Genomic DNA, 111,470 nt, shown 5'->3' with positions numbered 1-111,470 from the left:
GCCGCGTCGCTGACCCGCGTGGTCCGCACCGCGATGGTCGAGGAGCTCGACCGCGACTACGTGCGCACCGCGATCGGCTCGGGCCTGCCCCGCGGCGTGGTCGTCGGGCGCAACGTCCTGCGCAACGCGCTCATCACGCCCATCACGGTGCTCGGCCTGCGCGTCGGCTACCTCATGGGCGGCGCGGTCATCATCGAGGTCATCTTCGACCTGCCCGGCATGGGCAAGCTCATCCTCAACGGCGTCACCGCGAGCGACACGGCCCTGGTGCAGGGAGTGACGCTGACCGTCGCCCTGACCTTCGTGGTCGTCAACATCCTGGTCGACCTCCTCTACCTCGTCGTCAACCCTCGAATCCGGACGGTGTGACATGCGTCGGAAGCTGACAGAACGACTGTCCCGCCCGGGCTTGCGCCTCGCGGCCCTCCCCCTGGGCTCCAAGATCGCCCTCGGTTTCGTGCTCCTGGTCGCGCTCCTGGCGATCTTCGCCCCGCTCGTCGCGGCCTACGACCCGCTGCAGTCCGGCACGCCGGCGCAGCCGCCCTCGGGCGAGCACTGGTTCGGCACCGACCGCACGGGCCGCGACATCTTCTCGCGCATCGTCTACGGGGCCCGCTACTCGCTCGTGATCGGCATCGGCGCCACGGGCGTCGCCCTGGTCGCGGGCGCGATCCTCGGCTCGATCGCCGCGACGGCCCACAAGGCCGTGAGCGAGACCCTCATGCGGATCCTCGACATCATCATGGCCTTCCCGGGCATCGCCCTGGCCGTGGTCTTCGTGGCCGTGTGGGGCAAGTCCCTGCCCGTCCTGATCTTCACGATCGCGTTCCTCTACACCCCGCAGATCGCCCGCATCGTCCGGGCCAACGTGCTGAGCCAGTTCGGCGAGGACTACGTGTCGGCCGAGAAGGTCATCGGCGCGCGGACGTCGCTCATCCTGATGAAGCACGTGGCGCGCAACTGCCTCGCCCCGATCATGGTCTTCGCGACCGTCCTGGTCGCCGACGCGATCGTGTTCGAGGCGAGCCTGTCGTTCATCGGCGCGGGCGTGCAGGACCCCGAGCCCTCGTGGGGCAACGTCATCGCGTACGGCCGCAACCTGCTGCTCAACGGCGGCTGGTGGGCGACGTTCTTCCCCGGCATGGCGATCCTCCTCACGGTCCTCTCGCTCAACGTGCTGTCCGAGGGCCTCACGGACGCGATGGTCCGCCCCGCGGCCCGCAAGCCGGCCGCGGGACACAGTGCGTCCGCCGCGACCGCTGCTGCCGCCGAGGACGCCGCTCACGCCACGGACCCGCTCACCGAGCCCGACGCCGACGCTCCCCTCGAGTACACGGGCGGCGCCGACCTGCGCGAGCCCCGCGTGCTCGACGAGCTCGTCGCAGACACCTCGGTCGTCCCCGACCCGGAGATCGCGGTCGCCGCGGCCGCCGCGCAGCGCGAGGCCCTCGCGGTCCAGCTCGACCGCCTGCGGGTGGCCGAGCGCCACCGCACCGACCGCCTCGTCTACACGGGCGACGCCGCTCCCCTGCTCGAGGTCAAGAACCTCTCGATCCGCTTCCCCGAGCGGCACGGCGACGTGGCCGTCGTGGACGACATCAGCTTCGCGGTGCGTCCCGGCGAGACCATGGCGCTGGTCGGCGAGTCGGGCTGCGGCAAGTCGCTCACGAGCCTCGCGGTCATGGGTCTGCTGCCCTCGTCCGCGCAGGTCACGGGAGAGATCCTGCTCGACGGCGTCGACCTGCTCACGGCGACCCCGGCCCGCCGCAATGCGCTGCGCGGCCACGAGATGGCCATGGTGTACCAGGACGCGCTGAGCTCGCTCAACCCGTCGATGCTGATCCGCTCGCAGATGGCCCAGCTCGTCAAGAGAGGTGGGACGCGCACCGCGGTCGAGCTCCTCGAGCTCGTGGGCCTCGACGCCCAGCGCACGCTCAAGAGCTACCCGCACGAGCTCTCGGGCGGGCAGCGTCAGCGCGTGCTCATCGCGATGGCGCTCACGCGCGACCCGCGGCTGGTCGTCGCCGACGAGCCGACCACGGCCCTCGACGTCACGGTCCAGAAGCAGGTCGTGGACCTGCTCAACGAGCTCCGCGAGGAGCTCGGGTTCGCGATGGTCTTCGTGAGCCACGACCTGGCGCTGGTCGCGTCGCTCGCGCACCGCGTGACGGTCATGTACGCGGGCCAGGTCGTCGAGTCGGCCCCCGTGCCGAGCCTGCTCATGAACCCGCAGCACGAGTACACGCGCGGTCTGCTCGGGGCGGTCCTGTCGATCGAGTCCGGCGCGGAGCGCCTGCACCAGATCCCCGGCACCGTCCCCTCCCCGCGCGACTTCGCGACGGGCGACCGCTTCGCTCCCCGGTCCTCGCGGCCGCAGGACGCGTTCGTGCCCCGGCCCCCGCTGCGCACGCTGCCGGGGACCGACCACCGCTACGCCAGCCACACGGAGTCGACCGAACACGGGCTCCTGGTCGAGGAAGGTGCCCGATGAGCGACGACGCTCCCGTCCTGGAGCTCAAGGACGTGCACGTGGTGCACAAGGCCCGCACGGGCAAGCTCTTCCGCCCGGACCGCGTCCACGCGGTCGCCGGGGTCGACATGGCCGTGCGGCGCGGCGAGACCATCGGGATCGTCGGTGAGTCGGGCTGCGGCAAGTCGACGCTCGCGAAGGTCATGGTGGGTCTCCAGGCCCCCACGAGCGGCGACGTCGTGTTCGACGGGCGCAGCGTGCTCAAGCGCAACGCCCGGACCCGCAAGGAGTTCGGGCGTGCGATCTCGATCGTCTTCCAGGACCCGTCGACGGCCCTCAACGGCCGCATGCTGGTGCGCGACATCCTGCGCGACCCGCTCGACGTGCACCAGATCGGGTCGCCGCGGGACCGCGAGAGGCGGGTGAGCGAGCTCCTCGACCTCGTGGGCCTGCCCCAGTCCGCGCTCGACGTGCTGCCCAGCCAGGTGTCGGGCGGCCAGCGTCAGCGCGTGGCGATCGCCCGCGCCCTGGCCCTCGACCCCGACGTGATCGTCGCGGACGAGCCCACGTCGGCGCTCGACGTCTCGGTGCGCGCCCAGGTCCTCAACCTCCTGACGGACCTCAAGGCGCGCCTGAACCTCGGGCTCGTGTTCATCTCTCACGACATCCAGACCGTCCGGTACGTCTCGGACCGCATCGCGGTCATGTACTTCGGGAAGGTCGTCGAGGAGGGCACGGCCGAGGAGGTCTTCGACCGCCCGACGAACGACTACACCCGGACCCTGCTCGGCGCCGCGCCGACGCTGCTCTGACGGTCCCCCATCCCCCGGCGCCGGGCGGAACCCTTCCGCCCGGCACCACCGCACCATCCTTGGAGTCCGCTGTGCCCACCACGACCACCTTCTCCGGTGTCATCCCTCCCGTCGTCACCCCGCTCACGGCCGACGGCGAGCTCGACCGCGCGTCCTTCGAGCGCCTCATCACGAGCCAGCTCGACGCCGGCGTGCACGGCCTGTTCGTGCTCGGCTCGTCGGGCGAGGTCGCGTACCTCGACGACGCCCGCCGCTCCCAGGTCATGGAGGCCGCGGTCGAGATCACCGCGGGCCGCGTGCCCGTCATGGCGGGCGTGATCGACCTGACGACGCGCCGCGTCGAGGACCAGGTCCGCCGTGCGGTCGACGCGGGGGTCGACGCGGTCGTCGCGACCGCTCCCCTGTACATCCGCACGAACGACGACGAGATCGAGCGTCACTTCCGCGGCGTGGCCGCGGCGAGCGACCTGCCGCTGTTCGCGTACGACGTGCCCGTGTGCGTGCACTCCAAGCTCGACCTGGGCATGCTGGTCCGCCTCGGCACCGAAGGTGTCATCGCGGGCGTCAAGGACTCGAGCGGCGACGACGTCGGCTTCCGCCGCCTGGTCGCGGCCAACCGTGCCGCGGGCAGCCCGCTGCGCCTGTTCACGGGGCACGAGGTCGTCGTCGACGGCATGCTCCTGCTCGGCGCCGACGGCGTGGTGCCAGGCCTCGGCAACGTCGACCCGGCGGGCTACGTGCGCCTGTGGGACGCGGCGCAGGCCGGTAACTGGGCCGCGGCGCGCGACGAGCAGGACCGCCTCGCGTCCCTGTTCGAGATCGTCTTCCAGCCGCGCGGCTACAGCGGCGGCGCGAGCGGCCTGGGCGCGTTCAAGACGTCGCTGCAGCTCCTCGGCGTGATCGGGTCCAACGTCATGACGACCCCGGCCCCCGCCCTGGAGGGCGAGGTCGTGGACCAGATCAAGGTGATCCTCGCGGAGGCCGGGCTGCTGTGAGCTCCCCGGTCAGCCACCGCACCGCCGTCGGGATCGACCTGGGCGGTACCAAGATCGCCGCAGGTCTCGTCCGCGACGACGGCACGGTCCTCGCCCGGGCCGGGGTCCCCACCCCGGCCCGGGAGGGGGCGGCCGCGATCCTCGACGCGGTCGCGCGCCTGGTCGCGCTCCTCCTGCCCGACGGCGCCGACGCCCCCGGGACCTCCGCCTCGCCAGACCTCCTGGTCGGGGTGGGCATCGGCTCGGCCGGGGTCATCGACTCGGGTCGCGGCCGGGTCGTGGCGGCGACCGACGCCCTCACGGGGTGGGCTGGCGCCGACCTCGCGGGTGGCGTCGCGTCTCGGCTCCTGGCCGCCGGCGGGCCCGCGGCGGGCCTGCCCGTGCACACCGACAACGACGTGCACGCCCACGCGCTCGGCGAGCACTGGCTGGGGGCGTGCGCGGGGACGCGGACCGCTCTCGTCGTCGCGGCCGGCACGGGGGTCGGGGCCACGCTCCTGCTCGACGGCACGCCCCAGCACGGCGCACGCCACGTGGCCGGCCACCTGGGGCACCTGCCCGCGGCAGAGGCGGCGGGCCTGCGGTGCACGTGCTCACGCACGGGACACCTCGAGGCCGTCGCGTCGGGGCCCGCGCTGCACGCCCTGTACCTGCGCCTCGGCGGCGACCCCACGGTCGAGACCGCTCGGGTCGTGTGCCAGATCACCGACGTCGACCCGGTCGCGCACCAGGCGGTGGTCCTCGCGGCCACGGCCCTGGGCCGGACCGTGGGCGGCGTCGCGAACATGCTCGACCCCGAGGTCGTCGTGATCAGCGGCGGGCTCGCAGGAGCCGGGAGCCTGTGGTGGGACGCGTTGTCCGCCGCGGTCGCGTCCGAGCTCATGCCGGCCCTCGACGGCCTGCCCGTCGTGACCGCGACCCTCGGCGGCGACGCGGCCGTCCTGGGGGCGGCCCGGCTCGCGTTCGTCGCGCACGAGACGCGCGAGGCACCCGCCCTGCCGCTCGCCGTCCTCACGACTCCCTGACCACCGTCCCCCTCACCTCCCGGAGGATCCCGTGACCGACCGACCGTCGACCGCTCCCGCGCCCGCCGCGGGCACGGCGACCCCCGACCCGCTCGTCGCGCTGCGCGGCGGCCTCGTCGTCTCGTGCCAGGCCTACCCCGGCGAGGCCATGCGGGACCCTCGCACCATGACCCAGGTCGCGCTCGCCGCGGTCCGCGGCGGTGCGGTGGGTATCCGCGTCCAGGGCGTCGCGGACGTCGAGCACGTCACGCACGCGTTCGCCGAGCTCGGGATCGAGGTGCCGGTCACGGGGCTCTGGAAGGACGGGACCGACGGCGTCCTCATCACCCCGACCCTTCGCCACGCGGTGGCCGTCGCCCGCGCCGGGGCGACGATCGTCGCGATCGACGGGACCCGGCGCCCGCGCCCCGACGGCCTGAGCCTCGCAGAGACCGTCGCGGGCCTGCGCGAGCAGACGTCCGCCCTGGTCATGGCGGACTGCGGGAGCCTCGACGACGCGCTCGCGGCCCGCGACGCCGGGGTCGACGTCGTCGGGACCACGCTGTCCGGGTACACCGGCGAACGACCCCGCACGGACGGACCGGACCTCGAGCTGCTCGCCCAGCTCGTCGACCGCCTCGACGTGCCCGTGATCGCCGAGGGCCGCGTCCACTCCCCCGCCCAGGCTCGCGCCGCGCTCGACGCCGGCGCGTGGGCCGTGGTCGTCGGGACCGCGATCACCCATCCCACGAGCATCACGGGCTGGTTCGTCGACGCGCTCACGGCCTGAGGCCGCCGCCGAACCCCTCGATCCCTGCCCCACCCGCTCGACCCGGGACGCCCGCACCGCCGCGGACGCCCCGGACCCGCGACACCGGACCACGACGGTCCCGGACCCGCCTGCCCGACGCCCGCTCCGCCGTCGGGCACCTCGCACCAGGAGCCCCACAGACCGGACCCCCGCACCCGACTCGGTGCCGGCGCGGAGGTCCGCGCCGTGCCCGTCCCGCGCCCGGGACGGGCACGGCCCCCGCAGGACCGCACCGTGCAGCACGACAGCAAGAGCTCTGACCCGACGATGCCAGGAGTATCTGATGCCACTGCACCCACCCACCCCGTCCACCCCGCCCGGCGCAGCGCCGCCCGTGCCGCCCGCGTGCACGCGCCGCCGGTCGCGCGCGGCGCTCGCCGCCGGGCTGTCCCTGCTCCTCGTGGCCCCGGCCGCGAGCGCCCACGCGTTCGACCCCTTCCCGCCCGCCGCGACCGACGGGCCCGGGACGTTCTCCGAGCAGACCCTCGCGGTCGGCGGCACGGGCGGCTACGCGAACTACCGCATCCCCGCCCTGACCACGACGAACGACGGGACGATCCTCGCGTCGTACGACGGGCGGCCGTTCAACGCCGCGGACGCCCCGCAGCCCAACTCGATCCTGCAGCGCGTGAGCCGTGACGGCGGCGCGACGTGGGAGCCCACGACCGTCGTGGCCGCAGGGCACGGGACGAACGCCTCCCCCGACAAGTACGGGTTCTCCGACCCGTCCTACGTCGTGGACCGCGAGACGGGGACCATCTTCAACTTCCACGTGAAGTCCTTCGACCAGGGCTTCGGCGGGTCGGCCACGGGCATCGACCCGACCGACCGCCAGATCCTGCACGCCGCGGTCAGCGTCTCGCAGGACGGCGGCCGGACGTGGGAGGGCCGCGTCATCACCGACGGCGCCAAGGACCCGTCGTGGGCCGGCATCTTCGCGGCCTCGGGCGAGGGCATCCAGCTGCGCTACGGCGAGCACGCCGGACGCCTGGTCCAGCAGTTCACGGCCCGCACGGGCGGCACGTACAAGGCGTACAGCGTCTACTCCGACGACCACGGCGCCACGTGGCAGCACGGCGAGGCGTTCGGCACGAGCATGGACGAGAACAAGTCGGTCGAGCTCTCCGACGGACGCGTCATGATGAACTCGCGCGACTCCGCCGGCAGCAAGTACCGCAAGGTCGCGTACTCGAGCGACGGCGGGCACACCTACGGCCCCGTCACGCTCGACCGCCAGCTCCCCGACCCGACCAACAACGGCTCGATCTCGCGCCTGCACCCCGACGCCCCCGAGGGCTCGGCCGAGGCGAAGATGCTCCTGTTCAGCAACTCCAACAGCACCACGGGCCGTGAGAACGTCACCGTGCGCCTCTCGTGCGACGACGGTGCGACCTGGCCCGGCTTCCGGGTCGTCAACCCCGGCTCGGGCGCCTACTCGACGCTCTCGCCGATCGGCGACGGGCGCTTCGGGCTCCTGTACGAGACGCAGGGCATGAACGCGATCTCGTTCGCGAGCTTCGACCAGGAGTGGCTCAACGCGACGTGCGCGTCGACCGTCGTGCCCGACACGACCGTCGCGACGGGCGCCACCGTGCAGGTGCCCGTCACGGTCACCAACCAGAACCAGGCGCCGCTCGGCGCCTCGCGCCTGACGATCGACGCCCCCGTGGGCTGGAGCGCGACCACGGTCGACGTCCCGGCGCTCGCGGTCGGCCAGACGGTCACGGTCCCGGTCGCGCTCACCGCGTCGGCGACCGCCGCGGCGACCACCGCCGCCAACCCTGTCCGCGTCCAGAGCGTCCTGACCGCGGCCGACGGCACGCAGGCCCGCGCGTACGGCTACGTGACCGTGACCGGCGGCCCTGCCGGACCCGTGACCTCGCTCGCGGTGTTCGGGAAGTACACGACCGACCGTGACGTCGCGGCCCAGCCGTACGCGGTCGGCGAGCGCGTGCCCTACTCGTTCCGCGTCTACAACACCGGGACCACGGCCTACCGCTCGACCGCGACGGGCAACCTGACGAACCTGTCCCCGGGCTGCAACTGGAGCAGCCTGCCCGCGGGCGGCACCTACCTGTGCGCGCTCGCGTACCGGGTCGTGACGGCCGGTGACCTCGCGGACGGCTTCTTCGTCCCCGAGACCCGCTGGTTCATGAACGCCGACCAGGCCTCCTCGGTCGCTCTCCGGGGCGAGCCCGTCGACCTGGTCGACCGCCGCCCCTCGCTCGCCGTCACGGCCGGCGGAGCGACGGTCGAGGACACCGACGGGAACGGCTCGGTGAACGCGGGCGACGTCGTGGTCGACCAGGTCACGGTGCGCAACACCGGGAACGTGCGTCTGACGGGCGTCGGGGCCGCGGGCCTGTGCACGCTGCCCGAGCTCGCCGCAGGCGCCGAGGCCTCGTGCGGCACCGTGCGCCGCACGCTCACCGCGGCCGACGTCGCGGCGGGCTCGGTCGCGGGGCGGACCGTCACGGTGTCCGCGGCCAACGGCGACCGGCCCGTGACCGGACGGGTCGACGTGGCCCCCTACGAGGTGCCCGCGCAGCCCGTCGCGCCCGTCGAGGTGACCGCGAGCGCGCAGTGCGTCGCGGGCAAGGTCCAGCTGACGGGCCGCGCAGTCAACACGGGCGAGGAGGCCGTGGACGTCACGATCCGCTCGACCGCGGGCACCAAGGCGTTCGCGGGGCTCGCCCCAGGGCGCAGCGCGTCGCAGAGGTTCGCGACGCGCGCCGCGTCGGTGGCGGCCGGTGAGGTGGCGTTCGACGTCACGGCACGGGGCACGACCTCGACCCTCGTCGCCGCCTACGAACCGACGACGTGCTGACGCGCGACTGACCCACCACAGACCTCGGCCCTCGTCCCCGTGCCGGCGGGGACGGGGGCCGAGCCCCTTCGGTGTCAGGCGTCAGCCGGCTGTCTCCCCTCGAAGGCCGCCCGCAGCGCCGGCATCTCGAGCTTGATCATCTGCATCATGGCGCCCATCATCCGCGCCACGGCCTCCTGGTCGTCGGACTGCGCGAGCTCCTCGAACTCGACGGGCACGACCTGCCACGACAGCCCGTACCGGTCCTTGAGCCAGCCGCACTGCGACTCGGTGCCGCCGCCCGAGAGCAGGGCGTCCCAGTAGTGGTCGACCTCCGCCTCGTCCTCGCAGCGCACGATGAACGAGACGGCCTCGCTGAACGGGAACAGGTGGTCGGGGCCGCCGTTGATGAGGTTGAAGGGCTGGCCCTGCAGCGTGAAGTCGATGGTGACGAGGGTGCCGTCGGGCATCTTCAGCGAGTCGCCGACGGTGCTGTCGGGGAACACCGACGTGTAGAACGCCACGGCCTCCTCGAGGCCGCCGTTGAACCACAGGCTCGGGACGATCGGTCGCATCGTTCTCCTCCTCCTGCGCGGCGCGCGGTGCGTCACGCTCTTCTGGTCCGACCGGCCGGGGCGGCCGAACTCATCGGTGAGCGCTCGGCTGGACGCGACACCCGGTCAGGCGACGCACCCCGTCAGGCCGCTGTCCTCAGGAACGTCGTGAGCGCCTCGACGACGAGCAGGTGGTCGTCGCGCTGCGCCAGACCCGACACGGTCACGACGCCGATCACCCCGACCCCTTCGACCCGCAGCGGGAACGCCCCGCCGTGGGCCGCGTACTCCTGGAGCGCGAGCTCGTGCTGCGCCGTGAACGTCGTGCCCTTGGCCTTGGCCCGCAGGCCCATGAGGTACGACGACGCCCCGAACCTCTCGACCACGCGCACCTTGCGCTGGACCCACGTGTCGTTGTCGGGCGTGGTGCCCTCGGTCGCTGCGTGGAAGACCTGCTGGGGTCCGCGGCGCACGTCGATCGTGACGGGCAACGATCGTTCGGCCGCGAGCTCGACGAGCAGGCAGCCGAGCCGCCACGCGTCGTCGTGCGTGAAGCGCGTGAGCACGAGGTCGCGCTCGTGCTGCTCGGCCTCCGCGATCAGGCGGGCAGTGCGGGCCATGTCGGGGTTCTCGGGCTGGTCGTGGGTCATGGCGTCAGCCTGGCACGCCGCGCACGCTCATGCCGAGGCCTTCTTGCGCGTCGTCTTCTTCGCGGGCTCCTTCGTCGAGGCGGCCTTGCCGCCCGAGGCGCGCGACGCCGTCGTGCCCTTGGTCTTCTTCGTGGCTGCGGCGCTCTTCTTGCTGCCCGACGACGCCGCCTCCTTCGCGGGCTTCTCACCCGTCGCGTCGCCCGGCTTCCTGCCGCGCGAGCTCTCGACGCTGCGGCGCAGCGCCTCCATGAGGTCGATGACCTCGGCACCCTCGGCACCGGTCTCCTCCTGCTCGCCGAACGTCGCCTCGGTGCTGAACGTGTCGCCCGCGTCGATCTTGGCCTCGATGAGCTGGCGGAGCTGGGCCTGGTAGTCGTCCTGGTACTCCTCGGGCGTGAAGTCCGCGGCGAACGACTCGACGAGCTGCGACGACATCGCGAGCTCCTTGGTGCTGACCTTCGCGGGCTCGTCGAGCGACGGGAACGCGGCCTCGCGCACCTCGTCGGCCCACAGCAGCGTCTGCAGGACCAGGACGTCGTCGCGCACGCGCAGGGCCGCGAGCCGCGTGCGCTGGCGCAGCGCGAACTTCACGATCGCGGTGCGGTCGGTCTCCTCGAGCGTGCGGCGCAGCAGCACGTACGCCTTGTTCGAGGACGAGTCGGGCTCGAGGTAGTAGCTGCGGTCCAGGAGCATGGGGTCGATCTGGTCGGTGGGCACGAACTCGACGACCTCGACCTCGCGGCTGCGCTCGGCGGGCAACGACCCCAGGTCCTCGGCCGTGAGCACGACCGTGCGCTCGCCGTCGTCGTACGCCTTGTCGATGTGCTCGTAGGCCACGACCTCGCCGCAGACCTCGCACCGTCGCTGGTAGCGGATCCGCCCGCCGTCCTTGTCGTGCACCTGGTGCAGCGGCACGTCGTGGTCCTCGGTCGCCGAGTACACCTTGATCGGCACGTTGACGAGACCGAACGTGATGGCACCCTTCCAGATGGCCCTCATCGTTCCATGGTGCGCCCGGGGGCCGGGGCTGGCGAGTCGTCAGACCGGCTCGAGCCGGTGGTGCGGTCCGTCGGGGAGCACCATGACGCGACGGCCCGGGTCACGGACCGCGCGCTGTGGGTGCCGCCCGGCATCATGGGCGCATGGCGGGCACCAGGTACGAGTTCGAGGCGGAGCTGTGGCGATGGACGGCGCGCAGCGACACATGGGTGTTCGCTGCGCTGCCCACCGACGTGAGCGACGAGATCGCCGACTCCCCCCTCCCCCCGGCCGGCTTCGGGTCGGTCAAGGTCGAGGTCACGATCGGGGGCTCACGCTGGTCCACGTCGGTCTTCCCCGACGCCGAGCGCCGGACGTACGTGGTGCCGGTCAAGGCCGCGGTGCGCCGTCGCGAGGGCGTCGACGTCGGGGACACCGTGCGGATCGCGGTCGAGACGCTGATCTAGCCTGCGGGCTCCGGGTCGTCCGCACCGGGCTTGGCCCGCAGGTACGAGTCGAGCAGCTCCCAGGACGGCGTGAACGGCCCGGCGAGCTTCTCGGTCCCCGGGAGCGCCGGGGTGTCGCGCGAGTGCTGGAGCACCTCGTCGTGCAGCCGCTCCATCTTGGCGTCGAGCTCGGAGGCCGCGAGCGAGGCCTCCTTGAGCTCGTCGAGGAGGCGCTGCGGGACGGCCTTGTCGTACTTGTAGTAGATCTTGTGCTCGAGGCTGGCCCAGAAGTCCATGGCGATGGTCCGGATCTGGATCTCGACGACGACGGGCTGCACCCGGTCGGACAGGAACACGGGAACCTCGACGATGAGGTGCAGGCTCTTGTACCCGTTGCCCTTGGGGTGCGCGATGTAGTCGCGCTCCTCGAGGACGACGACGTCGCGCTGGGCCGCGATCATGTCGCGCACCGTGTAGATGTCGGACACGAAGCTGCACGTGACGCGCACGCCCGCGATGTCGAAGATCTCCGCGCGCAGCGCCTCGATGGTCAGGTCGACGCCCTTGCGGCGGGCCTTGGCTAGCAGGGACTCGGGCGACTTGAGGCGTGAGGACACGTGCTCGATCGGGTTGTACTCGTGGGCGAAGGCGAACTCGTCGCGCAGGATGGTGATCTTCGTCATCACCTCGTCCATGCCGAACCGGTACGTCATCATCAGCCGCGTGAAGTGCTCCCGCAGGGCCCTCAGCTCTGCCCCGACCTGGGGTTCACCGCTCATGGATTCCTCGCTGATCGTGCCGACGTCGATCCTCCACCGTCGCACACCGCGGTCGCCCGGGCCGTGCGCGTCCGCGGCGGGCCACCGCCCGTCTCAGGTCGTGGCCCCGCCTGCGCTGCTCGACGGGCCCTAGGGCCCCGGCTCCCGGGACCTACGTCCTGACCTGGCCGAACACTGTTGACGCTGTGTCAATAGTGGATCTAGCGTCCAGGTATCAGCTCAGGAAGGGGCTCCGATGACCGACGCGACGACGCCGAGGCGGCGACGTTCAGCACCCGAGGTACGTGCCGAGGAGATCGTGCACGCCGCCCGCGAGCTGTTCGCGGAGCAGGGCATCGCCCGCACCTCGACCAAGGAGGTCGCGGAGCGCGCGGGCATCGCCCGGGGCCTCGTCTACTACTACTTCCCCGACAAGGACGCGCTCGTCGACGCGGTGCTCGAGGGCTACGTCGCGGAGTTCGTGGAGGCCGTGCGCGCGTGGGACGCGGCGCGCGAGCCCGGGAACATCGAGAAGGCCCTCGTCGACTGCATCGCCATGTTCCGCACGCACCTGCGGGCGGTCGCCCCGCTACGCGACGACATGCAGCGCACCGAGAGCGCAGGCCTCTACAACCGCTTCCTCGACCAGGCCGTGCGGGCCGTGGTCGAGTGCATCGGCGCCACGACCGTCGAGGCGTACGCGGCCCGGCACCACATCGGCATCGAGCACGTCCCCGAGACGTTCTACGTCCTCGTCTACGGCCTCGTCGGCCTCGCCCGGAACACCCCGGAGGTCGACGACGCCGTGCTCGTGACGATCGTGCGGCAGGTGCTGCACCTGGAGGAGGCGCGTTCCGACACCGAGTGACGCGACGGCTCGGACCCCGACGGTGCGCCGGGACCGGGCTCGCTCACCTGCCGCACCGTCCCCCACCCCGGGCGGCCACCCGCCGTCCCGTCGTCCTGAGAAAGGGAGCGACGTGTTCCTCTTCGATTCCATCCCCTGGCAAGCAGCCGTCATGTGGTTCGTGGTGCTCGCGGCCCTCGTCGGCCTCAACGAGCTCGTCCGCTGGTCGAAGACCGCTGCGATCGGGATCTTCATCGTCCTGCCGATCGTGCTGACGATCTTCGTCTGGCCCTACACCGCGGGCGCCGGTTCCTCGACCGGCACCTGGTTCCACTGGGTCAAGGTGTACTCGGCGCTCGCCGGCTGCATCGGCTTCATGCTCATCCGCTACTTCCCCCGCATCGGGCAGATGAAGTACGCCCTGCTCTTCCCGCCGGCGATCCTGGCGCTCAACATCGCCGAGGCCGTGATCCGTGACTTCCAGGTCTCCGGCATGGACGGCATGGTCGACGGCGTGTTCATGGTCGGCGGTTCGTGGAACGTCATGAACGGCATCGCGGGCATCCTGAACCTGCTGACGATCTGCGGCTGGGCCGGCATCTACATCACGCGCGACCGCTTCAAGGACATGGTCTGGCCCGACATGATGTGGTTCTGGATCATCGCGTACGACCTGTGGAACTTCGCGTACGTCTACAACTGCGTGGGCGACCACGCGTTCTACGCGGGCGCCGCGCTGCTCATCAGCTGCACGATCCCGGCGTTCTTCCTGCGCAAGGGCGCCTGGCTCCAGCACCGTGCCCACACGCTCGCGTTCTGGATGATGTTCACGATGGCCGTGCCGACGTTCGTCTCGGACTCGTCGTTCGCGGTCGACTCCTCGCACGACCCGAAGGCGCTGTTCGTGGTCAGCCTGATCTCGCTGCTCGCCAACGTCGCGGTCGCCGTCTACCAGGTCAAGGTGATCGTGACCAAGCGCCGCAACCCGCTGCGCGACGAGCTCTTCACGGACCACAAGTCCTACCAGGAGCTCGCGAAGGACCGCCCGGGACCGGAGCTCGCCACCGCGGGCGCCACGACCGCCTGACGGACCCACCCACGACGAAGGGTCGCCCGACACGATGTCGGGCGACCCTTCGTCCTGCTCGGCGGGAGACGTCTACCGCTCGGGGCGCGCCCCGGCGCTCACGCTCTCCCCCGGCCCGACGGCGTCGCTCACCTCGTCGCCGTCGGCCTCAGCCTCCGCGTCGGTCACCAGGAGCTGCCCCTCGGCCAGCGACTCCGCGGCGATCTCGTGCTCGACCGAGGTCGCGAGCGGCTTCTCGTGGACGAAGCACAGGGCGATCGCCGCGATGACCGCGAGCGGCACCATGTAGAGGAACAGCGGCACCAGCGCCTCGTTGTAGGACTCGATCACGAGGGCGCGCACGCCGTCGGGCAGGGACTGGACCAGGTCCGGGGTGAGCGAGCCCGTCCCGCCCGCCGACCCCGTGCCCTGCGGGAACTTCTCCGCGATGAGCGAGGTCAGGCGCGAGATGAAGACGCTGCCGACCACGGCCGAGCCCAGCGTGGCACCGACCTGACGGAAGTAGTTGTTGGCCGCGGTCGCGGTCCCGACCTCGCGCAGCGGGAACGAGTTCTGGACGATCAGGGTCAGGATCTGCATGCTGCTGCCCAGCCCGATCCCGATCACCGCGAGAAACACGCAGATCATCGGGGTCGCGGTGTCGGCCTCGACGGTCGAGAGCAGGGCGAGGCCCACGCCCAGGATCAGCGAGCCGACGATCGGGAGGACCTTGTACCTCCCGGTCCGCGAGACCATCTGGCCCGTGACGACCGAGGTGACGAGCAGCGAACCCATCATGGGGATCATGAGCAGGCCCGCGACCGTCGCGCTGGCACCGGTCACCATCTGGAGATAGGTCGGCATGTAGCCGATCGCGCCGAACATCGCGATGCCCGTCGCGAGGGCCGCGATCGTCGTGACCGTGAAGTTGCGGTCGGCGAACAGGTGCAGCGGGATGATCGGCTCGTCGGCCCGCTTCTCGACGAGCACGAACGCGACGGCCGCCACGACGGCGAGGGCGATCAGGCCGAGGATCGTCGCCGAGCCCCACGCGTACTGCGAGCCGCCCCACGTCCCGACCAGGACGAGCGCCGTGGTCGCGACGGCCATGAGGGCCATGCCGAGGTAGTCGTGGCGGACACGCTCGGCACTGCGCGCCTTCTTGGGCAGGTGCAGCAGGAAGACCGTCGCGAGAGCCGCGAGGACACCCAGCGGGATGTTGATCCAGAAGACCCAGCGCCAGCCGGGCCCCTCGGTGAACCAGCCACCGAGCAGCGGGCCCGCGACCGAGGAGACCGCGAAGACGGCACCCATGATGCCCATGTACCTGCCGCGCTCGCGGGCGGGGATGACGTCGGCGATCGCGGCCTGCGACAGGATCATGAGCCCGCCGCCGCCGAGCCCCTGGACCGTGCGACCCACGATGAGCAGGTTCATGTCGCCCGCGACCGCGCCGATGACCGAACCCGCCATGAAGAGCAGGATCGCCGTCAGCAGCAGGGGCTTGCGCCCCAGCACGTCGGAGACCTTGCCGTAGATCGGCATGGTGATGGTCGACGCGAGGATGAAGGCCGTGATGACCCAGCTCATGTGCTCGACGCCGTCGAGCTCGCCCACGATCGTGGGCAGCGCGCTCGACAGCACGGTCTGGTTGAGCGACGCGAGCAGCATCGTGACCATGAGGCCCAGGAAGAGCAGGACGATCCCGCGATCCTTCGGGGACGCCGCCGGGGCGTCAGGGGTCGACGGCTCGGGCGCGACGGTCGTCGCGCCCCGGGTGGGTGCCGGCGTGCTGCCGGCTCGGGGGGTGGTGGTCATAGCGTGGCCTCGAAGACTTCTCGGAAGATGGTGATCGCTTCGCCGATCTCGGCCTCGGCGTCGGCGTCGCTCAGGGCGGTGCCGGGGTCGCGCGAGTACGCGAAGCGCATGATGGTGCCGGCGAGCATGAGGAGTGCGCGCGCGGTGTCGGGGCTGTCGGGCAGGCCCAGCGACGCGAGCTCGCTGAACCCCGTCCCGTCCTCGGCCCGGTCGGACAGCATGTCGTTGACGAGTCCCTCGACCTGGGACAGGTAGCCCATGGCGTGCTTGCGCAGCTCGGGGTGCTCACGCACGAGCGCCTTGCGCTCGGCGAACGGCACGCCCGGGTGCAGCGTGGACCGCAGGATCGAGAGCAGGAACCGCACGACCCGCTCGAACGCGGGCCCCTCGGTCGTGGCACGGAAGGCCGCGAGCGCCTCGTCGGAGACGTGTGGTGGCACGAGCCCCAGGATCGCCTCCTCCTTGGTCGTGAAGTAGTTGAAGAACGTCCGCGGGGACACGCCTGCCGTGGCGGCGATCTCCTCGACGGTCGCGTGCTGGAGTCCCTTCTCGCGAACCAGTGCGGCGGCCGCCTGGTGGATCGCGAGCCAGGTCTCGGCGCGCTTGCGTTCGCGGAGGGACGTCGGGGCGGTCTGCATGACTGCACTATATGCACGACTGCAAATCTTGCACAACTGCACTTTTGAGGTTGGGAGGCTCGGCGCCGCTCCGCGCTGGGCGCGCTTGCCTGCGCGCTGCCCGCGTTTGTCGGACCGCTGCCCGCGTCCGTCGGAGCGCCGCCCGCCGAGTGTGCAGTTCGGGCGGTCCAGCGGGCCGGGAGACAGCCCGAACTGCACACTCGGTGAACGGCGGCCCCGTCCCCGGCATCAGCCCCGGCTCCGGCCCGCCCCGCGCCGCCACCAGCACCAGACCCCGCCCCGCCGAGCGCGCCCGCCCGCCCCGGGCAACCATGGACCCATGGCCACCTCGACGGCGGCGCAGACCGTGAGCGTCGGCGGTCACCGCCTCAAGCTCACCAACCTGGACAAGGTCCTGTACCCGGCGACGGGCACGACCAAGGGCGAGGTCCTGGCCTATCTCGCCGCGGTCGCGGACGTCCTGCTCCCCCACGCCTCGAACCGCCCGGCCACGCGCAAGCGCTGGCCGAGCGGCGTCGACGGGCCCGTGTTCTTCCAGAAGAACCTCGACGCGGGCACGCCCACGTGGGTCCGGCGCCGCACGATCCAGCACAAGGACCACGCGAACGAGTACCCGCTCGTCAACGACCTCGCGACCCTCACGTGGCTCGGGCAGATCGCCGCCCTGGAGATCCACGTGCCGCAGTGGCAGTTCGGGCGGACCGGTGTCCAGAAGAATCCCGACCGCCTGGTCCTCGACCTCGATCCGGGCGAGGGCGCAGGGTTGCCCGAGTGCGCCGAGGTCGCGCGCCTGGCCCGCGACGTGCTGCGCGGCATGGGCCTCGACCCCCTGCCCGTGACGAGCGGGTCCAAGGGCATCCACCTGTATGCCGCGCTCGACGGCCGCCAGACCACCGACGAGGTCAGCGCGGTCGCGCACGAGCTCGCCCGCTACCTCGAGGCCGAGCACCCCGACCTCGTCGTGAGCGACATGAAGAAGGCGCTGCGCGGCGGCAAGGTGCTCGTCGACTGGAGCCAGAACAACGGCAGCAAGACGACCATCGCGCCCTACTCGCTGCGTGGCCGCGCCCACCCCACGGTCGCGGCACCGCGCACGTGGGACGAGCTCGACGACCCTGGTCTCGCGCAGCTCGACAAGGACCAGGTCGTGGAGCGCGTCCAGAGCGTGGGCGACCCGCTCGCTGCTCTCACCGCCGGCCACCTGGCCTCGCTCGAACCCACGCCCGAGCGCATGGCGACGTTCGCGCGCAAGGGTGAGACGCCGTCGGGCAGCGGGCGCCCAGACGACGGCGAGCCACGAGACGCACCGCGGCGCGACCGCCTCGAGACCTACCGCGCCAAGCGCGACGCCTCCCGGACCCCCGAGCCGGTCCCGGCCGCGGCCCCACCGACGAGCGCGGGCAACACCTTCGTCATCCAGGAGCACCACGCGCGCCGCCTGCACTGGGACTTCCGCCTGGAGCACGACGGCGTCCTCGTGAGCTGGGCCCTGCCGCGCGGCGAGCCGACCGACACGAAGCAGAACCACCTCGCGGTGCAGACCGAGGACCACCCGCTCGCGTACGGCTCGTTCGAGGGGTCCATCCCGGCGGGCGAGTACGGCGGCGGCGAGGTGACCATCTGGGACGCGGGCACGTACGAGCTCGAGAAGTGGCGCGACGACGAAGAGGTCATCGTCACGCTGCACGGCGAGCAGCACGGGACGCGGCGGCTCGCGCTCATCCACACGGGGGGCCACGGGTCCTCCGGCACCTCAGGGAGAGCCGAGGAGAACAACTGGCTCATCCACCTCATGGCGCCGCGCGACGAGGGGCGGGCACCACAGCGGGCGCCCCAGAGGGCGCCACGGCGCACGACACCGGACGCGCGACCACGCGGCCAGACGACCGGGCAGCGCCCCACCGAGCCCGACGACGAGCCCGCGGGCACCGCCCTCCCCCGCCCGATGCTCGCGACCGCCGGGACGGTCGAGACGCTCACGGCCGAGGGCGACCCCGACGACTGGGCCTACGAGATGAAGTGGGACGGCTTCCGGGTGGTCGCACAGGTCGCGGCCGCCCCGCGAGGGACGGCGACGGTCCGTCTCGTGAGCCGCAGCGGCAAGGACATGACCGTGACCTACCCCGAGCTCGCGGACCTCGCGGCCCGCGTCCCCGCCGAGGAGCTGCCCGTGGTCGTGGACGGCGAGATCGTGGCGCTCGACGCACGCGGTCGCCCGAGCTTCCGTCGGCTCCAGCACCGCGCGAACCTCACCCGGGCGGGTGACGTCGCGGCGGCGCGCGCCACGGTCGGGGTCGAGCTCATGCTGTTCGACGTCCTGTCCGTCGGCGGTCGCTCGCTCGTCCGGCGTACCTACGACGAGCGCCGAGCGATCCTCGAGGACCTGGTCGACGGGTCGGGGATCGTGCACGTGCCGCCCGCGTTCGACGGTGACCTCGCGGGGGCCGTCGCGACGAGCAGGCAGCTCGGTCTCGAGGGCGTGGTGGCCAAGCGTCGCACGAGCACGTACACGGCCGGGCGGCGTTCGCGGAGCTGGATCAAGGTCAAGCACTCGCACACCCAGGAGGTCGTGGTGGTCGGGTGGCGCCCGGGCCACGGGGACAGGTCGCACCTGGTCGGCTCGTTGCTGCTCGCGGTGCCCGACGACGAGGGGCTGCGCTACGTGGGCCGGGTCGGGTCGGGCTTCACCGAGAAGGACCGGCGCGACCTCGTGACCCGGCTCGGCCGGATCGAGCGGGTCACGAACCCGGCCCTCGACGTCCCGCCGGCGGACGCCTCGGACGCCCGCTGGGTCACGCCGCACCTGGTCGGCGAGGTCGACTACGCGGACTGGACGAGCGCCCCCGACGGCGACGGCAAGCTGCGGCACGCGGTGTGGCGGGGTTGGCGGCCGGACAAGTCGCCCGGGGACGTGCGCCGGGAGGGCTGATCTCTCAGCCTCGCGCGGGGCCCTGGGTACCGCGCCGGGCCTGCGCGGCGTCGCGGCTCGTCCGCAGGTGCCCGACGGCGAGCCGCGCCGCCTCCTGCCCGTCGCCCGCGCGGATCGCGGCCAGGAGCCCCCGGTGCTCGTCGACCATCTCCTGGAGGTCGAGGTGCTGCCCGAGGAGCCAGCGCAGGCGGCTCGCGGTGATCGCGCCGATCTCGTCGAGGAGCGGGCTCGCGGCGGTCGTCGCGACGAGCTCGTGGAAGTCGGCGCCCGCGCGGTGCGCGGCCTTCGCGTCGTGGTCGCGCGCGGCACGGGCCTCGCGGTCGAGGACGGCCTCGAGCGCGGCGAGCGCGTCGGGGGTCCTGCGTTCGGCGGCGAGGCGGAAGGTCAGGGTCTCAAGCGCGGAGCGCACCTCGATGAGGTCCTCGACGTCGGCGTCGGTGAAGGTCCGCACGACGGCCCACGTGCGGGGGCGCGGTGTCACGAGCCCCTCGGCGATGAGCGCCTTGAGGGCGTCGCGGACGGGGACGCGACTCACGCCGAGCTCGGCCGCGAGGTCACGCTCGACGAGCTTGTCCCCGGGGGCGCGGTCGCCGTCGATGATCTGCTCGCGCACGATCCGGGCGACGCGGTCCGCCTCGGGCTCGAACGGCTGGTCTGCGCTCATGCGTCTCATCCTTCCGGAACCCTTCGCGAGAAATGGTATACCATTTGTCGTCGGAGGGCCCCTGGGGGTGGGTCCTGCACCCAGCGAGCCAGCACCACCGGAAGAAGGACCCCCGATGCCCCCGTTCCCCACCTCTCCCCAGGTCACCGTCTCGGTGCTGCGCAACGTCCGGCCGTGGGGCGGCGACCCCGTCGACCTCCACGTCGCGGACGGGCACATCACCCGGGTGACGCCGCACTCCCCCGCGAACGCTGCGTCGTCGGGCAGCACGCCCGCCCCGGGCGAGGTCGACGGGCGCGGCCTGCTCGCCCTGCCCGGGTTCGTCAACGCGCACGCGCACGTCGACAAGAGCTGGTGGGGCAAGCCGTGGGTCAGCTACGGCGGCGAGGCCACCACGCAGGGGCGCATCGCGCACGAGCGCGAGCACCGCGACGAGCTCGGCATCCCCGGGGTCGACGTGACGGTCGCCGTCCTGCGCGAGTTCCTCCGTCATGGCACGACGGCGATCCGCACCCACGTCGACGTCGACCTCGGCCTCGGGCTGCGCGGCATCGACGTGGTCCGCGAGTCCCTGTTCGTCCTGGGCGGCGCGGTCGACGCCGAGATCGTCGCGTTCCCCCAGGACGGCGTCCTGCGCCGGCCCGGCGTGCTCGAGCTGCTCGACGCCGCAGCCGCCGCCGGGGCCGAGCACATCGGCGGGCTCGACCCCGCCTCGATCGACCGCGACCCCGTGACCCAGCTCGACGGGCTGTTCGAGATCGCCGAGCGCCGCGGCGTCGGGGTCGACGTCCACCTCCACGACGGGGGAGAGCTCGGCGCGTTCCAGATCGAGCTCATGATCGAGCGCACGATCCGCGCGGGCCTGCAGGGCAAGGTCAACGTGGCGCATGGCTTCGCGGTCGGACAGCTGCCGCCCACCCGCATGGCCGACCTCGTCGAGGCCATGGGCGACGCGGGCATCAGCATGACGACCGTCGCCCCGATCGGCGCGACCCCGCTCCCGCTCGACCTGCTGCGCGAGCACGGCGTCAAGGTCGGCCTGGGCACCGACGGCATCCGCGACCTGTGGGCGCCGTACGGCACGGGCGACCTGCTCGCGCTCACGACCCGCCTGTCCCAGCTCGCGCGCTTCCGCCACGACGAGGACATCGTCCGTGCGGCCCGGCTCGCGACGAGCGACGCCGCGCACTTCGTGGGTCGGCCCGTGCACGACCTCGTCGAGGGCGCGCGCGCCGACGTCGTGCTGGTCGACGCCGAGAACACCATGGACGCCGTGGTCCGGGCACCGGGCCGCGCGCTCGTGGTCGCGGGCGGCCAGGTCGTGGCCCGCGACGGCGAGGTGCTGGTCTGACCGGCCCGTCCTGACCGGCCCGCCGGGCGCTCGGGCCCGGGCGGGCGGCGCCAGGCGGGCCGCGCCGGGCGGGCGCTCGGGCCCGGGCGGGCCGCGCCGGGCGCGCCGATGAGTTCTCCCGGGAGGGCCGGTCTACACCGACGACACCCCGTCCTCGCCGACCGGAGCAGCATCCGGCGGCTCGCCCGAAGGAGCACGTCATGACCGGAACCCAGATCTTCGTCAACCTGCCCGTGGCCGACCTCGAGAAGTCGAAGGCGTTCTACACGCAGCTCGGGTTCTCGATCAACGCGCAGTTCACCGACGAGAACGCGTCGTGCGTCGTCGTCAGCGACACGATCTACGTCATGCTCCTGACGCACGACTTCTTCCGGCGCTTCACGTCCAAGGACATCGTCGACGCCCAGAGCGCGACCGAGGTCATCAACGCGATCAGCGCCGAGTCGCGCCCCGGCGTCGACGAGCTCGCCGACCGGGCGCTCGCCGCGGGCGGGTCGCAGACCAACCCGCCCCAGGACGAGGGGTTCATGTACTCGCGCAGCTTCTCCGACCTCGACGGTCACCTGTGGGAGGTCATGTACATGGACCCGAGCGCGATCGAGGGCTGACCTGCCAGGACACGACGGGCGGCGGTGCCGGGGAATGCCTCGGCACCACCGCCCGTTGCCACCTGCATGCGAGCCATCACCTACTCCCGCTACGGCGGGGCCGACGTCCTCGAGCTCAGCGAGCTCCCCACGCCCAAGGTCGGGCCGGACACCGTCCTGGTCCGGGTCAGGGCGACGAGCGTCAACCCCGTGGACTGGAAGGTCCGCGAGGGCTACCTCGACGCGATCATGGACGCCACGTTCCCGGTCGTGCCGGGCTGGGACGTCGCGGGCGTCGTCGAGCGGGTCGGCCTGGACACGCCCGAGCTCTCGGTCGGTGACGAGGTCTTCGGGTACGTGCGCAAGGACGTGGTCTCCGGCGGCACGACCGCCGAGCTCGTCGCGGCCCCGGTCCGCACGCTGGCGCGCAAGCCCGCGGCGTGGACGTGGGAGCAGGCCGCGGGCGCACCCCTGGCCGGTCTCACGGCGCTCCAGACGATCGACCGTGCCGGGGTGACGAGCGGTCAGACCGTGCTCGTGCACGCGGCCGCGGGCGGCGTCGGGTCGATGGCCGTGCAGATCGCGGTCGCCCGCGGCGCTCGCGTGATCGGCACCGCGTCCGAGCGCAACCACGAGTACCTGCGCTCGCTGGGAGCCGAGCCCGTGACCTACGGCGAGGGCCTCGCCGAGCGCGTGCGCGCCCTCGCCCCCGACGGCGTCGACGTCGTCCTCGACTACATCGGTGGCGAGGCGCTGGCCACGACGCCCGACGTCCTGCGCGACGGCGGCACGGTCGCCTCGGTCGTCGACGCGGCAGCCCGAGACGAGCTCGGCGGGCACTACGTGTGGGTGCGCCCCGACGTCGAGGGGCTGACCGAGCTGGCGCGTCTCGCCGACGCCGGGCAGCTCACGGTAGACGTCGCCGAGGTCTACGACATCGCCGACACCGCGAAGGCCCACGAGGCGAGCAGGACCGGGCACGTGCGCGGCAAGGTCGTCATCACGGTCTGAACCACGGTCCGAGCCGTCCACGCGACCCACGCGGGACGCGGATCCCCCTGCGACGCGCCGCGCGCCCCGGGAGCTCCGCGCCCCGTGGCTGGTCGGTGACGTACCGTGAAGCCCATGCCCGCCACCGTCCCCGCCCTCGTCGCAGCCGACTCCGCACGCCTGCGGACCCGCGCCGCACGGCACGCCCGCTCCCTCCCCCTGGCTGTCGCGGGGGTCACGACCTGGGTCGTCGCGGGCACGGGGCTGCTCGACGTCAGCTGGCTCTGGCTCGTCATGCTCGTGCCCGCAGCCGGGTTCGTCGCGACGTACGTCGCGGCCTTCGCCCTGCGGCTGCCCACGGGCGTGGGCGTCGGGAGCGACGGGTACGGGATCGCGCTCGTCCTGAGCGCACTGATCGCCTTCCTCCTCCCCTGGATCCTCTGGACGACGGGCGTGCCCTTCGTCGTGGGCCTCGGGCTCGTCGTCCTGGGGCTGCGCGCGTCCGACCGGTTCCTGTGGGTCGCCGGGCTCGTGACGATGGCCGTCTCGTTCGGCCTCGCGACGGTCTCCTCCCCGATGTTCCCGCCGCTGTCCACGCCCGCCCTCGCGGGGACGGTCGCCCTGGGACTCGCCCTGCTGGCCGCGGCCCTGGTCGCCCTGCGCGGCGAGCGGCAGACCCTCGCGGCCGGCGACGACGGCGCCCTGAGCATCGGCGACCCCGCGACCGACAACCTGCGCGTGCTCGCGGTGCTCGGTGACGCCGACGAGGCCGACCAGCCCGCGCTCGGGCGCCTCACCGGCATCGAGGAGCGCAACCTCGCGGCCCGCCTCCACGACCTCACCGAGGCGGGCCTCGTCCACGCGCGCGTCACGAAGAACCGGAGCTGGGCGCAGATCACGCGCGAGGGTCGCGAGGAGCTGCGGACCCGCCGCGAGGCCCTGCGCGGGGTCGCGGAGCACCGCAAGGCCTGACCGCCCGCACCGCCCGAGGGCGGGCCGCCCGCCCGGGACGGGATCCGCCGTCGGGCACCTCGCCCGGCGCACCCGCGAGAGCGGTGGCAGGCTGGCCCCATGAGGGAGTTCACCGCACAGGACTTCGCCGCGCGCATCGACCGCGCGGCCGCCCAGGCCCGCGACGCCGGACTTGCCGGGGTGCTGGTCACCCCCGGCCCGGACATGACGTACTTCACGGGATACACGCCCACGGCCATGACCGAGCGCATCACGCTGCTCGTGGTCCCGGCCGAGGGCGAGGCCTCGATCGTGGTGCCCGTCCTGGAGCGGCCGGACCTCGACCGCGCGGCCGGCGCCGCGGACCTGCACGTCACGGCCTGGACGGACGGCGTCGACGAGTACGCGGTCACGGCCGACCTGCTCGACGCCGCCGGGCACTACGCGATCTCCGACTCGGCGTGGGCCATGCACCTGCTGGGGCTCCAGCGCACGCTGCCGGGCTCGTCGTACTCGGCGATGACACAGGCCCTGCCCATGCTGCGCGCGGTCAAGGGGCCCGACGAGATCGAGCGCCTCGCGGCCGCGGGTGCGGCGAACGACGCGACGTTCGCCGACATCGTCGAGATCCGCTTCAGCGGGCGGCGCGAGCTCGACGTCGCGGCGGACCTCGCGGGCTTCCTGCGCGACCACGGGCACTCGCAGGTCGACTTCACGGTGGTCGGCTCGGGGCCCAACGGCGCCAACCCGCACCACGAGGCGGGCGACCGGGTCATCCAGGAGGGCGACATGGTCGTGCTCGACTTCGGCGGCCTCAAGGACGGCTACGGCTCGGACATGACGCGCATGGTGCACGTCGGCGGCGACGTGACGGAGCAGCAGCGCGAGGTCTTCGAGGTCGTCCGGGCGGCGCAGCAGGCCGGGGTCGACGCGGTCCGGCCCGGCGCGACGTGCCAGGACGTCGACCGCGCAGCGCGCGCCGTCATCACCGACGCCGGGTACGGCGAGCAGTTCATCCACCGCACGGGCCACGGGATCGGGCTCACGACGCACGAGCCGCCGTACATGATCGAGGGCGAGGAGCAGCCGATCGTCTCCGGCATGTGCTTCTCGGTCGAGCCCGGGATCTACCTGTCGGGGAACTTCGGGGTCCGTATCGAGGACATCGTGGTCGCGTTCCCGGACGACGTGCCCGACGGCGCCCGTCGCCTCAACGACGCGCCGCACGACCTGCACGTGGTCGAGTAGGCGGACCGCGCGAGCAGAAGCGCAGGGCTCCGTTCACCGAGTGTGCAGCTCGGGTCGTTCGCGCCCCTGACCCGACCACCCGAACTGCACGCTCGGCGTCCCCCGGGACCACACCGACCGCGTCGACGCGCCCGGTCAGCCCTCGGTCGCGTCCGCGCCCTGTGCCGGTCCGGCGCCCGCGGCCACGACCTGCTCGTTGCGGATGCCCGCCCAGCTCACGAGGCCGCCCGCGACGAGCAGCGCCGCGGTGACGACGAGCGCCCGGTGGAACCCGGCGACGTCGAGCACGGGACCGATGACGATCCCCGCGCACGCGATGACCACGAGCCCCGCGATGCGCGACACCGCGTTGTTCACGGCCGACCCGATGCCCGCGTCCGCGGCCGGGATCGAACCGAGGATCGCCGCGGTCAGCGGCGCCACCGTGACGGCGAGCCCCAGGCCGAACAGCAGGATGCCGGGCAGGAGCTGCGTGAAGTAGCTCGCCTCGGCGGTCGTGGTGAGCATGAGAAGGTACCCGCCGCCCGCGACCAGGGGGCCCACGGTCATGAAGGCGCGTGGCCCGTACCGGCCCGCGAGCGCCCCGAAGCGCGAGGACAGGAACAGCATGAGCAGCGTGACGGGCAGCAGGGCCAGTCCCGCGAGGGTTGCGCTGTACCCGGCGACCTGCTGGACGAACAGGGTCACGGCGAAACCACCGAAGGCGAGCGCGCCGTAGATCGCGGCCGTCGCGACGTTGCCCGCGGCGAAGTTGCGCACCGAGAACAGGGACAACGGCAGCATCGGGTCGGGTGCGCGCCGCTCCCAGCCGAGAAACGCGACGAGTGCCGCGATCCCCACGACGAGCGGGACCCACACGACCGGGCTCGACCATCCGAAGCGCCCGTGCTCAATGAGCGCGAAGACCGGCCCGGCGAGACCGACGGCCGCGAGCACGGCCCCGCGCACGTCGATGCGCCGACCGGTCTCGGTGTCGCCCTCCGCCATGCCGTGCAGGATCCACAGCGTCACGGCCACCGGCAGCAGGTTGATGCCGAACACCCAGCGCCAGGACAGGGTGTCCACGAGGACTCCCCCGAGCAGAGGCCCGGCGATCATCGCGGTGCCTGTCCACGCGGTCCAGGTCCCGATCGCCTTGGCCTGCGCGGCCCCGCTGAACGACGAGATGATCATCGCGAGCGAGCTCGGGACGAGCAGCGCCCCCGCGACGCCCTGGAGACCACGCGCGACCACGAGCACGACGCCGGTCGGGGCCAGCGCGCACAGGACCGACGTGAGCGCGAACCCGACGAGCCCCCACCACATGACGCGCCGTCGACCGTGGACGTCGGACAGCGACCCCGCCACGAGGATGAGCGAACCGAGCGTGATGAGGTAGGCGTCGACGACCCACTGCTGGAGCGCGAGCCCGTCGAGCGCTCCCCCGGCCATGTCCTCCGCGATCGCGGGCAGCGCGACGTTGACCACCGTCCCGTCGAGGAACGACACGAACGAGGCGAGGATCGCGACGAGCAGCACACGGCGCTGGGCGGGTGTCACGCCTCCACGCTAGCCCCGTCCTCGAACCTCCACCGGGTCGCGGTGTAGTCCTCGCCGCGTCCGTAGGCGTAGACCGTCGTGGGCCGCACCCGGAAGACGAACGCCTCCACGGTGGCCTGCTCCCCGGGGTCCGTGCCGTCCGCGGGCGCCTCGCTGTCCCAGAAGGCGCCGTCGCGCACCTCGAAGTGCCAGTCGTACTTGCACGCCCACCGGTCGGCGAGCCGACGCAGCGTGTGGTCCTCGGTGATCCGCTCGGCGGCTCCTTCGAGGACGACGTCGAGCCCCTCGCTCATGCGGTTGGTCCCGGTGGTCAGGACGCACCCGGGGTTCGCCGCGAGGTTGCGGGCCTTGCGCTCGGTGCGGCCGGTACAGAAGTGGAGCGCGCCGTCGGCCCAGACCGTGATCAGCGGCGTGACGTGCGGGCGACCGTCGGGGCGGACCGTGGACAGCCAGAAGATCTCGCCGCCCTGGAGCAGGGCCAGGGTGTCGGCCCACGGGGTGGGCGCTGCGCCAGGGGACGAGAAGTCCGTCATGAGGACTTCGGCTGGCGCACCGCCGGGCTCGGTGGGCTCGGTGGGCTCGGTGGTCCGGGTCGTGGGCTGAGCGGGTTCTGCGGCCATGGGAGGTCCTCCGTCTCTCGGGTGGCTCCGTCGCCACGCGGTCCCTCTCCGACCGGCGCGCGCGTCGAAACTCATCGGCGGCGGTCGCCGCCCCCTCCGAGGCCGCGACACCCGGTCGGGGGGCCGCCCCCGTCCTCACGCGTTGGGGGCGACGGTCGTCCCGGGTCCGCGTCGGCGGGCCGTCACGGCCGGCCCGCCCGTCTCGACCGACGGGGCCCCACCGTCCCGGGCCGCGGCCCCCGCGCCCGGCTCGTCCAGGACGGCGCCTGCACCCCCGGGAGCCCCCTCGATCTCGAACCGTCCGTCCGCGAGGAGCTCGAGGTCCGCGTGCGCGGCCTGCCCCTCGCTCGTGAGGTAGTCGCCCAGGAAGATCGAGCTCACGATCTCGAGCGCGAGCGGCTGGAGCGAGCGCAGGTGCACCTCGCGCCCTGCCGCGAGGCGGAGCTCGGCCGTGGGGCACACGAAGCGCACCATCGCGAGGATCCGCAGGCACCGCTGAGGGGTCAGGTCCCAGGTCCCGGCGAGGGGCGTGCCGTCGAACGGCACGAGGAAGTTGACGGGCACGGAGTCGGCCCCGAGGTCTCGCAGCGCGAACGCCACGTCCACGAGGTCCTCGTCGCTCTCGCCCATGCCCGCGATGAGCCCCGAGCAGGGGGAGAGCCCGGCGCCTCTCGCACGCTCGACCGTCTCGACGCGGTCCGTGTACTCGTGCGTGGTGCAGATGTCGGCGTACGTCGCCTCCGACGTGTTGAGGTTGTGGTTGTAGGCGTCGGCGCCCGCGGCGGCCAGCCGCTCGGCCTGACCGGTGCGCAGCAGGCCGAGGCACGCGCAGACCTCGACGTCGGGGTGCTCGCGCTTGATCCCGTCGACCATCGCGGACACCCGTGCCACGTCGCGGTCGCTCGGTCCGCGTCCGCTCGCGACGAGGCAGACGCGGCGGGCGCCGCCCTCGATCCCGGCCCGGGCGGCGGCGACCGCGTCCTGGGTGCTCAGCCACGAGTACGTCAGGACGGGGGTCGTCGAGCCGAGGCGCTGCGAGCAGTAGGTGCAGTCCTCGGGGCACAGGCCCGACCGCAGGTTGACCAGGTAGTTGAGCCGCACGCGGCGGCCGAACCGGTGGCGACGCACGCGCCCGGCCGCGGCGACGACGTCGAGCAGGTCGTCGTCGCTCGTCCGCAGCACGGCCAGCGCCTGGGCGCGCGTCGGCGCGGCTCCGGCGAGTCCCCGGGCGACGAGGGGGGCCAGGAGGTCGCGGACGGTCTGCGGGGCGACGGGTTCAGGGTCGGGAGCGTGGTTCACGACCTCGATCCTTCTCGCGCGCCCCCTTCCCCTCCTCGGTCGACCGGCACCACACGGGCCGCCTCCCGTTGGGCGGGACCGCAGCCCGTCGTGGGGTTCCTCCAAGTGCCTCGCCTGCGCGTTGGCGACAGCCGAGATCTCGACACCATACCTAGAGGTAGGTATGGTGTCGGCATGAGCGACACCGACCTCCCCAGCCGCGAACGCCTCGTCCGCGCGGCCCGCGACCTGTTCTGGGCCCAGGGGGTCGAGGGCACGAGCCCGCGCCAGGTCCTCGCGGCGAGCGGCGTCGGGCAGGGCAGCCTCTACCACCACTTCCCCACCAAGCACGACCTCTCGCTCGCCGCGATCAGCGCGACCACCCACGAGGCCCTCGCCTCCGTCGCGGCCGACCTCGAGGACGCCGACCGCTCACCCACCGAACGCCTCGTCGCCTACCTCGAACGGCCCCGTCCGGCGCTCGCGGGCTGCAAGGTCGGGCGCCTGACGAGCGACCCATCGGTCATGTCGGATGAGGAGCTGCGAGGCCCCGTCCGCGACTACTTCGCGGGCCTGGTCACGCGGGTCCGGGCGGTCTTCGAGGAGTCCGGCCTGCCCGACGACGCCGCGCACGACCGCGCGTACGCGGCCGTCGCGATCGTCCAGGGCGGGTACGTGCTCGCGCGGGCACTCGACGACCCGGCGGCGATGAGCGCCGCGGTCGAGGGGTTCGTGTCGATGCTCGAACCGGCGCCGGACCCGAGCACGGCGGCACGCCGATGAGCGCCGGGGGCGCCGACCGCGACGCCGACCCCACGGAGACGTCCTCCACCCACGAACCCTCGTCGCTCCGCGAACGGCTCCGCGCCCTGCCGACCTTCGCCCCGGGCCTGCCGACCTTCGATCCTGACGCGACGCCGTCGGATCCCGTGACGCTGTTCCGCGCCTGGATCGAGGAGGCGATCGATGCCGGGGTACCCCTCCCCCACGCCATGACCCTGGCGACCTCCGGGGCCTCCCGCGAGGTGCACGCGCGCACCGTGATCCTCAAGGACGTCGACGCCTCGGGTTGGTGGTTCGCGACCGGCGCGTCGAGCCCCAAGGCACGTGACCTCGCGGAGAACCCGCACGCCGCCCTCACGTTCCTCTGGCCCGTGCTCGGGCGTCAGGTCCGCGTCGCCGGACCTGTGACGCCCGCCGCGCCTGCGACGAGCGCGACCGACTTCCTCGCCCGCCCGGACGGGTCGCGCGCCGCCGCGCTCGTGGGCCACCAGAGCGAGGCGCTGACGTCCCGGCAGGAGTACCGGGACGCCTTCGCGGGCGCGCTCGCCCGCGTGCAGCACGACGCGACGCTGATCGATCCCGCCTGGACCGCGTACGCGCTCGCGCCGACGTCGGTCGAGTTCTGGCAGGCGTCGGACGACCGCGGACAGACCCGGCTGCGCTACCGCGCATCCGGCCACGACTGGGAGAAGGGGCTGCTCTGGCCATGACGAGGACCACGCAGGACACCACCGGTACGCACGCCACCCCCGACGAGACGCGCGCCGCACGGGCCGACGCGGCCGACGCGCTGCACCGGCTCGTCGACGCCGTCCGCACGCTCGACGACGCCGCCCTCCGCTCCCCCAGCGCTCTCGACGGGTGGACGGTCGGGCACGTGCTGTCCCACGTCGCGATGGTCGGCGACGCGCTCGCCCGCCAGGCCGAGCTCGCGTCCCGTGGCGAGACGGCCGAGGTCTACGAGGGTGGGGCCGAGGGGCGCGCCGCCGGGATCGAGGACGGCGCGACCTGCTCCCGCGACGAGCACCTCGCCGCGCTCTCGGCAGCAGGTGCACGGCTCGACGCCGCCTGGGACCTGACCGACCGCACCCGGTGGGACGCCCCGGTGACGTACCGCGACGGGACGGTCGCCGACGTCCTCGACTGCTGGTGGCGAGAGGTCCGCATCCACGCGACCGACCTCGGCGCGGTCAGCACGGCCCAGGGCCTCACGCCGACAGCGACCTGGGGGCTCGCCTTCACCGACCACCTGCTCGACTTCCTGGGCCTGCGCCTGTCCGCGCCCGTGCTCGTGGTGCGGGACGAGGACGGGGCGCGCTCCGTCGTCGGGCCGGACGGCGTGCAGGCCGCGCCCCCCAGAGCCGACGACGCGCTCACGACCGTGACAGGTTCCGCGGCGGAGGTCGCCGCGTGGCTCGCGGGCCGCGAGACCGCCACCACCCCGGCCGCGCACCGGGACAGCAGGACCGTGGAGCTGCCCCCGCTCGCACCGTGGCCCTCGGGCGTCCCCGTGCGCCGCCGTGAGCCGGTCAGGCCCTGACCAGGACCGTCCCGTCCTCGACCGCGACCTCGAAGGTCGCCAGGACCTCGGGCTCCTTGCCGCTCGGGTCGAGGCACTGGCCCGTCGTCAGGTCCCAGACCTGCTTGTACATGGGCGACGTGATGGTCGGGGTCTCGCCCGCCGAGCCGACGATCCCGCGCGAGAGAACGTTGGCCCCCGAGTAGGGGTCGCGCTGCTGGACCGCGAACAGCCGGTCGTCGGCGAGGCGGAACACCGCGACCTGCGTGCCGTCGACCAGTGCGGCGACACCACGTTCGGGCACGAGCCGCTCGAAGGGGCAGACCGTGGTCCATGCCGTCGTGCTCACTTACGGACCTCCACCGTGCGGGCGATCACCGGGTTGTTGTCGGAGGGCTCGCCGGGGCGGGCCGGTCGCACCTGGCCGCGCACGCCCGTGTAGGCGAGGTCGGGGTCGTGCTGGTCGGGCGCGTTGACGAACGACACGAACCGCGACAGGCGGTCCGGGTCGTCGAGGGTCTGCGCCCACTCGTCGACGTACGACTCGACGTGCCGGGCGACCTCGGCCTCGAGGTCGGCCGCGATGCCCAGCGAGTCCTCGACCAGGACCTTGCGCAGCTCGACGATCCCCCCGGGGAAGTCCGCGACCCACGGGGCCGTGCGCTGCAGGCGGTCAGCGGTCCGCACGTAGTACGCGAGGAAACGGTCGACCACCGCGACGAGCGTCTCGTCGTCGAGGTCCTCGGCGAGCAGCTCGGCGTGACGGGGCGAGAAGCCGCCGTTGCCGCCCACGTACACGTTCCAGCCCTTCTCGGTCGCGATCACGCCCACGTCCTTGCCCCGCGCCTCGGCGCACTCTCGCGCACAGCCCGAGACGCCGATCTTGAACTTGTGCGGCGAGCGCAGCCCCCGGTAACGGAGCTCGAGACGAACGGCCATGCCCACCGAGTCCTGCACCCCGAACCGGCACCAGGACGAGCCGACGCACGACTTCACCGCGCGCAGCGACTTGCCGTACGCCTGCCCCGACTCCATGCCCGCGTCGACCAGACGGCGCCAGATCTCCGGGAGCTGGTCGATCCGCGCCCCGAAGAGCCCGATGCGCTGGGCGCCCGTCACGCGCGTGTACAGGCCGAAGTCCTGCGCGACCTGCCCGATCACGATGAGCTTCTCGGGCGTGATCTCTCCCGCCGGGACGCGCGGGACCACCGAGTACGTGCCGTCCTTCTGCAGGTTGGCCAGCGCGCGGTCGTTGGTGTCCTGGAGCGCGGCCTGCTCGCCGTCGAGGATGTACCCGCCCCACAGCGACGCGAGGATCGAGGCGACGACGGGCTTGCAGACCACGCAGCCGCGACCCGTGCCGTGCGCCGCGACGATCTGGGTGAAGGTGCGCAGCCCGTCCTGGCGCACGAGCGCGAAGAGCTCGGCGCGCGACATCGTGAAGTGCTCGCACATCGCGTTCGACACCGTGACGCCGGCGGCCTCGAGCGTCGTGTTGACGATCTTGGTCAGCACAGGCACGCACGACCCGCACACGGTCCCCGCCTTGGTGCAGGCCTTGACCTCGCCCAGGCTCGTGCAGCCGTGCTCGGTCACCGCCCCGCGGACCGTCCCGGCGGTGACGTTCGCGCACGAGCAGACCACGACGTCGTCGGGCAGGTCGCCGCCGAGCACCGGTGCGCCGCCCTCCGGGGCGAGGAACGCCGACGGGTCGGCGCCCAGCGAGCGCCCCAGCAGGGGGCGCAGCGACGAGTAGAGGGCCGCGTCGCCCACGAAGACGCCGCCGAGCAGGGTCCGTGCGTCGTCCGAGACGACGAGCTTGCGGTAGGTCCGCGCGACCGGGTCCGCGAACGTGACCTCGAGCGCGCCCGGCGTCAGCCCGAACACGTCGCCGAAGCTCGCGGCCTCGACGTCCACGCCCTTGAGCTTGGTCCCCTCGGGCGCCGGCGAGTACGTCGAGACACCGCCCAGCAGGCGGTCGACGACGACGTCGGCCATGGCGTTGCCCGGGGCGACCAGACCCACGCACTGGTCCTCGAACGACGCGCACTCGCCGATGGCCCACACGGCCGGGTCCGAGGTGTGGCACGCCGCACCGACGACGACGCCGCCGCGCTCGCCGATCGCGAGGCCCGCCTCGCGCGCGACACGGTCGCGGGGACGGATGCCGGTCGAGAAGATCACGACGTCGGCGGGGACGCGCGACCCATCCGACAGGTCCATGCCGCCCACCGCGCCGTCGCCCGCGGCCGTGAGCCCCGTGGCACCGGTCGACGTGCGGACCTCGATCCCACGGTCGGTCACGAGCACGCGCAGCGCCTCGCCGCCCGCGTCGTCGAGCTGGACGCTCATGAGCCGGTCGGCGAACTCCACGACCGTCGCGGCGGCGCCGAGGGTCTGGAGCGCGGCCGCAGCCTCGAGGCCCAGCACGCCTCCCCCGACGACGACGCCGTGCAGCGGGCGCCCCAGGCGCGCGGTGCGCAGCTCGACGTACTCGCGCAGCCCTTCGAGGTCGGCCAGGGTGCGGTAGCTGAAGACGCCCGGCAGGTCGGTGCCCTCGGTGCGGGGCGTCCAGGCCCAGGAGCCCGTGGCCAGGACCAGGTGGTCGTACGCGAGCACGCGCCCGGACCTGGTCGTGACGGTCCGCGTCTCGCGGTCCACGCTCGCGACCGCGTCGCCCGTGACGAGCTCCGTGCGCGGGTCCGCCCAGACCGAGGGCTCCATCGTCAGGTCGTCCGCCGAGCGTCCCGTGAAGTACTCGGACAGGTGCACGCGGTCGTACGGGGCACGGTCCTCGTCCCCGACGACGGACACGTGCCACGCCCCCTCGGGGGAGCGTGCGATCATCTGGCTCACGAACCGGTGGGCGACCATGCCGGCGCCGACCACCACGACGCGGCCGGGGGTGGGAGTGCTCATGTGGGGGGCCTCACGAGAAGGGTCGGGCGGGTACGGGGCGAGTCGGGTCACGGGGGGCGAGTGCGACCGTCAGGACCATCCTGGCGCATAGATACGAGGTTTCTGGTCAAAACGCCAGATCAGCGCGTCGCGGGGACCTAGGGCGGGACGTCCAGGGACCTTGGTCCCGAAAAAGTGTGACGCACGACCGTGACGGACGGCACAGCATGTGCACTCCTTCACAAGCGTAAAATCGAGCGGTGGCGACTAAGAAGACAACGGGTCAGAACACCATCGACGTAGCCCTCATCGGCGGCGGCATCATGAGTGCGACCCTCGGCGCCCTCCTGAAGCTCCTCGAGCCCACGTGGACCATCAAGGTCTTCGAGCGCCTCGACGCGGTAGCCCAGGAGTCCTCCAACCCGTGGAACAACGCTGGCACCGGCCACGCTGCGCTCTGCGAGCTGAACTACACCCCCGAGAAGGCCGACGGGACCGTCGAGATCTCCAAGGCGGTCGCGATCAACGAGCAGTTCGAGGTGTCGCGCGAGTTCTGGCACCACCTGCTCACCGGGGGCCACCTCCCCGAGCCCGCGAGCTTCATCAGCCACACCCCGCACATGACATTCGTGCGCGGCGCGGCCAACGTGGACTACCTCAAGCGCCGCTTCACCGCGCTGAGCGCCCACCCGCTGTTCAGCGAGCTCGAGTTCACCGACGACCCCGCGGTCATCGCCCAGTGGGCCCCCCTGCTGGTCCTCGACCGGGACGGCGACGAGGCCGTCGCCGCGACCCGCGCGACGAGCGGCACGGACGTCGACTTCGGCGCGCTGACGACGCAGCTCTTCGACTTCCTCACGGCGAACGACGTCGAGCTCAACCTCCAGCACGAGGTCAACCGCCTCACGAAGCGCAAGGACGGCACCTGGGACGTCACCGTCAAGGACGTGTCCTGGAACGCCAAGCAGGGGCCCCGCACGGTCAACGCCCGCTTCGTGTTCGTCGGCGCAGGCGGTGGCGCGCTGCCGCTGCTGCAGAAGGCCGGCATCAAGGAGGCCAAGGGCTACGGCGGCTTCCCCATCAGCGGTGAGTTCCTGCGCACCGACAACCCGGAGATCGTCGCCCAGCACCAGGCCAAGGTCTACGGCAAGGCCGACGTCGGCTCGCCGCCCATGTCCGTCCCGCACCTCGACACGCGCGTGGTCGACGGCAAGACGTACCTGATGTTCGGCCCCTACGCCGGGTTCAGCCCCAAGTACCTCAAGAAGGGCTCGCTGCTCGACCTCTTCACGTCGCTGCGGACCCACAACATCGGGTCCATGCTCGGTGCGGGACTCAAGAACATCGACCTCACGCAGTACCTGATCGGCCAGCTCGTCGCGAGCCCCGAGGCCAAGTTCACGGCCCTCCAGGCCTTCATGCCCACGGCCCACCCCAAGGACTGGGAGAAGATCACCGCGGGCCAGCGTGTCCAGGTCATCAAGAAGGACCCGGCCAAGGGCGGCGTGCTCGAGTTCGGCACCGAGGTCATCGCGGCCGCGGACGGCTCGATCGCCGGCCTGCTCGGCGCCTCGCCGGGCGCCTCGACCGCGGTCCCCGCGATGATCGACGTGCTCGAGCGCTGCTTCCCGCAGCAGTTCGCCACGTGGCGCCCCGCGCTCGGCGCCATGATCCCGAGCCTCGGCCAGGCCACGTGGGAGGCGACCGAGCTCGACTCGCTCTCCGCCTCCGCGGGCCCCTCGGAGGAGGCGGTCGGCGCGCGCTGACCTCACGCCGCGTCGAACGTACCGACGGCCGCCGCTCCACCACGGAACGGCGGCCGTCCCCGTACCCGCGACGGCGCGCCGACCTCCTTCCCGGGGCCGGCGGCCGGCACGTCGCGTCGTCGAGCCTCGCCGCCTCGGAGGGGCGCGTCGGCTGCTGACGGCCGCGCTACCGGCGCGCCTCGGCAAGCACCTCCTCGACCGCGTTCCACAGGTCGACGCGGGCCTGGTGCGTCGCTGCCGGGTCCGCGCCCAGCTCGTCCAGGGCGATGGGCTGGTACGGGGCAGGGACGATGAAGTGTCCCGCATCCTGCTGCACGACAGAACGCACCTGCGTCGGGTCGCTGAACCCCGACGCCGCCTCCGTGAGCAGCGGGCACGCCGCCCACACGGGGTCCGCCGTGCCGCACGCGAGCACCGTGGGGCCGACGATCGCGTCGACGTCGACCAACGCCCCCGGAGACGACGGGACGTTCGCCCGGTACTGGGTGCACGGCGTGCCGACTCCGTCGATCATCCAGGCCGACACCTGCCCGTTCGGGTAGCCGCAGACCAGTGCGGCAGCGCCGGTCGGCGCGAAGGCGCCGTACACCTCGTCAGGGCGGTTCGCGGCAAGCCACAGCGCCATCTCGCCGCCGCGCGACTGCCCGAACGTGAAGACCCGCTCGAGGTCGACGCCCGGCTGCGACCTCAGCCAGGCGAGGCCGGCGAGGAACGTCTCGACGGGCACGTTCTCCAGCCGGGACGACTGGCCCGGGCTCTTGATGTAGCTGATCGCCAGGGCCGGGTAGCCGAGCGCGGCCAACGAGACGGCTGTCGCTCGGGCGTTCCTCAGCCCACCCTCGGACCCGCTGAAGACGAGCACGGCGGGTGTGGGATCGCTGGCAGCGAAGCCCGCGGGCAGCGCGTAGGCGGCGACCATGCCGTCGTCGGTCACGTCCTGGACGTCGACGTCCGCCCCGTAGCCGCGTCTCTCGACGACGGTCTTCGCGAGCATCTCGCCGTCGGCCCTCACCAGGAGCCGGACGTCATGGTCCACCGACAGGGCGGCCGGGCCGAGCCGGAGCGAACCGGTCATCGACCAGAACGGTCCCATCGCGTCGGGCGTCGCCCACGCCCCCTCGGTCGGAGCCGTCGTCGCGAGGTCGACCCGACCGTCCTCGTCGGCCACGAACGTCGCCCTCGACGACATCGCCGTCCCGTCGACGTCCGTCGTGGCGACGAGCTGCACCTCGCGACCTGCTCCGAGGCCCGTCAGCGTGATCGCCACAGGGTCGAAGGCGCCCTCCTGGGCCACGACCTCGATCGCCGGGTCCTGTGCGGGCGGCGCAGAGCACGCCGCGAGGGCCAGCAGCGAAGCCGTCACCAGGGGAGCAACAGCGGGGACATGGTCACGTCGTCGGGAGGCCATGGGCGGATGCTCCCGCACCCGACCAATTCGCCACAACCCGCCGCGCCGGGTGGGCGCCCCCTCGATCCATCCCGGGGGCCTACTGCTGCCGCGCCTCAGCCAGGACCTCCTCGACCGTCCTCCAGAAGTCGACGCGGGCCTGGTGGGTCGCCGTGGGAATGGCGCCGGGCTCGTCCAGGCCAAGGGGAAGATAGGGGGCGTACGTGAGGTAGTGCCCCGCATCCTCCTGGACGATCGCGCGGACCTGCCCCGGATCGCCGAACCGAGGTCTCATCTCTGCGAGCAGCTCGCAGGCCGGCCACTGCGGGTCGGCCGTCCCGCACGCGAGGACGACCGGCGCTGCGATCTCCTCGACGGCGACCTGCTTCTCCGGCGAGACGCCGTACCGCACGTACGGAGCACACGGCAGCCCTTCCCCCTCCACGGTCCAGGCTGGTCGCGTCGCGTCCGGGTAGCCGCAGTACACGGTGCCCGACCCGGTCGGGGCGAACACGCCGTACACCTCGTCGGGGCGGTTGGCCGCAAGCCACAAGGCCATCTCGCCGCCGCGCGAGACCCCGAAGGTGAAGACCCGCTCGGTGTCGACCCCCGCCTGCCCGCGGAGCCACGTGAGTCCCGAGAGGAAGGTCTCGACCGGGATCTCCGCGAGCTCGGTCGGCTGTCCCGGACTCCTGAAGTAGCTGATCGCCAGGGCCGGGTAGCCGAGGTCGGCGAGCCAGACTGCGGTGGCTCGGGCGTTGTCGAGTCCCCCCTCGGAGCCGCTGAACACGAGCACGGCCGGCAACGACACGTCGGCCGAGAGCCCCTCCGGTGTCGCGTACGCGGCGACCATGCCCTCGTCGGACACGTCGCGGACCTCGACGTCCGCCCCGTACCCGGTCCGCTCGACGACCGTCTCGGCCAACGCTTCACCGTCGGCGCTGACCTCGATCCGGACGGCATGGTCGTTCGTGAGGATCCCGGCATCCCCGCTGAGCCGACCTCCGGTCATGGACCAGAAAGGCCCCATCGCGTCGGCGGTCGTCCACGACCCCTCGGTCAGTGCCGTCGTCGCGAGGTCCACCCGTCCGTCCTCGTCCGCCACGAACGTCGCCCGGGACGACATCACGGTCTCACCGAGCTCCGTCGTCGCGAACAGCCGCACCTCGCGCCCCGCACCGAGCCCGGTCAGCGTGATCTCGAGCGGGTCCAACACTCCGTCCTGCGCGACGATCTCGATCGCCGGCTCCTGTTCGGGAGGCGCCGAGCAGGCTGCGAGACCCAGCAGCGACGCGGTCAGCAGCAGGGCAACGGCAGGGACCTGGTCACGTCGTCGGGAGGCCATGGGCAAATGTTCGCGCACCTCACCAATTCCGCACAACGCGCCGCGCCGGGCGGGCGGCAGGGCCTTGGCCTCATCCTCGATGGCCTCGCGCACCGACCAGGTCGACCTGCCGACGCGGGTCCCCCCGCCCGGCCGGCGGCAGGCTCCATCCGTCGTTCGTCCCCGCGGGGAACCGCCCCCCGGCGGGCGGGCGCCGCAGCGCCATCACCACGAGCGGCGCCACGAGCGCCGCGACCACGACCAGCCTCATCACCAGCTCCACGATGTCCATGCGTCCAGCCTGGCGGCCCGCGAGGGCGGGCACGAGTGGCAGGAGAGACAGGTGTCGACAAGATCCTGCCACGGGCGTAGCGTCGAAGGATGTTGCGCACAGTGGCGGCCGTCGTCGCCGACGGACTGGCCCCGTTCGAGTTCGGCGTCGTGTGCGAGGTGTTCGGCCTCGACCGCACGGACGACGGCGTGCCCCTGGTCGACTTCCGCGTGTGCGGCCCGGTCGCGGGTCAGCCGGTGCGCACCAGCATGGGCGCCTCGCTGGTCCCCGACCACGGGCTCGACGCCCTCGAGGACGCCGACCTGGTCGCGATCCCCGCACTCACGATCCGCGACGAGTACCCACCGGAGATCGTCGACGCCCTGCGCGCGGCCCACGCCCGTGGAGCGGTCCTGCTGAGCGTCTGCTCTGGCGCCTTCCTCCTCGCCGCGGCGGGCCTCGTGGACGGGCGCCGCATCACGACGCACTGGCGCCATGCGGAGGACCTCAAGGCACGGTTCCCGCAGGTCGACGTAGACCCCGACGTCCTGTTCGTCGACGACGGCGACATCGTCACGAGCGCAGGGACGGCCGCCGGGATCGACGCGTGCCTGCACATCGTGCGCAAGGAGTTCGGCAGCGCAGCGGCCAACGCGATCGCACGCCGCATGGTCGTCCCGCCCCAGCGCGACGGCGGCCAGCGCCAGTACATCGACCGCCCCGTGCCGGTGTGCGAGGAGCAGAGCATCCGCGACGTGCTCGCCTGGATGAACGAGCACCTCGAGGAGCCGCAGACCGTCGAGGACCTCGCGCGGCGCGCCCACCTGTCGGCACGGACGTTCGCGCGGACGTTCGTCGCCGAGACCGGCACGACGCCCATGCAGTGGCTCGTGACCCAGCGTGTGCACCACGCCCGGACGCTGCTCGAGGAGTCGGGGCTCGACCTCGAGGAGATCGCGCGCCTGAGCGGGTTCGGGTCGGCCGCGCTGCTGCGGCACCACTTCCGCCGCGCGGTCGGCGTCCCGCCGACGGACTACCGCCAGACGTTCCGTCACGCGTCCTGACCACCCGCACCCCGGTGAGGCGTGCGCCGAGCGGGCGCTCCGCCGTCGGGCCGTGTCCCACGTTGCACGACGGCGCCACGCACCTAGGGTCGAGAGGGTCAGGTCCCGTCCGACGTGAGGTGCGCACATGACCATCCCCACCACTCTGCTCTCGTCCGGCCACGAGATGCCGCTCCTCGGCCTCGGGACGTGGCCCCTCGACGACCACGCGTCGGCGAAGGCCGTGGCCGGCGCGATCGGGCTGGGGTACCGGCTGATCGACACGGCGTCGCGCTACGAGAACGAGATCGGCGTCGGGCAGGGCATCGCGGCGTCGGGCGTCGACCGCGCGGAGCTGTTCGTCACGACCAAGCTCCGCGGCGCCGACCAGGGGTACGACGCGACGCGCGACGCCCTGCGCGGGAGCCTCGACCGCCTGGGCCTCGACTACGTGGACCTCTACCTCGTCCACTGGCCGCTGCCCCGCCTCGACCGCTACGTCGAGTCCTACCGGGCGATGATCGACCTCGCCGCCGAGGGCCTGATCCGCAGCATCGGCGTCTCGAACTTCCGTGAGCACCACATCGACCGGCTCGTCGCCGAGACGAGCCACGTCCCCGCCGTGAACCAGATCCAGCTCTCCCCCGCGCTGGCACGCACGGGCCTGCGACGCTTCCTCACCGAGCGCGGGATCACGGTCGAGGGCTGGAGCCCGCTCGGGCAGGAGGAGGGCGTGCTCGACGAGCCGGTGATCCAGGAGATCGCTGCGGTCCACGATCGGACCGTGGGGCAGGTGGTGCTGCGCTGGCACGTGCAGCAGGGGATCGTGACCATCCCGAAGTCGGCGAGCCCCGAGCGGCAGCGGGCGAACGCGGAGATCTTCGACTTCACGCTCACCGAGGACGACATGACCAGGATCGCGGCCCTCGACCGGGGCGAGGACGCGGCACGCGACTCCGACGAGCACGAGGAGCTCTGATGAGCGACCTGCCGACCGTCACCGTCCTCGGCACGGGCACCATGGGGACCGGTGTCGCCCACTCGCTCCTCCGCGAGGGCTTCGAGGTGACGGTGTGGAACCGGACCGCGTCGCGTGCGGCGCCCCTCGCCGACGCCGGGGCCCGCGTCGCCCCGACCGCGGCTCAGGCGGCCCACGGGGCCGACGTCGTCCTGAGCATCCTGTTCGACGCCGAAGCCGTCCTCGAGGTCCTGGACGCGGCGGGGCCCTCGGTGGGCACCGGAGCCGTGTGGGTCCAGGCCTCGACGGTCGGGCGTGAGGGCACCGCCCGGATCGTCGAGCGCGCCCGACAGCTCGGCGTGACCCTCGTCGAGGCCAACCTGCTCGGCACCAGGCAGCCGGCCGAGGACGGTCGGCTCGCGGTGCTCGCCGCCGGGGACCCCGACGTCCTGGCCGGCATCGCCCCCGTGCTCGACGCGATCTCGGCCAAGGTCGTGATCGCCGGGACCGAGGTGGGACAGGGCACGGCCCTCAAGCTCGCGTGCAACGCCTGGCTCGCCACGATCACGGCCGCGACCGCCCAGTCGATCGCGCTCGCCCGTGCCGAGGGCATCGACCCGCACCTGTTCCTCGACGCCATCGCAGGCGGTGCGTCCGACTCCCCCTACGCCCACCTGAAGGGCACCGAGATGATCACGGGCGAGTTCGCACCGCAGTTCGCGCTCGACGGGCTGCGTAAGGACATCGGGCTCATCTCGCAGGCCGCAGAGGGGGCAGGGCTCGACCCGGCGCTCCTCGACGCCCTGTCGAGCCTGTACGCGAGCGCGGCCGCGCGCGGGCACGGGGGCGACGACATCGCCGCGGTCTACACCGCGTTCGGCGCGCCGCACGCGGGAACGTGACGACGGCCGTCCCGGACAGGACGGTGTCGGGCAGGGTGGTCTCGGGCGGAGCGGCGGGGCCGACCTCTGGGAGCGCCGACTCGGGCCGGGCGGCCCCGAGCCGACCTCAGGCCGCCGCGCGCCCGTGCCGCCAGTACCCGATGAAGTCGACGTTGGCCTTGGGGACGCCTCGATCGTTCACGAGGTGCCGTCGCGCCCCGGTGACCAGGCCCGACTCCCCCACGACGTACGCGTAGACCTCGCCGGACGGCAGGTCGGCCGTGGTCAGCGTGCCGAGCGCGAGCCGCCCGGGGATCGCGTGCGGGTCGCCGCCGCGCTCGTCGCGCGCGACCCACCGCAGCTCGACCCCGGCCGGGACCCGGAAGTCCTGGGCGTCGGCCGCGTGCGGGAGCTCGACGATCGCGAGCCCGCGTGCGTCGTCGGGCAGCGAGGCGCAGATGCCCGCGACCGCGGGAAGCCCCGTCTCGTCCGCGACGAGCAGCGTCCAGTCGTGCGGGACACGCGGGTTGTACCCGACCCCCTGGTCGAGGATCCCGACGGGGTGCCCGGTGCGCGCGCCGAGCGCGAACGCCGACGCGGGACCGCCGTCCTCGTGCGCGACGAAGTCGATGTCGAGCTCGCCCGCGGACGGGCGCGCGTCGCGGACCGTGTAGTTGCGCACCCACGGCCGCCGCGCCTTGGGGGTCGCGAGGTACTGCACGTACCAGAGCCCCGACGTCGCTGTCGGCAGCCGCAGCGACTCCTGGTCGTCGCGGGGCAGGAACAGGCGGAACCACTGGTCGAACCCCATCGGAGCGAACCGCTCGAGGCCCTCGCCCCCGATCGTGACCCGCACCATCGACGGGCTCACCCGCCGCGAACCGACCACCTCGGCCGCGACGACCTGCACGACGGACGGCTTGACCATCTGGAACCCGGCCACGACTCTCCTCTGCTCGAAAGAAGGCCAGGCTAACCTAAGTCCCGGGCAACCCGCACCCAACCTCCGTGCTTCCTCCACGCCGATCGGGATGTCACACGTAGACTCTGACCATCTGTACAACGGGCATCTCGCTCACCCCGCGGCTGGGAAGTCGACCCCCAGCCCTGTGAGGGACGTATGACCGACGCAGCAGTCCTCCCCGGATTCCGCCCGACGAAGCCGCGCAACGGCGACGGGACCAGCATCACCAGCACCTATACCGAGCTCTCCAAGCGCATCCGCGAGGCCGGGTTGCTCGAACGGACGCACGGCTACTACGGCTGGGTCGCGGCGATCCTCACGCTCGCTCTCGGCGGCGCCGTCACGGGATTCGTGCTCCTGGGCGACTCGTGGTTCCAGCTCCTCGTCGCGGGCGCACTGGGCCTGATCCTCACGCAGTTCGCGTTCCTCTCGCACGAGGCCGCGCACCGCACGATCCTCACGTCGGGTCCCGCGAACGACCGCGTCGGACGGTTCCTGGCCAACGGCGTCGTCGGCATCAGCTACTCGTGGTGGATGAACAAGCACACCCGCCACCACGCGAACCCGAACCGCGTCGGCAAGGACCCGGACATCGAGACCGACACCATCTCGTTCCTCGAGGAGAGCGCGGCCGAGCAGAAGGGCTTCCTCGCCCTCATCACGCGCCACCAGGGCTGGCTGTTCTTCCCGCTTCTGACGCTCGAGGGCATCAACCTGCACATGATCTCGATCCGCTCGCTGGTCTCGTCGGCGAAGAGCCGGGCACGGACCATGGAGCTCGTGACCATCGCGGTGCGCCTCACGCTCTACGTGGGCGTCGTGTTCTGGTTCCTCCCTCTGGGCATGGCCTTCGCATTCCTCGGTGTACAACTGGCGGTCTTTGGTGTGTACATGGGCGCGTCGTTCGCGCCCAACCACAAGGGCATGGCGATCATCCCCGCGACGAGCAAGCTCGACTTCCTGTCCAAGCAGGTCCTGACCTCGCGCAACATCACGGGCGGGCGCGTCATGAACGTCCTCATGGGCGGCCTCAACTACCAGATCGAGCACCACCTGTTCCCGAGCATGCCCCGCCCCCACCTCGCCAAGGCCCGCCTCATGGTCCGCGAGCACTGCGCACGCCTGGGCATGCCGTACACCGAGACCAACCTGCTCGCGTCGTACGCGATCGTCGTGCGCTACCTCAACCGCGTCGGGCTCGCGGCCCGCGACCCCTTCGACTGCCCCCTGTTCAACCAGCTCCGCAAGGTCTGAGCCCCCTCACCCCGCTCCTGTCAGAACCACCGTGACGCCGAGGTCACGCTCGTCCTGACACCTCGGGTCCGGTACGGTCGAGCGCCCGCACCGGCTGCCGCAGCACCGTCCGCAGCTTCTCGGGCGCCGTCCGGCGCACGTCGCTCAGGTAGATCTCGTGGTGCGGTCCGTTGAACGTCAGCCCGTGCGCGGGCAGGTACTCGTCGTGCAGACGGGCGAGCGTGGGCGCCTCGTCGTCGTAGGACCCGACGTGCAGGACCTGCACCGCGTCGCCCTCGTCGTACGTCGCGAAGCGCACCCGGTCGAGCGCGAGCAGCCCCTTCTTGCGGCGTGTCGCCTCGGCCACGTCGGCCACGAACGCGTCGGTGAGCCAGTCGGGCTGCAGGACCATGAGCGTCCAGCTCCACGCGTCCTTCTCGCGGCGCACGAACGAGGCGGGATCCTCCGCGGTCCACAACCCCTCGAGCGGCCCGACGACGTAGTCCCTGCCCAGGTCCTTCTTGCTCGCGAACTTCGTGGCGTACGAGAGCGAGAACAGCGCCTCGACCGCCTCGGCGTACGCCGGGGCCGTGTTCGGGTCGCCCTCGCCGTCGATCTGCAGGAACGCGAGCGGCGGCACCACGACTCGCGTGAGCTCCCGGGGCGGCGCGTACAGCTCGCGGTGCTCCTTGCGCAGGTCGACCTTGTCCATGGGGGTCCTCCGGGTTCACGAACGACGGATGGCGGGCGGCACGCACCCTCGAGCGGTCGCGACCATGCTCACCCGGCCCCGCAGGGCGGGCGACCCGAGCGCACCTGGTGCGCGGCGCCGTCGGGCCGGAACGACGAGGAGGTGAGCCACGTCGCTCTGCCTGACGACGTCGCCCACCTCCTCAGCCTCCCTCGCCCCGCGCGGGTTCGCACTCCCGCGCCGGGCCTCAGAGCGCCTGGATGATGTTCTCCACCTGGTCCTTGGCGTCTCCGAAGAGCATCGCGGTGTTGTCCTTGAAGAACAGCGGGTTCTGGACCCCTGCGTACCCCGTGGCCATCGACCGCTTGAACACGATCACCTGCTTCGCGTTCCAGACCTCGAGCACGGGCATGCCCGCGATGGGCGAGCCGGGATCGTCGAGCGCCGCCGGGTTGACCGTGTCGTTGGCACCGATGACGAGCACGACGTCGGTGTCCGACAGGTCGCTGTTGATCTCGTCCATCTCGAGGACGATGTCGTAGGGCACCTTGGCCTCGGCGAGCAGCACGTTCATGTGCCCGGGCAGACGCCCCGCGACCGGGTGCACCCCGAACCGGACCTCGATGCCGCGCTCGCGCAGCCGACGCACCAGGTCCGCGACCGGGTACTGGGCCTTGGCGACCGCCATGCCGTAGCCGGGCGTCACCACGACCGAGCGTGCGTGCTTGAGCAGGTCGGCGACCTCCGCCGCCTGGATCTCGTGGTGCTCGCCGTAGTCCTGGTCCGAGGCCACGACCGTGCCGCCCTCGGCGCCGAACCCGCCCAGGATCACGCTCACGAACGAGCGGTTCATGGCCTTGCACATGATGTAGGACAGGATCGCACCCGAGGACCCGACGAGGGCACCGGTGATGATGAGCAGGTCGTTGCTGAGCATGAAGCCCGCAGCTGCCGCGGCCCACCCGGAGTACGAGTTGAGCATCGAGACGACGACCGGCATGTCGCCACCGCCGATCGAGGCGACCAGGTGCCAGCCGAGCGCGAGCGCCACGACCGTCATGAGGATCAGCGGCAGCAGCCCGTGACCCGCGATGAACCAAGCCATGAGGCCGCCCGAGGCGACGAGCGCCCCCAGGTTCCACCAGTTGCGCCCCGGCAGCATGAGCGGGTTCGACCGGATGCGCGCCGACAGCTTGAGGTACGCCACGATCGAGCCCGTGAACGTCACGGCGCCGATGAGCACGCCCAGGAAGACCTCGACCAGGTGCACGACGTCACCCTGCTCGGTCAGGTACGAGTTGAAGCCGACGAGCACCGCCGAGAGACCCACGAAGCTGTGCAGGAGCGCGATCATCTCGGGCATCTGCGTCATCTCGACGCTGCGCGCCCGCCACGTCCCGACGACCGCGCCGATGAGGAACACCATCGCGATGAGCAGCAGCGTCACCATGACGGGACGCTCGCTGTCCTTCAGCGCGAGCGCGACCGTGGCCACGAGGGCCAGCCCCATGCCGGTCATGCCGAGGAGGCTGCCGCGACGGGCCGTCTCCTGCTTGGACAGGCCCGCGAGGCTGAGGATAAACAGGACGGCTGCGATGACGTATGCAGCCTGGACCAGGGAGGTCAGCACGGGTCAGGCCTCCTTCCGGAACATGCCGATCATGCGGTAGGCCACGAGGAACCCACCGAAGATGTTGACGGAGGCCAGGGCGGCCGCGACGAAGGCGATCGTGGTGACCACCCAGCTCGAGTCGCCGATCTGCAGGAGCGCGCCGACCAGGATGATCCCGGAGATCGCGTTCGTCTGGGCCATGAGCGGGGTGTGCAGCGAGTGGCTCACGTTCGAGATGACGTAGTAGCCCACGACCACCGCGAGCGCGAACACCGTGAAGTGCCCCACGAACGCGGGCGGCGAGAACGTGATGGCCAGCGCGGCCAGGACCGCGGCCAGGGCGTACCCGACCGCCCGGCGGGTGCCACGCCGTCGGGCGGCGTCGAGAGCGGTCGCCGCGTCGAGCGCGGCCTGAGCCTCGTCGACCACGGTCGGCGTCGGGGCCGCGGGTGCGGCCGCCGAGACCGCCACCGGGGGCGGGGGCCACAGCACCTCGCCGGCCCGCGTGACCGTCATGCCGCGCAGCACCTCGTCGTCGAGGTCGAGCACGACCTGCCCGTCGCCGCCCGGGGTCAGGAGCTTGAGCAGGTTGACGATGTTCGTGCCCACGAGCTGTGACGTGTGCTTGGGCATGCGGCTCGTGAGGTCGGTGTACCCGAGTATCACGACGCCGTTCTCCGTGACGACGCGCTCCCCCGGCACCGTGAGCTCGCAGTTGCCGCCGCCCGAGGCCGCGAGGTCCACGATCACGCTGCCGGGCCGCATCGCGGCGACCATCTCGGTACTGATCGTGCGAGGCGCACGTCCGCGCACCAGGGCCGTCGTGATCACGATGTCGGCACGCGCGCTCTCCGCCGCGTACATCTCGGCGGTGAGGCGCTCCTGCTCGGCGGTCAGCGCGCTCGCGTAGCCGTCGGTGCTGACCTCCTGGCGCGCGCCCTCGGCCTGGACGAACTCCGCGCCCATCGACTCGATCTGCTCGCCGACCTCGGGTCGCACGTCGAACGCCCGCACCTGCGCGCCGAGGCTCGCAGCCGTGCCGATCGCGGCGAGACCCGCGACGCCCGCACCGATCACGAACACGGTCGCGGGCGCCGTCTTGCCTGCCGCGGTGACCTGGCCGGCGAACATGCCGCCGTACTCCTCCGCGGACTCGATCACCGCGCGGTACCCCGCGACGTTCGACATCGCGCTCAGCACGTCGAGCGACTGGGCACGCGAGATGCGCGGCACGGCGTCGAGGGCCAGGGCCGTGACGCCGTGGCCCGCGAGCTGCTGCACGAGGGCCTCGTTCGCGCCGGGCGCCAGCATCGCGACCAGGGTGGCCCCCTCGCTCAGCGACGCGACCTGCTCGGCCGACGGGCTGTTGACGACCGTGACGACGTCCGCCCCCCACGCCTGCGCGGCGTCACCCAGGGTCGCGCCCGCCTCCACGTACGCCTCGTCGGGACAGCTCGCGCGCTCACCGGCGCCGCGCTCGACCACGACGTCGTACCCCAGGCCCACGAGCTGGGCCACCGTACGGGGCGTCGCGGCGACGAGCCGCTCGCCGGGACGGGTCTCTCTGGGCACGCCGATGCGCATGCTGACCTCCTTGCTCGGATGGCTGCACGGTATCGGTACGGCAAAGGATCCGCCGCAAGGCACGCATCGTGGACGAATGTCGTCCACGCGGATCACGGTCCGGGGGGCGAGACGGGTGGTGCGGTCCGAGACGGGTGCGTGCGTCGGCGACGCAGGGACCCGTCTCGGACGGGAGCACCCGTCTCACCTCGCGGCGCGCGCCCCGCCACCTGCCCGACGGCGCCAATCACCTGGTGCGAGCCGCTCGCCGCTGGCTAGGGTCGCGTCATGAGCGCATCCGGTCCGCCCGACGCACGCGGGCGACTCGTCGAGGACCCGTTCGACCACCGCGTCACCGCGGCCGGGACCGTCCTGGCCTACCGGGGTGGACGACTGGTCGCGACGATCTCCGGCGCCCGGGCCGAACGGCTGATCACCGCTCTGGAGACCGCCGACGAGGACCGGACGCAGCACCTCCTGGCGCGGGCGACCGGGAACTACCGCCGGGGGAACGAGCGGCGGTGACCACGTCGGGCCGCGTCAGCGGCCCTCTTGGCCCTGGCCACGAAGGCCACTGTCTGGCACGTACTCCAGGAGGGCCGGCAGACCCCGATGGTCGGTGGAGGTCTCCATCGTCATCACCACACGCCTCCCGGACGTGTCGCCGAGCCACACCATGAATCGCTCGAGGGACGCGAACGAGGTCTCGTCAGTGACGTCGCGGGGATCGAAGGTGAACTCGATCTCCTCGTCGTCGAAGAAGTAGCAGGTGAGCCAGAGGTCGTCCACCCGCACCGACAGCCTGACCGACATCTCGCCGTCGACCGCGAGTCGGTCGAACAGCTCCGGAATGCTGCCCAGCACCTTGCGTTCGCCCTCCGGTGCGCTCAGCGCGATGTCGACCGACCATCCGGTGGTCGAGAGCGAAGACACGACGCGCTGCCAGTCGTCGACGTCTGTGTCGGCGATCCAGAGGTCGCGCAGCGCGCCATCGACGACGAAGTGCTCTCGTCGGTAGTGCATCTCGCCCTCCGCGGCTTCGATTCGAGGGAGCATGCGCTCATCTGCTCGATGATCGTCGACACCCTAGCCGCGGCGGCCCGTTCCGGCTAGCACGAAGCCCTCTTCGCTGTCGGGCAACGGCTCGCCGACCGGTTCTGTGACGCTTCCCAGCGAGAGATCGACTCCGCGTTGGTCCTCCTCGCGCCGCTGCTCGCCGAGGCTCCCGGTCCGCTGCGCGCCGCACTCGCGCAGTACGTCGGCTCCCTCGTCGGCATGGACGGCGACGCGACCCGCGTCCTCGACACCCTGGTCGCGCGCGCGTGCACGGCGCTGGAGAGCGCCCACCTCTTCGTATCGCTGCACGAGGAGCTCGTCGTCCCCCGTGCCCGAGCGCACGGACTGCGGAGATCGCGAGCACGAGGCTTTCGGATCCGCGCCGGCCCCCACCTCGACGATCCACGCACGGTCGCCAGCGGGTGGATGCATGCCGACGAGGGCACACCGGACGAGATCCCACGAGTGGGCGGTGTCCGCATCGTCGTCCTCGATCCGCACCCCTACCAGCGTGCCTGGGACTCCGCCCCCCCCCCCCCCGTCGCTCGCGACGGTAGAGGCCATCGCGCTCACACACACCAAGGCTCGCGCGTGGACGACCTGGATCGAGCCGTCGATGTCCTTCGGTGAGACCACGCGCTCCGCGGGACCTGCCGAACGGACCGACGACATGTCAGCGTCCTTCCCTCCGGGGCGCACCGCGGCTGAGATCGTCGACCTCGTCCGAGCGTTCAGCGAGAGGCCATGAGGTGATGGCCCACCGCGCCGAGGTCATGGCACGGCCTCCGCCCACCAAGAGGGCGAACCGCTCACCCGTGACGTACACCACATTCATCCTCTAGCGGGTGAAACCACGCCCCGGACAACGACGAAGGCCGCCTCCCTCGCGGGAGACGGCCTTCGTGTCGGGTGGAGCTGAGGGGACTCGAACCCCTGACCCCCTGCATGCCATGCAGGTGCGCTACCAGCTGCGCCACAGCCCCAGAACCATTGCTGGCCCCGTGCTCCCGTGAGGTTTTCCCCCTCGGAAGCATCGCTAGTTTATGCCGAAGTCGGCTGGAAAATCCAATCGGGTCCGGACGCCCACTCGTCGAGCGAGAAGTCGGCTCCGACGTTGTGCGCGACGAGCCTCCACGCGGGGTGCGCGTTGGCTCCCGAGCGCTGGAGCTGGGACCAGTGGACGTTGTTCAGCCCGGAGATCCCCCGCCAGGTCGACGGGTCCAGCCCGAGCAGGGCGGTGATCGCGAGCGTGATCGCCGCGCCGTGCGAGACGACGACGAGCGTGTCCTTCTCGTCCAGCGCGCCGGCGTGCTCGGTCACGGCCTCGACCATGCGGGCCGCGACGTCGGCCCGGGACTCGGCTCCCGCTCGCGCGGGTTCCTCGCCACGGCGCCATGCCGCGTACTCGTCGGGCCAGCGCTCGGCGAGCTCCTCACCCGTCATGCCCTCCCACTCGCCGAACCCCCGCTCGCGCAGGCGCTCGTCGAGAGCGACGGACAGCCCCGTCGCCTTCCCGTAGTACCCCGCGGTCTCGGCGGCGCGCGTCAGGTCGGACGCGACGACGACCGTCGCGGCGTGCGCGGCCGCGAGCGACCGGGCCCCTTGCTCCGCCTGCCAGTGGCCGACGGCGTCCAGCGGGATGTCGACCTGCCCTTGCAGGCGCATGGCCGCGTTGTACTCGGTGCGCCCGTGGCGCAGGAAGACGACGGTGCGAGCGCTCACGCCTGCGCGTCCTCCGCGAGGTGGATCGAGCCGTCGGACACGGCGTCCTCGGACGAGGACCCGTCTCCGCCACGTGCGTCCTCGGGCAGCTCGATGACGGGGCAGTCCTTCCAGAGGCGCTCGAGCGCGTAGTAGACCCGGTCCTCCGAGTGCTGGACGTGCACGACGATGTCGCCGAAGTCCAGCAGGACCCAGCGAGCCTCTGACTTGCCCTCGCGGCGGATGGGCTTGACCCCGACCTTGTGCAGCTCTTCCTCGACCGCGTCCACGATCGCGGACACCTGCCGCTCGCTCGTTCCCGAGGCGATCAGGAAGACGTCCGTGAGCACGAGCTGCTCACTGACGTCCAGGGCGATGATCTCTTCGGCCTTGCGGTCCGATGCGGCGCGAGCCGCGATCACCGCAAGCTCGACAGCGCGTTCCGTTGCAGTCACGACTCTCCGTGTGTTTGTCTCGGGGCCTGTCAGGAGGACAGGCCGTGGTGATACGTAGGGCTCGAGGCCAGTGCCTCGATGCCGACCGGGGCGGCGGGCTCGGCGATGCTCGGCCCTTCGCCCAGGAGGAGCTTCCAGATCAGCAGCCCCAGGACGAAGGCCACGGCGATGAGGATCAGGTAGTGCAGCCAGGTGTACGCGTGGCCGGGGGGCCGCTCGTGGACCTCGTCGTCCTCGTCGTCGTCCGCGCCGCGGGCCGCAGGGCTCTGGCGGGTGCCGCCGGCGACCGGGAAAGGCGAGGACTCGTCAGGTCCTGGGGACGCGGCGCTCGACGCCCCGGGGAACGGGGAGGCCGGCGCCTGCGGCTGGGCCGGGGCCTGCGTCTCCCACGGGAGGGCGGCGCGGGCGGGCTCCGGGGCCTGCTGGGCGAGCCCGCTCGGCGCGCTCTGCTCCCACGGCAGCGAGGCAGGGGCGGGGGCCGGGGTCGCAGCGGCACGCGGCGTCTCAGGGGCTGGGGTGCGCGAGGCCACCGACTCCCGCGCGGGCGGGAAGGGTGAGGACTGCTGCGCGGGCGGGAACGGCGACGGTGCGCTCTGGGGCGCCGGCTCCGGGGCCGCCGGGCGCGGCTGCGTCGCGAAGGGCGAGGGAGCGGTCGACGGGGCGCGCATGCTCTGGCGGACCGGGGGCGTCATCCCGGGAGGCGGGGACTGCGCGGGGCGGATCGCGACCCGCTCGGCAGTCTCCTGGATCGGCGTGAGCCGACCCGTCTCGTCGACGCCACGCATGCCACCCGTCATCGAGGGCGGGCGGACGACCGGCGCCTGCGCCGAGTGCGCGTCGGAGGGCGTCGGTGCCGACACGTCGCGCATCGACCGCCTCGACGGCGGCGGGCCCGCCGGGGCCGGGGCCGGTGGTGGCGCGTAGCCGCCCGGCGCGGACGGCGCAGCTCCCGCCGCCTGCTCGGCCGCCGCGGCTTCACGCTCGCGGATCTCTCGGCGCGTCAAGGGGCGGACGGGCTGCATGCTCCCGTGCTGATCACTCATGATGCTGATCCTCTGTACAGGCCGTGCTTCGCGATGTACTGGACGACTCCGTCCGGCACCAGGTACCAGACCGGCTGGCCGGCCTCCGCCCGCTGCCGACAGTCGGTCGACGAGATGGCGAGCGCCGGGATCTCCAACGTGGAGACGACCCCGGGCGGCAGGCTGTCGACGCTGAGCCGGTGCCCCGGACGGGAGACCGCCACGAAGTGTGCCATCTTCCAGAGGTCGTCGGCATCCTTCCAGGTGAGCATCTGCTCGATCGCGTCGGCGCCGGAGATGAAGTAGAGGTCCGCCTCAGGTCGTTGCTCGCGCAGGTCTCGCAGCGTGTCCACGGTGTAGGTGAGCCCCGGGCGGTCGACGTCGACCCGGCTCACGGTGAAGCGCGGGTTCGAGGCCGTCGCGATGACCGTCATGAGGTAACGGTGCTCGGGGGCGGTGACCTTCTGGTGCTGCTTGAAGCTGGGCTTGCCGGTGGGGACGAAGATGACCTCGTCGAGCTCGAAGCGGGCAGCGGCCTCGCTCGCAGCGACGAGGTGGCCGTGGTGGATGGGATCGAACGTGCCACCCATCACCCCGAGCCGGGGCCGCCTGCTCGCCGTCATCGTCGAAGGATCCACCAGGGCCGGGGTCAGTGGCGGGTACCGACGCTGCGGAAGGCGTAGGTCACGAGGAGCAGGCCGACGAGCACGCCGAAGGCGACGACACCGAACCCGACGGGCGGGATCGGGAGGTGGGTGACGGCTTCGGCGTTCTCCTGGGCAACCTGTGCGGCAGCAGCGAGCACGATGTCCTCCTACGGGTTCTTGAGCGTGGTGCGTGGTCAGCGGGTGATCGGCGCCGGGCGCTGATCGTCGTCCAGTCTCTCACGGTCGTGCAGGACGGTGAGCAGCATGTGATCAGGGCCGCACGTGGCCGTCCCCGTGCACGACCCACTTGGTGGTCGTGAGCTCGGCGAGCCCCATGGGGCCGCGCGCGTGGAGCTTCTGCGTCGAGATGCCGATCTCGGCGCCGAGCCCGAACTGCGCCCCGTCGGTGAAGCGGGTCGAGGCGTTGACCATGATCGCCGCGGAGTCGAGCTCGGCCACGAACCGCTCCGAGGAGCCCAGGTCACGGGTCACGATCGCCTCGGTGTGGCCCGAGGTCCAGGTGCGGATGTGCTCGAGCGCGGCGTCCAGGTCCGGGACGACGCGCACCGCGATCTCGGGGGCGAGGTACTCACGGGCCCAGTCGTCGTCGGTCGCGGCGAGGATCTCGATGCCCTCGGGGGCGAGCTCGGCCGTCCGGGGGTCGCCGTGCAGCACGACGCCGGCCGCGTCGAGGGCCGCGAGCGCCGCGGGCAGGAACTGCGGAGCGGCGTCGGCGTGGACGAGCAGCGTCTCGGCCGCGTTGCAGACACCGACGCGCTGCGTCTTGGAGTTGAGCAGGATCTCCAGGGCGCTGGCCTGGTCGGCGGACGCGTCGACGTACACGTGGCAGTTGCCGACGCCGGTCTCGATCACGGGCACCGTGGACTCGCGGACGACGGTCTGGATGAGGTCCGCTCCCCCGCGCGGCACGAGCACGTCGACGAGGCCACGGGCGTGCATGAGCGCGACGGCGCCGGGGCGCCCGTGCCGGTCGATCGACTGGACGAGGTCCGCGGGCAGCCCCTGGGCCGCGAGCGCGCGGCCCAGGACGTCGACGATGACCTCGTTCGAGCGCGCGGCGGCCGAGCCGCCGCGCAGGATCACGGCGTTGCCGCTCTTGAGCGCGAGGCCCGCGGCGTCGACGGTCACGTTGGGGCGTGCCTCGTAGATCATGCCGACGACGCCCATGGGTACGCGCACCTGGCGCAGTCGCAGGCCGTTGGGCAGCGTCGAGCCGCGCACGACCTCGCCGACCGGGTCCGGCAGCCCGGCGAGCTCGCGCAGCGCGTCCGCAATGGCGACGATCCGCTCGGGCGTGAGCGCGAGGCGGTCGAGGAGCCCGGCGGAGGTGCCGTTCTCCCGTCCCCGCTCGAGGTCCTGCGCGTTGGCCGCGACGATCTCCTCGGTCGCCGCGACCAGGGCGTCGGCGAGCGCGTGCAGCGCAGCATCCTTGGTGGCTCGCGTCGCGGTCGCGAGCGTGCGCGAGGCCGTCTTGGCGCGGCGCGCCGTGTCCTCGACGTCGCGGGCGACGGACGGCGCGGGGGCCGTGGGGTCGTCCGCCTGCGGGGTGCCCGTGACGGTGGTCGCGGGCTGGTCGAGGTCGGAGGCGGGGCTGAGCGCGGTCATGCGACGAGCCTACGACGCACGAGCGGTGCCTGTCTGCGGCGTCCGTGGGTCGGCGCGGTCATCCGCCGAGGAGCTCCATCTGGGGGTGCCGCTGCCCGCGGACGTCGTCCCGCGGCCAGAGGGCGCCGATCGCCTCGACCTCGTCCGGGCTCAGGCGCACGCCGGCGGCGCCCACGTTCTGCTCGAGGTACGCCCGGCGCTTGGTCCCGGGGATGGGCACGACGTGCTCCCCCTGGGCGAGGAGCCACGCGAGGGCGAGCTGCGCCGTCGTGACGTCGCGCGCCTCCGCGACCTCCTCGAGTCGCGCGACGAGGGACCGGTTGTGCGCGAAGTCGTCGCCGCGGTAGCGAGCGTGCGCGCGCCGGACGTCGTCGGCCGCGAATCCCTCGGTCACGTCGACCGTCCCGGTGAGGATGCCGCGCCCCAGCGGGGAGAACGGCACGAACCCGATGCCGAGCTCGGTGAGCGCGGGCAGCACCTCGTCCTCGGGGTCGCGCGTCCACAGCGAGTACTCGCTCTGGACCGCGGTCACGGGGTGCACCGCGTGCGCACGGCGGACCGTCTCTGCCGAGGCCTCCGAGAGCCCGACGTGCAGCACCTTGCCCGCCGTGACGAGCTCGGCGAGCGCACCGACGGTGTCCTCGACCGGGACCTGGGGGTCCACGCGGTGCAGGTAGTAGAGGTCGAGCCGGTCCGTGCCGAGGCGGGCCAGGCTCGCGTCGATCGCACGACGCACGTACTCGGGGCGCCCGTCGACGGGTCGACCGTCGGGGTGCCCGCCGGCTGGCGGGAGGCCCAGCTTGGACGCGATGACGATGTCGTCGCGGTGCGGCCCGAGGACCCGTCCGAGCAGCTCCTCGTTGCGGCCGTGGCCGTAGACGTCGGCCGTGTCGAACAGCGTGACGCCCGCGTCGAGGGCCGCGTGCAGGGTGTCGATCGCCTCGCGCTCGTCGGCCGGTCCGTAGGCGTCGGTAGCGGACATGCCGCCGAAGCCGATCGCGGAGACGACGAGCGGGCCGGCGGGTGCGGCACCGCCGAGGGTGCGGGTGGGAAGGCTCATGGCCCGCACCCGATCACCCGGGAGCCCCCGTGGCAAGCCTTTCGCCGCCCCTCTCACATCGCGAGAAGGTGGGCGGGATCAGACCGGCTGGAACGTGGCCTCGGCCGCGGGGACCTCGACGGCGTCCCGACGGCGCCGCGCGAGCACGTCGTCGAGCACCGAGCACGCCGTGGCCACCACGGCGAGGAGCGCGGTGGCCACGATCGCGCCCGCGAGCCCCGCGTCGTACCCCCGGGTGGCGACGCCACCGACGAACGCCCCGGTCATCCCCGCGATGCACACGGTCGCCGAGATCCGCTGGGAGACCTGGAGCATCCCGGCGGCGACGCCGTGCTGCCCGGCGGGAGCCCGGTCGAGCGTGAGGGCCTGGTTGGTCGACATGCTCAGGCCCCCGGTGACCCCGGTGAGCACCTGCCCGACGACGAGGCTCACCACCACGAACCGGTCCGGCAGGAGCAGCACGGCCAGGAGCGTCGCGACCGCGACCGGCACCTTGGCGGCGATCGCGCCGCTCACGCCGGCCCGCCCGAACCGTCGCACGAGCCGCCACGAGAGGTTGGCCGCGACGACCGACGCGAGGGCGCCCGGGGTCGTGACCAGCCCCGCCTCGAACGGGGTGAGCCCAGCCCCTTCCTGGAGGTAGATCATGAGGACGGCAGAGAACCCCAGCGCCGAGCCGAACGTGCACGTCGCCACGAGGCACCCGAGCGCGAAGCCCGGCGCCCGGAGCAGCTCGGGCGAGAGCACCGGGCTCCGGCCCGAGCGGGCGTGCCGTCTCTCCCACCCGACGAGAGCGACCGCACCCACGACGGCCACGCCCGCCCAGGGCGCGCGGGCCATCGGCGACCCGGGCAGGACGAACGGGACGAGCAGGCCGAGCGCGGTCACGGTGAGGAGGGCCAGGCCCACAGGGTCGAGCCCCGGAGCCGCTCCGGCCCGTGGACCGGTACGAGGCACGAACCGCGCGCACAGCGCCGCGGCGGCCAGCGCGAACGGCAGCGTGAGCACCAGGGAGAACCGCCAGCCCGTCGGCCCCGCCACGGCGAGCACGAGCCCGCCGACCAGCGGCGCGATCACGGCCGCGAACGCACCGGTCGACGCATACGCCCCCAGCGCGCGTGCACGGGCCGGGCCCGCGAAGTGGTCCTGGAGCAGCCCGATGACCTGCGGGTTGGCCATGCCCGCCCCGAACCCCTGGACGAGACGAGCCACGACCAGCACGTCCGCGTCCTGCGCGCTCGCGCTCACGACGCTCGTCAGCGCGAACAGGACGAGCCCGGCCACGAGGAACCACACGCGCCCGAACCGGTCCCCCAGGCGTCCCGCGGGCACCAGCGCGATCCCGAACGTCAACGAGTAGCCCGCGAGGATCCACTGGAGCTGAGCCGTGCTCGCCCCGAGACCGTCGCGCAGCGCGGGCGCCGCGACCGTGAGGACCGCGGAGTCGAGAAGGGTCGTGAAGCCCGTGGCCAGGCAGACGAGCAGGACACGGGTCTGGAGCGGGGTGCGAGAGCCTTCGCCGGCGGTCACGACGTCCCGGCGTCCGAGAGCGCACGACGCCCCGGGATGGCCGCGACCAGCTCGCGCGTGTACTCCTCGCGCGGGTCGAGGAGGATCCGGTCGGCCGTCCCCGTCTCGACGAGACGCCCCCGGTGCATCACGCCCACATGGTCGGCCACCCGCCGGACCACCGCGAGATCGTGCGAGATGAAGAGGTACGCCAGCCCGTGCTCGGCCTGGAGCACGCTCAGCAGGTCGAGGATCTGGGCCTGGACCGAGACGTCGAGCGCCGAGACCGGCTCGTCGAGGACCACGAGGTCGGGGCGCAGCGCCAGGGCGCGCGCGATCGCGACCCGCTGGCGCTGCCCGCCCGACAGCTCGCGCGGCCCCCGCCCGAGCGAGGCCGCCGGGAGCGCGACCTGGTCGACGAGCTCGCGCACCCGGGCCCGGCGCTCGCGGGCGTCCCCCACCGAGTACGCGCGCAACGGCTCCTCGACGATCTGCTCGACCGTGAAGCGAGGGTCGAGCGACGCGTAAGGACTCTGGTAGACGACCTGGAACCGTCGGCGGAGCCTGCGCAGCTCCTCGCCGCGAGCGGCCGTGAGGTCCGTCCCGTCGAGGACCAGCGAACCGGCTGTCGGCTGCTCGAGACGCAGCACCAGGCGCGCCGTCGTGCTCTTGCCCGAGCCCGACTCGCCCACGAGCGCGAACGTCTGCCCCGCGTGCAGGTCGAAGCTCACGTCGTCGACCGCGACCAGCGAGCGCGTCGCGGCCCCACGCGGCAGCGCGAACTCCTTGCGCAGCCCCCTCGCCTCGAGGAGCGGGGCCGACGACGCGACCCGGGCGCCGTCGTCGGGCCCGGCACCTGTCCGCGACGTGGTCCGCGCGCCGGGACCCGACCCCAGGCGGGCGCTCGCGAGGCTCGGCGCCGCCGCGATGAGCTCGCGCGTGTACGGGTGCTGCGGGTCCGCCAGGACGCTGCGCGCCGCCCCCTCCTCCACGACCCGGCCGTGCCGCAGGACCACGATGCGGTCGGCCCGGTCGGCGGCGACCCCCAGGTCGTGCGTGATGAGGAGCACCGCGGTGCCGAGCGTCGAGCGCAGCAGCTCGATGTGGTCGAGGATGCGGCGCTGGACCGTGACGTCGAGCGCGCTCGTGGGCTCGTCGGCGATCACGAGGTCGGGCCCGGCGGCGATCGCTATCGCGATGAGGACGCGCTGCCGCATCCCGCCCGAGAGCTGGGACGGGTACTGGCGCGCGCGAGCGGCCGGGTCGTCGAGGCCCGCCTTCTCCAGGAGCTCGACCGCGCGTCCGCGCGCCTCGCGACGACGCGCGAGGCCGTGGATCACGAGGACCTCCGCGACCTGGTCGCCCACGCGCTGGACCGGGTTGAGCGAGACGGTCGGGTCCTGCGGGACGAGCCCGATCCGACGACCCCGGACGTCGCGCCACCCGCCCTCGCTCAGCCGGGTCAGGTCCTGCCCGCCGAAGCGGATCGTGCCCGACGTGCGGCGCCCGCCGCGCGGCAGCAGGTTGATGACCGCATGGGCCGTGGTGCTCTTCCCGGACCCCGACTCGCCCACCAGCGCCACGACCTCGCCCGCACGCACCTGGAGCGAGACGCCGTCGACGGCGGGCGCGTCACCGCCCGTCGTCGTGCGGTAGGCGACGTGAAGGTCCTGGACGTCCAGCAGGACGTCGTCGTGCACGGGGACGCTCATCGGTCCTCTCCGTCCTTCTCGAGCGAGCGGGAGATGCGGTTGGCCGACAGCACGACCGCGACGATCACGAGCCCCGGCAGCGTCGTGAGCCACCACGCGGCGGCGAGGTAGTCGCGCCCGCCGGACACGAGCGCACCCCACTCCGGGGTCGGCGGCGCGGCCCCGTAGCCCAGGAAGCTCAGAGCAGAGATCGCGAGAACCGACGACCCCAGCTCGAGCGCGGTCAGCGCGACCACCGGACCCGCCGAGTTGGGCAGGACGTGCCGCCGCAGCACGGTGTACCAGCGCACGCCCGACGCGCGAGCCGCCTCGACGTACGCCGTCGACGACGTCCGCAGCGCCTCCGCACGCATCACGCGAGCGAACGCGGCGATCGTCGTGATGCCGACCGCTATCGCCACCTTGACCGTGCCGAACCCCAGCACCGTGATGATCGCGAGCGAGAGCAGCAGGCTCGGCACCGCGAGCAGCACGTCGACCACGCGCCCCACCACGTCGTCGACCCACCCGCGCAGGAACCCTGCGAGCAGGCCGAGCAGCGAACCGACCGAGAGTCCCAGCGCGACCGCGATCACGGTCGCGCTCAGCGACAGCCACGAGCCGTGCACCACCCGGGCGTACACGTCACGCCCCAGGTGGTCCGTACCGAACAGGTGCTCGGCGCTCGGCGCCTGCAGACGGTCCGTCGGGACCCCCGTGATCGGGTCCTGGGACGCGAAGACGCCGGGGGCGAGCGCCCACGCGACCACGAGCAGAAGGAACAGCACCGCGAGCAGCAGGCCGGGCCGGCGCAGCACCGCGAGCACAGCCCCTCCGAGCGTTCGCAGCGACGAGCGCGCTCCCCTGACGCGCCGGCGCGCGGTGTCGAGCGCGGCCGGGTCGGCGAGCGCGGCCGGGTCGGCGAGCGCGGCCGGGTCGGCGAGCGCGGCCGGGTCGGCGAGGAGCGTCCGAGGACGCTCGCCCGGCCCGTCGGGCGCGGCCGCGTCCGGGGACGAGGTCTCCGGGACGGTGTAGGTGTCGAGTCGTGCGGTCATGATGTCCTCCTCCGTGCCCTCACGCCGCGGCGGAGGGCTGGCGGGTGGTGATCCGGGGGTCGAGCACGGGGTAGAGCAGGTCCACCAGCAGGGTCACGACGACGAAGACCACCGCCGAGAAGACCACGATCGCCTGGACCACGGGCACGTCCTGCTGGTTGACCGCGGTCACCGTCAGGCGACCGATCCCTGCCCGGGAGAAGACCGTCTCGGTCACGACCGCGCCGGCCAGGAGCCCCCCGACCGTCACGCCGAGCACGGTGAGCGCCGGGATGGACGCGTTGCGCAGAGCATGACCGAAGTGCACCCGGACACGCCCCGCCCCCTTGGCCCGGGCCGTCTCGACGTACGGCTCGGCCAGGGTCTGGCGCAGGCTGCGCGAGAGGACCTGCGCGAACGCGGCGCTCGCGGGGATCGCGAGCGTGAACGCCGGCAGGACGAGGCTCTCGAACCCCTCGTTCCCCATGGCGGGGAACAGCCGGAGCTCGAACGAGAACCACTGGAGCAGGAGCAGCCCCACCCAGAACGTCGGCAACGAGATGCCCAGGGCCGGCAGCGATGCGAGCGCGTGCCGGAGCCAGCGGGCACGCGGGAACGTGCTCGCGAGCGCGAGCGCCGCTCCCCCGACGAGCGCGAGCCCCAGAGCGAGGGCCGTGAGCTGGAGCGTGGGCGGCAGCGCCTCGGCGAGGAGCTTCGTGGCGGGCGCCCCCGACGAGAACGAACGCCCGAAGTCCAGGTGCAGCGCACCCCAGAGCCCGTGGGCGTACTGGACGAGGACGGGGCGGTCGAGTCCCTGCTCGGCGCGCAGGCGCGCGACGAGCTCGGGGTCCGAGAGGTCGCCGTCGGCCCCGGCCGCCTTGATCGAGGCGGCGTCGCTCGGCAGGACGTAGAGCAGGAAGAACGAGATCGTGAAGGCCGCCCAGAGGACGAAGCCTCCCTGCCCCAGGCGGCGGGCGATGTACCGGCCCATGGTCGGCTCCTCTCGGGTGGGGACGCGCAGATGGCGATGCGTGGTTGCGGCCGCGCGGTGGGACGCAAAGGGGGCGCGCGGTGGGGGCGCGCGGGTCGTCTGGAGGGATCGGCGGCCGAGCATCGGCGCGGCGGGACGCGTCCTGCGCGTCCCGCCGTCCCGGGGCTCAGTCCTGCTGGACCCAGGCGCCGTAGAAGTCGAGGCGGGTCGAGGCCTCGAAGCCCAGGCCGTGGACCGTGTCGGCCGCGGCGATCGTGGTCGACAGCTCGTAGACCGGGATCGAGTGCCCCTGCTGCACCAGGAGACGCGCGGCCTCGGTCACGAGCTCCTGCCGCTCGGCCACGTCGGTCGACGCCGCCGAGCGGTCGAGCAGGTCGTCGACCTCCTCGGGCGCCCGCTTGTTGATGTTGCGCGCGTTGGCCGAGAAGATCGTGCGCAGCACGTCGGGATCCGAGCGCGTCAGGTTGTAGTAGTCGAAGTCGAAGTCTCCGGACTTCTTGAGCTCGGTGGACTCGGCGACCGTGACCTGCTTGAGCTGGAGGTCCACGCCGATCTTCGCGAGCTGCTGCTGGACGAGCTCGAGCGGCTCGGCCACCTGCCAGAACGTGACCGTGGTGGACAGCCGCTGGCCGTCCTTGACCCGGACACCGTCGGCGCCCTTGACCCAGCCGGCGTCGTCGAGGAGCTGTTCGGCACCGTCGGGGTCGTACGCCAGGTCGTCCGAGACGTCGGCCCACAGCGGGGTCGAGTGCGACAGCACGCTCGTCGCGGGCTCGTCCTGCGGGGTCAGCAGCGTCGCGGCGATCTCCTCGCGGTCGATGCCCTTGCTGATCGCCTGCCGCACCGCCGGGTCGGCGGCGAGCGGGCGCGACTCGTTGGGGAAGAGGTTGAAGACGACGCCCGGGTTCGCCCGGTACGCGAGCCAGAAGCCGTTGCCGTCGAACTGCGGCAGGTCGACCGTGCTGATGGCTGCGGTCGCGTCGATCTGTCCCGAGAGCAGGCTGCCGGTGCGCACGCTGGCCTCGGGCACGAACTTCACGGTCACGGTGTCGAGGTATGCCTCCCCCGTGTGGTCGTCGGCCTCCGAGGCCCAGTCGTAGCCCGCGACCTTCTCGAGCACGACCTCCTGGTCGAACGTGTAGGACTTCACCGCGAACGGCCCGGAGCCCACGAACTTCCCGGCGCACCGGTCCTCGACGCTGAGCGCGGCGGACGCGGGCGAGAGCAGACCGAGCGAGAAGGTCGAGGACGCCTGGAGGAACTGGGCGCTGGGTGCCGAGAAGTCGACCCGCACGGTGCGAGGGTCCACGACCGTGGTCCCCTCGTACCCGACGAGGTAGGCCGAGCCGAGCGAGGCCGCTGCACCGAGCTCGACGATCTTGTCGAAGTTCGTCTTGACCGCGGCCGCGTCGATCGGCGTGCCGTCGGCGAACGTCGGTCCCTCGCGGAGCGTGAACGTGAAGCTCGTCGCGTCCGCGTCGACCTCCCAGCTCTCCGCGAGCCACGGCAGGATCTCGCCCGTGTCGGGGTCCTGCGCGGTGAGCGAGGCCACGGTCTGACGGGCCGAGGCGATCGCGTCGTTGTTCCCGACCTGCTGCGGGTCGATGCAGTGCGAGTCGACCGTGACCGCGAAGGTGAGGTTGCCGCCCGGGACGGGCTCCGCCGTCGGGCCGGGGGACGTGCCGTCCGCCGTGCTGCCACCACCGGTGCCGCACGCCCCGAGCAGGAGCGCGGTCGCGGCGACGGAGGCCGCGGTGAGCGCGCGGCGGGACGGGGCCGTGCGGCCACCGGGGCCCGAGGGCCAGGTCGAGAGGGACATGCGAGAGGTGCTCCTTCGGTCGTGCGCGCCGTCCGTCCGGCATGGCCGGGGCGCTGAGGGGTCGCCGACGGACCGTGGGTGCGTCGGATCGACGCCGGGCTCACGGTGAGCGGCGGTGGGGAGCCGTCGTGGGACGGCGGAGGCGGGACGCGGCGTGGTGTCGGCCGTGCGTCAGGTGCGGCCGGGGTTCAGCAGCGGGTCAGGGACAACAGCGGCCGAGGGGTCCGGTGCCGCCGAGGCAGCGCTCCACCCTGCGGTCGTGCTCCTGTTCCGTGCCGAGTGCGCGCATCGCCCGTTCCTCCGTGTGCTTACCGCGCCCGACGGGTCGCGGTCAGGTACCACCCGGAGCACCCCGTCACGTCGAAGGGTTGCTGGCCAGCGAGCCGGGTCTTGGCGCTGGCGCTCTTCACCTGCCGCACAGGAAAGCCTCCCGCGGTCGGAGAGTCAAGGGGTGAGAGGGCCGTCCCACAGGTTGAGACACCCCGAGCGCGCAACGGGGCCCGGACGACCCTGGAGGCGGGTCGCCGGGCCCCGTCCGGGGTCGAGCAGGGGTGAGGACCCCGGTCAGTTCGCCTTGCGCTTGCGCCCGACGAGCACGAGGTCGTCGCGGTGCACGATCTCGCGGTCGTACCCCTCGCCCAGCCGGTCGCGCAGCTCGTGCGTCGAGCGCCCGAGCAGGTCGGGGATGTCGCTCGAGTCGAACGCGACGAGGCCGCGCGCGATCACGCGCCCGTCGGGCGCGACGAGCTCGACGGGGTCGCCCGCGTCGAAGTCACCGGTGACGCCGACCACGCCCGCGGGAAGCAGCGACGCCCGCCCGCCCAGGACCGCGGTGACCGCTCCCTCGTCGAGCTCGAGGCGTCCGCGCGTGCGGGCCGCGTGCGCCAGCCACAGGCGCCGGCGCGTGGTGCGCTTGCCCGTCACGGCGAACCAGGTGCCGACCTCGCGCCCGGCGAGGGCGCCCTCGGCGTGCGCGGCCTTGGTCAGGACGACCGGGATGCCCGAGCCCGTCGCGATGCGCACCGACTCGAGCTTGGTGAGCATGCCGCCCGTCCCGATCGAGCTGCCGCGTCCCGTGACCTCGATGCCCTCGAGGTCGAGCGCGGACCGGACCTCGCGGATGCGCTGGGTGCCGGGGCGTGAGGGCGGGCCGTCGTAGAGGCCGTCGACGTCGGTCAGCAGGACCATCGCGTCGGCGCGCACCAGGTGCGAGACCAGGGCTGCGAGGCGGTCGTTGTCCCCGAAGCGGATCTCGTCGGTCGCAACCGCGTCGTTCTCGTTGACGACCGGCACGATCCCCAGGTCCAGGAGCCGCTCGAGCGAGCGCTGCGCGTTGCGGTAGTGCCCGCGACGGATGGTGTCCTCGGCCGTGAGGAGCACCTGGCCCACGCGGATGCCGTACTCGGCGAACGCCTGCGCGTACCGGGCGACCAGGAGCCCCTGACCCACCGAGGCCGCGGCCTGGGCCGTCGCGAGGTCGCGCGGTCGTGCGCTCAGGCCGAGCGGCCCGATCCCTGCGGCGATCGCTCCCGACGTCACGAGCACGACCTGCCCGCCCGCCGCGTGGCGGGCCGCGATGACGTCGACGAGCGCGTGGAGGGCCGGGACGCTGAGGTGCCCGTCCGGTCCGGTGAGGGAGGAGGAGCCGATCTTGACGACGACCCGGTGGGCCGTGGCGACCTGGGAGCGGGCGGAGAGCGCATTCACGGGCTCATCATCCCGCGCCGGGCGCCCGGACGGGGCGCCGTGTCAGCGTGTGACACCTCACGGTGGGACGCCGTGGGCAGCGCGCCGTCCCTTCCGGCCCCGACGACGTCGCTCCCCTCCGGGCGCCCGTCCCGCCTGCCCGCAGGGCCGGCACCACCCGGGGACGCCGCAGGGCGGGCACGACCCGAGGGCCGTACCCGCCCTGCGGGCGGACGTGCTGCGGACGGGACCCGTGGTCCGCCGACGTCCGGCGAACCGTCGACCCGCCACCAGAGGGTCAGTCCTGGTCGGGGTCCGTCCAGTGCCCGGACTCGCGCTCGGTCCACAGCTCGGCGCGGGCCTCGGCCTTGGCGTCCATGCGCTCGGTGTACTCGCGACGCTTGTCGGACCGGGTGGGCCGCGCTGTGTCCTCGAGCCGGAGGTCGGAGCCGCGCGGGCCGCCGAGGAGCTCGGAGCCCGTGATGAGCGTGGGCTCCCAGTCGAACACGACCGCGTTCTTGTCCGAGCCGATGCGCACCTCGTCCCCTGCGACGGCGCCTGCCTTGAAGAGCTTCTCCTCGACGCCGAGTCGTGCGAGGCGGTCCGCGAGGTAGCCCACGGCCTCGTCGTTCGAGAAGTCGGTCTGGCGGACCCAGCGCTCGGGCTTGGAGCCGCGGACCTCGTAGTAGAAGCCGGTCTCTGCGCCACCCTTGCGGGTCACGGTGAAGCCTGCGTCGTCGACGGCCTTGGGCCGCAGGATCGTGCGTGCCGGCGCGGGGGCCGGGGCGTCACGGCGAGCCTGGTCGACGAGCTCGGCGAGGGCGAACGTCAGGGGGCGCAGGCCCTCGTGGCTCGCGGTCGAGATCTCGAAGACGCGCAGGCCGCGGGCCTCGAGGTCGGGGCGCACGAGCTCGGCGAGCTCGCGGGCCTCGGGCACGTCGATCTTGTTGAGCACCACGAGGCGCGGGCGCTCGTTGAGCGGGAGTCGGGCCCCTTCGATGTCGAGGTCGCCCGCGTAGGCGTCGAGCTCGGCCTCGAGCGCCTCGAGGTCGGAGATGGGGTCGCGGTCGGGCTCGAGCGTCGCGCAGTCGAGCACGTGCACGATCACGGCGGTGCGCTCGATGTGGCGCAGGAACTCGAGGCCGAGCCCCTTGCCCTGGCTCGCACCCGGGATGAGGCCGGGGACGTCGGCGACGGTGTAGCGCGAGTCGCCCGCCTGGACCACGCCCAGGTTGGGGACGAGGGTCGTGAACGGGTAGTCGGCGATCTTGGGCCGGGCCGCCGAGATCGCGGCGACGAGCGAGGACTTGCCGGCGCTCGGGAACCCGACGAGCGCGACGTCGGCGATCGACTTGACCTCGAGGACGAAGTCGGCCTCCTCGCCGGGCTCGCCGAGCAGCGCGAAGCCGGGCGCCTTGCGGCGCTGGGACGCGAGCGCGGCGTTGCCGAGGCCGCCACGGCCACCTGCGGCGGCGACGTACTCGGCGCCCTCGCCGACGAGGTCGGCCAGGACGTTGCCGTCGGTGTCCTTGATCACGGTGCCGTCGGGCACGCGCAGGACCAGGTCACCGCCGGCGGCACCCGCGCGGTGGTCACCCATGCCCTGGGTGCCGGAGGTCGCGTGGCGGTGCGGCGAGTGGTGGAACTCGAGGAGCGTCGTGGTCTGGGAGTCGACGACGATCCGCACGGTCCCACCATCACCCCCGTTGCCGCCGTCAGGGCCGGCGAGCGGCTTGAACTTCTCCCGACGGATGGAGGCGCAACCGTTGCCGCCGTCACCGCCGGAGGCGTGCAGGACGACGCGGTCGACGAACGTGGCCATGGAAATGGTCCTCTCAAGCAGGGGGGAAGAACACCAGGAGGGGCGCACCGCGTCGGTGCGCCCCTCCTGTCAAGCGTGCTGCGTCGTGGATCAGGCCTCGGCCGAGACGATGTCGACGACCTTGCGCCCGCGGCGCGTACCGAACTGGACCGCACCGGCGGTCAGGGCGAACAGCGTGTCGTCGCCACCGCGACCGACGTTGTTGCCCGGGTGGAAGTGGGTGCCGCGCTGGCGGACGATGATCTCGCCGGCGCTGACGACCTGGCCACCGAAGCGCTTCACGCCGAGGCGCTGGGCGTTGGAGTCACGACCGTTGCGCGAGGAGCTCGCGCCCTTCTTGTGTGCCATGTCGAACCTGCTTTCGTGCTGGAAGAAGAGGGGGTGGGATCACCTGCGGCGGCCCTCACGAGCCGCCGAGGGAAGTCACTTGATGCCGGTGACCTTGAGGCGGGTCAGCTGCTGACGGTGACCCTGGCGCTTGCGGTAGCCGGTCTTGTTCTTGTACTTGAGGATCGTGATCTTCGGGCCCTTTTCGTCCCGGACGACCTCAGCAGTGACCTTGACCTTCGCGAGCGCCGCAGCGTCGTGGGTCACCTTCTCCCCGTCCACCAGCAGGATCGCAGGAAGCTCGACGGACTGTCCGGCACCAGCCGACAGACGGTCGACGACGACGATATCGCCGACGGACACCTTCTCCTGGCGGCCACCGGCCTTGACGATCGCGTACACCACGTTGTTGCTCATCTCTTCTAGTCTTGGCGTGCTCGCCATGTCTGGTCGTCTTGGCAGGACTCAACACACCGTGGCGTGCGAGTGCGACCGGACCATGGGCACACGGGACCAGTGCGCACCGAGCGCACCGACGTTCAAGGGTACGGGACTCCCGGAGGCAGGGTCAAATAGCCGCCCGCCCCTCCACGGGTCAAGCCGACGCGCCCGCCGTGACCAGCCTCAGTCGAGGACGAACGTGACCTCGAGGGCGACCTGCCAGGCGACGATCTTCCCGTCCCTGACCTCGACCTTCTGCTCCTTGACCCACGCACCCGTGAGGTTACGCAGCGTCTCGCTCGCCCGCTCGATCCCGGTCTTCACCGCGTCGTCGAAGCTCACGTCGGACCGTGCACTGATCTGGGTGATGCGCGCTACCGAGCCGCTCATGACGTCCTCCGCCGTCCAGGGCGGACGCCTCGTCGCGTCCGCGCACCCCTCCACGATCCCCCGCGCGACGTCAGGACGCCAGCCCGGGCCATGCACCCGTGACGCGGCCCCTGCCGCCGTGCCGCGCGTCGCGCCGCCGGCGCGGCGCGCACCTCGCGACGTCAGCGCAGCCGTGCGGCCAGCCCCGCGACGATCACGTCGGCGCCGAAGCCGAACCGCTCGTCGAAACCGCCGGCACCCTCAGGAACGCCAGCACCCTCGGCACCGCCGGCACCACCGACCGCCTGCTCCTCGACGACGAAGCCCAGGACGAAGCTGAGCACGGTCCCCCAGGCGTGCGCGGCGTCGTCGGGCGTGAAGCCTGCCGACGTGAGGATGCCCAGCGGGACCTCGACCGCGTCGCGCAGCGCCTCGTCCGTGACGAGGGTGCCGCCGAAGACTCGCGCGCCGTCGCGGTGCGCGAGCAGCATCCGGCGCAGGTTCGCCGCGGAGTCGTGCACGCACTCCTGCCAGGGCGAACCGGCGAGGGTCGCCTCGTCCCAGGCCTCCCCGTCGACGAGGTCGCGCAGCATCGTGGCAGCCATCTCGTGGAGCAGGTCGGCCTTGCTCGCGAAGTGCCAGTAGAGCGCGGGGGCCTTGACGCCGAGGTCCTGGGCGAGCCTGCGCAGGGTCAGGCCGTCGAGCCCGACCTCGTCGAGCAGCGCGAGCGCCGCGCGCACGACGCGCTCCCGGTCCAGCCGCTCGGCCATCGGCCGTCCTCCTCGGATCGTCGGCGGCCACGGGTCGGCCGCACGCCCTCACCTTGACACCTTAACGGTGTTCAGCAACTCTAACGTTGTTAGATTGAACAACGTTAAGGAGAGTTCGGTGCGCATCCTGCTCGTGATCGACCATCCCTACGAAGGCAGCTACAGCCGGGCCCTCGCCGCCGCGGCGGTCCGCGGCGCGACCAGCGCGGGACACGACGTCGACGTGATCGACCTCGACCTCGACGACTTCGACCCCGTAGTACGGCGCGCGGACCTGGGCGCGTGGCGCGAGGGGCGGACCGTCGACCCGCGGGCCGCGGAGTACCAGGACCGCCTGGCCGCCGCCGACCACCTCGTCCTCGTCCACCCCGTCTGGTGGGAGGTCATGCCCGCACGCCTCAAGGGGTTCTTCGACAAGGTCCTCGTCCCGGGCTTCGCGTACACCGAGAGCCGCGTCGGAACGCTCCAGGGGCTGCTCGGCCTGTCGGGCGTCACGCTCGTGACGACCATGACGACCCCGGGCCCGCTCTACCGGCTCTGGTTCGGCGCCCCGGTGCACCGCGTCGTGGCCCGCGGGGTCTTCGGCCAGCTCGGCGTGCCACGGGTCCGCTGGGTCAACCACGCCCGCGTCGCCGAGGTCTCCCCCGTCCGGCGCGCACGGTGGCTGGCCGCGCTCGAGCGCCGGTTCGCGCGCCTCCCCGAGCCCACGGGCCGGGCGCGCGAGCGCGCGGCCCGCCGGACCGCCGCACGATCAGGGGCCGGGCACGGGCCCGCGCTCGGGACCACCAGGAACGAGCCGGCCACGCGGCCGGCCGCCTGACGACCCTTCGACGCCCCGGCACGACGAAGGACCCCGGCCGAGGCCGGGGTCCTTCGGTGGTACGAGCGGTCGACGCGTCAGGCGTTCGCCTGACCGTTCGACTCCGCGGCCGAGGCCTGGGCGATCTGCGCACGGACGTCGTCCATGTCGAGGCCCTTGACGGCCTCGACGACCTGCTCGAGAGCCGGGGCGGGGAGCGCGCCGGGCTGCGAGAACACGAGGACGCCCTCGCGGAACGCCATGAGCGTCGGGATCGAGGTGATGTTCGCGGCGGCGGCGAGCGACTGCTCGGCCTCGGTGTCGATCTTGCCGTGCACGACGTCGGGGTGGGTCTCCGAGGACGCCTCGAACACCGGGGCGAACTGGCGGCACGGTCCGCACCACGACGCCCAGAAGTCGACCAGGACGATGTCGTTGTCCTTGATGGTCTGCTCGAACGTGGCGCCGGTGAGTTCCTGGGTTGCCATGAAGGTCCTTCCTGAGGGGTTCACCAGGTGCAGCAACGGGTTCCCGGGAGGTATTCCCGGCCCGCGGGCGAACATACGCCGGGTCACACGTGCTCGCCCGTCGGGGCCCCCGGGGCCGCGAGCTCCCCCGACCTCCACCACGGTGACCCAGGTCACGTCTAGGCTGTGGCGCGTGGAACGCCTCAGGCCGCGCACGATCGCGGGATACGCCATCGGTTCGGTCGGCACGGGTGGGTTCGGGACCCTGCCCGGACTCATGCTCCTGTACTACCTGACGGACGCGCTCGCGGTCCCGGCAGCGGTCGCGGGACTGGTCGTCACGGGCGCCAAGGTCTGGGACGTCGTGATCGACCCGTTCATCGGGTACGGCAGCGACCGCGACCTGGCCCGCACCGGCTCGCGGCGACGCTTCATGACGGTCGGCGCGTGCACGATCCCCGTGTTCTTCGCGCTGACCTTCGCCGTGCCCGGCGGTGCGTCGACGGTCGCGGCCTCGATCTGGGTGCTCGTGGCCTTCCTGCTCGCGGCCACGGCGTTCTCGCTGTTCCAGGTGCCGTACATCGCGCTGCCCGCCGAGATCGCACCGACGTACGACGAGCGCACACGCCTCATCAGCTGGCGGGTCGCGACGCTCGCGTTCGCGATCCTGCTGTTCGGCGCCGGCGGTCCCGTGCTGCGCGGCGAGACGAGCTCGCTGTCGGGCTACCTCACGCTGGGCGTGGTCGCGGGGCTGGTCATCGGGGCGGGCATGCTCGTCGCGTCCCGGGTGGCCCCGCGCGGCGCCCGGGCAGCCGGCCCGACGGCGTCGCTCCCCCCGGGCGCGCAGGCCGCGGCACCGCACGCAGCCACCTCGGCCACGAGCGCCTTCCGCATCGCGGTCTCGGAGGCCGTCGCGACGCTGCGTCGCAGCCAGCCCTTCCGCGTCCTGCTCACCGCGTTCTTCCTCCAGGCCCTCGCGACGGGCCTCATGCTCGCGGCCGCGAACTACGTCGCGACCTACGTCCTCGAGTCGGACCTCGCGGTGAGCCTGCTGTTCGCGGCGCTCATCGCGCCTGCCCTGCTCGTCATGCCGCTCTGGAACCGGCTCGCGCGCCGGGTCGGCAAGGAGCGCAGCTTCGTCCTCGCGAGCTCGCTGTTCGCGGTCGCGACGCTCTGCATGGTGCCGCTCGCGTGGGCACCCGGTGCCTGGGTGTACCTGCCGACCGCGCTCGCAGGCGTCGGGTATGCGGGCATGCAGGCGCTCCCCCTCGCGATGCTGCCGGACGTGATCGCGCACGACGCCCGCACGGTGCCCTCGACGGTCCCGGGCGCGTCGGACCGTGGCGGGGCGTTCAGCGGCGTGTGGACAGCGGGCGAGACGACGGGCATGGCGTTCGGCGCCGGGCTGCTCAGCCTCGTGCAGTGGGTCACGGGCTACCAGTCGTCGAGCGCCGGCTTCACGCCCGAGCAGTCCGCGGCGGCGGTCGACGGTATCGCGCTCTCGTTCTCGCTCGTCCCGGCGGTCCTGGTCGCGCTGAGCCTCCTGGCCCTCGTACGCTATCGACTGCGCAGGGGCGACATCGACGTGCCCACCGAGGAGTCCGCCGCGCATGAGCGCCCTTGACGACACCCCCCTGCCCGCCCCGCCCGTCCTGCGGACCGAGGGCATCCTCGACCGCCTCGCAGCGCTGCGTGCGGCCGACGCCCCGACGCACGGGGGCCGTGTGCTCTCGTACGTCTACGACCCGGACCTGGCCGAGCTCGACACCCTCGCCGGGGACGCGATCCGCGCGGTCCAGCCGCTCAACGCCCTGGACCCCACGACGTTCTCGTCGGTCGCGGTCATGGAGCGCGAGCTCGTGGCCTTCGCGCGCGACATGCTCCACGGGACGGGCGCGCAGGACGCGAGCGGTGTCGTCGGGACGGTGACGTCCGGCGGGACCGAGAGCTGCCTGCTCGCCGTCAAGACGGCCCGTGACGCGTTCCTCGCGGCGCAGCCGGCGCAGGCCGACGGTGCCCGGCGCACGCTCGCGACGCTCGGCTTCGCACCCAAGGTCGTGGCGCCGAGCACGGTCCACGCCGCGTTCCACAAGGCCGCGGCCTACCTGGGGCTCGACCTCGTGCTCGTCCCCGTGGACCCGGCGACGTGCCGAGCGGTCCCGGCCGACATGGCCGCCGCGATCGGCGACGGGAGCGACGTCGCGCTCGTCGTCGTCTCGGCGCCGTCCTACCCGCACGGGGTCGTGGACCCGGTCGAGGAGGTCGCGGCGTCCGCGAGCGCCCTGGGCGTCCCGGTCCACGTCGACGCGTGCGTGGGCGGGTGGGTCCTGCCCTTCTGGCCCGACGACGCCGCGCCGGTCCCGCCCTTCGACTTCCGCGTGCCCGGGGTCACCTCGATCTCGGCCGACGTGCACAAGTACGGCTACGCCCCCAAGGGAGCCTCGGTCCTGCTCACGCGCGACCGCGACCGGCAGCGCCACCAGCTGTTCGCGACGACGCGCTGGCCGGGCTACCCGGTCGTGAACTCGACGATCATGGGCTCGAAGTCGGCGGGGCCGCTCGCCGCTGCCTGGGCCGTGACGCAGGCGCTCGGCGTGCCCGGCTACCGGGCCGTCACGGCCCGGTGCGCCGCCGCGACGGGCGCGCTGCGCGAGGTGCTCGACTCGATCGAGGGCCTGCGCGTGGTCGGCGAGCCCGTGGGGCCGCTCGTGGCGGTCGCGACCGACGAGTCGGCGCCCGCGGGCCGGCGGATCGACCCGCACGTGTGGTCGGATGCGGTGCGTGCGAGCGGGTTCGTGCTCCAGCCGCAGCCCGGCTGGACCCAGCCCGACGGCTCGCGCCTGCCGCACACGACGCACCTCACCGTGACCCCCGTGACCGCGGGCGTGGTCGACGAGCTGGGTGCCGCGCTGCTCACCGCTGCGGACGCCGTCCGCGGGGTTCCCCGCCCCGATCCCCGGGAGGTCCTGGGGGCGCTCGTCGCGACGCTCGCGCCCGGGGCAGCCGCGAGCGAGGTGCTCGCGGCCCTGGGCGCGCTCGACTCGCGCGCGGCGTGGGAGCTCGTGCAGGCCGCCGTGCTCGGTGGCTCCGACCCGCGGGGCGGCGACGCCCCCGAGCCGGGCACGGGGCCCATGGCACCGCTCCTGGCCCTGGTCGAGGCGTTGCCCGCCCCCGTGGGCGAGCGCCTGCTGGTCGAGCTGATCGCGCGGCTCGCGGAGCCCGTGGGACCGCCGGTCGACGCGCGGGCAGTGGCGCCCGGGGGCTCCTGAGCCCCGACCGGCGGGTGGGGTCCGGGTCCGTGCGGCCACCGTTGCCCCGGACCCGGCCCCGCCCACCGGCTTCAGCGCGAGAGCCCGTCCCGGGTGGTAGAACAGTCAGGTGACGGACACCGCCGACTTCCCGCCCGACGACTTCTCCCGCGAGATCCCCCAGCCCGCCGGGTGGCTGAGCGCGGAGGACCTCGCGGCCGCGCGCTCCCACCTGCCCCTCGTCTACGTCGACGCGATCCCGGTCCGGGTCGACGACTCGGGCGACGTGGTCGCGGTCGGGCTGCTGCTGCGCGTGACCCCCGAGGGGCAGATGACCCGGGCCCTCGTCTCGGGGCGCGTGATGTACCACGAGCGGATCCGCGACGCGCTGCTGCGGCACATCGAGAAGGACCTGGGACCCGTGGCCCTGCCCCACGTCCCGGCGTCCCCGCAGCCCTTCACGGTCGCCGAGTACCTGCCGACGCCCGGTATCACGGGGTACCACGACCCCCGCCAGCACGCTGTCTCGCTCGCGTACGTCGTCCCGGTCTCTGGCGACTGCCAGCCGCAGCAGCAGGCGCTCGAGCTCGCCTGGCTCACGCCCGAGCAGGCGTGCAGCGACCAGGTGCAGCTCGAGATGCACGGCGGGCAGGGCACGCTCCTGCGTCAGGCCATGGCGTACGTCGGCCGCCTCTCGTGACCTCGGCACCGGTGACGTCGTCGTCGGGCGGCGGCGTGGGCGACCGGCTGCGCGGACGGACGGCCGCCCGCTGGTGGCACGGCGTGGTCGCGGCGATGTCGCTCACCGGTGTCGTGTGGGAGCTCTTCGCGACGTTCGGCCGCGGACCGGCGGACGGCGACTCGATCACGACGACGGTCGTGCACTTCTTCAGCTACTTCACGATCCTGTCGAACATCCTGGTCGGGGTCACGTGCGTGCTGCTTCTCGTGGACCCCCTGCGGGACGGCCGCCTCTTCCGGGTCGCCCGGCTCGACGCGCTGCTGTGCATCGCCGTGACCGGCATCGTCTACAACACCGTCCTCGCGGGCCTCCAGGAGCTGAGCGTCGCGGGCCTCGTCACGAACCTCTTCATGCACCAGGCCGGGCCGCTGCTCGCGGTCGTCGGGTGGCTCGTCGTGGGGCCGCGCCCACGCATCGACACCGCGACGATCTGGTGGTCGGTCGCCGCGCCGCTCGCGTGGATCGTCTACATCTTCGTGCAGGGCGCGTTCTCGCGCTGGTACCCGTACCCCTTCATGGACGCGACCGAGATCGGGTACCCGCAGGCGCTGCTCAACACGGGCGTCGTGGCCGTCGTGTTCCTGCTGCTCGCGGCAGGGCTCGGCTGGGTCGACCGGCACCTGAGGCCCGCGCCGTCGCCCGAGGCCGTGGGGCGCTGACGGCGACCCGGACGACCCCGCTGGCGCGCGGACGTCGCGCGCGTCCCGCCACGTCACCCTGCCGCAGCGGTAGCGTGACGCCATGTCGAAGACCTCCAAGAAGTCGAGCATGACGAAGCAGTCGAAGAAGTCGAGGAAGCAGGAGCACCGCTCGCTGCCCCGCGAGGTCTACGAGGCCGAGCTGTTCCGGCTCCAGGCGGAGCTCGTCAGGCTCCAGCAGTGGACCCAGGCCACCGGAGCACGGGTCGTCGTGATCTTCGAGGGGCGCGACGCGGCCGGCAAGGGCGGCGTGATCAAGCGCATCACGCAGTACCTCAGCCCCCGCGTCGTGCGCATCGCGGCCCTGCCGACGCCGACCGAGCGCGAACGCTCCGAGTGGTACTACCAGCGCTACATCGCGCACCTGCCCGCGGCGGGCGAGATCGTGCTGTTCGACCGCTCCTGGTACAACCGGGCCGGCGTCGAGAAGGTCATGGGCTTCTGCACCCCGCAGGAGTACGACCGCTTCATGGAGCAGACCCCCGTCTTCGAGCAGATGCTCATCGACGACGGGATCATCCTGCGCAAGTACTGGTTCTCGGTCTCGGACGGCGAGCAGCTCAAGCGCTTCCGGTCCCGGCTCTCGGACCCCGTGCGCCAGTGGAAGCTGAGCCCCATGGACCTCGAGTCGATCCACCGCTGGGAGGACTACTCACGGGCCAAGGACGAGATGATGGCGCACACCGACCTGCCCGAGAGCCCGTGGTTCGTGGTCGAGTCCGACTCCAAGAAGAACGCCCGGCTCAACATGATCTCGCACCTGCTCTCGACGATCCCCTACGTCGACGTGCCGCACGACAAGGTCGTCCTGCCCGAGCGCCCACCGGCGTCGGGCGACTACGTGCGTCCTCCGCGCGAGCTCGCGAACTACGTCCCGGACCACGTGGCCCAGCTCCTGGGCGACCCCGAGAACGGGTTCTGAGACGCTCCGGGCCGAGAGCGGCCTAGAGCTCGAGCGTCGGCCAGTCCGCGAAGTCCTCGCGCATCCTGCGGTCGTGCGTCGCGACGACCACGGCCGCAGGCGTGACGCGCAGCGCCTGGGTGAGCTCGTCGACCAGGTCGATCGAGAGGTGGTTGGTCGGCTCGTCGAGCAGCAGGACGTGCGGCACGGCCAGCAGCGCACGGGCCAGGTCGAAGCGGCGGCGCTGCCCCGCGGACAGCTCGCGCAGCGGCCGGTCCAGATCCTCCTCGCTGAGCAGCCCCAGGAACGCGACGGGCACCAGGTAGTCCGGGTCGAGCGTACCCGCCGAGAGCAGGTCGAGCGCCTCCTGCGCGTACTCCTCGAAGCCCGTGCGCTCCTCGGCGCCCGGCGGCAGCGCGGGTCCCTCCTGCGCGACGATCCCGACCCGCACGCCGTCGGCGACGGTCCTGGTCCCCCGGTCGAGGTCGACGGCGCCCGCAAGCGCCGCCAGCAGGGTCGACTTGCCCGACCCGTTCGGTCCGGTGATCAGCAGCCGACCCGACGGCGGGATCGCGATGCGCGTGCCCGGCAGGTCGAGCCTCGCCCCGGAGCGTGACGCACCGGCGGTCGCTCCGCCGTCGGGCAGGTCTCCGGGCGCGGCGCCCTGGACGCGCGGCGTGGAGTCCACGCGCGGGCTGCGGACCTCGAGCAGCGGGGTCTCGGGCGACCAGCCGGGCGACATGGCCAGCAGGTCCGGGAAGCGCAGCTCGAGCGGCGGGACCGGGACCTCGACGGCCTCGGCCTCGAGCTTCTGCACGAGGCGGTCCGCCGCCTTGACGTGGATGCGCGCGTGCGTCGCGCGCCGGTGCTTCTGGCTGCCCTTGGCGGGACGCCACTCGTCGGACAGGCCCTCGTAGGAGGCGTCGAGCCGCTCGGCGAGCTTCTCGGCGCGCTTGCGCTCGGCCCGGTAGCGCTGGCGCCACCGGTGCAGGGCCTGGTTCTTGGCGAAGCGGTAGGCGAGGTAGCCCGGCTGCCCGTACAGCACGGGCTTGCCGTCCATCGCGGGGTCGAGGTCGAGGATCTCGGTCGCGACGTCGTCGAGCAGCTGGCGGTCGTGCGTGACCATGACGATCCCGCCGCCCCACGCCACGATCTCGCCCGTGAGGAAGTCGATGCCGCTCGTGTCGAGGTGGTTGGTCGGCTCGTCGAGCAGGAGCAGGTCGCTGCGCTCGGCCAGGCGGCACGCGAGGCGCACGCGGTAGCGCTCCCCCACGGAGAGCGTCGAGAGCTCACGCCGCGGGTCGCGGCACGCCCCCAGCCGCGACAGCGCGACCTCGACGCGACGGTCCGCGTCCCACACCGCCAGGTGCTCGGCCCGGGCCAGGACGTCGGACAGCTCGGCGAGGTTGCCGTGCTCGTGGTCGAAGTCGCGCGTCACGGCGTCGAGCTCGGCCCCCACGGCACGCACCGTCGCGAGGCTGTCGTGGATCAGGTCACCGACGGTCTGCCCGGGCAGCGGGACGAGCTCCTGCTCGACGACGGCGAGCGAGCCCTGGCGGCGCACCTCGCCCCCGCTCGGGGCCAGGGGCCCGGCCAGGACCCCCAGGAGCGTCGACTTGCCCGTGCCGTTCTCCCCCACGACACCGAGCCGCGTACCGGCGCCCACGCGCAGCGAGACACCCGAGAGGACGGGGCGTCCGGGGTAGGAGAAGGAGAGGTCGTCGACAGCCAGGTGCACGGGTCAACCCTAGAGGGAGCCGACGGGCGGGCGCGCCCTTCCGTCCCGTCCGGCCCTGTCCGGCCCCCGTCCGGCCCGTGGACGGCGCCTGTGCGCCAGCCGGCGGGCGCACGTGCCGGGTCTCCCTCCGGTAGCGTCGTGGCCATGACGCCGACGCCTTCGACCGCCCCTGCCACGTCCCGTCCCGCCGTCCGGACGGGCGCCGTCGCCCTGGCCGTCGTGCTCGACGTCGTCGCGGTCCTCGCGTTCGCGGCCGGCGGTCGGGCGACGCACTCCGCGGACAGCCCGCTGACCGCCGTCCTGACGATCGCGTGGCCGTTCCTCGTGGGGCTGGCCGTCGGATGGGTCGTGCTGCGCGCGTGGCGCCGCCCGCTCGCGGCCTGGCCGACCGGGCTGGTCCTGTGGGTCACGACGTGGGTCGTGGGGATGGCGCTGCGCGCCGCCACGGGCGAGGGACTCGCGACGGCATTCCTCGTGGTGTCGGCGGCGTTCCTGCTCGCGACCCTCGTGGGGTGGCGGCTCGTCGCGCTCCTGGTGGTCGCGGTCCGCGGGCGCGCGTAGGCCCGCACGTCAAAGGACCTGAGCGGGTCGGCAGTGCGTCCTCGGCTCGATCCCCTGAGCCCCCCTGGTGCCGAGAACGAGGTGGGGGTCGTTCTGCCCGCTCTGGCGACCGCAACATCGTGGTCGAGCGCACGGAACGTCGTTCTCGACGTACGGCCCGGCACGGGCCCCACCTGCGATCAGGCGGAACCCGGCCGGGGGCCTCTCAGGCGAGCGGCTGGACCTGGGGTTCGTCGATCGCGACGCCCGTGAGCACCGCGACGACCAGCGGTGCGAGCGCACGGAACGCCTGGCCGCGGTGGCTGATCGCGTTCTTCTCCTCGGCCGACAGCTCGGCCGCGGACCGGGTCTCGCCATCGGGCAGGAGGATCGGGTCGTAGCCGAAGCCGCCCGCGCCACGCGGGGCGCTCAGCAGCGTGCCGCGCATCTCGCCCGTGCGCACCCACTCTCCCCCGTCGGGCGTCACGAGCGCGGCCGCGCACACGAACCCTGCCGCGCGGTGCTCCGCAGGGACGTCGCCGAGCTGCGCGAGCAGCAGGTCGAGGTTCGCCTGGTCGTTCCCGTGCCGGCCGGACCAGCGCGCCGAGAAGATGCCTGGCGCACCGCCCAGGACGTCGACCGCGAGGCCGGAGTCGTCGGCCACGGCCGGCAGACCGGTCGCCGCGGCGAGAGCGCGGGCCTTGATGAGCGCGTTCTCGGCGAAGGTCACACCGTCCTCGACGGGCTCCGGGGCGCCGACCTCGCGCGCCGAGACCACGGCCTCCGCGGGCAGGTCCAGGCCGGGCTGCGCCGCGAGGATCGCCCGAAGCTCACCGAGCTTGCCGACGTTGTGGGTCGCCAGGACGAGCCGGGCACCCGTGGGGACGCTCACGCCGGACTCAGCGCTCACCGCGACGCCTCGTCGAGCGCGAGCTGCTGGATGATCGCGAGCTCGGACGTGCCGCGCAGGGCGAGGTCCAGCAGCACGTCGAGCTCGGTGCGGTTGAACGGCGCGTGCTCGGCCGTGCCCTGCACCTCGACGAAGTCGCCCGAACCCGTGACCACGACGTTCATGTCGGTGTCCGCGCGCACGTCCTCGACGTAGGGCAGGTCGAGCATGGGGGTGCCGTCGATGATGCCGACGCTCACCGCCGAGACCGAGTCCGTGAGGACCTTCTTGCCGCCCTTGATCGCCCCGTGCTTCTTGCCCCAGGTCACGGCGTCCGCGAGCGCGACGTACGCGCCCGTGATCGCCGCGGTGCGCGTACCGCCGTCGGCCTGCAGGACGTCGCAGTCGAGCACGATCGTGTTCTCACCGAGCGCCGAGACGTCGATGACCGCGCGCAGCGAGCGCCCGATGAGGCGTGAGATCTCGTGCGTGCGCCCACCGATGCGCCCCTTGACGGACTCCCGGTCGCTGCGCGTGCTGGTCGCGCGCGGCAGCATCGAGTACTCGGCCGTGACCCAGCCCTGCCCCGAGCCCTTGCGCCAGCGCGGCACGCCCTCGGTGAACGAGGCCGCGCACAGCACGCGCGTGCGCCCGAACTCGACGAGCACGCTGCCCTCGGCGGCGTCGAGCCAGTTCCGGGTGATCGTGACGGGACGGAGCTCGTCGGGCGTGCGGCCGTCCGCACGGACGGTCTGGGAGGTGGAGGCTGAAGTCATGGAGCCAGCCTATCGGGGCCTCAGAGCGTGAAGACCCGACCCGTCGCCGCGAGATCGACCGGCCCGGCGTAGACCGCGGTGGCCTCGTCGCGCGCGGCCTGCTTGTCGTTCCAGGCCGGTAGGTGCGTGAGGACCAGCCGCCTGGCGCCGGCCGCGGTCGCGACCTCGCCCGCACGCCTGCCCGTCAGGTGGATGCCGCGGTCGACCGCGTCGTCCCGCCCTTCCTGGAACGCGGCCTCGGCCAGCAGGAGGTCGGCGTCCCGTGCAAGCTCGACGACACCCTCGCACGCGTCGGTGTCCCCCGTGTAGGCGAGCGTGACCCGCTCGCCCGGGACCAGGCTCGAGGGCCCCGTGACCCGCACGCCGTAGGCCTCGACCGGGTGGTAGACCCGGAACGGCTCGATCTCCAGCGGCCCCACCGCGACCACCTGCCCCGGCTCCCAGGAACGGAACGCGAACTGGGACTCCATGGACTCCCCCGCCTCGAGGCCGTAGGCAGCCCCGATACGCTCGGCCGTGTTCGACGGCCCCCACACGGGCAGCGCCCCCGCGAAGGGCTCGTCGCCGGGCCGCACGGGAGACGCCGCGGCGGGCGCAGCGACAGCGGCGGCAGCCCGGTCCGGGTGGTACTTGAGGTAGACGTACAGCCCGCACACGTCGACGAAGTGGTCGGGGTGCAGGTGGGACAGCCCGATCGCGTCGAGCCGGCGTGGGTCGACGAACCGCTGCAGTGCACCCAGCGCGCCGTTGCCCATGTCGAGCAGGAGGTTCCACTCGCGCCCGTCCGGCGAGACGTCGTCGGGCACCTGGACGAGGTACGAGGAGGCCGGCGAGTCGGGACCCGCGAACGAACCCGAGGAACCGATGACGACCAGGCGCATCAGACGGCCTCCACGAGCGAGACCTCGGGCCCGAGGAAGCGGCGCGCGAGCTGGTCGAACGGCTCGGCGCTGCCGGTCGCCCGGAACCGGTGCTGCGGGGCGCCCGCATCGCGCGAGCGCTCCAGCCCGTGCGCGACGAGCGTGCGGTACACGTCCTTCGCGGTCTCCTCGGCGCTCGAGACGAGCGTGACCTCCTCGCCCATGACGTAGGAGATGGCGCCGGTCAGGAGCGGGTAGTGCGTGCATCCCAGGACGAGCGTGTCGACACCCGCGGCGCGGATCGGGGCCAGGTACTCGTGCGCGATCTCGAGGACCTCTGGCCCCGACGTCACGCCGGCCTCGACGAGGCGGACGAACTCCGGGCACGCCTGCGAGGTGAGCCGCAGGCCCGGGGCCACCGCGAACGCGTCGTCGTACGCCCGGGACTCGACGGTGGCACGCGTCCCGATCACCCCGATGTTGCCCGTGCGCGTCGCGGCGACCGCACGGCGGGCCGCGGGCAGGATCACCTCGATGACCGGGAGCCCGTAGCGCGCCGTGTACCGCTCGCGGGCGTCGCGCAGGACCGCCGAGGACGCCGTGTTGCACGCGATGACGAGCATCTTCACGCCCTCGTCGACCAGCTGGTCCATGATCGAGAGCGCCATGGCCCGCACCGCGGCGAGCGGCTTGGGCCCGTAGGGGCTGTTCGCCGTGTCACCGATGTACAGCAGCGACTCGTTCGGCAGCTGGTCGAGGATCGAGCGGGCGACCGTGAGGCCCCCGACTCCCGAGTCGAAGATGCCGATGGGTGCGTCGTTCACGGGGACGAGCCTAGTGCCGGGTCGCAGGAAAGGGCGGTCACGCTGCCCACGCGGGCCTGTGGGACCGACCACAAGCATGCGCCACGGCACGACGAAGGGCGCCGCACACGCGTGCGACGCCCTCGGTCCCGGCCCCGGGCCGCCGCCGTCAGGCGGCGACCCGGGTCGCCTAGACCCTCGCCTTGCCCCGTCCGATCAGCCCCACCACGAGGCTGACGACGAGCACGATGATGCCGAGCCAGATCAGGAACTTCGCTGCTTCGACCGCCACACCGAACACGAGCAGCACGACTCCGACGAGCAGGATGATGAGCCACGTAGGCATGTTGTCCCTCTATTCTCTCGGCCGGGACGCGGACGTCCCGGTTCAACCAGGACAATCGTGGCACCACTTCACCCTCCTCGCATCTTGACACACATCTGGCGAGTGGCCTATAAGCGTGATACGCGACCGTGGAGGTGCCGGGGATCAGCGGGGCGCGCGACGCACCTCGGCGAGCATCAGCTCGACCAACGACTCCTGCAACCACCCCGACAGCAGGAACACGCTCGCCAGGAAACGCCGCGCGGCGTCGGGCGCCTCCTCCGGGGGCTCGACCCCCGACTCCTCGCGGGCCAGCACCTCCTCGTGCAGGTCCTCGACCTGGTCGTCGGTGCGCAGGTCCAGACGTTCCGCGAGGACGACCCGGACGTCGGTGAGGGCTCCCGCGACGCGACGGGCGTCGTCGGGCCGGACGATCAGCGGCGTCAACGCCTCGGCGTCCTGCGGGTCGCCCGCGAGCAGCAGGTCCGCGAGGAGCAGGAGCCGCTGGGCCTTCTCCGCCACGAGGTCGCCCTGCGTGAAGCGGCGGAACTCCGCCGACACCTCGCCGTCCTCGCGCGAGGCGTCCGGCAGCAGGCGACGCACCGCCGGGTCCGTGGGTGCCTGCACGTCCTCGGGAGGCGCCGCCAACGGTGCGACCCCCTCGATCCGGGACGCCTCGGGATCTTCCGGGGGAACCGTGCCGGTCTGCTCCTGCAGGAGCTCCACCACGTCCCCCACGACGTGCGCGAGCACGAGGCGCTCCGAGGCGCTCAGCTCCGCGACGTACCCACGCCGCGCCCGCCGGAACGGCCGCACTACTCCCCGCTCCGCTGCATCGTGGCCCACAGCCCGAACTCGTGCATCGCCTGCACGTCCACCTCGATCTTCTCCCTGCCGCCCGACGAGACGACCGCGCGCCCCTCCTGGTGCACCTGGAGCATGAGCGTCCTCGCCTTCTGCTGCGTGTACCCGAAGTAGCTCTCGAAGACGTACGTCACGTAGCTCATGAGGTTCACCGGGTCGTTCCAGACGAGCGTCACCCAGGTGTCGGCGAGGGAGAGCCCCTCCCGCGTGTCGATCTCCTCGTCGAGGCGGGGCCCCGCGGTCGCCGTTCCAGTCACACCCCCACTCTATGTGGTGGGTGAAGTCCTCCCACGCCGTGTCCACGGCCAGGTGGGAGGCCTGCGCCGCCCCGCGGGAGGCCCGCGCCGCGTCCACCGGCGCCCGGCGCACGCCACGGCGCCGCCGTCTGGCCTAGGTTGAGCACATGAGTCCCGCAGACCCCCTGGGCACGGACGCCCCGGCCGCCCGCACCGCCCCGTTCGCACCGTCCGCGCAGACGTCGCTCCTCACGGACCGCTACGAGCTCACCATGCTGCAGGCAGCCCTGGCCGACGGCACCGCCGACCGGCACTGCCTGTTCGAGGTCTTCACGCGGCGGCTGCCCGCCGGCCGGCGCTACGGCGTGCTCGCCGGCACCGGCCGCGTCCTGGAGTCGCTCGCGACGTTCCGCTTCACGGACCTCGAGCTCGGCTGGCTCCAGGAGGCGCGCGTGGTCGACGACCGCACGCTCGACTACCTCGCGGGCTACCGCTTCACCGGTTCGATCACCGGGTACGCCGAGGGCGACGTCTTCTTCCCGCAGTCCCCCGTGATGGTCGTCGAGGGCACGTTCGCGGAGGCCGTGCTGCTCGAGACCCTGATCCTGTCCATCCTCAACTACGACTCCGCGGTCGCGTCGGCCGCGTCGCGCATGACGAGCGCCGCCGTCGACCGCCCCTGCCTCGAGATGGGCTCGCGCCGGGCGAGCGAGCTGGCCGCGGTCGCCGCAGCCCGTGCGGCCTCGATCGCGGGCTTCGCCGGGACGTCGAACCTCGAGGCCGGACGCCGGTACGGGATCGAGACGATCGGGACGGCCGCGCACGCCTTCACGCTCCTGCACGACGACGAGCTGTCCGCCTTCGCGGCGCAGGTCGCCTCGCTCGGGGTCGGCACGACGCTCCTCGTCGACACCTACGACGTCCGCCAGGGCGTCAAGAACGCGATCGCCGCCGCCGGCACGGAGCTCGGTGCCGTCCGCCTCGACTCGGGCGACCTCGGCATCCAGGCCGTCGAGGTGCGCAAGCAGCTCGACGGGCTCGGCGCGACCGGCACCCGCATCACCGTCACGTCCGACCTCGACGAGTACGCGATCGCCGCCCTGGCCGCCGCGCCCGTCGACGCCTACGGCGTGGGCACCTCGCTCGTGACCGGCTCGGGCGCCCCGACGTGCGGCATGGTCTACAAGCTCGTCGCCCGCTCCGACACCGACGGCGTCCTGCAGCCGGTCGCCAAGGCCTCGACGCTCAAGACGAGCACGGGAGGACGCAAGGCGGCGGCGCGCCAGTACGGCGAGGACGGCAGGGCCGTCGCCGAGGTCCTCGTCACAGGGCCCGACGACGTCGTCGCCGTCTGGGAGCCCGCCGACGACGAGGACCTGCGCCCCCTGCACGTGCCCCTCGTGGTCGACGGCGCCGTCGACTCCCGCTGGATCGGCGCCTACGGGGTCCACAACGCCGCGCGACGCCATGCCGAGGCCCGGGCCGAGCTGCCCCGCGGCGCGCGACGGCTCTCCGCGGGCGACCCTGCGCTCCCGACCGTGACGCGCACGCTCGGCTGACCGCCGAGGGTGACGTTTGCGACCACCGAGGGTGACGTTTGCGACCACCGACGGTGACGGGCCCGACCGCCGAGGGTGACGGGCCCGACCACCGACGGTGACGGGCCCGACCACCGACGGTGACGAGCGCGACCACCGACGGTGACGCGCAGTCCGCGTCCGCGAGAGGCCCACACGCTCGTCGAGCGTGTGGGCCTCCTGCGACGACGGCGTCCCCGGAGCTCGTCGGCCGTGACTACTTCTTGCCGACGAACCAGCCGCGGAGCACCGCGACCCGTGCATCGAGCTGGTCCACGGTCGCGAGCGGCACCTCGGGCCCACCGCAGCGGCGGCGCAGCTCGGTGTGCACCGTGCCGTGCGGCTGCCCGCTGCGACGGGCCCACGCACCGACGAGCTGCGACAGCTCTTTGCGCAGCTCGGCGGCACGACGGTGGTCGAGCTCGCTGCGCTCGACCTCGGCCGCTCGCGACTTCTTGGACCGGGCGGACATCTGGTCCGCCTGACGCTGGCGCAGCAGGCTCGTCACCTGGTCCGCGTCGAGCAGGCCAGGCAGCCCGAGGAAGTCCTGCTCCTCGTCCGAGCCGACGTCCGCCTCCGTCCCGAACTCACCACCGTCGAAGAGCACACGGTCGAACGACGCCTGCGCCTCGAGCGCCTGGAAGGACCCCTGCATGCCGTCCGCGAGATCGTCGGACGCCTTGTCCTCCCGGTTGGCAGCGGCCATGAGCGCGTCCTCGGGGTTGTACATGTCCCCCTGCTCCTCGGCCGTGAGCGGACGGTCGAGCGCATGGTCACGCTCGAGCTCCAGGCCGTTCGCGAGCGCGAGCAGGTGCGGCACGCTCGGCAGGAACACCGACGCGGTCTCGCCGCGCTTTCGAGCACGGACGAAACGCCCCACGGCCTGGGCGAAGAACAGCGGGGTCGCGGTCGAGGTCGCGTAGACGCCCACCGCGAGCCGCGGCACGTCGACACCCTCGGAGACCATCCGGACCGCGACCATCCACCGACCGTCACCGTCCGAGAACTCGTCGATGCGGCCGCTCGCGCCGTCGTCGTCGGACAGGACGACCGTCGGCGACCTGCCCGTGATGCGGGCCAGGTGACCCGCGTAGGCACGAGCGTCGGTCTGGTCGGTCGCGATGACCAGTCCTCCGGCGTCGGGGATCGCCCGGCGGACCTCGGTCAGGCGCTTGTCGGCCGCCGCGAGCACGGACGGGATCCACTCGCCGTCGGGATCCAGCGCTGTGCGCCAGGCCTGCCCCGTCATGTCCTTCGTCAGCGCCTCGCCCAGACGTGCGCTGACCTCGTCACCGGACTTGGTGCGCCAACGCATCTGCCCCGAGTAGGACAGGAAGATCACCGGGCGCACGACGTGGTCACGCAGCGCGTCGCCGTAGCCGTAGGTGTAGTCCGCTGCCGACCGGCGGATGCCGTCGGCGCCCCGCTCGTACGTCACGAACGGGATCGCTGCCGTGTCCGACCGGAACGGGGTGCCCGTGAGGGCCAGGCGACGGGTCGCGGGCTCGAACGCATCCCGCACCGCCTCGCCCCAGGACAGGGCGTCTCCACCGTGGTGGACCTCGTCGAGGATGACCAGGGTCCGCTCGGCCTCGGTCCGTGCGGTGTGCAGCGCGGGCTTCGCCGCGACCTGGGCGTACGTGAGCGCGACGCCGTCGTAGCTCGAACCGTGACGGCCCTGGCTGTTGCGGAAGTTCGGGTCGATGCGGACACCGACTCTCGCGGCGGCGTCTGCCCACTGGTGCTTGAGGTGCTCCGTGGGAGCGACGACCGTCACACGACGGACGACCCCCTGCTCCAGGAGCTCGGTCGCGACGCGGAGTGCGAACGTCGTCTTGCCCGCACCAGGGGTCGCGACTGCGAGGAAGTCACGCGGTGCACGGGTGCGATAGAGCTCGAGCGCCTCGGCCTGCCAGGCGCGCAGCTTGGAGGCTGTGCCCCACGGGGCACGACGAGGAAAGGCCGGCGACAGGTGCGACGCGGCAGCAGAGGATGCCCCCAGCGGTGCTGAGGGAGGAAGGTTCGAGGACGGGCGAGCGGACGAGTTCGAGAGAGGCTGCCCGCTCACTTGCCGGAATCACCCTCGCCGTCCTGCGGGGCGCGAAGGCCGTCGTAGATCTCCTTGCAGGTGGGGCACACCGGGAACTTGTTGGGGTCACGGCCCGGCACCCAGACCTTGCCGCAGAGCGCGATCACGGGCTTGCCGGACAGCGCCGACTGCATGATCTTCTCCTTGCGCACGTAGTGCGCGAAACGCTCGTGGTCCCCGGGCTCGACCTCCGCGGTGGTCTCCGTGCGCTCGAGGACGCTCGTCGACGTCCCGCTGCTCGGGTCGCTGTCCGGGACGATCGGTTCCGGTCCGGACGGGCTGCCTGCCGCAGGTCCGTCGGTGGGAAGGGTCAGGGGTTCGATCATGATCTCGAGTCTACGTCGGGGAAGGAGAAACCCGTCGGCTCCGACCAGGGGCGTGATCGGAACCGACGGGCGGCTGAGGGTCGGGCCTGCACGGCCCGCCGAGGTGGTGCGGTCAGAGACCCTGCCACTCCGGCTTCGAGAGGAACGTCTGGCGGTAGTAGTCGCCGAGCTGGAGACGTGAGGCCGCGGCGTCGTCCACCAGGACGGTCGCGTGCGGGTGCATCTGCATGACCGTCGCGGGCCACATCGCGGAGACCGGGCCCTCGACGAGCTGGTGGACGGCTTCCGCCTTGCCCTTGCCCGAGGCGAGGAGCACGAGGTGCTTGGCCGACATGATGGTCGCCAGGCCCTGGGTGAGGCAGTGCTGCGGAACCTGCGCGAGGTCGTCGCCGAAGAAGCGAGCGTTGTCCTCACGGGTCTGCGCGGTCAGCGTCTTGATGCGCGTGCGCGATGCGAGCGACGAACCCGGCTCGTTGAACGCGATGTGCCCGTCCGTGCCGATCCCCAGGATCTGCAGGTCGACACCGCCGGCGTCGACGATCTTGCGCTCGTAGTCGGCGCACGCCGCGACGAGGTCCTCGGCGTTCCCGTCAGGTCCCTGCACGGCGTCCGGTGCGAAGTCGACGCGCGAGGCGATCTCCTTCTCGATGACGTTGCGGTAGCGCTCCGGGTGGTCCTCCGCGATCCCGACGTACTCGTCGAGCATGAAGGCCTTCGCCTGGGCGAAGGACAGCCCCTCCGAGGTGTGGCGCCGAGCCAGCTCGTCGTACACCTTGAGGGGGCTCGAACCGGTCGCCAGACCGATCACCGAGGTCGGCTTGGCACGAAGCAGCTTGTCGATCGCCTCGGCGGCGAGCACCGCGAGCTGATCGGCGGGCGCAATCACAACTTCCATCAGGACACCTTCCTACGGCCGGCGATGGCTGCTCCCACCGCGGCAACGGGCACATCGCTGGGAGCCAGGGAGACACGCTTCTCCAGCTCCAGCGAGGACAAGAACGGCGACGTGCTCGCCTGGGCGACCAGGGCCTCCTGCACGGCGTCGAGGAGAGGCTGACCGAGACCGGTCACGCCACCTCCGAGGACGACGTGCCGGACGTCGACCGTCAGCTCGAGGATACGGACTGCGCTCGCCACCGCGGCAGCGAACTCGCCCTTGATCCTGAGGGCTTCGGGGTTTCCGGCGGCAGCCGCCTCGAAGAGCTCGAGCGGTGCCGGGCGACCGAACTGCGAGGGCCAGCGGGCGCTGAGCGCGGTGCCCGAGGCGTAGGTCTCGACACAACCACGCTGTCCGCACGCGCACAGCGGGCCGTCGGGGTTGATCGGGATGTGTCCGATCTCCCCCGCTGCCCCGCTGACACCACGCCGGAGCCGACCTCCGAGCACGATGCCTGCCGCAAGCCCTGTACCCAGGGCGAGGAAGGCCAGGTCCTGGCCGTCGGCTCCCATCGCGTGCGAAGCGCCGAGCGCCGCGACGTTCAGGTCGTTGTCGACGTCGACCGGGATCCCCCCGAAGAGCGACGACAGCTCGTGGGCGAGCGCGAACGGCTCCCCCTCGATCCCCAGGTTCACCGCGTGCATCACGGACCCGCTCTGCGGGTCGACGAGCCCCGGTACCCCGAGGCCGAGCCCCGCGAGCGCGGCGGGCTCGAGGCCCGCCGCGTCCGTCAGGGAACGGACCGCTCGAGCAGCACTGGAGACCACGCCCTGCGGGCCTCGAACGGTCGGCAGTTTGACCGACCCCTCGATCGAGCCGTCCGGTCCGAGCAGGACGCCGAGGACCTTGGTCCCACCGACGTCCAGACCCACCGAATGACCGCCGGGCAGTGCGGCTGCCTCGTCGAGCGACGAGGCAGCCGTGCTCACCTCACTCACGTCAGCCCTTCACCGCACCTGAGACGAGGCCACCGGTCATGCGCCCCTGGACGATCAGGAAGAAGATGACGACCGGGATCGCGATGAGCACCGACCCTGCCATCAGCCCGCCCCAGTTCGTCGCCTGGGTCGCCTGCTGGAAGGTTCGCAGCCAGAGCGGGAGAGTCATCGACTCGGGACGCGTCATGATGATCAGCGCCATCACGAACTCGTTCCACGCCTGGATGAACGCGAAGACACCGGTTGCCACGAGGCCTGGAGCCAGGAGCGGGAAGGTGATCCGCCAGAAGGCCTTGGAGCGCGAGCAGCCGTCGATCATGGCGGCCTCCTCGAGCTCGGCAGGGACTCCCGCGACGAATCCGCGCAACGTCCAGATCGTGAAGGGCAGCACACCCGAGAGGTAGACGATGCCGAGCCCGATGATGGAGTTGAGGAGCTGCCAGCCGTCGACGATGCGGAAGATCGAGATCATCATGGCTTCGCCCGGGATCATCTGGACCGCGAGGATCGCGATGATGAACGCCTTGCGACCCTTGAAGTTGAACCGGGTCACCGCGAGGGAAGCCATGAAGGCCAGGACCATCGACACGATCAGGACGAAGAACGTGACCATGACCGAGTTGCCGAGCGCGGGCAGGAAGGGCGCGCGCTCCTGGTTGAAGATCGCGTCCTCGTAGTTCTTCCACGTGAACGACGCACCGGGGAAGAACGTCAGGTCCTTGTTGCGGATGAGGTTCGTCGGCAGGAACGACGAGTTGATCATCCAGTAGACCGGGAAGGCGGAGCAGGCGAACACGACCACGGCGATCACGCTGTAGACGATGTTCGAGACCTTCTTGCGCTGACCCTCGCGAGTCTTGCGCGGGCCGCTCCCCGAGGACCGGGGAGCCGTCGTGGCGGTCCCCGCGACGGTCGGGTTGAGGGTGCTCACAGCTGTTCCTCCTTGACGGTCTGGCGCACGTAGTAGTACGAGATCCCCATCATGATGAACACCAGGATGACGGCGATCGCGCTAGCGGCGCCGTAGTGCCCCTGGGCCATACCCATCTGGTAGATGTACACGCCGATGGTGTTGGTCTTCTCGGCGATACCGCCGATGCCTTGGAGCACGAAGATCTGGGTGAAGACGCGCAGGTCCCAGATGATCGACAGGATGATGAGGACGACGATGATGCTCCGCACGTACGGCACCATGATCAGACGGAAGCGCTGCGCCGGCGTCGCGCCGTCGAGCGATGCCGCCTCGAGAACCTCGCCGGGGACCTGCGTCAGGCCCGCGTACATCGTGAACGCGACGAAGGGGACGCTCTGCCAGACGATCACGAGCATCGCCACGATGTAGAACATCAGCGGGTTGATCAGCCACGAGTGGCCCATCCAGTTGTCACCGGTGATCTTCGTCAGGACGTTGTTGACGATGCCGTACTGCGTGTCGAAGATCCAGCCCCACACGATGACGGCCGCGAGGGCGGGCATCGCCCAGGCCAGCAGCAGACCGACCGACACGAGCAGGCGGAAGAACTTGTTGAGGCGCATCATGAGCAGGGCGAGCAGGATGCCGATCGCCATGGTCAGGAAGACACAGACGACCATGAAGGCGAAGCTGCGCGCGAGGACCGTCCAGAACACCGGGTCGGTCAGCGTGTCCGTGTAGTTCTGGAAGCCCACCCATTCCGCGGGGACTCCCATGAGCTGGGCGCGCTCGTACTTCTGGAACGACATGATGAAGAGGTTGACCAGCGGGTAGCCGACCATGATGGCCAGGACCAGGAGGCTGGGAGCCAGCAGCAGCCAAGGCAGCTTGGCCGACGGCTTCTTCGGGGGCTTGAGAGTGTCCTTCAGCTCGACCGCTGAGGACGACTCGAGGGTGGATGAGCTCATTTTCTCACTCCGTCGAGGGGTTGCACGGTTCGAGCAGGACCGTGCGAGTGCAGGTGGTGCGAGGGTTCCAGTCATGCCGAGGGGTGGGAGCTCCGCGGAACTCCCACCCCTGCGGCACCTGGGCGGTGACCCTCCCTCACGAGAGGGTCACCCGAGGGTCAGCTGTTCAGCGTCGACTCGATCTGCTCGTCGAGCTTCGTCGCGATCGCCTTGACGTCGCCACCCTGCGCGAGCTGGACGAAAGCGTCCTGGAGGTAGCGCTTGGCCTCGACGTCGGCCCACTTGGGCGATGCCGGCGTCAGCTTGGCGGCCGCTGCTGCCTCCGCACCAGCCTGCGTGATCTCGTCGTCCGGAAGGAACTTGGCCTGCGAGACCTTGGCCGGGATCAGGCCGTTGGTGGCCATGATCTCCTGGTAGCCGTCGCTCAGCATGATCTCGAGCGCGCTGAGGGCGAGCTCCTGGTTCTTCGACTTCGACGCGATGGCGATGTTCGAGCCACCGGCCATGACCTGAGCAGCCTTGCCGGCCTCCTTGCCCGGCAGGGCGAAGGCGTGCAGGTCGGAGCCGTAGGTCGTGGCGCAGCCCGGTGCCTCGGCGGTCTCCTCAGCCTTGATCGACCACTGGACCCACGTCGGAGCCGAGAGGAAGCCGATCTCGCCCGCGCAGAAGGGGATCTGCTGGTCGGTCTCCTGGCCGTCCTTCGGAGCCTTCGAGGCCGTCAGCATGACGTCCTGGATCTGCTCGAGGCCCTTGATGCCGCCCTCGGAGGAGAAGCCGGCCTCCCACTTGTCGCCCTTCTTCTCGGCGATGAAGCCACCGTTCTCCCAGATGTAGGGGAGACCGTTGTACCAGTCCTGGCCGGGCCAGTAGATGCCCGAGCGGGTGTCCGTCGTGAGGGCCTTGCCCTGGGCGACGTAGTCGTCGAGCGTCTCGGGGGCGACGAAGCCGTCGCCGACGATCTGCTGCGAGTAGAACACCGCGCGTGCACCGGAGTAGTAGGGGGCAGCGTAGAACTTGTCGTCGTAGCTACCCGCCTCGACGAAGCCCTTGAGCAGGTCGTCGCCGCCCAGCGCCTCGTACTTGTCCGTCAGGTCGGTGAAGAAGCCGGCCGAGGTGAAGGCGGCAGCCTGCGTGTTGCCGACCTCGACGACGTCGGGGCTGTCAGAGCTGGCGAGCGACGTCGTCAGCTTGTCGACGAGACCGGTCCAGGACTGCTCCTCGATGGTGAGCGTCGAGCCCTCGTTCTCGGCCTCGAACGTCGTCTTCAGGTACTCGCGCGCTTCCTTGGGCGTGTCCGTGCCGACGAGCCAGACGCGGATGTCGCCCTTGCCGTCAGCGGACTCGCCAGAGCCGGATCCGGAGTCGCCGGAGCCACAAGCGGTCAGCGCAAGCGCCAGGGTGATCGTCGAAGCCACCGTGGTGGCGACGAGGCGGTTCCTCTTCACTGGGGTACTTCCTCTCGGTAATTCGAAGTGGCGGCGTCGATGACACCACCTGAGGTGATACGGGAGGTTCTGCGGTACTGCTACTGGGATTACTGCAGGACCGGTTCAGCCCGACGGGAGCTCACGAGCAGCGCTCATGAGACGCCCAGCTGGCCGGACAGGATGAGGACGGCGGCTCCGGCGAGGACGACGTCCTCGTCGAGAGAAGCCATCCGGAGCTCGAGGCCGGAGTTGATGGCCGGCATGGTTCGAGCGTTGATGGTGTCGATCGCTGCATCGCGCAGAGGACCGTCGAGCAGGTCCGCCGGACCGCTGATGAGGATCTCGCCGAGGTTGAGCGCTGACACAACAGGCGCCAGGGCGATGCCCAGGAGCCTGCCGACCGATGCCAGGACGGCATCGGAAGATTCCTTGTCGAGCCCCTCCACGGCACGGCGCAGAGCCGGCACCGAGAGAATGGTCTCGAGGCACCCCGACCGCCCGCAGGCGCAGGGCAGCCCGTCGTCGACGACGGTGACGTGGCCCAGCTCGCCCGCCGCGTCGGCGGCGCCGCGCACGCGGGACCCGTCGAGCATGATGCCCGCACCGACCCCCTCGCCCACGGTGAGGACCATGAGGCCCGTGCCGTCCGCACCGCCGAACGTGAACTCGCCGAGCGCCGCGATGTTCGCGTCGTTCGCGACGTGCACGGGCAGCGCCAGGCTCTCGCTGAGCTGCTCCGCGAGCGGCACGTCGTACCAGCGGCGGTTCGGCGCCTCGACGATCCGCCCCTCGCTGTCGACGACACCCGGTGAGCCGATGCCCACCCCGAGCACCGGGCGGGTCGCCACGGCGATGAGCCCACGGCAGAAGCGCGTCAGGAGGTCGACGAGCTCGGTACCGGCGCGTCCCTCGATCGGCAGGCTCTGGCGCACCACGAAGTCGCCCGTCAGGGACATCACGGCACCACGCATGAGGGCGTCGTCCGTGAGGTCGACGGAGACGATCTGGTAGGCGCTCGTGCGCATCCCGATGAGGATGGCGGGCTTGCCGACACGCTGGCCGGGGCGGATGCCCAGCTCTTCGACGAGCCCCTCGGCGATGAGCACCGAGACCAGGTCGGAGATGGTGACCCTCGTCAGCGAGGTGGCCCGAGCCAGGTCCGCACGGGAGGTCGGCCCTTCGTGGAAGAGGTGCTGCAGGACGAGCGAACGGTTGTGCGCGCGAGCGTGCTCGGGGAGCACCTTGGAGGTGGGCCTGAGACCTGTGCTCAGACCTCTCCGGGTGACTGCGCTTCGCGTGACTGCCGTTGTCATGTTTGTTAGTAGACCTCCTTTACTAAGCGCATGTCAACCTGCTCGAGCCGTCGAGACCAAACCGTTGTACTTCGTTCGGGCCGCTGCGATTCCCCTCCGGGTCACCCCGAGGTCAGACCACACGAGAGCCGCAGGAAGCCGCCGTTCCGACCGGCCCGGCAGGCCTCGCGGGCCTCATCGCCCGATCCAGCCCCTCGCGCCTTCGTAGGCCACGGACCGGCTCGCGACGGCCACCGCCTCCCGCAGGGCGCGCCCCCATGACAACCCTCGGGCCACCTCCGCGGCGAACGCACCGTGCAGCACGTCTCCCGCCCCCAGGGTGTCGACCACGCCGTCTGCCACCGGCACTGGAAGGTCGGAGCGGACCCCGCCGTCGAGCACCTCGACAGGAGCACCCCCGCGGGAGCGAGCGACGAAGCCCGGACCCAGGGCCGCGACGTCCTCGAGCACGCGGCCGACGTCCCTGCCGGGCATCCTGAAGTCCGCCGAGAGCACGACCGCGTCGCACAGGGCGACCAGCTCCGCGGTGCCGTCCTTCCATGAGCCGCCGTCGAGCACCACGAGGACGCCCAGCTCGCGCGCTCGCGCCGCGAGAGCGTGCGCGAGGCACGGGTGGTGCCCGTCGAGGAGCAGCACGTCGCGCTCCTGTCCTCGGGCGCCCCCCTGCCGCACCGGTTCGAGGACCCTGCTCACCGCGCGCGCGTCCCCCGCGGCGACCGGACGGTCCGTGGCGTTCGTGCTGACGACGGCACGCTCGCCCGTCCCGGCTGTCACCAGGACGGTCGAGACCGCGGGCCCCCTCGTCTCGTCACCTGGGGAGGGGGAGGCGTGCCCGTCCGCGGTCACGTCGATCAGCTCGACCCCGGCCGCGACCACGTCGGCGCGCACCACCTCGGCGAGCATCCCGGTGCCGACGGCGGTGACGAGGCGCACGGGGACCCCGAGTGCTGCGGCCGTCGCGGCGGCGTTCGCCGCGGGTCCCCCGAACGTCGCGCGCTGTGACGTCGCGACGACCTTCTCGTCGGGACCAGGCAGAGCGTGCACCACCTGGGTGATGTCCAACGTCGTGAGCCCGCAGCAGATCAGCACGCCTCATCCTCGCCCATGGAGCAGGGAATATCCCCCACCTCCATACGTTTGCATCTACATGCGACTTGGCTTCTACACCTTCGGCGACAACGCCCCCGACCCCACGACCGGCGAGCAGATGCCGGTGTCCCACCGTCTGCGCGACGTGCTGGAGCGGATCCGCCTCGCGGACGAGGTCGGGCTCGACTACGCGGGCATCGGCGAGCACCACCGGCCCGACTACGCGATCTCCTCCCCCTCCACGATGATCGCCGCGGCACTCGCCCAGACCGAGCGGATCACGGTCGGGAGCGCCGTCACGGTCCTGTCCACCGAGGACCCGGTGCGCGTCTACCAGCAGTTTGCGACGATGGACCAGTACTCGGGCGGGCGCGTGGAGCTGCTCGCCGGCCGCGGCTCCTTCATCGAGTCCTACCCCCTCTTCGGCGCGGACCTCGACGACTACGACGCGCTCTACGACGAGAAGATCGTCCTGCTGCGCCTGCTCGACGAGGGGGGTCCCGTGACATGGTCGGGCAAGTTCCGACCTCCGCTCGAGGACGCGACGATCCTGCCTCGGCCGTTCGACAAGCCCGGGCGCGGCGAGCACCTCGACATCGCGATCGCCACCGGCGGCAACCCGCAGTCCTCGGTGCGTGCGGGCGTCCTCGGCCTCCCGGTGAACTACGCCATCATCGGCGGCAAGCCGGCACAGTTCGCCCCGCTGGTCGACCTGTACCGTCGCGCCGCGACCCAGTCCGGGCACGACGCCGCCGCGCTCGAGGTGTCGGTGTCCACCATGGGGTTCCTCGCGGACGACGGCAAGCAGGCGCGTGACTTCTTCTATCCGTACTACCTGCAGAACATGAAGAAGATCTCGGCGGAGCGCGGCTTCCCCATGCCGAACCGCATCTCCTACGAGGCCACGGCAGCACGCGGCGGGGCCTACTTCATCGGTGCTCCTGAGGAGGTCGCGGAGCGCATCGTCGATCTGCACGGGGCGCTCGGCCACGACCGCCAGATCTTCCAGATGGACCTGTCGGGAGTCCCCCAGAAGGAGTCGCTGCGAGCGATCGAGCTGCTGGGCACCGAGGTCGCACCGCGCGTCCGCGAGGCGCTCGGCTAGGCCGATGAGGTCCGCCCTGCGCCCGACGGGCGCACAGGGCGGGTCCTCGCGCATGGAAGCGTTCCCGCAGGTCGCGGCCACGACGACGCCCGCACCGTGAGCGGCACACCCGCGCACGACGGCGTGTCTCGGTGCGATGACGGGGAGTTCACAACACGGTCACGATCCACCCGAACCACCGCCCTCCGGGCGAACCCGCACCTAGTGTCGTCGCATGCGCACCTCGCCCCGCACGCCGTCGATCATCACGGTCGCCCTCCTCGGCAGCCTCCTGCTCGCGGGGTGCTCCGCCGCGGACCGCGACACCGGGGCGTCCGACGCCGCCGGAGCGGTCAGCCAGCAGAGCGTCGCGCAGGACACCACCGACGGCGGGTCCGGGCTCCAGGTCGGCGCGTCGGTCCCCGACGAGGACCGCGAGGTCATCACCACGGGCGACCTCACCGTCGTGGCCCCCGACCCGCGGGCGGCGGTCCAGGCCATCAGCGAGCTCGTCGAGACCGCCGGTGGCCGTGTCGAGAGTCGCGCCGAGCACACGGGCGAGGACGACCAGGCCTACGGCAGCCTCACGGTCCGCGTCCCCGCCGACAAGGTCACGGTGACCGTCGACGCCCTGGACGGGATCGGCGAGGTCCAGGACGTCTCCCTCGATGCCCAGGACGTGACCTCGACGGCGATCGACCTGGACGCGCGCATCCAGGCGCTCGGCACCTCGGTCGCCCGCCTCCAGGCGCTCATGGCCGAGGCGGCCACGACGGCCGACCTGCTGGCAGCCGAGAAGGAGCTCACGGCACGACAGGCGGAGCTCGAGAGCCTCCAGTCGCAGCGTTCGTCGCTCACCGACCGGGTCGACATGTCCACCCTCACGATCCAGGTCCTCTCCCAGGCTCCCGAGGTGACGATCCGGCCGGCAGGCTTCCTCGGTGGGCTCGCTGCCGGCTGGGGTGCGCTGCTCGTCGCGCTCAACGCGCTCGTCGTCACCGCCGGCGCGCTGCTGCCCTGGCTCGTGGCCGCCGCGCTGGTGCTGCTCGTCGTGCGTGCCGCTCTGAAGGCCCTGAAGGCGAGGCGCCCGGGCGCTGCCCCGCTCGCCGGACCCGACGAGGACCCCTCGTCCGACGGCGGCGGCGGGGACGGGGGCGGCGGAGGGGGCGGCAGCGACGAGCGCACCCACCTCGTGGGAACGGGTGGTCGCCGTGGCTGAGCCGTCGGCGGTCGAGCAGCACGAGCAGCGTCTGGAGACCTATCGGCGACGCGTCGGTCGCCTGTACGACGGCGCAACCCCGGTCGGGCACCTCGTGACCCGGGTCTGCACGCACTGGGAGACCGTCGGCCCGCACTCCTTCCCGACCTACGTCAACCCCGAGGAGCGCCTGCAGTGGCGTGTCCACCTCGACGACCCCGAATGCACCGACGCCTTCAGCGACGACCAGGACCGGCACGTCGCGAGCCTCCGCGGTCGGGAGATCGACGCCTGGGAGGCCGGCCGCCTCGAGCTCGCCGACCGCACGCTCCGCATCGAGTGGCTCGACGGGGACGAGGCGGCCTCGGCCTGGCAGGCGAACGGATGGTCGTGACCGCCCGACACGGCGGGCCGCGGCCGAGGACCTCGTCCTAGGAGGTGCTCGCCACCGGCCGTTCGTGCCGCCGGCGATCGTCCAGCACGGCCGGGGAACGACGAAGGGCCGCCCCGTGGGGCGGCCCTTCGTCGTGACAACTGGTGTGTCGCCCGAGGGCGACGTAGTGGAGGTGCGGGGAATCGAACCCCGGTCCGGTGGCGCAAATCCAGGACTTCTCCGGGCGCAGTCTGCTGTTGATTTTCTCAGCCCCAGCACTCACACAGACAAGGTGCTGACGGGCTCAGTCATCTAAGAGTCCCTACGCCGCCGATGACGAACGTCGTAAGCAGTGGCTCTCTAGCTGACGCCAGGAACCGGGGCGAGAGCAACCCCGGGCTGACGGACTTCGAAGACTCGCTCAGGCGGCGAGTGCGAAGTCGGTGCGCTTGGAATCGGCACCTATTGGTTTGCAGACGTCGTTTACGAGATAAGTCTGCATCCTCGGCCCGCTTCTCCTCGAAGCACGACCACCGTCGAAACCGATCACCCCCTGTGCAGTTGTCAATCACCGGCCGAGCACCACCCCGTCCGTCCGCCTGTGGCGTCCGTCCGGTTCGACACCGGGTCAGTGGTACCAGCCTACGGGATCAACACCACCGCGGGCGAACGTATTTCCGGTGCTACTTCTTGCGGCTCAGCGCGTCGACCAGCAGACCGCCCGCGATCCCCAGGAGGAAGACGTCCTTGGCGAGACCGATCCCCTGCGGGGTCGGACGGATCCCGTCCTGCTCGGTCATCCCCGGCGTCTTGAGGTACATCGCCACGAGGCCCGCGGAGAATGCGCCCAGCCCCAGGGCGACCACCCCGGTCGGGACGAACGGCACGAGCAGGGCCGTGCCCAGCGCGATCTCGGTCGTGGAGAGCGCCTTGGTGAACTGCACGGGGTCCTGGTCCTCGAGGAACGGGAACGTCCCCGCGGCCATCCCGTGGACTCCTTGCGCCGTCGCCTCGTCGGCACTGCGCTTGTTGAGCCCGGAGTTGAGGATGAACGCGCCTGCTGCGACGCGCGGGATGTACTGACGGAGCTTGACCACGGGGCCTCCTCGGCAAGGTGACGACGACTACCCTGCGACGCTACGTCGTCGGGCAGCCGGATGCACGTCCACCCGCCGAGCGCCGCGACGCCCGGGTCGGCGACGCACGACGGCGCCGCTCACCCCCGCGCGCAGGTCACCGGTTCTGCCGGTGGCGCATCGCGCGCTGGGCCTCGCGGTTGTCCTGCTGCTCGCGCAGCGCCTGGCGCTTGTCGTACTCCCGCTTGCCCTGCGCGAGCGCGATCTCGACCTTCGCACGGCCGTCGAGGAAGTAGAGCGAGAGCGGCACGATCGTGTAGCCCTTCTCGCGGGACTTCGCCTCGAGTCGCAGGATCTCGTCCTTGTGCAGCAGCAGCTTGCGCTTGCGACGGGGAGCGTGGTTGTTCCACGTCCCCTGCGAGTACTCCTGGATGTGCACGTTCTCGAGCCAGGCCTCGCCGCCGTCGACGGCCACGTAGCCGTCGAGCAGCGAGGCCCGGCCCTGGCGCAGGGCCTTGACCTCGGTGCCGCTCAGGACGAGCCCGGCCTCGAACACGTCGACGATCAGATAGTCATGGCGGGCCTTGCGGTTGCTGGCGATGATCTTGCGGCCAGTCTCCTTCGCCATGAGGGCATCTTCCGATCTGCTCGAGCTCCGTGGTGCGCCCAGGACGGACCCACCCGCGCCGTGCGGCGCGACGTCCCAGGTTACGCGAGATCGACCCGCTACCCGTAGGTCTTTACGTCAGAGCATGCTCTCCGGGTCGACCGTCCCGCCGTTGACGTACACCTCGAAGTGCAGGTGGCAGGCCTGGCTGGTGCCCGTCGTGCCCGAGTACCCGACGAGGGTGCCCTTCGAGACGCTCTGGCCCGCACGGACTGCGAACCTCGACAGGTGGTTGTAGCTCGTCATGAGGTTGGACCCGTTGACCGTGCCGTGGTTGATCATGACCTGGTTGCCGAGGCCGCCGTAGGGCCGGGCGAACAGGACGGTGCCACCTGCCGCGGCGTAGATCGGGGTACCGCAGTAGGCGCGGAAGTCGGTGCCCGCGTGCAGCCGGTACGTGTCCGGCAGCACAGGGTGCTGGCGCATCCCGTAGCGGGAGGTGATGTGCGGGACCGCGGTCGGGTAGGACAGGAACTTGCCCGTCGTGGTACCCCCGCCACCACCGCCACCACCACCGCCGGAGCCGCCACCGGACCCGCCACCGCCACCGGACCCGCCACCCGTGGCCGGCGGCGGCTGCTTGGCCGCTTCCTCGGCCGCCTTCCGGTCACGCTCGGTCTGGGCGGCGATGATGCCCTGGAGCTCGGACGTGAGCGCCGCCTGCGCCTGCTCGTTGGCCGCCACCTGGGCGATGGCCGCCTCCTTGCGCGACTCGATCGTCGCCTGCTTCGCCTGCTGCTCGGCGATCAGCCCCTCGATCTCCGCCTTGCGGTCGGCCGCCGCAGCACGCGCGGTGTCGGCTGCGACGACGTTCTCGTCGGCCTGGACCTTCAGGTCCGCGATCGTCTCGCGGATCGCGGTCAGGCGAGCCTCCCGGTTGCGCGCGATGGACTCGGCCTCCTGGAGGTCCGTGAGGGCACGCGCCTGCGTGCGGGCCGCGGTCGTCGACATCGCGTACTGCTCGATGAAGTCCTCGGTGCTCTGGGCCCCGGTCACGATGCCGAGCCCGCTGACCTCCCCCTGCCCCCGGTACGCCTGTCGCGCCATCTCGGCGATGCTGGACTTCGCCGAGCTCGCCTTGCCCGCGGACTCCTGGATGTCCAGGCTGATGGCCTCTTCCTCGGCCTGCGCGTCCTGCAGACGCACCTCGAGCTGCGCGGCCTCGCGCTGGGTGCGCTCGAGCTCGGCCGTCGCCGTGTCGAGCTCCGCCTGAGCCACGGGGAGGCGCCCCTCGATGGTCTGCAGGTCGAGGATGGCCTGAGCGAGCTCCGCGTCGGTGCCCTCGAGCTCCGACTCGAGCCCCTCGCGGTCCTTGAGCGTCTGGCTCTGGCGGCGTTCGGCGGCCGCGCGCTTGTCGTCCAGGTCGTCGGCCGTCGCGGCGACAGCAGTTCCCAGGAGAAGGAGCAGCGCGGTTCCGCCCGCGGCGAGACGTCGGGTCAGCTGGGACATGTCACACCCTCGTGTATCGGCTGAGCGTGACGACCGAGGAGATGGCCGCCAGGACGAATGCGATGAGAAGCAGGAGCGGCGCGATGCGCAGCACGTCCGACTCGGAGATGTAGGCGATCCAGCTCACGGAGCCTTGGAGCCAGTCCGTCACGAGGTACTTGACCCCGAGCCAGAGGCCCCCGACCGCGAGGAACGCACCGACCACCGCGGCGATCGCCCCCTCGAGGATGAACGGCAGCTGGATGAACAGCTTGGACGCCCCGACGAGCTTCATGATCTCGGTCTCGCGCTGACGACTCATGGCCGACAGGCGGATCGTCGTGGTGATGAGGAGCACCGCGGCGAGCATCATCACCACGGCGAGGCCGCCGGCCATGAGCGAGGCACGGTTGAGCGCCAGGAAGAGCGAGTCGAAGATCCGACGCTGGTCCTCGACGCCTTCGACGCCGGGACGCCCGGTGACGACGTCGTTGACGACCTCGTAGTTCTCCGGGTTCGTGAGCTTGAGGCGGAACGAGGCCTGCATGTCGTCGACCGTGAGCTGCGTCCCGTTGTACCCGTCGGGGAAGCGCTCCTGGAACGCCGCGAAGGCGTCCTCCTTCGACTCGAAGAAGACGGTCTGGACCTCGTCGCCGAGCTCGCTCCCGAACAGGTCCTCGAGCGACTCGATCTGCTCGGGTGACGCCTCGCCACCGGCGCAGGTCGGGTTCGGGGAGTCGATGGGACACAGGAAGACGGAGACCTCAACCCGGTCGTACCAGTCGTCCTTGAGCTTGTCGATCTGCAGCTGGAGGAGCGCGGACGCACCGACGAAGGTCAAGGACACGAAGGTCACGAGGACGACGGAGATGGTCATCGCGAGGTTGCGACGAAGTCCTGCACCGATCTCGGCGAGGATGAACTGGGCACGCACCTGCTACCACTCCCCCCGGCCGGACTGCTGCATCTGCGACGGACCCACGGCCGACCCCTGGGCCGTGCTCGGCGGTGCCGCCTGGACCTGCGCGGGACGCTCGATCGCGGGCACCGGGCGCACCTCGACAGGTGGGGACCACGGTCGCGCCGCGAGGTGACCGGAGGGTGCACGGAGCGCGTCGTCGTCGGGCATGGGGACCCCCGCGCCGTAGACCCCGTCCTTCTGGTCGCGCAGCACGACCCCGTTCGAGAGCTCGATGACGCGCTGGCGCATCTGGTTCACGAAACCGGAGTCGTGGGTGGCCATGACGACCGTCGTCCCCGTGGCGTTGATGCGTGACAGGAGGTTCATGATCCCGAGAGACGTGTTGGGGTCGAGGTTTCCCGTGGGCTCGTCCGCGAGCAGGATCGAGGGCCGGTTGACGAAGGCGCGCGCGATCGCGACGCGCTGCTGCTCACCGCCCGAGAGCTCGTGCGGACGGCGCTTCTCCTTGCCCTGCAGACCGACCGTCTCGAGCACCTCGGGGACCGTCACGGCGATCATGTGGCGCGGCTTGCCCGTCACCTGGAGCGCGAACGCCACGTTCTCGAAGACCGTCTTGTTCTGCAGCAGCCGGAAGTCCTGGAACACGACGCCGATCTGGCGACGCAGCGACGGGACCTTCCAGCTCGACAGCGTCGACAGGTCACGTCCCGCGACGAAGACCTTGCCCTGGGTGGGCCGCTCCTCGCGCAGAGCGAGCCGCAGGCACGTCGACTTGCCGGAGCCGGACGCACCGACCAGGAAGACGAACTCGCCGCGCTCGATCTCGGCGGACATGCCGTTCAGGGCAGGTCTGGCGCCACGGGCGTAGACCTTCGAGACGTTCTCAAAACGGATCACAGGGGTTGACCAGTCTCTCGTTGGGGGAAGCGAAAAGTGTTCGCTGGTCGCCCACGAGAGTAGGCACGCCCGATTGGCCTGACACCGCTGACACGCCGGGTACGTCCGTATCCGGCGCCCCGGCGGGACGTTTCACCCCGGGTGACGGAAGGGGCCGGGACACGAGGTCCCGGCCCCTTCGTCAGGCCTGGTCAGCGGCGTCGTCAGGCCCGCTCAACGCCTTCCTCAGGCCTGGTCAGCGCTGCGACGCCACCGGATCCCGGCCTCGATGAAGCCGTCGATGTCGCCGTCGAAGACCCCCGAGGTGTTGCCGACCTCGTACTCCGTCCGCAGGTCCTTGACCATCTGGTACGGGTGCAGGACGTAGGAGCGCATCTGGTCGCCCCAGCTCGCCTTGATGTCGCCCGCCATGGCCTTCTTGGCGGCGCTCTCCTCGGCCTGGCGCTGCAGGAGCAGGCGCGACTGGAGCACGCGCAGGGCTGCGGCGCGGTTCTGGATCTGCGACTTCTCGTTCTGCATCGACACGACGATCCCCGTGGGGATGTGGGTCATGCGCACGGCCGAGTCGGTCGTGTTGACGGACTGACCGCCGGGGCCCGACGAGCGGAACACGTCGACCTTGATCTCGGACTCGGGGATCTCGACCGAGTCGGTCTGCTCGATGAGCGGGATGACCTCGACCGCGGCGAACGACGTCTGGCGGCGGCCCTGGTTGTCGAACGGAGAGATGCGCACCAGGCGGTGCGTGCCGGCCTCGACCGACAGGTGCCCGAACGCGTAGGGCGCCTTGACCTCGAACGTCGCCGACTTGAGTCCTGCCTCCTCGGCGTACGACGTGTCGAGGACCTGGGTCGGGTAGCCGTGGCGCTCGGCCCAGCGCAGGTACATGCGCATGAGCATCTCCGCGAAGTCGGCGGCGTCGACGCCGCCCGCGCCCGAGCGGATCGTCACGACGGCCTCGCGAGCGTCGTACTCGCCCGAGAGCAGGGTCTTGACCTCGAGCACGCCCAGGTCCTTGCGGATCAGCTCGAGCTCGGACGTCGCCTCGGCGAGCGTCTCAGGGTCCCCGTTGTCCTCGGTGGCCATCTCGACGAGCGTCTCCAGGTCGTCGATCCGGTCGCTCATGTTCGTGATGCGATCGAGCTCGGACTGCGTCTGCGAGAGGGCGGTCGTGACCTTCTGGGCGGCGTCCGGGTCGTCCCACAGGTCCGGTGCCGACGCCTTGTCCGACAGCTCGGCGATCTGGACGCGCAGGGCGTCGGGGTCGCTCACGGCGCTGATGGTGTCGAGCGTCGATCGGAGGGCGCGGATCTCGTGCGGGAAGTCGATGGTGGCCACGGTCCTCAAGGTTACGCGACGACGGCGCCCCGCACGGCCCGGTCCTGCGGGCGCGGGGCCGGGACGCCCCGGTCAGCCGCCCGACGACGGCGCTCGGGTCCCTCCGGTGGGCTCGGCAAGAGCGTCGGGTGCGGAGGGCTCGGAAAGGGCGTCGGGTGTGGTGGGTGGGGTGGGCGCCGGCTCGCCGGGTGCGGGGGCCGCTCCTGTTCCGGGCTCGGCGACTGCTGCGGCCCGCCCCTCGGCGCGGGCCTTCTCCAGGAGCGCCTCCAGACGCTGCGTGCGCCGGCGACGGTTGTCCCGCACCCCGATCACGACGAGCGCGAGCACCGCGAGGAGGAGCAGGTGGATCCAGGGGACGGCCCAGGTCGTCACGGTGACCGTGACGGGTCGCAGGTCCGCCGCGGGGACGTCGATCGCGCCGCCGGCCTCACCCTCGGTCGCGACGAGCGCGGGCGTCACGACGACCTCGGTCGTCACGGGTCCGAGGGGCCAGATCCCACCGATCGTCGCCGCGGTCGAGCGCGAGGTGCCGGGGATGAGCTCCTTGATCCCCTCGACGCCGCGGTCCAAGGTCGAGGCACCGATGCCGAACGGTCCGGACGCCGTGATCGTCTGGTCCCCGGCGACCCGCAGGTTCCCGTCGTTGCTCACCTCGTAGGACACCCGGACGTCGCCGGGGGCGAACGGGTTCCACGACGGCGTGTAGGTCGCGGTGACGTGGTCGAGCGCGATCGAGGGGACGACCTCCCCCGGGACCCGCAGGTTGACGCGCACGCCCACCCGGCTCTCGACACCGACCCCCGGACCCGACGCCGAGGCCGCCGTCGTGATCGTCGCGACGATGCCGGCGGGGTGGTCGCCGGGCGTCACGTTCTCGGGCACCGTGATCGTGAACGGCACGATCACGGTCTCGCCCGCGGGGACCTCCACGCTCGGCTGGACCTCGAACCAGCCGCCGGAGTCCTGGGGCTCCTGGTCGGAGGTGCGGATGTCGAAGCTGCCCGTGGGGGTGAAGATGCCGTCGTTCGTGACCATGGCGAACGTCACCGGGGCCGGGCCGTGGTTGGAGACGGCGACCTGGTCCTGGATCTGGGCGCCCGGTTCCGCGACGAAGTCGAAGATCCTGCGGGCGTCGGGGCCCTCGGGCGACGCCGTGGTGACCGAGAACCGGAAGCTGTCCGGGTCGGGTGCGCTCGCGTGGGCCGCTCCGACGACGCCGACCAGGGTCAGGATCAGGGCGCCCAGGGCAGCGAGCCCCGCACGGAGCCCGGCGGCGGTCCGCCTCGTCGGTAGAGTGCCTGCCTCACGTGCCTTCTTCATGTCCTTGCTCACCACGACTTCCGGTCTTCCTCGAACGGGTTGCTGCCCCGGAGACGGTACAGGGCCGACGGAGATCCGCCGGCCCTGCGTCGTCACCGTCCGTGACTCGAATCGAGCTGTCAGCTCTCCATGAGCGTGAGCGTCAGCGTCGACGCGTACGCACCGGAGGGCGTGCCCTTCGGGACCGTGAGGTTCAGGCCGGCCTTGACACCGAACGACTGCCCCTTGGCCTCGAGCGACGAGCCGCTCGACACCAGGAGGTCGCCGACCTGGACGCCGCCCGTGAGCCAGTCGCCGCCGGGGCCCTCGCCCGCGGGGACCTCCTGGAGCTCGCCGGCGATCGGCTGGCCCGGCGTGACGTTGAAGTCACCGGGGATCGGGTTCGCCAGCTCGGGGACCCACCCGAGGTTGGACGAGTCGATGTCCGCCAGGCCGGCGGCGGTGAAGCTGCTGACCTGGCCCGTGACGGTCCAGCTCGCGTCCGCACCCACGTCGTTGCGGTCGTCGGTGACGCTGATGCCGTCCAGGAGACCCGTGAACTCACGGTTCCCGGCGGCCCAGATGTCGTCGTCGGTCGTCTCGCCGAGCGTGACGGACGGGTTGGCGACGTTGAGCGCGAGCGCTCCGACCGGCGTGACGGCGACCTGGATCTGGACGTCCTCCTCACCGTGGGTCACCTCGTCAGCGGCGGCCCCGGAGGCCATCGCGACGGTTCCGAGAAGCATCGCACCGAGTGCTCCGCCGGCAATCCACTGCTTCCTTGCACGTACGTTCATGTAAGTCTCCGTCGTTGGAGGGTGTCGGACCGGATCACCATAGCGGCGAACCCTTGTTTTGTCAGTCATCAGACAAAAGTTGCATGGTTCGTTAAGAAAGTGAACGTACTTGGTCACCTTGCGCCGCCCGTGTTCACCGGATGGTCATGATTACCACCGACCCTCGGGACTCACCAAGCCCGTGCGCTGGACTCGGCACGTACGAGGATCCCGTCCGACCACAGCTGGGTCACCCAGCTGACGAGGACCGGGCGGGACAACCCGGCCAAACCGACCTGCGCGGTCCGTCCGTCGGGCGTCGACGCCTCGACGATGGTGACAGCATGCAGGTCGTCCAGCATCTCGGGATGCGCTGCCAGGAACTCCTCGACCGAGGCGCGCACCTCCGCGTCACTGAGCCGGAGCACGGCCTGCTCCTGAGGGAGGGGCACCCGACCCTCGTAGAAGGTGTCCTCGCTCATCGAGTCGGCTGCGTCGATCGCGGCGGCGTCGGCCACGTCGAGAAGTCGCTTGCGGTCGAGGTGGACGCCCGTCGCCGAGACCACCACGGTCACGAGGAGGAGCGCGAACGCGACGAAGGCGCTCGTGAGGAGCAGGATCTGGCCGCTGTCCCCGCGTCGGACGACTGCCCCGACGCGTCCGCGAGCCGCCTGCAGCGACGGACGACGACGGCGCCTCACGGCCGAGCCCCCGCGTACCTGTCCACGGACGAGACGTGGGAGGCCTCGACCGGGACGGACAGCGGCACCCACGAGCGGACGCCCGGCGGCACGAACGGGAGCGGGACGTCGTAGCGCACGATCGTGGCGACCTCGCTGCCGGGGTCGAGACAGCGGGAGCCCGCGCACGAGATCGACAGGACATCGGCGGGTTCGACGTCCGTGAATCCTTGGTCGGCCAGCGCCAGGGAGACCGCGGCGCGCGCCCGGGCTTCGCCCCCCTCGACCGAGTCGGCCGTGACGAACGCGCGGGCGGACTCCTTCGCGGCGCCCTCGACCGCGAAGGTCGCCGCCTGGATCCGTCCGAGCGTCAGCGCGAGGTACATCACGGGCAGGAGGAGGATCAGGGCAGCCCCGAGGAACTCGACGATCGCGTTGCCCTCCTCACCGACCGCGCGAGGGCCGTCACGACGTCCCGCGAACGCACGGGCCGCGACGCGGGACCGCAGGCTGCGGAACGCCAGGCCGGCTCGATCCGTGCGGTCGCGACGCCGAGCCATGACTCCCCCACCCGCGCTCACTGCTCCTCCTTCAGAGCGTGCCCGTCCACCGTGACGACTCCCGACGGGCCGAGCAACCCGACGACAGGCAGCGGAAAGGTCACCGTCACCTCCACGACGCGCAGCCCCTCGTGGTCGACCTCCCGTGCCGTGACGTCCTGGGCGAACCGCTCGGAGAGAGCCGCGTCGATCAGTGTCCGCGTGCGCGCCGCACCGTCCCCCGTGGTCCGGTCCGCCCTGCCCGCGAGCCGTGCACCTTCGGCCGCGCTGTCGATCACGATCGCCCGCACGTGCAGCGCGAGAACCACCTGGACGACTCCCAGGAACAGTGCGAGCAGGATCACCGAGACCAGGACGAAGTCCACGACGGCCGAGCCGCCGTCCCGCACGCGAGCCTCCCGACCACTCGTCGGGCCGAGTCGTCGGCGTACCCGGCTCACGGACCGCCGACGCTGTTGATCGCGTTCGTGAAGGTCTCCGTGAGCGCCGGGCCCGCGACGGCCCACAGGGCGATGACCAGGCCCGCGGTCATCAGGGTCACCAGGACCCAGCCGGGGACGTCGCCCCGCTCCTGCGCACCCAGGCACTGCCGGACCTGTCGGGTCAAGGTCCTCGGTCGTCTCGTCATCATGCTCCCTCGGTCGGTCGACCGCGTCGTTCGTGCGCGGCCGTGGTCCAGGTCGTGCGTCCAGGTCGTGCGTCCAGCACGTGCGTCCAGCACGTGCGTCCAGCTCGTGGGCAAGGTCCGCGACCTACCCGAGCCCGGGTCATGCGCTCACAGACCGATCCGCAGCGTCGCGATCGACGGATAGATCGCGAAGCAGACCGTCACCGGAAGGATCAGGAAGACCACGGGGACCATCATGAGGACCTCCTTGCGCCCGCCCGACTCCATGAGGGCCCGACGTCCTGCCTCCCGCACGTCCTGGGCCTGGGCGCGCAGGACGTCGGCGAGCGGGGTCCCCCGCTCGACCGCCACGGCGACCCCTTCGGCGAAGCGGGTGAGGCTCGTCAACGCGGTCCGATCGGCCAACGCCTCGAGCGCGCGCGACAACGGCACGCCTGAGCGGACCATCGAGAGCGTCAGCGCGAGCTCGGCCGACAGCTCGCCGCGGGCCATGGTCGCGACGCGCTCCATCGCCGCGACGGGTCCTTCTCCAGCCCCGACCGACAGCGCGAGCAGCTCGGCGATCGTGGGGAACTCCATGAGCATGCGTTCCTCGCGCCGTGCGACCTGGCGCGAGAGCCGGTGGTCGCAGCCGAGGAGGCCGCCGAGTCCGCAGAGAGCGACGAGCGCGGCGAGGACCACGGGCGACGAGCCCCTGGTCGCGGCCAGGAGCAGGGCGAGCAGCAGCCCACCGACCAGGCCCATCACGGCCCACACGACCTGCTGCGCGCGGAACTGGTCGACGCTCTCGGGGCGTCCCGCCTGGTCGAGGCGTCGGCGGAGCACCGCGCGGGTCGACCCGAACCTCTCGAGCCCCTTCCCGACCTCGGTCAGCCACGGACCGACGAGACGGTCGAGCGCAGGGAAGGGCGATCGCGCCGACGACTCCTGCAACAGCGACGACGACGTCCCGAGCACCCGCAGGTAGGGTCCGACGCGTTCGTCGAGGCGGACGCGGCGAGCGCGCAGGCGTGAGACGACCACGAGGACCCCGCACCCGAGCATCGCTCCTGCGACCACACCGATCCAGGACACCTCGAACCCGCCGGTCCCGTTCACCGCAGGACCCGCACTTCCTCGGGCAGACGCCCGATCCGACGCATGACCCGGTAGGCCACCACGGAGGTCAGGGCACCACCGCCGAGCACCACGGCCCCTTGGAGCGAGTCGTAGGCCTGAGCCGTCTCCGGTCTCGTGGCCAGCAGGGCCAGGACGACCCATGGTCCGGCCACCGCGAGGCGGGCGCCGTTCACCGTCCACGACTGCCGCGCCTCGAGCTCTCCCCGTGTCCTGGCGTCCTCGCGCAGGAACATGGCCAGCGTGCGCAGGAGCTTGCCCAGGTCCGTGCCGCCGACCTCCCTCGTCATGCGCAGGGCCTCGACGATACGGTCCGCGACGGGATCCGCCAGCCGTGCCTTGAGCGCGTCGAGGCAGTCGGCGAACCGCCCGGTCGCCCGGAAGTCCTGGGCGAAGCGCGCGAACGGCTCACGCAGCTCGACCGGTCCCCTCTCCCCGAGCTGTCCCACCGCCTCGGGCAACGACAGCCCCGCACGCACCCCCGAGGCGAGGTGGTCGACGACCTCCGGCCACACGTCCCGCAGGCTCGAGCGCCGCCGTCGGGCACGCGAACGCACCAGCGCGAGAGGTGCGGCCGCCGCCATCGACGCGAAGCACGCGGCGACCGGCAGCGCCCGGGTGAGCGTCGCCACGACCAGCAGGACGAAGAGGCCGAGAGCCGCACTCGCACCGACCAGCGCACGCGGCGTGACGGTCGGCGCTCCGGCGAGCACCAGGAGGTCCTGCGTCCTCGCCGACCAGCCGTCGGTCCGACGGGGCGGGCGAGGGGTCGGCTCCCACCAGGCCCACCACACGCAGAACACCCCGACCCCGAGCAGCAGGCCCACCATGACGCCCATGTCAGCGGACCTCGCCCGGCCGAGGTCCGGCCATCAACGCCGCGAGGTCGATCCCGGCCCGGGCGAACCGGTCCTCCGCCGGCGGGAAGCCGTCACCGCGCACGAGGCTCCCCCCGACCCGGTGGAAGAGGTCGGAGGTCTCGACCACCCCCTGCTCCACGCGGCCCGGGACGCCGACGACCTCCCGGACCTGGCGCCGACCGTCCACGGTCACCCCCAGATGGACCACGACGTCCACCGCACCGGCCACGGTCGGGACGACGAACCGGTCCGAGACGTTCTCCCCGGCGAGCAGCGGCAGGGTGCACATCTTCGAGATCGCCTCGCGCGCCGAGTTGGCGTGGATCGTGCACATCCCCGGCACTCCGGCGTTCAGAGCGATCAGGAGGTCGAAGCTCTCCGCCTCGCGCACCTCACCGATGACGATCCGGTCGGGGCGCATGCGCAGCGCCTCCTTGACCAGCCTCCGCAGCGGGATCTCTCCCGTGCCCTCGAGGCTGGGCTGACGGCACTGCATCGAGACGATGTCGCGCACCGCGAACCGCAGCGCGTAGACCGCTAGAGTGCACACATGCGAGCAGCCATCTACACACGCGTATCCCTCGACCGGACGGGCGAGGGCGCCGCGGTCTCCCGCCAACTCGACGACGCCCGCGACCTCGCCGCACTGCGCGGCTGGTCCGTCGTCGCCGAGCGAAGCGACAACGACACCTCCGCCTCTGGCAAGGCTCACCGCCCAGGGTTCGAGGCTCTGCTCGCGGACATGCAGGCGGGCACCGTCGACGCCGTCATCGCCTGGAACCTCGACCGGCTGACCCGCAACCGCCGCGACACCGTCCGTCTGATCGAGACGGCTCAGTCGGCAGCCGCCACGGTCGCGCTCGTCCGCGGGAGTGACCTCGATATGACGACGCCGTCCGGGCGGCTCGTGGCCGACCTCCTCGCTTCCGTCGCACGCGCGGAGATCGAGACGAAGGGCGACCGGCAGCGCCGCGCGAACGACCAGCGCGCGGCCGCGGGCAAGCCCCCGTCTGGACCCCGCGCCTTCGGCTACACCGTGGACGGGCTCGACGTCGTCGAGGACGAGGCCGCGCTCGTGCGCGAGGGGTACTCGACGATCCTCGCGGGCGGGTCGCTGCGATCCGTGGCCCGCGCTTGGAATGCTGCCGGGGCGACCACGTCGCGTGGCAACCCCTGGGACGCGACGACCACGCGTCGCGTGCTGACGAACCCGCGGAACGCGGCCCTCCGGTCCCACCGCGGGGAGATCGTCGGTCCGGGCTCGTGGCCCGCGCTCGTGCCCGAGCAGACGTTCCGTGCTGCGCTGCACGTGCTCTCCGACCCGGCAAGGTCGACCGTGGCGGACCGGAGCGTGAAGTTCCTCCTGACCTCCATCGCCGAGTGTGGCCGGTGTGACGACGGGAGCAAGGTCGCGACCGCGCGCACGAGCCGGGGCAAGCGCACCTACAAATGCAAGGAGAGGAGTGACGTCGCACGTGACGCTAAGACTCTCGACAGGTTCATCGAGGCCGTCGTCGTCGCGCGCCTCTCACGCCCTGACGCCGCGGTCCTCCTCGCTCCGGACGCCCGGCACGACGTTTCCAGCCTTCGGGACGAGGCGGGCGCGCTCCGTGCACGCCGCGACGAGGCCGCTGCTCTGTTCGCCTCCGGGACGATCCGCGCCTCGCAGCTGACGACGATCACGCGCGAGATCGAGGCCCGGCTCGGAGAGATCTCCGCGACTCTCGCGGATGCCGGGCGCGAGGACGCGCTCGCCGGGCTCGTCAGTGCTGACGACGTCCGCGGCGCTTGGGATGCGCTCGACATCTCGCGCCGTCGCGCCGTCGTCAAGGTCTTGTTCGACCGGGTCGTCATCGAACCCGTCGCGAAGGGCACCAAGCGGTTTGACCCCGCTTCCGTGCGCCTCGTGTGGCACGGCGAAGGGTGATACACACAGCCTCTCAGGGGTGATAGATACAGCCTCTCACCTGCGAGAACGCACTTGGTGAGCCCTTCAAATACGGCTAGGCTGAGAGCGCGAACGAAGCACCCGGGCGACCGCGCGTCCGGACCGAAGCCCTTGGGCATCCGGACGAGCCGGGTCAACTGCACCTGGCTGGCACCACGCCGCCGAGAGCGGCACGTCCAGGAGTGCCACCATGCCCACCTCTTCCTCGCTTGTCCGACACCTTCGGTCCGCCGAAGTCGCCGACCTCCTCGGTGTCGATGTCCGCACGCTCGCCGGTTGGCGGCACAAGAACACCGGCCCCGCCTTCGTCCGGATCGGCCCCGGCCGCGGGGCCACCGTCCGATACCGCGAAGACGTCGTCACGGCGTGGCTCGATGCCCACACGATCACCACTCGCGCTGCAGAGACCATCGCTGCCCAGGCCCCGCCGTTCACAGCTGAGCAGGTTGACGCTCTCGGTGCGATCCTGCGCGGCGCATGATGACGAACGAGAGCCGCCCAGCGGACGCCCCGGCAGACGTCCCGTCGCTCGCCGCCCTCTTCGATCGCCTCGTCGACGTCGCAGCGCCCGACACCACCGCCGCGGCCGTGCGACGCCGTGAGATCGACGAGATCGTCGAGCGCGGACCTCGGGCCGTCGTCGAGATCGCGCTCGACGCACTCGACCTCGCGATCTCCGCGGACGCCGGTGTCGAGTCCGAGAGGGTGCAGCGTGAGCGCGCTCTCGCCGCCCTGGCACGGCGCACCGAGCGCCTCGACCGACGCGTCGCAGCCCTGGAGCACGCCGTCAGGGAAATCCGGGAGGCCAGCGCGGCGACCTTGTCGGCGTGCGACGCCCTTCTCGCGCTCGTCCACGACGCGGAAGGCCGCGCATGAACCGCCGCGAGCGCCGTCGCTGGCTCCGCGCTGTCCAGGCGTCTGGGTCGGCTCCCGAGGCGGTGCGTGTGGCTCGGGAACTGGCGCGCGCAGCGAATCGAGACGGAGTCGTCCGATTGCGTGATGACGAGACCGGAGAGCACACGGAGGAGGTGTGCATTTCGTGGCCGCGATGACTGCGCGCTTCGAGTGGGAGCGCGCCTTGCTCAAGTCGACGTTGCCGTCCCAGGCCCGGCTTGTGGCGCTCACTCTCGCAACGTCAGCCGATCCGGATATGACGATCCCAGAGCGGTTCAGCCCGTCTCTCACCACGCTGGCTGAACGAACCGGACTCTCCCGGTCTTCCGTCGCCAAGTACCTGAACACGCTGGAACGTGAAGGGTGGGTCACTCGTGATCGCCCGACCGTCGCCGCAGCACGGACAAGGCATGAGCGCACTGGGTATGGGATGCACCTGCCCCTTGGGGCGCCAGAGCACGGGGCTAGTGCGCCAGACGGACTAGGGGTCCGCGAGGCGGACCAGGCTAGTGCGCCAGACGGACTAGATCTGGT

Annotated in this window: 110 protein-coding genes, 1 tRNA gene, 1 other RNA gene, 2 pseudogenes and 1 riboswitch (2 of these 115 cut by a window edge); of the genes and pseudogenes, 40 read left to right on the top strand and 74 right to left on the bottom strand. The window is 72.1% G+C overall.

What is annotated here, in order from left to right:
- The 7 genes from ACFVQ3_RS01100 to ACFVQ3_RS01070 form a co-directional block, all read left to right on the top strand.
- A protein-coding gene (locus ACFVQ3_RS01100) for an ABC transporter permease (protein ID WP_387634018.1) crosses the window boundary here: on the top strand, positions 1-369 show its end. 585 nt of this gene lie to the left of the window's left edge; the window shows 369 of its 954 coding nt (coding positions 586-954); its start codon lies beyond the left edge, outside the window; its stop codon occupies positions 367-369.
- Position 370: 1 nt separating this feature from the next.
- The gene (locus ACFVQ3_RS01095; RefSeq protein ID WP_387634016.1) at positions 371-2,491 is read left to right on the top strand and encodes a dipeptide/oligopeptide/nickel ABC transporter permease/ATP-binding protein; all 2,121 of its coding nucleotides are present in this window, start codon (positions 371-373) and stop codon (positions 2,489-2,491) included.
- Positions 2,488-3,282, top strand: a complete 795-nt coding sequence (locus ACFVQ3_RS01090; protein WP_191795356.1) for an ATP-binding cassette domain-containing protein — start codon at positions 2,488-2,490, stop codon at positions 3,280-3,282. The genes ACFVQ3_RS01095 and ACFVQ3_RS01090 overlap by 4 nt, the downstream gene beginning before the upstream one ends.
- A 71-nt stretch (positions 3,283-3,353) precedes the next feature.
- Complete coding sequence (locus tag ACFVQ3_RS01085; RefSeq protein ID WP_387634014.1) at positions 3,354-4,277, top strand: dihydrodipicolinate synthase family protein; 924 nt, start codon at positions 3,354-3,356, stop codon at positions 4,275-4,277.
- Positions 4,274-5,302 (top strand): ROK family protein, encoded by a 1,029-nt coding sequence (locus ACFVQ3_RS01080; protein WP_387634012.1) that lies wholly within the window; start codon positions 4,274-4,276, stop codon positions 5,300-5,302. The genes ACFVQ3_RS01085 and ACFVQ3_RS01080 overlap by 4 nt, the downstream gene beginning before the upstream one ends.
- Positions 5,303-5,333: 31 nt before the next feature.
- A complete protein-coding gene (locus ACFVQ3_RS01075; RefSeq protein WP_387634010.1) occupies positions 5,334-6,071 on the top strand; it encodes an N-acetylmannosamine-6-phosphate 2-epimerase in 738 nt (245 codons plus the stop codon).
- Positions 6,072-6,375: 304 nt separating this feature from the next.
- A complete protein-coding gene (locus tag ACFVQ3_RS01070) occupies positions 6,376-8,919 on the top strand; it encodes an exo-alpha-sialidase (RefSeq protein WP_387634009.1) in 2,544 nt (847 codons plus the stop codon).
- A 74-nt stretch (positions 8,920-8,993) separates the two neighbouring features.
- Here the strand turns inward: ACFVQ3_RS01070 and ACFVQ3_RS01065 are convergent, their stop codons facing one another.
- The 3 genes from ACFVQ3_RS01065 to ACFVQ3_RS01055 form a co-directional block, all read right to left on the bottom strand.
- Entirely contained in the window at positions 8,994-9,473 is a 480-nt protein-coding gene (locus tag ACFVQ3_RS01065; RefSeq protein WP_387634007.1) for a VOC family protein, read from the bottom strand.
- Positions 9,474-9,595: 122 nt separating this feature from the next.
- Positions 9,596-10,102 carry a heme-degrading domain-containing protein gene (locus ACFVQ3_RS01060; RefSeq protein ID WP_387634005.1) on the bottom strand — a complete coding sequence of 169 codons (507 nt, stop codon included), beginning with the start codon at positions 10,100-10,102 and terminating at the stop codon, positions 9,596-9,598.
- Between the two features lie 27 nt (positions 10,103-10,129).
- The gene (locus ACFVQ3_RS01055) at positions 10,130-11,101 is read right to left on the bottom strand and encodes a Ku protein (protein ID WP_387634003.1); all 972 of its coding nucleotides are present in this window, start codon (positions 11,099-11,101) and stop codon (positions 10,130-10,132) included.
- Positions 11,102-11,244: 143 nt separating this feature from the next.
- Here ACFVQ3_RS01055 and ACFVQ3_RS01050 point away from each other — a divergent pair, with 143 nt between their 5' ends.
- On the top strand, positions 11,245-11,547 hold the full coding sequence (locus ACFVQ3_RS01050) for a DUF1905 domain-containing protein (RefSeq protein ID WP_387634001.1): 303 nt from the start codon (positions 11,245-11,247) through the stop codon (positions 11,545-11,547).
- Here the strand turns inward: ACFVQ3_RS01050 and ACFVQ3_RS01045 are convergent.
- On the bottom strand, positions 11,544-12,305 hold the full coding sequence (locus tag ACFVQ3_RS01045; RefSeq protein WP_387633999.1) for a GTP pyrophosphokinase family protein: 762 nt from the start codon (positions 12,303-12,305) through the stop codon (positions 11,544-11,546). The two genes, ACFVQ3_RS01050 and ACFVQ3_RS01045, sit on opposite strands and share 4 nt — an antisense overlap.
- Positions 12,306-12,540: 235 nt before the next feature.
- Between ACFVQ3_RS01045 and ACFVQ3_RS01040 the strand changes: the two genes are divergently transcribed.
- The gene (locus ACFVQ3_RS01040) at positions 12,541-13,152 is read left to right on the top strand and encodes a TetR/AcrR family transcriptional regulator (protein WP_387633997.1); all 612 of its coding nucleotides are present in this window, start codon (positions 12,541-12,543) and stop codon (positions 13,150-13,152) included.
- A 112-nt stretch (positions 13,153-13,264) separates the two neighbouring features.
- Entirely contained in the window at positions 13,265-14,218 is a 954-nt protein-coding gene (locus ACFVQ3_RS01035) for a DUF5692 family protein (RefSeq protein ID WP_387633995.1), read from the top strand.
- 72 nt (positions 14,219-14,290) lie between these two features.
- Here ACFVQ3_RS01035 and ACFVQ3_RS01030 read toward each other — a convergent pair whose 3' ends face one another.
- Entirely contained in the window at positions 14,291-16,015 is a 1,725-nt protein-coding gene (locus ACFVQ3_RS01030) for an MDR family MFS transporter (RefSeq protein WP_387633993.1), read from the bottom strand.
- Positions 16,012-16,653 (bottom strand): TetR/AcrR family transcriptional regulator, encoded by a 642-nt coding sequence (locus ACFVQ3_RS01025; protein WP_387633991.1) that lies wholly within the window; start codon positions 16,651-16,653, stop codon positions 16,012-16,014. The genes ACFVQ3_RS01030 and ACFVQ3_RS01025 overlap by 4 nt, the downstream gene beginning before the upstream one ends.
- 319 nt (positions 16,654-16,972) lie before the next feature.
- Between ACFVQ3_RS01025 and ACFVQ3_RS01020 the strand changes: the two genes are divergently transcribed.
- On the top strand, positions 16,973-19,582 hold the full coding sequence (locus ACFVQ3_RS01020; protein ID WP_387633989.1) for an ATP-dependent DNA ligase: 2,610 nt from the start codon (positions 16,973-16,975) through the stop codon (positions 19,580-19,582).
- 4 nt (positions 19,583-19,586) lie between these two features.
- Here the strand turns inward: ACFVQ3_RS01020 and ACFVQ3_RS01015 are convergent, their stop codons facing one another.
- The gene (locus tag ACFVQ3_RS01015; protein WP_387633987.1) at positions 19,587-20,246 is read right to left on the bottom strand and encodes a GntR family transcriptional regulator; all 660 of its coding nucleotides are present in this window, start codon (positions 20,244-20,246) and stop codon (positions 19,587-19,589) included.
- A 115-nt stretch (positions 20,247-20,361) separates the two neighbouring features.
- On the opposite strand from ACFVQ3_RS01015, the gene ACFVQ3_RS01010 reads away from it, so the two are divergent.
- The 5 genes from ACFVQ3_RS01010 (at position 20,362) to ACFVQ3_RS00990 (ending at position 25,373) form a co-directional block, all read left to right on the top strand.
- The gene (locus tag ACFVQ3_RS01010; protein WP_387633985.1) at positions 20,362-21,597 is read left to right on the top strand and encodes an amidohydrolase family protein; all 1,236 of its coding nucleotides are present in this window, start codon (positions 20,362-20,364) and stop codon (positions 21,595-21,597) included.
- A gap of 200 nt (positions 21,598-21,797) precedes the next feature.
- Positions 21,798-22,205, top strand: a complete 408-nt coding sequence (locus ACFVQ3_RS01005) for a VOC family protein (protein WP_387633983.1) — start codon at positions 21,798-21,800, stop codon at positions 22,203-22,205.
- 66 nt (positions 22,206-22,271) lie between these two features.
- The gene (locus tag ACFVQ3_RS01000) at positions 22,272-23,195 is read left to right on the top strand and encodes an NADP-dependent oxidoreductase (protein ID WP_387633981.1); all 924 of its coding nucleotides are present in this window, start codon (positions 22,272-22,274) and stop codon (positions 23,193-23,195) included.
- A gap of 114 nt (positions 23,196-23,309) precedes the next feature.
- Entirely contained in the window at positions 23,310-24,146 is an 837-nt protein-coding gene (locus tag ACFVQ3_RS00995) for a hypothetical protein (protein WP_387633979.1), read from the top strand.
- A 99-nt stretch (positions 24,147-24,245) separates the two neighbouring features.
- A complete protein-coding gene (locus ACFVQ3_RS00990) occupies positions 24,246-25,373 on the top strand; it encodes a M24 family metallopeptidase (protein ID WP_387633977.1) in 1,128 nt (375 codons plus the stop codon).
- 135 nt (positions 25,374-25,508) lie between these two features.
- Here the strand turns inward: ACFVQ3_RS00990 and ACFVQ3_RS00985 are convergent, their stop codons facing one another.
- From ACFVQ3_RS00985 to bioB, 3 genes are all read right to left on the bottom strand, one after another.
- Positions 25,509-26,912: an MFS transporter gene (locus tag ACFVQ3_RS00985; protein WP_387633976.1), complete on the bottom strand. Its 1,404-nt coding sequence runs from the start codon at positions 26,910-26,912 to the stop codon at positions 25,509-25,511.
- The gene (locus ACFVQ3_RS00980; RefSeq protein WP_387633974.1) at positions 26,909-27,532 is read right to left on the bottom strand and encodes a pyridoxamine 5'-phosphate oxidase family protein; all 624 of its coding nucleotides are present in this window, start codon (positions 27,530-27,532) and stop codon (positions 26,909-26,911) included. Before ACFVQ3_RS00980 ends, ACFVQ3_RS00985 begins: the two co-directional genes overlap by 4 nt.
- A 135-nt stretch (positions 27,533-27,667) precedes the next feature.
- Positions 27,668-28,831 carry a biotin synthase BioB gene (gene bioB / locus ACFVQ3_RS00975; RefSeq protein ID WP_387633972.1) on the bottom strand — a complete coding sequence of 388 codons (1,164 nt, stop codon included), beginning with the start codon at positions 28,829-28,831 and terminating at the stop codon, positions 27,668-27,670.
- A gap of 174 nt (positions 28,832-29,005) precedes the next feature.
- Here bioB and ACFVQ3_RS00970 point away from each other — a divergent pair, with 174 nt between their 5' ends.
- The 3 genes from ACFVQ3_RS00970 to ACFVQ3_RS00960 are packed head-to-tail and all read left to right on the top strand — an operon-like array spanning position 29,006 to position 31,133.
- Entirely contained in the window at positions 29,006-29,593 is a 588-nt protein-coding gene (locus ACFVQ3_RS00970) for a TetR/AcrR family transcriptional regulator (RefSeq protein WP_387633970.1), read from the top strand.
- Positions 29,590-30,303 carry a pyridoxal 5'-phosphate synthase gene (locus tag ACFVQ3_RS00965; protein WP_387633968.1) on the top strand — a complete coding sequence of 238 codons (714 nt, stop codon included), beginning with the start codon at positions 29,590-29,592 and terminating at the stop codon, positions 30,301-30,303. Before ACFVQ3_RS00970 ends, ACFVQ3_RS00965 begins: the two co-directional genes overlap by 4 nt.
- Positions 30,300-31,133 (top strand): maleylpyruvate isomerase family mycothiol-dependent enzyme, encoded by an 834-nt coding sequence (locus ACFVQ3_RS00960; protein WP_387633966.1) that lies wholly within the window; start codon positions 30,300-30,302, stop codon positions 31,131-31,133. The genes ACFVQ3_RS00965 and ACFVQ3_RS00960 overlap by 4 nt, the downstream gene beginning before the upstream one ends.
- Here ACFVQ3_RS00960 and nirD read toward each other — a convergent pair.
- Entirely contained in the window at positions 31,123-31,461 is a 339-nt protein-coding gene (gene nirD / locus ACFVQ3_RS00955) for a nitrite reductase small subunit NirD (protein WP_387633964.1), read from the bottom strand. The two genes, ACFVQ3_RS00960 and nirD, sit on opposite strands and share 11 nt — an antisense overlap.
- Positions 31,458-34,031 carry a nitrite reductase large subunit NirB gene (nirB, locus tag ACFVQ3_RS00950; protein WP_387633962.1) on the bottom strand — a complete coding sequence of 858 codons (2,574 nt, stop codon included), beginning with the start codon at positions 34,029-34,031 and terminating at the stop codon, positions 31,458-31,460. Before nirB ends, nirD begins: the two co-directional genes overlap by 4 nt.
- Positions 34,032-34,270: 239 nt before the next feature.
- On the opposite strand from nirB, the gene mqo reads away from it, so the two are divergent.
- The gene (gene mqo / locus ACFVQ3_RS00945; protein WP_387633960.1) at positions 34,271-35,776 is read left to right on the top strand and encodes a malate dehydrogenase (quinone); all 1,506 of its coding nucleotides are present in this window, start codon (positions 34,271-34,273) and stop codon (positions 35,774-35,776) included.
- A 166-nt stretch (positions 35,777-35,942) separates the two neighbouring features.
- Here the strand turns inward: mqo and ACFVQ3_RS00940 are convergent, their stop codons facing one another.
- From ACFVQ3_RS00940 to ACFVQ3_RS00930, 3 genes are all read right to left on the bottom strand, one after another.
- Positions 35,943-37,184, bottom strand: a complete 1,242-nt coding sequence (locus ACFVQ3_RS00940) for an acyl-CoA thioesterase/BAAT N-terminal domain-containing protein (protein WP_387633958.1) — start codon at positions 37,182-37,184, stop codon at positions 35,943-35,945.
- 79 nt (positions 37,185-37,263) lie between these two features.
- Positions 37,264-38,508: an acyl-CoA thioesterase/BAAT N-terminal domain-containing protein gene (locus tag ACFVQ3_RS00935; protein ID WP_387633956.1), complete on the bottom strand. Its 1,245-nt coding sequence runs from the start codon at positions 38,506-38,508 to the stop codon at positions 37,264-37,266.
- 70 nt (positions 38,509-38,578) lie between these two features.
- A complete protein-coding gene (locus ACFVQ3_RS00930) occupies positions 38,579-38,779 on the bottom strand; it encodes a hypothetical protein (RefSeq protein WP_387633954.1) in 201 nt (66 codons plus the stop codon).
- Between the two features lie 89 nt (positions 38,780-38,868).
- On the opposite strand from ACFVQ3_RS00930, the gene ACFVQ3_RS00925 reads away from it, so the two are divergent.
- The 3 genes from ACFVQ3_RS00925 (at position 38,869) to ACFVQ3_RS00915 (ending at position 41,661) form a co-directional block, all read left to right on the top strand.
- Positions 38,869-39,822 carry a helix-turn-helix domain-containing protein gene (locus ACFVQ3_RS00925; RefSeq protein WP_387633952.1) on the top strand — a complete coding sequence of 318 codons (954 nt, stop codon included), beginning with the start codon at positions 38,869-38,871 and terminating at the stop codon, positions 39,820-39,822.
- 127 nt (positions 39,823-39,949) lie between these two features.
- Positions 39,950-40,780: an aldo/keto reductase gene (locus ACFVQ3_RS00920; protein ID WP_387633950.1), complete on the top strand. Its 831-nt coding sequence runs from the start codon at positions 39,950-39,952 to the stop codon at positions 40,778-40,780.
- Positions 40,780-41,661, top strand: a complete 882-nt coding sequence (locus ACFVQ3_RS00915; RefSeq protein WP_387633948.1) for an NAD(P)-dependent oxidoreductase — start codon at positions 40,780-40,782, stop codon at positions 41,659-41,661. Before ACFVQ3_RS00920 ends, ACFVQ3_RS00915 begins: the two co-directional genes overlap by 1 nt.
- 106 nt (positions 41,662-41,767) lie before the next feature.
- Here the strand turns inward: ACFVQ3_RS00915 and ACFVQ3_RS00910 are convergent, their stop codons facing one another.
- On the bottom strand, positions 41,768-42,583 hold the full coding sequence (locus ACFVQ3_RS00910; RefSeq protein ID WP_387633946.1) for a siderophore-interacting protein: 816 nt from the start codon (positions 42,581-42,583) through the stop codon (positions 41,768-41,770).
- A 177-nt stretch (positions 42,584-42,760) separates the two neighbouring features.
- On the opposite strand from ACFVQ3_RS00910, the gene ACFVQ3_RS00905 reads away from it, so the two are divergent.
- Positions 42,761-43,858 carry a fatty acid desaturase family protein gene (locus tag ACFVQ3_RS00905; RefSeq protein ID WP_387633944.1) on the top strand — a complete coding sequence of 366 codons (1,098 nt, stop codon included), beginning with the start codon at positions 42,761-42,763 and terminating at the stop codon, positions 43,856-43,858.
- Positions 43,859-43,901: 43 nt separating this feature from the next.
- Here ACFVQ3_RS00905 and ACFVQ3_RS00900 read toward each other — a convergent pair whose 3' ends face one another.
- The 3 genes from ACFVQ3_RS00900 to ACFVQ3_RS00890 form a co-directional block, all read right to left on the bottom strand.
- On the bottom strand, positions 43,902-44,549 hold the full coding sequence (locus tag ACFVQ3_RS00900; protein WP_387633942.1) for a GyrI-like domain-containing protein: 648 nt from the start codon (positions 44,547-44,549) through the stop codon (positions 43,902-43,904).
- Positions 44,550-44,775: 226 nt separating this feature from the next.
- Entirely contained in the window at positions 44,776-46,158 is a 1,383-nt protein-coding gene (pntB, locus tag ACFVQ3_RS00895) for a Re/Si-specific NAD(P)(+) transhydrogenase subunit beta (protein WP_387633940.1), read from the bottom strand.
- Positions 46,159-46,161: 3 nt separating this feature from the next.
- On the bottom strand, positions 46,162-47,724 hold the full coding sequence (locus ACFVQ3_RS00890) for a Re/Si-specific NAD(P)(+) transhydrogenase subunit alpha (RefSeq protein WP_387633938.1): 1,563 nt from the start codon (positions 47,722-47,724) through the stop codon (positions 46,162-46,164).
- 267 nt (positions 47,725-47,991) lie between these two features.
- Here ACFVQ3_RS00890 and ACFVQ3_RS00885 point away from each other — a divergent pair, with 267 nt between their 5' ends.
- Positions 47,992-48,228: a hypothetical protein gene (locus ACFVQ3_RS00885; protein WP_387633936.1), complete on the top strand. Its 237-nt coding sequence runs from the start codon at positions 47,992-47,994 to the stop codon at positions 48,226-48,228.
- A gap of 15 nt (positions 48,229-48,243) precedes the next feature.
- On the opposite strand, the gene ACFVQ3_RS00880 is transcribed toward ACFVQ3_RS00885, so the two are convergent.
- The 21 genes from ACFVQ3_RS00880 to ACFVQ3_RS00780 form a co-directional block, all read right to left on the bottom strand.
- Complete coding sequence (locus ACFVQ3_RS00880; RefSeq protein WP_387633934.1) at positions 48,244-48,759, bottom strand: hypothetical protein; 516 nt, start codon at positions 48,757-48,759, stop codon at positions 48,244-48,246.
- A 30-nt stretch (positions 48,760-48,789) separates the two neighbouring features.
- Entirely contained in the window at positions 48,790-49,431 is a 642-nt protein-coding gene (locus ACFVQ3_RS00875) for a hypothetical protein (protein ID WP_387633932.1), read from the bottom strand.
- Between the two features lie 238 nt (positions 49,432-49,669).
- Positions 49,670-49,742 (bottom strand) — tRNA-Ala (locus ACFVQ3_RS00870).
- 58 nt (positions 49,743-49,800) lie between these two features.
- Positions 49,801-50,481 (bottom strand): histidine phosphatase family protein, encoded by a 681-nt coding sequence (locus ACFVQ3_RS00865; protein ID WP_387633930.1) that lies wholly within the window; start codon positions 50,479-50,481, stop codon positions 49,801-49,803.
- Positions 50,478-50,915, bottom strand: a complete 438-nt coding sequence (rsfS, locus tag ACFVQ3_RS00860; protein ID WP_138824025.1) for a ribosome silencing factor — start codon at positions 50,913-50,915, stop codon at positions 50,478-50,480. Before rsfS ends, ACFVQ3_RS00865 begins: the two co-directional genes overlap by 4 nt.
- Positions 50,916-50,944: 29 nt before the next feature.
- Positions 50,945-51,958: a hypothetical protein gene (locus tag ACFVQ3_RS00855; RefSeq protein ID WP_387633927.1), complete on the bottom strand. Its 1,014-nt coding sequence runs from the start codon at positions 51,956-51,958 to the stop codon at positions 50,945-50,947.
- Positions 51,955-52,560, bottom strand: a complete 606-nt coding sequence (gene nadD / locus ACFVQ3_RS00850; protein WP_191794319.1) for a nicotinate-nucleotide adenylyltransferase — start codon at positions 52,558-52,560, stop codon at positions 51,955-51,957. The genes ACFVQ3_RS00855 and nadD overlap by 4 nt, the downstream gene beginning before the upstream one ends.
- A gap of 26 nt (positions 52,561-52,586) precedes the next feature.
- A complete protein-coding gene (locus ACFVQ3_RS00845) occupies positions 52,587-52,742 on the bottom strand; it encodes a hypothetical protein (protein ID WP_164984101.1) in 156 nt (51 codons plus the stop codon).
- 112 nt (positions 52,743-52,854) lie between these two features.
- Complete coding sequence (locus tag ACFVQ3_RS00840; RefSeq protein WP_387633925.1) at positions 52,855-54,210, bottom strand: glutamate-5-semialdehyde dehydrogenase; 1,356 nt, start codon at positions 54,208-54,210, stop codon at positions 52,855-52,857.
- A gap of 58 nt (positions 54,211-54,268) precedes the next feature.
- The gene (locus tag ACFVQ3_RS00835; protein WP_387633923.1) at positions 54,269-55,270 is read right to left on the bottom strand and encodes an aldo/keto reductase; all 1,002 of its coding nucleotides are present in this window, start codon (positions 55,268-55,270) and stop codon (positions 54,269-54,271) included.
- 78 nt (positions 55,271-55,348) lie between these two features.
- The gene (locus tag ACFVQ3_RS00830; protein ID WP_387633921.1) at positions 55,349-56,800 is read right to left on the bottom strand and encodes an MFS transporter; all 1,452 of its coding nucleotides are present in this window, start codon (positions 56,798-56,800) and stop codon (positions 55,349-55,351) included.
- Entirely contained in the window at positions 56,797-58,491 is a 1,695-nt protein-coding gene (locus ACFVQ3_RS00825; RefSeq protein ID WP_387633919.1) for a dipeptide ABC transporter ATP-binding protein, read from the bottom strand. Before ACFVQ3_RS00825 ends, ACFVQ3_RS00830 begins: the two co-directional genes overlap by 4 nt.
- Positions 58,488-59,525 (bottom strand): ABC transporter permease, encoded by a 1,038-nt coding sequence (locus tag ACFVQ3_RS00820; RefSeq protein ID WP_387633917.1) that lies wholly within the window; start codon positions 59,523-59,525, stop codon positions 58,488-58,490. Before ACFVQ3_RS00820 ends, ACFVQ3_RS00825 begins: the two co-directional genes overlap by 4 nt.
- A 19-nt stretch (positions 59,526-59,544) precedes the next feature.
- Entirely contained in the window at positions 59,545-60,495 is a 951-nt protein-coding gene (locus ACFVQ3_RS00815) for an ABC transporter permease (RefSeq protein ID WP_387633915.1), read from the bottom strand.
- A gap of 166 nt (positions 60,496-60,661) precedes the next feature.
- A complete protein-coding gene (locus ACFVQ3_RS00810; RefSeq protein WP_387633913.1) occupies positions 60,662-62,314 on the bottom strand; it encodes an ABC transporter substrate-binding protein in 1,653 nt (550 codons plus the stop codon).
- Positions 62,315-62,613: 299 nt separating this feature from the next.
- A riboswitch (SAM riboswitch) is annotated at positions 62,614-62,725 on the bottom strand.
- A gap of 153 nt (positions 62,726-62,878) precedes the next feature.
- A complete protein-coding gene (proB, locus tag ACFVQ3_RS00805) occupies positions 62,879-64,021 on the bottom strand; it encodes a glutamate 5-kinase (protein ID WP_387633910.1) in 1,143 nt (380 codons plus the stop codon).
- 277 nt (positions 64,022-64,298) lie between these two features.
- On the bottom strand, positions 64,299-65,822 hold the full coding sequence (obgE, locus tag ACFVQ3_RS00800; protein ID WP_387633908.1) for a GTPase ObgE: 1,524 nt from the start codon (positions 65,820-65,822) through the stop codon (positions 64,299-64,301).
- 90 nt (positions 65,823-65,912) lie between these two features.
- Positions 65,913-66,170 carry a 50S ribosomal protein L27 gene (gene rpmA / locus ACFVQ3_RS00795; protein WP_030151568.1) on the bottom strand — a complete coding sequence of 86 codons (258 nt, stop codon included), beginning with the start codon at positions 66,168-66,170 and terminating at the stop codon, positions 65,913-65,915.
- A 75-nt stretch (positions 66,171-66,245) separates the two neighbouring features.
- On the bottom strand, positions 66,246-66,554 hold the full coding sequence (rplU, locus tag ACFVQ3_RS00790) for a 50S ribosomal protein L21 (protein WP_191789147.1): 309 nt from the start codon (positions 66,552-66,554) through the stop codon (positions 66,246-66,248).
- A gap of 219 nt (positions 66,555-66,773) precedes the next feature.
- The gene (locus tag ACFVQ3_RS00785; protein WP_056651409.1) at positions 66,774-66,980 is read right to left on the bottom strand and encodes a dodecin family protein; all 207 of its coding nucleotides are present in this window, start codon (positions 66,978-66,980) and stop codon (positions 66,774-66,776) included.
- Between the two features lie 161 nt (positions 66,981-67,141).
- Positions 67,142-67,729 (bottom strand): TetR/AcrR family transcriptional regulator C-terminal domain-containing protein, encoded by a 588-nt coding sequence (locus ACFVQ3_RS00780; RefSeq protein ID WP_387633906.1) that lies wholly within the window; start codon positions 67,727-67,729, stop codon positions 67,142-67,144.
- A gap of 67 nt (positions 67,730-67,796) precedes the next feature.
- On the opposite strand from ACFVQ3_RS00780, the gene ACFVQ3_RS00775 reads away from it, so the two are divergent.
- On the top strand, positions 67,797-68,549 hold the full coding sequence (locus ACFVQ3_RS00775; protein ID WP_387633904.1) for an NAD(P)H-dependent oxidoreductase: 753 nt from the start codon (positions 67,797-67,799) through the stop codon (positions 68,547-68,549).
- Positions 68,550-68,626: 77 nt separating this feature from the next.
- Here the strand turns inward: ACFVQ3_RS00775 and trxA are convergent, their stop codons facing one another.
- Positions 68,627-69,016 carry a thioredoxin gene (gene trxA, locus ACFVQ3_RS00770; RefSeq protein ID WP_336706310.1) on the bottom strand — a complete coding sequence of 130 codons (390 nt, stop codon included), beginning with the start codon at positions 69,014-69,016 and terminating at the stop codon, positions 68,627-68,629.
- A gap of 172 nt (positions 69,017-69,188) precedes the next feature.
- On the opposite strand from trxA, the gene ACFVQ3_RS00765 reads away from it, so the two are divergent.
- From ACFVQ3_RS00765 to ppk2, 5 genes are all read left to right on the top strand, one after another.
- A complete protein-coding gene (locus ACFVQ3_RS00765) occupies positions 69,189-70,619 on the top strand; it encodes an MFS transporter (protein ID WP_387633902.1) in 1,431 nt (476 codons plus the stop codon).
- Positions 70,606-72,264: a pyridoxal-dependent decarboxylase gene (locus ACFVQ3_RS00760; protein ID WP_387633900.1), complete on the top strand. Its 1,659-nt coding sequence runs from the start codon at positions 70,606-70,608 to the stop codon at positions 72,262-72,264. The genes ACFVQ3_RS00765 and ACFVQ3_RS00760 overlap by 14 nt, the downstream gene beginning before the upstream one ends.
- 109 nt (positions 72,265-72,373) lie before the next feature.
- Positions 72,374-72,943 (top strand): NUDIX hydrolase family protein, encoded by a 570-nt coding sequence (locus ACFVQ3_RS00755; RefSeq protein WP_030151560.1) that lies wholly within the window; start codon positions 72,374-72,376, stop codon positions 72,941-72,943.
- Entirely contained in the window at positions 72,940-73,644 is a 705-nt protein-coding gene (locus ACFVQ3_RS00750; RefSeq protein ID WP_387633897.1) for a Pr6Pr family membrane protein, read from the top strand. The genes ACFVQ3_RS00755 and ACFVQ3_RS00750 overlap by 4 nt, the downstream gene beginning before the upstream one ends.
- A 109-nt stretch (positions 73,645-73,753) precedes the next feature.
- Positions 73,754-74,605, top strand: coding sequence for a polyphosphate kinase 2 (gene ppk2 / locus ACFVQ3_RS00745; RefSeq protein ID WP_387634140.1), 852 nt, complete (start codon positions 73,754-73,756; stop codon positions 74,603-74,605).
- 22 nt (positions 74,606-74,627) lie between these two features.
- Here ppk2 and ACFVQ3_RS00740 read toward each other — a convergent pair whose 3' ends face one another.
- Entirely contained in the window at positions 74,628-76,322 is a 1,695-nt protein-coding gene (locus ACFVQ3_RS00740) for an ABC-F family ATP-binding cassette domain-containing protein (RefSeq protein ID WP_387633895.1), read from the bottom strand.
- A gap of 144 nt (positions 76,323-76,466) precedes the next feature.
- On the opposite strand from ACFVQ3_RS00740, the gene ACFVQ3_RS00735 reads away from it, so the two are divergent.
- Entirely contained in the window at positions 76,467-76,883 is a 417-nt protein-coding gene (locus ACFVQ3_RS00735; protein WP_387633893.1) for a DUF3054 domain-containing protein, read from the top strand.
- Between the two features lie 205 nt (positions 76,884-77,088).
- On the opposite strand, the gene rdgB is transcribed toward ACFVQ3_RS00735, so the two are convergent.
- The 7 genes from rdgB to clpS form a co-directional block, all read right to left on the bottom strand.
- The gene (rdgB, locus tag ACFVQ3_RS00730) at positions 77,089-77,754 is read right to left on the bottom strand and encodes an RdgB/HAM1 family non-canonical purine NTP pyrophosphatase (RefSeq protein ID WP_387634138.1); all 666 of its coding nucleotides are present in this window, start codon (positions 77,752-77,754) and stop codon (positions 77,089-77,091) included.
- A gap of 14 nt (positions 77,755-77,768) precedes the next feature.
- Positions 77,769-78,527 (bottom strand): ribonuclease PH, encoded by a 759-nt coding sequence (gene rph, locus ACFVQ3_RS00725; RefSeq protein WP_191788891.1) that lies wholly within the window; start codon positions 78,525-78,527, stop codon positions 77,769-77,771.
- Between the two features lie 20 nt (positions 78,528-78,547).
- Positions 78,548-79,408 carry an MBL fold metallo-hydrolase gene (locus ACFVQ3_RS00720; protein ID WP_387633891.1) on the bottom strand — a complete coding sequence of 287 codons (861 nt, stop codon included), beginning with the start codon at positions 79,406-79,408 and terminating at the stop codon, positions 78,548-78,550.
- On the bottom strand, positions 79,408-80,211 hold the full coding sequence (gene murI / locus ACFVQ3_RS00715) for a glutamate racemase (protein ID WP_387633889.1): 804 nt from the start codon (positions 80,209-80,211) through the stop codon (positions 79,408-79,410). The genes ACFVQ3_RS00720 and murI overlap by 1 nt, the downstream gene beginning before the upstream one ends.
- A gap of 169 nt (positions 80,212-80,380) precedes the next feature.
- Positions 80,381-80,536, bottom strand: a complete 156-nt coding sequence (locus ACFVQ3_RS00710) for a hypothetical protein (RefSeq protein ID WP_164984102.1) — start codon at positions 80,534-80,536, stop codon at positions 80,381-80,383.
- 144 nt (positions 80,537-80,680) lie between these two features.
- A complete protein-coding gene (locus ACFVQ3_RS00705; RefSeq protein WP_387633887.1) occupies positions 80,681-81,361 on the bottom strand; it encodes a DUF2017 family protein in 681 nt (226 codons plus the stop codon).
- On the bottom strand, positions 81,331-81,594 hold the full coding sequence (clpS, locus tag ACFVQ3_RS00700; protein ID WP_246857946.1) for an ATP-dependent Clp protease adapter ClpS: 264 nt from the start codon (positions 81,592-81,594) through the stop codon (positions 81,331-81,333). Before clpS ends, ACFVQ3_RS00705 begins: the two co-directional genes overlap by 31 nt.
- Positions 81,595-81,782: 188 nt before the next feature.
- Between clpS and ACFVQ3_RS00695 the strand changes: the two genes are divergently transcribed.
- Entirely contained in the window at positions 81,783-83,174 is a 1,392-nt protein-coding gene (locus ACFVQ3_RS00695) for a nicotinate phosphoribosyltransferase (RefSeq protein WP_387633885.1), read from the top strand.
- Between the two features lie 235 nt (positions 83,175-83,409).
- Here the strand turns inward: ACFVQ3_RS00695 and ACFVQ3_RS00690 are convergent, their stop codons facing one another.
- The 9 genes from ACFVQ3_RS00690 to ACFVQ3_RS00650 form a co-directional block, all read right to left on the bottom strand.
- Complete coding sequence (locus ACFVQ3_RS00690) at positions 83,410-85,194, bottom strand: DEAD/DEAH box helicase (protein ID WP_387634136.1); 1,785 nt, start codon at positions 85,192-85,194, stop codon at positions 83,410-83,412.
- 62 nt (positions 85,195-85,256) lie between these two features.
- Positions 85,257-85,607: a DUF3039 domain-containing protein gene (locus tag ACFVQ3_RS00685; RefSeq protein ID WP_387633883.1), complete on the bottom strand. Its 351-nt coding sequence runs from the start codon at positions 85,605-85,607 to the stop codon at positions 85,257-85,259.
- Between the two features lie 112 nt (positions 85,608-85,719).
- Positions 85,720-86,502 (bottom strand): glucosamine-6-phosphate deaminase, encoded by a 783-nt coding sequence (nagB, locus tag ACFVQ3_RS00680; RefSeq protein ID WP_387633881.1) that lies wholly within the window; start codon positions 86,500-86,502, stop codon positions 85,720-85,722.
- Entirely contained in the window at positions 86,502-87,473 is a 972-nt protein-coding gene (locus tag ACFVQ3_RS00675) for an ROK family protein (RefSeq protein WP_387633879.1), read from the bottom strand. The genes nagB and ACFVQ3_RS00675 overlap by 1 nt, the downstream gene beginning before the upstream one ends.
- 10 nt (positions 87,474-87,483) lie before the next feature.
- A complete protein-coding gene (locus ACFVQ3_RS00670) occupies positions 87,484-88,413 on the bottom strand; it encodes a carbohydrate ABC transporter permease (RefSeq protein ID WP_387633877.1) in 930 nt (309 codons plus the stop codon).
- Positions 88,410-89,363: a carbohydrate ABC transporter permease gene (locus ACFVQ3_RS00665; RefSeq protein WP_387633875.1), complete on the bottom strand. Its 954-nt coding sequence runs from the start codon at positions 89,361-89,363 to the stop codon at positions 88,410-88,412. The genes ACFVQ3_RS00670 and ACFVQ3_RS00665 overlap by 4 nt, the downstream gene beginning before the upstream one ends.
- Before the next feature lie 158 nt (positions 89,364-89,521).
- Positions 89,522-90,808 carry an extracellular solute-binding protein gene (locus ACFVQ3_RS00660; RefSeq protein WP_387633873.1) on the bottom strand — a complete coding sequence of 429 codons (1,287 nt, stop codon included), beginning with the start codon at positions 90,806-90,808 and terminating at the stop codon, positions 89,522-89,524.
- A gap of 134 nt (positions 90,809-90,942) precedes the next feature.
- Positions 90,943-92,103, bottom strand: coding sequence for an ROK family protein (locus tag ACFVQ3_RS00655; protein WP_387633871.1), 1,161 nt, complete (start codon positions 92,101-92,103; stop codon positions 90,943-90,945).
- 174 nt (positions 92,104-92,277) lie between these two features.
- Positions 92,278-93,192, bottom strand: a complete 915-nt coding sequence (locus ACFVQ3_RS00650) for a PfkB family carbohydrate kinase (RefSeq protein ID WP_387633869.1) — start codon at positions 93,190-93,192, stop codon at positions 92,278-92,280.
- A gap of 58 nt (positions 93,193-93,250) precedes the next feature.
- On the opposite strand from ACFVQ3_RS00650, the gene ACFVQ3_RS00645 reads away from it, so the two are divergent.
- The 3 genes from ACFVQ3_RS00645 to ACFVQ3_RS00635 all read left to right on the top strand — a co-directional run bounded on the left by ACFVQ3_RS00645 (position 93,251) and on the right by ACFVQ3_RS00635 (position 95,868).
- Complete coding sequence (locus ACFVQ3_RS00645; RefSeq protein ID WP_387633867.1) at positions 93,251-94,297, top strand: LLM class flavin-dependent oxidoreductase; 1,047 nt, start codon at positions 93,251-93,253, stop codon at positions 94,295-94,297.
- A 214-nt stretch (positions 94,298-94,511) separates the two neighbouring features.
- Positions 94,512-95,495: a DUF4349 domain-containing protein gene (locus tag ACFVQ3_RS00640; RefSeq protein WP_387633865.1), complete on the top strand. Its 984-nt coding sequence runs from the start codon at positions 94,512-94,514 to the stop codon at positions 95,493-95,495.
- Positions 95,488-95,868, top strand: a complete 381-nt coding sequence (locus tag ACFVQ3_RS00635; RefSeq protein ID WP_387633863.1) for a hypothetical protein — start codon at positions 95,488-95,490, stop codon at positions 95,866-95,868. The genes ACFVQ3_RS00640 and ACFVQ3_RS00635 overlap by 8 nt, the downstream gene beginning before the upstream one ends.
- 164 nt (positions 95,869-96,032) lie before the next feature.
- On the opposite strand, the gene ssrA is transcribed toward ACFVQ3_RS00635, so the two are convergent.
- The 16 genes and pseudogenes from ssrA to ACFVQ3_RS00555 all read right to left on the bottom strand — a co-directional run.
- Positions 96,033-96,401: a transfer-messenger RNA gene (gene ssrA, locus ACFVQ3_RS00630) on the bottom strand.
- Between the two features lie 129 nt (positions 96,402-96,530).
- Positions 96,531-96,944 (bottom strand): hypothetical protein, encoded by a 414-nt coding sequence (locus tag ACFVQ3_RS00625; RefSeq protein ID WP_387633861.1) that lies wholly within the window; start codon positions 96,942-96,944, stop codon positions 96,531-96,533.
- A gap of 136 nt (positions 96,945-97,080) precedes the next feature.
- Positions 97,081-97,551, bottom strand: a complete 471-nt coding sequence (smpB, locus tag ACFVQ3_RS00620) for an SsrA-binding protein SmpB (protein WP_030151535.1) — start codon at positions 97,549-97,551, stop codon at positions 97,081-97,083.
- Positions 97,552-97,668: 117 nt separating this feature from the next.
- Positions 97,669-99,039, bottom strand: a complete 1,371-nt coding sequence (locus ACFVQ3_RS00615) for a peptidoglycan DD-metalloendopeptidase family protein (protein WP_387633859.1) — start codon at positions 99,037-99,039, stop codon at positions 97,669-97,671.
- A gap of 1 nt (position 99,040) precedes the next feature.
- Positions 99,041-99,952, bottom strand: a complete 912-nt coding sequence (gene ftsX / locus ACFVQ3_RS00610) for a permease-like cell division protein FtsX (protein ID WP_387633857.1) — start codon at positions 99,950-99,952, stop codon at positions 99,041-99,043.
- A gap of 204 nt (positions 99,953-100,156) precedes the next feature.
- Positions 100,157-100,837 (bottom strand): annotated as a pseudogene (gene ftsE / locus ACFVQ3_RS00605) (cell division ATP-binding protein FtsE); the annotation flags it as partial.
- 225 nt (positions 100,838-101,062) lie between these two features.
- Positions 101,063-102,175, bottom strand: a complete 1,113-nt coding sequence (gene prfB, locus ACFVQ3_RS00600) for a peptide chain release factor 2 (RefSeq protein WP_387633855.1) — start codon at positions 102,173-102,175, stop codon at positions 101,063-101,065.
- 72 nt (positions 102,176-102,247) lie between these two features.
- Positions 102,248-103,510, bottom strand: a complete 1,263-nt coding sequence (locus ACFVQ3_RS00595) for a WxL protein peptidoglycan domain-containing protein (protein ID WP_387633853.1) — start codon at positions 103,508-103,510, stop codon at positions 102,248-102,250.
- Positions 103,511-103,614: 104 nt separating this feature from the next.
- A complete protein-coding gene (locus tag ACFVQ3_RS00590) occupies positions 103,615-104,220 on the bottom strand; it encodes a hypothetical protein (protein ID WP_387633851.1) in 606 nt (201 codons plus the stop codon).
- 221 nt (positions 104,221-104,441) lie between these two features.
- Positions 104,442-104,951: a pilus assembly protein TadG-related protein gene (locus tag ACFVQ3_RS00585; protein WP_387633849.1), complete on the bottom strand. Its 510-nt coding sequence runs from the start codon at positions 104,949-104,951 to the stop codon at positions 104,442-104,444.
- Positions 104,948-105,511, bottom strand: a complete 564-nt coding sequence (locus ACFVQ3_RS00580) for a pilus assembly protein (RefSeq protein WP_387633847.1) — start codon at positions 105,509-105,511, stop codon at positions 104,948-104,950. The genes ACFVQ3_RS00585 and ACFVQ3_RS00580 overlap by 4 nt, the downstream gene beginning before the upstream one ends.
- Positions 105,508-105,879 carry a TadE/TadG family type IV pilus assembly protein gene (locus tag ACFVQ3_RS00575; RefSeq protein ID WP_387633845.1) on the bottom strand — a complete coding sequence of 124 codons (372 nt, stop codon included), beginning with the start codon at positions 105,877-105,879 and terminating at the stop codon, positions 105,508-105,510. The genes ACFVQ3_RS00580 and ACFVQ3_RS00575 overlap by 4 nt, the downstream gene beginning before the upstream one ends.
- A 47-nt stretch (positions 105,880-105,926) precedes the next feature.
- A complete protein-coding gene (locus tag ACFVQ3_RS00570; RefSeq protein WP_387634134.1) occupies positions 105,927-106,118 on the bottom strand; it encodes a hypothetical protein in 192 nt (63 codons plus the stop codon).
- A 147-nt stretch (positions 106,119-106,265) separates the two neighbouring features.
- Positions 106,266-107,162: a type II secretion system F family protein gene (locus ACFVQ3_RS00565; RefSeq protein WP_387634132.1), complete on the bottom strand. Its 897-nt coding sequence runs from the start codon at positions 107,160-107,162 to the stop codon at positions 106,266-106,268.
- A gap of 50 nt (positions 107,163-107,212) precedes the next feature.
- A complete protein-coding gene (locus ACFVQ3_RS00560; RefSeq protein ID WP_387633843.1) occupies positions 107,213-108,073 on the bottom strand; it encodes a type II secretion system F family protein in 861 nt (286 codons plus the stop codon).
- Between the two features lies 1 nt (position 108,074).
- A pseudogene (locus tag ACFVQ3_RS00555) lies at positions 108,075-108,629 on the bottom strand (ATPase, T2SS/T4P/T4SS family); the annotation flags it as partial.
- A gap of 15 nt (positions 108,630-108,644) precedes the next feature.
- Here ACFVQ3_RS00555 and ACFVQ3_RS00550 point away from each other — a divergent pair.
- The 4 genes from ACFVQ3_RS00550 to ACFVQ3_RS00535 form a co-directional block, all read left to right on the top strand.
- Entirely contained in the window at positions 108,645-110,021 is a 1,377-nt protein-coding gene (locus ACFVQ3_RS00550) for a recombinase family protein (protein WP_387633841.1), read from the top strand.
- Positions 110,022-110,232: 211 nt separating this feature from the next.
- Positions 110,233-110,523: a helix-turn-helix transcriptional regulator gene (locus ACFVQ3_RS00545; protein ID WP_387633839.1), complete on the top strand. Its 291-nt coding sequence runs from the start codon at positions 110,233-110,235 to the stop codon at positions 110,521-110,523.
- Entirely contained in the window at positions 110,520-110,918 is a 399-nt protein-coding gene (locus tag ACFVQ3_RS00540; RefSeq protein ID WP_387633837.1) for a hypothetical protein, read from the top strand. The genes ACFVQ3_RS00545 and ACFVQ3_RS00540 overlap by 4 nt, the downstream gene beginning before the upstream one ends.
- A gap of 172 nt (positions 110,919-111,090) precedes the next feature.
- Positions 111,091-111,470 carry the 5' portion of a helix-turn-helix domain-containing protein gene (locus ACFVQ3_RS00535; RefSeq protein ID WP_387634130.1) on the top strand. The gene runs 358 nt beyond the window's last position, so 380 of the gene's 738 nt are visible here — the first part of the coding sequence; the start codon lies at positions 111,091-111,093; the stop codon falls past the right edge of the window.

The sequence above is a fragment of the Oerskovia sp. NPDC057915 genome (assembly GCF_042887685.1).
Classification (GTDB): domain Bacteria; phylum Actinomycetota; class Actinomycetes; order Actinomycetales; family Cellulomonadaceae; genus Oerskovia.
This window is presented reverse-complemented; position numbering and strand designations above follow the sequence as displayed.

What these genes read in the sequence shown, in the direction of transcription:
- ACFVQ3_RS01095 (WP_387634016.1), top strand. Translation starts at nt 371, where the DNA reads ATGCGTCGGAAGCTGACAGAACGACTGTCCCGCCCGGGCTTGCGCCTC.
- ACFVQ3_RS01090 (WP_191795356.1), top strand. Translation starts at nt 2,488, where the DNA reads ATGAGCGACGACGCTCCCGTCCTGGAGCTCAAGGACGTGCACGTGGTG.
- ACFVQ3_RS01070 (WP_387634009.1), top strand. Translation starts at nt 6,376, where the DNA reads ATGCCACTGCACCCACCCACCCCGTCCACCCCGCCCGGCGCAGCGCCG.
- ACFVQ3_RS01065 (WP_387634007.1), bottom strand. Translation starts at nt 9,473, where the DNA reads ATGCGACCGATCGTCCCGAGCCTGTGGTTCAACGGCGGCCTCGAGGAG.
- ACFVQ3_RS01060 (WP_387634005.1), bottom strand. Translation starts at nt 10,102, where the DNA reads ATGACCCACGACCAGCCCGAGAACCCCGACATGGCCCGCACTGCCCGC.
- ACFVQ3_RS01055 (WP_387634003.1), bottom strand. Translation starts at nt 11,101, where the DNA reads ATGAGGGCCATCTGGAAGGGTGCCATCACGTTCGGTCTCGTCAACGTG.
- ACFVQ3_RS01050 (WP_387634001.1), top strand. Translation starts at nt 11,245, where the DNA reads ATGGCGGGCACCAGGTACGAGTTCGAGGCGGAGCTGTGGCGATGGACG.
- ACFVQ3_RS01045 (WP_387633999.1), bottom strand. Translation starts at nt 12,305, where the DNA reads ATGAGCGGTGAACCCCAGGTCGGGGCAGAGCTGAGGGCCCTGCGGGAG.
- ACFVQ3_RS01040 (WP_387633997.1), top strand. Translation starts at nt 12,541, where the DNA reads ATGACCGACGCGACGACGCCGAGGCGGCGACGTTCAGCACCCGAGGTA.
- ACFVQ3_RS01030 (WP_387633993.1), bottom strand. Translation starts at nt 16,015, where the DNA reads ATGACCACCACCCCCCGAGCCGGCAGCACGCCGGCACCCACCCGGGGC.
- ACFVQ3_RS01025 (WP_387633991.1), bottom strand. Translation starts at nt 16,653, where the DNA reads ATGCAGACCGCCCCGACGTCCCTCCGCGAACGCAAGCGCGCCGAGACC.
- ACFVQ3_RS01020 (WP_387633989.1), top strand. Translation starts at nt 16,973, where the DNA reads ATGGCCACCTCGACGGCGGCGCAGACCGTGAGCGTCGGCGGTCACCGC.
- ACFVQ3_RS01015 (WP_387633987.1), bottom strand. Translation starts at nt 20,246, where the DNA reads ATGAGCGCAGACCAGCCGTTCGAGCCCGAGGCGGACCGCGTCGCCCGG.
- ACFVQ3_RS01010 (WP_387633985.1), top strand. Translation starts at nt 20,362, where the DNA reads ATGCCCCCGTTCCCCACCTCTCCCCAGGTCACCGTCTCGGTGCTGCGC.
- ACFVQ3_RS01005 (WP_387633983.1), top strand. Translation starts at nt 21,798, where the DNA reads ATGACCGGAACCCAGATCTTCGTCAACCTGCCCGTGGCCGACCTCGAG.
- ACFVQ3_RS01000 (WP_387633981.1), top strand. Translation starts at nt 22,272, where the DNA reads ATGCGAGCCATCACCTACTCCCGCTACGGCGGGGCCGACGTCCTCGAG.
- ACFVQ3_RS00995 (WP_387633979.1), top strand. Translation starts at nt 23,310, where the DNA reads ATGCCCGCCACCGTCCCCGCCCTCGTCGCAGCCGACTCCGCACGCCTG.
- ACFVQ3_RS00990 (WP_387633977.1), top strand. Translation starts at nt 24,246, where the DNA reads ATGAGGGAGTTCACCGCACAGGACTTCGCCGCGCGCATCGACCGCGCG.
- ACFVQ3_RS00980 (WP_387633974.1), bottom strand. Translation starts at nt 27,532, where the DNA reads ATGGCCGCAGAACCCGCTCAGCCCACGACCCGGACCACCGAGCCCACC.
- ACFVQ3_RS00970 (WP_387633970.1), top strand. Translation starts at nt 29,006, where the DNA reads ATGAGCGACACCGACCTCCCCAGCCGCGAACGCCTCGTCCGCGCGGCC.
- ACFVQ3_RS00965 (WP_387633968.1), top strand. Translation starts at nt 29,590, where the DNA reads ATGAGCGCCGGGGGCGCCGACCGCGACGCCGACCCCACGGAGACGTCC.
- ACFVQ3_RS00960 (WP_387633966.1), top strand. Translation starts at nt 30,300, where the DNA reads ATGACGAGGACCACGCAGGACACCACCGGTACGCACGCCACCCCCGAC.
- nirB (WP_387633962.1), bottom strand. Translation starts at nt 34,031, where the DNA reads ATGAGCACTCCCACCCCCGGCCGCGTCGTGGTGGTCGGCGCCGGCATG.
- ACFVQ3_RS00940 (WP_387633958.1), bottom strand. Translation starts at nt 37,184, where the DNA reads ATGGCCTCCCGACGACGTGACCATGTCCCCGCTGTTGCTCCCCTGGTG.
- ACFVQ3_RS00935 (WP_387633956.1), bottom strand. Translation starts at nt 38,508, where the DNA reads ATGGCCTCCCGACGACGTGACCAGGTCCCTGCCGTTGCCCTGCTGCTG.
- ACFVQ3_RS00930 (WP_387633954.1), bottom strand. Translation starts at nt 38,779, where the DNA reads ATGGACATCGTGGAGCTGGTGATGAGGCTGGTCGTGGTCGCGGCGCTC.
- ACFVQ3_RS00925 (WP_387633952.1), top strand. Translation starts at nt 38,869, where the DNA reads ATGTTGCGCACAGTGGCGGCCGTCGTCGCCGACGGACTGGCCCCGTTC.
- ACFVQ3_RS00920 (WP_387633950.1), top strand. Translation starts at nt 39,950, where the DNA reads ATGACCATCCCCACCACTCTGCTCTCGTCCGGCCACGAGATGCCGCTC.
- ACFVQ3_RS00915 (WP_387633948.1), top strand. Translation starts at nt 40,780, where the DNA reads ATGAGCGACCTGCCGACCGTCACCGTCCTCGGCACGGGCACCATGGGG.
- ACFVQ3_RS00905 (WP_387633944.1), top strand. Translation starts at nt 42,761, where the DNA reads ATGACCGACGCAGCAGTCCTCCCCGGATTCCGCCCGACGAAGCCGCGC.
- ACFVQ3_RS00900 (WP_387633942.1), bottom strand. Translation starts at nt 44,549, where the DNA reads ATGGACAAGGTCGACCTGCGCAAGGAGCACCGCGAGCTGTACGCGCCG.
- ACFVQ3_RS00890 (WP_387633938.1), bottom strand. Translation starts at nt 47,724, where the DNA reads ATGCGCATCGGCGTGCCCAGAGAGACCCGTCCCGGCGAGCGGCTCGTC.
- ACFVQ3_RS00885 (WP_387633936.1), top strand. Translation starts at nt 47,992, where the DNA reads ATGAGCGCATCCGGTCCGCCCGACGCACGCGGGCGACTCGTCGAGGAC.
- ACFVQ3_RS00880 (WP_387633934.1), bottom strand. Translation starts at nt 48,759, where the DNA reads ATGCTCCCTCGAATCGAAGCCGCGGAGGGCGAGATGCACTACCGACGA.
- ACFVQ3_RS00875 (WP_387633932.1), bottom strand. Translation starts at nt 49,431, where the DNA reads ATGTCGTCGGTCCGTTCGGCAGGTCCCGCGGAGCGCGTGGTCTCACCG.
- ACFVQ3_RS00855 (WP_387633927.1), bottom strand. Translation starts at nt 51,958, where the DNA reads ATGAGTGATCAGCACGGGAGCATGCAGCCCGTCCGCCCCTTGACGCGC.
- nadD (WP_191794319.1), bottom strand. Translation starts at nt 52,560, where the DNA reads ATGACGGCGAGCAGGCGGCCCCGGCTCGGGGTGATGGGTGGCACGTTC.
- ACFVQ3_RS00840 (WP_387633925.1), bottom strand. Translation starts at nt 54,210, where the DNA reads ATGACCGCGCTCAGCCCCGCCTCCGACCTCGACCAGCCCGCGACCACC.
- ACFVQ3_RS00835 (WP_387633923.1), bottom strand. Translation starts at nt 55,270, where the DNA reads ATGAGCCTTCCCACCCGCACCCTCGGCGGTGCCGCACCCGCCGGCCCG.
- ACFVQ3_RS00825 (WP_387633919.1), bottom strand. Translation starts at nt 58,491, where the DNA reads ATGAGCGTCCCCGTGCACGACGACGTCCTGCTGGACGTCCAGGACCTT.
- ACFVQ3_RS00820 (WP_387633917.1), bottom strand. Translation starts at nt 59,525, where the DNA reads ATGACCGCACGACTCGACACCTACACCGTCCCGGAGACCTCGTCCCCG.
- ACFVQ3_RS00815 (WP_387633915.1), bottom strand. Translation starts at nt 60,495, where the DNA reads ATGGGCCGGTACATCGCCCGCCGCCTGGGGCAGGGAGGCTTCGTCCTC.
- ACFVQ3_RS00810 (WP_387633913.1), bottom strand. Translation starts at nt 62,314, where the DNA reads ATGTCCCTCTCGACCTGGCCCTCGGGCCCCGGTGGCCGCACGGCCCCG.
- obgE (WP_387633908.1), bottom strand. Translation starts at nt 65,822, where the DNA reads ATGGCCACGTTCGTCGACCGCGTCGTCCTGCACGCCTCCGGCGGTGAC.
- rpmA (WP_030151568.1), bottom strand. Translation starts at nt 66,170, where the DNA reads ATGGCACACAAGAAGGGCGCGAGCTCCTCGCGCAACGGTCGTGACTCC.
- ACFVQ3_RS00785 (WP_056651409.1), bottom strand. Translation starts at nt 66,980, where the DNA reads ATGAGCGGCTCGGTAGCGCGCATCACCCAGATCAGTGCACGGTCCGAC.
- ACFVQ3_RS00780 (WP_387633906.1), bottom strand. Translation starts at nt 67,729, where the DNA reads ATGGCCGAGCGGCTGGACCGGGAGCGCGTCGTGCGCGCGGCGCTCGCG.
- trxA (WP_336706310.1), bottom strand. Translation starts at nt 69,016, where the DNA reads ATGGCAACCCAGGAACTCACCGGCGCCACGTTCGAGCAGACCATCAAG.
- ACFVQ3_RS00760 (WP_387633900.1), top strand. Translation starts at nt 70,606, where the DNA reads ATGAGCGCCCTTGACGACACCCCCCTGCCCGCCCCGCCCGTCCTGCGG.
- ppk2 (WP_387634140.1), top strand. Translation starts at nt 73,754, where the DNA reads ATGACGAAGCAGTCGAAGAAGTCGAGGAAGCAGGAGCACCGCTCGCTG.
- ACFVQ3_RS00735 (WP_387633893.1), top strand. Translation starts at nt 76,467, where the DNA reads ATGACGCCGACGCCTTCGACCGCCCCTGCCACGTCCCGTCCCGCCGTC.
- rph (WP_191788891.1), bottom strand. Translation starts at nt 78,527, where the DNA reads ATGACTTCAGCCTCCACCTCCCAGACCGTCCGTGCGGACGGCCGCACG.
- ACFVQ3_RS00720 (WP_387633891.1), bottom strand. Translation starts at nt 79,408, where the DNA reads ATGCGCCTGGTCGTCATCGGTTCCTCGGGTTCGTTCGCGGGTCCCGAC.
- ACFVQ3_RS00710 (WP_164984102.1), bottom strand. Translation starts at nt 80,536, where the DNA reads ATGCCTACGTGGCTCATCATCCTGCTCGTCGGAGTCGTGCTGCTCGTG.
- ACFVQ3_RS00695 (WP_387633885.1), top strand. Translation starts at nt 81,783, where the DNA reads ATGAGTCCCGCAGACCCCCTGGGCACGGACGCCCCGGCCGCCCGCACC.
- ACFVQ3_RS00685 (WP_387633883.1), bottom strand. Translation starts at nt 85,607, where the DNA reads ATGATCGAACCCCTGACCCTTCCCACCGACGGACCTGCGGCAGGCAGC.
- nagB (WP_387633881.1), bottom strand. Translation starts at nt 86,502, where the DNA reads ATGGAAGTTGTGATTGCGCCCGCCGATCAGCTCGCGGTGCTCGCCGCC.
- ACFVQ3_RS00665 (WP_387633875.1), bottom strand. Translation starts at nt 89,363, where the DNA reads ATGAGCTCATCCACCCTCGAGTCGTCCTCAGCGGTCGAGCTGAAGGAC.
- ACFVQ3_RS00655 (WP_387633871.1), bottom strand. Translation starts at nt 92,103, where the DNA reads ATGACAACGGCAGTCACGCGAAGCGCAGTCACCCGGAGAGGTCTGAGC.
- ACFVQ3_RS00645 (WP_387633867.1), top strand. Translation starts at nt 93,251, where the DNA reads ATGCGACTTGGCTTCTACACCTTCGGCGACAACGCCCCCGACCCCACG.
- ACFVQ3_RS00640 (WP_387633865.1), top strand. Translation starts at nt 94,512, where the DNA reads ATGCGCACCTCGCCCCGCACGCCGTCGATCATCACGGTCGCCCTCCTC.
- smpB (WP_030151535.1), bottom strand. Translation starts at nt 97,551, where the DNA reads ATGGCGAAGGAGACTGGCCGCAAGATCATCGCCAGCAACCGCAAGGCC.
- ACFVQ3_RS00615 (WP_387633859.1), bottom strand. Translation starts at nt 99,039, where the DNA reads ATGTCCCAGCTGACCCGACGTCTCGCCGCGGGCGGAACCGCGCTGCTC.
- ACFVQ3_RS00590 (WP_387633851.1), bottom strand. Translation starts at nt 104,220, where the DNA reads ATGCTTCTCGGAACCGTCGCGATGGCCTCCGGGGCCGCCGCTGACGAG.
- ACFVQ3_RS00570 (WP_387634134.1), bottom strand. Translation starts at nt 106,118, where the DNA reads ATGACGAGACGACCGAGGACCTTGACCCGACAGGTCCGGCAGTGCCTG.
- ACFVQ3_RS00565 (WP_387634132.1), bottom strand. Translation starts at nt 107,162, where the DNA reads ATGCTCGGGTGCGGGGTCCTCGTGGTCGTCTCACGCCTGCGCGCTCGC.
- ACFVQ3_RS00560 (WP_387633843.1), bottom strand. Translation starts at nt 108,073, where the DNA reads ATGGGCGTCATGGTGGGCCTGCTGCTCGGGGTCGGGGTGTTCTGCGTG.
- ACFVQ3_RS00550 (WP_387633841.1), top strand. Translation starts at nt 108,645, where the DNA reads ATGCGAGCAGCCATCTACACACGCGTATCCCTCGACCGGACGGGCGAG.
- ACFVQ3_RS00545 (WP_387633839.1), top strand. Translation starts at nt 110,233, where the DNA reads ATGCCCACCTCTTCCTCGCTTGTCCGACACCTTCGGTCCGCCGAAGTC.
- ACFVQ3_RS00540 (WP_387633837.1), top strand. Translation starts at nt 110,520, where the DNA reads ATGATGACGAACGAGAGCCGCCCAGCGGACGCCCCGGCAGACGTCCCG.